Source organism: Ewingella americana ATCC 33852, from assembly GCF_000735345.1.
GTDB classification, from domain to species: domain Bacteria; phylum Pseudomonadota; class Gammaproteobacteria; order Enterobacterales; family Enterobacteriaceae; genus Ewingella; species Ewingella americana.
In genome coordinates this window covers 1-115,343 of the sequence record NZ_JMPJ01000068.1, presented here as the reverse complement: position 1 = coordinate 115,343, position 115,343 = coordinate 1, and the positions used below count along the sequence as shown (strand labels likewise).

106 protein-coding genes (1 of these 106 running past the window's edge) are annotated in these 115,343 nt (G+C 53.1%); 55 read left to right on the top strand and 51 right to left on the bottom strand.

Annotation, left to right across the window (positions count from 1 at the left end; all coding sequences use genetic code 11):
- Positions 1–336, top strand: partial view of a tRNA (uridine(54)-C5)-methyltransferase TrmA gene (gene trmA, locus GEAM_RS18915; RefSeq protein WP_034794661.1) — the final stretch only. Its footprint begins 765 nt before the window's first position; 336 of the gene's 1,101 nt are visible here — the last part of the coding sequence; its start codon lies off the left edge, out of view; it ends in the stop codon at positions 334–336.
- Positions 337–428: 92 nt separating this feature from the next.
- Here the strand turns inward: trmA and GEAM_RS18910 are convergent, their stop codons facing one another.
- Both GEAM_RS18910 and fabR read right to left on the bottom strand, forming a co-directional pair.
- Positions 429–788, bottom strand: a complete 360-nt coding sequence (locus GEAM_RS18910) for a YijD family membrane protein (RefSeq protein WP_034794660.1) — start codon at positions 786–788, stop codon at positions 429–431.
- On the bottom strand, positions 763–1,440 hold the full coding sequence (fabR, locus tag GEAM_RS18905) for an HTH-type transcriptional repressor FabR (RefSeq protein WP_034794684.1): 678 nt from the start codon (positions 1,438–1,440) through the stop codon (positions 763–765). The genes GEAM_RS18910 and fabR overlap by 26 nt, the downstream gene beginning before the upstream one ends.
- Positions 1,441–1,663: 223 nt before the next feature.
- Here fabR and sthA point away from each other — a divergent pair, with 223 nt between their 5' ends.
- Positions 1,664–3,064 (top strand): Si-specific NAD(P)(+) transhydrogenase, encoded by a 1,401-nt coding sequence (sthA, locus tag GEAM_RS18900; RefSeq protein WP_034794659.1) that lies wholly within the window; start codon positions 1,664–1,666, stop codon positions 3,062–3,064.
- Here the strand turns inward: sthA and oxyR are convergent.
- The gene (gene oxyR / locus GEAM_RS18895; RefSeq protein WP_034794658.1) at positions 3,047–3,967 is read right to left on the bottom strand and encodes a DNA-binding transcriptional regulator OxyR; all 921 of its coding nucleotides are present in this window, start codon (positions 3,965–3,967) and stop codon (positions 3,047–3,049) included. The two genes, sthA and oxyR, sit on opposite strands and share 18 nt — an antisense overlap.
- Positions 3,968–4,128: 161 nt before the next feature.
- Between oxyR and GEAM_RS18890 the strand changes: the two genes are divergently transcribed.
- Positions 4,129–4,887, top strand: coding sequence for a glutathione peroxidase (locus GEAM_RS18890; RefSeq protein ID WP_034794657.1), 759 nt, complete (start codon positions 4,129–4,131; stop codon positions 4,885–4,887).
- A gap of 208 nt (positions 4,888–5,095) precedes the next feature.
- Here the strand turns inward: GEAM_RS18890 and argH are convergent, their stop codons facing one another.
- From argH to argC, 4 genes are all read right to left on the bottom strand, one after another.
- Complete coding sequence (argH, locus tag GEAM_RS18885) at positions 5,096–6,472, bottom strand: argininosuccinate lyase (protein ID WP_034794655.1); 1,377 nt, start codon at positions 6,470–6,472, stop codon at positions 5,096–5,098.
- Positions 6,473–6,656: 184 nt separating this feature from the next.
- A complete protein-coding gene (locus GEAM_RS18880) occupies positions 6,657–7,874 on the bottom strand; it encodes an argininosuccinate synthase (protein WP_034794653.1) in 1,218 nt (405 codons plus the stop codon).
- 61 nt (positions 7,875–7,935) lie between these two features.
- Entirely contained in the window at positions 7,936–8,709 is a 774-nt protein-coding gene (argB, locus tag GEAM_RS18875; protein WP_034794650.1) for an acetylglutamate kinase, read from the bottom strand.
- Positions 8,710–8,764: 55 nt separating this feature from the next.
- The gene (argC, locus tag GEAM_RS18870; RefSeq protein ID WP_034794648.1) at positions 8,765–9,769 is read right to left on the bottom strand and encodes an N-acetyl-gamma-glutamyl-phosphate reductase; all 1,005 of its coding nucleotides are present in this window, start codon (positions 9,767–9,769) and stop codon (positions 8,765–8,767) included.
- Positions 9,770–9,994: 225 nt separating this feature from the next.
- Here argC and argE point away from each other — a divergent pair, with 225 nt between their 5' ends.
- Positions 9,995–11,149 carry an acetylornithine deacetylase gene (gene argE, locus GEAM_RS18865; protein WP_034794645.1) on the top strand — a complete coding sequence of 385 codons (1,155 nt, stop codon included), beginning with the start codon at positions 9,995–9,997 and terminating at the stop codon, positions 11,147–11,149.
- Between the two features lie 277 nt (positions 11,150–11,426).
- Complete coding sequence (gene ppc / locus GEAM_RS18860; RefSeq protein ID WP_034794642.1) at positions 11,427–14,075, top strand: phosphoenolpyruvate carboxylase; 2,649 nt, start codon at positions 11,427–11,429, stop codon at positions 14,073–14,075.
- Positions 14,076–14,150: 75 nt separating this feature from the next.
- Here the strand turns inward: ppc and metF are convergent, their stop codons facing one another.
- The 3 genes from metF to metB all read right to left on the bottom strand — a co-directional run bounded on the left by metF (position 14,151) and on the right by metB (position 18,919).
- Positions 14,151–15,065: a methylenetetrahydrofolate reductase gene (gene metF, locus GEAM_RS18855; RefSeq protein ID WP_034794639.1), complete on the bottom strand. Its 915-nt coding sequence runs from the start codon at positions 15,063–15,065 to the stop codon at positions 14,151–14,153.
- 255 nt (positions 15,066–15,320) lie between these two features.
- A complete protein-coding gene (locus tag GEAM_RS18850; protein WP_034794635.1) occupies positions 15,321–17,756 on the bottom strand; it encodes a bifunctional aspartate kinase/homoserine dehydrogenase II in 2,436 nt (811 codons plus the stop codon).
- Positions 17,757–17,758: 2 nt separating this feature from the next.
- Positions 17,759–18,919, bottom strand: coding sequence for a cystathionine gamma-synthase (gene metB, locus GEAM_RS18845; RefSeq protein WP_034794633.1), 1,161 nt, complete (start codon positions 18,917–18,919; stop codon positions 17,759–17,761).
- A 332-nt stretch (positions 18,920–19,251) separates the two neighbouring features.
- Here metB and metJ point away from each other — a divergent pair, with 332 nt between their 5' ends.
- On the top strand, positions 19,252–19,569 hold the full coding sequence (gene metJ, locus GEAM_RS18840; RefSeq protein WP_034794630.1) for a met regulon transcriptional regulator MetJ: 318 nt from the start codon (positions 19,252–19,254) through the stop codon (positions 19,567–19,569).
- Positions 19,570–19,779: 210 nt separating this feature from the next.
- Here metJ and rpmE read toward each other — a convergent pair whose 3' ends face one another.
- Complete coding sequence (gene rpmE / locus GEAM_RS18835; RefSeq protein WP_034794628.1) at positions 19,780–19,992, bottom strand: 50S ribosomal protein L31; 213 nt, start codon at positions 19,990–19,992, stop codon at positions 19,780–19,782.
- 203 nt (positions 19,993–20,195) lie between these two features.
- On the opposite strand from rpmE, the gene priA reads away from it, so the two are divergent.
- The 7 genes from priA (at position 20,196) to rraA (ending at position 28,346) form a co-directional block, all read left to right on the top strand.
- Positions 20,196–22,391: a primosomal protein N' gene (priA, locus tag GEAM_RS18830; protein ID WP_034794626.1), complete on the top strand. Its 2,196-nt coding sequence runs from the start codon at positions 20,196–20,198 to the stop codon at positions 22,389–22,391.
- Positions 22,392–22,564: 173 nt separating this feature from the next.
- The gene (cytR, locus tag GEAM_RS18825; protein ID WP_419471248.1) at positions 22,565–23,635 is read left to right on the top strand and encodes a DNA-binding transcriptional regulator CytR; all 1,071 of its coding nucleotides are present in this window, start codon (positions 22,565–22,567) and stop codon (positions 23,633–23,635) included.
- A 98-nt stretch (positions 23,636–23,733) separates the two neighbouring features.
- Positions 23,734–24,741 carry a cell division protein FtsN gene (gene ftsN, locus GEAM_RS18820; protein ID WP_072009930.1) on the top strand — a complete coding sequence of 336 codons (1,008 nt, stop codon included), beginning with the start codon at positions 23,734–23,736 and terminating at the stop codon, positions 24,739–24,741.
- A gap of 113 nt (positions 24,742–24,854) precedes the next feature.
- On the top strand, positions 24,855–25,385 hold the full coding sequence (gene hslV / locus GEAM_RS18815) for an ATP-dependent protease subunit HslV (RefSeq protein WP_034794618.1): 531 nt from the start codon (positions 24,855–24,857) through the stop codon (positions 25,383–25,385).
- An 11-nt stretch (positions 25,386–25,396) separates the two neighbouring features.
- A complete protein-coding gene (gene hslU, locus GEAM_RS18810; RefSeq protein ID WP_034794615.1) occupies positions 25,397–26,731 on the top strand; it encodes an ATP-dependent protease ATPase subunit HslU in 1,335 nt (444 codons plus the stop codon).
- 93 nt (positions 26,732–26,824) lie between these two features.
- The gene (locus tag GEAM_RS18805) at positions 26,825–27,751 is read left to right on the top strand and encodes a 1,4-dihydroxy-2-naphthoate polyprenyltransferase (protein ID WP_034794613.1); all 927 of its coding nucleotides are present in this window, start codon (positions 26,825–26,827) and stop codon (positions 27,749–27,751) included.
- A 109-nt stretch (positions 27,752–27,860) separates the two neighbouring features.
- A complete protein-coding gene (gene rraA / locus GEAM_RS18800; protein ID WP_034794610.1) occupies positions 27,861–28,346 on the top strand; it encodes a ribonuclease E activity regulator RraA in 486 nt (161 codons plus the stop codon).
- An 85-nt stretch (positions 28,347–28,431) separates the two neighbouring features.
- Here rraA and zapB read toward each other — a convergent pair whose 3' ends face one another.
- On the bottom strand, positions 28,432–28,671 hold the full coding sequence (gene zapB, locus GEAM_RS18795) for a septal ring assembly protein ZapB (protein ID WP_034794606.1): 240 nt from the start codon (positions 28,669–28,671) through the stop codon (positions 28,432–28,434).
- A 622-nt stretch (positions 28,672–29,293) separates the two neighbouring features.
- Here zapB and GEAM_RS18790 point away from each other — a divergent pair.
- The 3 genes from GEAM_RS18790 to glpX all read left to right on the top strand — a co-directional run bounded on the left by GEAM_RS18790 (position 29,294) and on the right by glpX (position 32,891).
- Entirely contained in the window at positions 29,294–30,145 is an 852-nt protein-coding gene (locus GEAM_RS18790; RefSeq protein ID WP_034794603.1) for an MIP/aquaporin family protein, read from the top strand.
- A 44-nt stretch (positions 30,146–30,189) separates the two neighbouring features.
- Positions 30,190–31,713: a glycerol kinase GlpK gene (glpK, locus tag GEAM_RS18785; protein WP_034794600.1), complete on the top strand. Its 1,524-nt coding sequence runs from the start codon at positions 30,190–30,192 to the stop codon at positions 31,711–31,713.
- 167 nt (positions 31,714–31,880) lie between these two features.
- Positions 31,881–32,891: a class II fructose-bisphosphatase gene (gene glpX, locus GEAM_RS18780; protein WP_034794597.1), complete on the top strand. Its 1,011-nt coding sequence runs from the start codon at positions 31,881–31,883 to the stop codon at positions 32,889–32,891.
- Positions 32,892–32,966: 75 nt separating this feature from the next.
- Here the strand turns inward: glpX and emrD are convergent, their stop codons facing one another.
- A complete protein-coding gene (gene emrD / locus GEAM_RS18775; RefSeq protein ID WP_034794593.1) occupies positions 32,967–34,151 on the bottom strand; it encodes a multidrug efflux MFS transporter EmrD in 1,185 nt (394 codons plus the stop codon).
- 317 nt (positions 34,152–34,468) lie between these two features.
- On the opposite strand from emrD, the gene fpr reads away from it, so the two are divergent.
- Complete coding sequence (gene fpr, locus GEAM_RS18770) at positions 34,469–35,215, top strand: ferredoxin--NADP(+) reductase (protein WP_034794592.1); 747 nt, start codon at positions 34,469–34,471, stop codon at positions 35,213–35,215.
- A gap of 4 nt (positions 35,216–35,219) precedes the next feature.
- Here the strand turns inward: fpr and GEAM_RS18765 are convergent, their stop codons facing one another.
- Positions 35,220–35,639 (bottom strand): DUF805 domain-containing protein, encoded by a 420-nt coding sequence (locus GEAM_RS18765; RefSeq protein ID WP_034794590.1) that lies wholly within the window; start codon positions 35,637–35,639, stop codon positions 35,220–35,222.
- Between the two features lie 150 nt (positions 35,640–35,789).
- Between GEAM_RS18765 and GEAM_RS18760 the strand changes: the two genes are divergently transcribed.
- Together GEAM_RS18760 and tpiA are read left to right on the top strand one after the other, a co-directional pair.
- The gene (locus GEAM_RS18760; RefSeq protein WP_034794588.1) at positions 35,790–36,389 is read left to right on the top strand and encodes a DUF1454 family protein; all 600 of its coding nucleotides are present in this window, start codon (positions 35,790–35,792) and stop codon (positions 36,387–36,389) included.
- A 133-nt stretch (positions 36,390–36,522) separates the two neighbouring features.
- A complete protein-coding gene (tpiA, locus tag GEAM_RS18755) occupies positions 36,523–37,290 on the top strand; it encodes a triose-phosphate isomerase (protein WP_034794587.1) in 768 nt (255 codons plus the stop codon).
- 147 nt (positions 37,291–37,437) lie between these two features.
- Here tpiA and GEAM_RS18750 read toward each other — a convergent pair whose 3' ends face one another.
- The 3 genes from GEAM_RS18750 to cpxP form a co-directional block, all read right to left on the bottom strand.
- Positions 37,438–38,427, bottom strand: coding sequence for a sulfate ABC transporter substrate-binding protein (locus GEAM_RS18750; protein WP_034794585.1), 990 nt, complete (start codon positions 38,425–38,427; stop codon positions 37,438–37,440).
- Positions 38,428–38,613: 186 nt separating this feature from the next.
- Positions 38,614–39,600, bottom strand: a complete 987-nt coding sequence (gene pfkA, locus GEAM_RS18745; protein WP_034794584.1) for a 6-phosphofructokinase — start codon at positions 39,598–39,600, stop codon at positions 38,614–38,616.
- Positions 39,601–40,127: 527 nt separating this feature from the next.
- Positions 40,128–40,634 carry a cell-envelope stress modulator CpxP gene (gene cpxP, locus GEAM_RS18740; protein WP_034794582.1) on the bottom strand — a complete coding sequence of 169 codons (507 nt, stop codon included), beginning with the start codon at positions 40,632–40,634 and terminating at the stop codon, positions 40,128–40,130.
- A 151-nt stretch (positions 40,635–40,785) separates the two neighbouring features.
- Here cpxP and cpxR point away from each other — a divergent pair, with 151 nt between their 5' ends.
- Genes cpxR through trmL form a run of 3 tightly spaced genes read left to right on the top strand, consistent with a single transcriptional unit; the run spans position 40,786 to position 43,364 of the window.
- Complete coding sequence (gene cpxR, locus GEAM_RS18735; RefSeq protein WP_034794579.1) at positions 40,786–41,487, top strand: envelope stress response regulator transcription factor CpxR; 702 nt, start codon at positions 40,786–40,788, stop codon at positions 41,485–41,487.
- Positions 41,484–42,854: an envelope stress sensor histidine kinase CpxA gene (cpxA, locus tag GEAM_RS18730; RefSeq protein ID WP_034794576.1), complete on the top strand. Its 1,371-nt coding sequence runs from the start codon at positions 41,484–41,486 to the stop codon at positions 42,852–42,854. Before cpxR ends, cpxA begins: the two co-directional genes overlap by 4 nt.
- A 36-nt stretch (positions 42,855–42,890) precedes the next feature.
- Positions 42,891–43,364, top strand: coding sequence for a tRNA (uridine(34)/cytosine(34)/5-carboxymethylaminomethyluridine(34)-2'-O)-methyltransferase TrmL (trmL, locus tag GEAM_RS18725; protein WP_034794573.1), 474 nt, complete (start codon positions 42,891–42,893; stop codon positions 43,362–43,364).
- 63 nt (positions 43,365–43,427) lie between these two features.
- Here trmL and cysE read toward each other — a convergent pair whose 3' ends face one another.
- The 5 genes from cysE to GEAM_RS18700 form a co-directional block, all read right to left on the bottom strand.
- Positions 43,428–44,249: a serine O-acetyltransferase gene (cysE, locus tag GEAM_RS18720; protein WP_034794571.1), complete on the bottom strand. Its 822-nt coding sequence runs from the start codon at positions 44,247–44,249 to the stop codon at positions 43,428–43,430.
- 82 nt (positions 44,250–44,331) lie between these two features.
- The gene (gene gpsA / locus GEAM_RS18715) at positions 44,332–45,351 is read right to left on the bottom strand and encodes an NAD(P)H-dependent glycerol-3-phosphate dehydrogenase (RefSeq protein ID WP_034794569.1); all 1,020 of its coding nucleotides are present in this window, start codon (positions 45,349–45,351) and stop codon (positions 44,332–44,334) included.
- Entirely contained in the window at positions 45,351–45,821 is a 471-nt protein-coding gene (gene secB / locus GEAM_RS18710; protein WP_034794567.1) for a protein-export chaperone SecB, read from the bottom strand. Before secB ends, gpsA begins: the two co-directional genes overlap by 1 nt.
- A gap of 68 nt (positions 45,822–45,889) precedes the next feature.
- On the bottom strand, positions 45,890–46,141 hold the full coding sequence (gene grxC, locus GEAM_RS18705; protein WP_034794565.1) for a glutaredoxin 3: 252 nt from the start codon (positions 46,139–46,141) through the stop codon (positions 45,890–45,892).
- A 49-nt stretch (positions 46,142–46,190) separates the two neighbouring features.
- Positions 46,191–46,622 carry a rhodanese-like domain-containing protein gene (locus GEAM_RS18700; protein ID WP_034794563.1) on the bottom strand — a complete coding sequence of 144 codons (432 nt, stop codon included), beginning with the start codon at positions 46,620–46,622 and terminating at the stop codon, positions 46,191–46,193.
- Between the two features lie 303 nt (positions 46,623–46,925).
- On the opposite strand from GEAM_RS18700, the gene gpmM reads away from it, so the two are divergent.
- From gpmM to GEAM_RS18685, 3 genes are all read left to right on the top strand, one after another.
- Complete coding sequence (gpmM, locus tag GEAM_RS18695) at positions 46,926–48,470, top strand: 2,3-bisphosphoglycerate-independent phosphoglycerate mutase (protein WP_034794560.1); 1,545 nt, start codon at positions 46,926–46,928, stop codon at positions 48,468–48,470.
- A 227-nt stretch (positions 48,471–48,697) separates the two neighbouring features.
- Positions 48,698–49,963, top strand: coding sequence for a murein hydrolase activator EnvC (envC, locus tag GEAM_RS18690; protein WP_051899577.1), 1,266 nt, complete (start codon positions 48,698–48,700; stop codon positions 49,961–49,963).
- A 2-nt stretch (positions 49,964–49,965) separates the two neighbouring features.
- Entirely contained in the window at positions 49,966–50,913 is a 948-nt protein-coding gene (locus GEAM_RS18685) for a divergent polysaccharide deacetylase family protein (RefSeq protein ID WP_034794557.1), read from the top strand.
- Positions 50,914–50,980: 67 nt separating this feature from the next.
- Here GEAM_RS18685 and tdh read toward each other — a convergent pair whose 3' ends face one another.
- Entirely contained in the window at positions 50,981–52,006 is a 1,026-nt protein-coding gene (gene tdh, locus GEAM_RS18680; protein ID WP_034794554.1) for an L-threonine 3-dehydrogenase, read from the bottom strand.
- 9 nt (positions 52,007–52,015) lie between these two features.
- A complete protein-coding gene (locus GEAM_RS18675) occupies positions 52,016–53,212 on the bottom strand; it encodes a glycine C-acetyltransferase (RefSeq protein WP_034794551.1) in 1,197 nt (398 codons plus the stop codon).
- Positions 53,213–53,455: 243 nt separating this feature from the next.
- Here GEAM_RS18675 and rfaD point away from each other — a divergent pair, with 243 nt between their 5' ends.
- From rfaD to GEAM_RS18645, 6 genes are read left to right on the top strand one after another with little or no spacing between them, the layout of a single operon-like run.
- Positions 53,456–54,388: an ADP-glyceromanno-heptose 6-epimerase gene (gene rfaD, locus GEAM_RS18670; RefSeq protein WP_034794548.1), complete on the top strand. Its 933-nt coding sequence runs from the start codon at positions 53,456–53,458 to the stop codon at positions 54,386–54,388.
- Between the two features lie 32 nt (positions 54,389–54,420).
- Entirely contained in the window at positions 54,421–55,470 is a 1,050-nt protein-coding gene (gene rfaF, locus GEAM_RS18665) for an ADP-heptose--LPS heptosyltransferase RfaF (RefSeq protein ID WP_034794545.1), read from the top strand.
- A complete protein-coding gene (gene rfaC / locus GEAM_RS18660; protein WP_034794542.1) occupies positions 55,470–56,432 on the top strand; it encodes a lipopolysaccharide heptosyltransferase RfaC in 963 nt (320 codons plus the stop codon). Before rfaF ends, rfaC begins: the two co-directional genes overlap by 1 nt.
- The gene (locus GEAM_RS18655) at positions 56,432–57,601 is read left to right on the top strand and encodes a glycosyltransferase (protein WP_034794539.1); all 1,170 of its coding nucleotides are present in this window, start codon (positions 56,432–56,434) and stop codon (positions 57,599–57,601) included. Before rfaC ends, GEAM_RS18655 begins: the two co-directional genes overlap by 1 nt.
- A gap of 20 nt (positions 57,602–57,621) precedes the next feature.
- Positions 57,622–58,884 (top strand): O-antigen ligase family protein, encoded by a 1,263-nt coding sequence (locus GEAM_RS18650; RefSeq protein WP_034794536.1) that lies wholly within the window; start codon positions 57,622–57,624, stop codon positions 58,882–58,884.
- A complete protein-coding gene (locus GEAM_RS18645) occupies positions 58,871–59,860 on the top strand; it encodes a glycosyltransferase (protein ID WP_034794534.1) in 990 nt (329 codons plus the stop codon). The genes GEAM_RS18650 and GEAM_RS18645 overlap by 14 nt, the downstream gene beginning before the upstream one ends.
- A 6-nt stretch (positions 59,861–59,866) precedes the next feature.
- Here the strand turns inward: GEAM_RS18645 and GEAM_RS18640 are convergent, their stop codons facing one another.
- Both GEAM_RS18640 and GEAM_RS18635 read right to left on the bottom strand, forming a co-directional pair.
- Positions 59,867–60,967, bottom strand: coding sequence for a glycosyltransferase family 9 protein (locus tag GEAM_RS18640; RefSeq protein WP_034794532.1), 1,101 nt, complete (start codon positions 60,965–60,967; stop codon positions 59,867–59,869).
- Entirely contained in the window at positions 60,960–61,925 is a 966-nt protein-coding gene (locus tag GEAM_RS18635) for a polysaccharide deacetylase family protein (protein ID WP_034794530.1), read from the bottom strand. The genes GEAM_RS18640 and GEAM_RS18635 overlap by 8 nt, the downstream gene beginning before the upstream one ends.
- A 215-nt stretch (positions 61,926–62,140) precedes the next feature.
- Here GEAM_RS18635 and rfaQ point away from each other — a divergent pair, with 215 nt between their 5' ends.
- From rfaQ to GEAM_RS18620, 3 genes are read left to right on the top strand one after another with little or no spacing between them, the layout of a single operon-like run.
- A complete protein-coding gene (gene rfaQ, locus GEAM_RS18630) occupies positions 62,141–63,223 on the top strand; it encodes a putative lipopolysaccharide heptosyltransferase III (protein WP_034794527.1) in 1,083 nt (360 codons plus the stop codon).
- Entirely contained in the window at positions 63,220–64,347 is a 1,128-nt protein-coding gene (locus tag GEAM_RS18625; RefSeq protein ID WP_034794525.1) for a glycosyltransferase family 4 protein, read from the top strand. Before rfaQ ends, GEAM_RS18625 begins: the two co-directional genes overlap by 4 nt.
- A gap of 2 nt (positions 64,348–64,349) precedes the next feature.
- Positions 64,350–65,450 carry a glycosyltransferase gene (locus tag GEAM_RS18620; protein WP_034794523.1) on the top strand — a complete coding sequence of 367 codons (1,101 nt, stop codon included), beginning with the start codon at positions 64,350–64,352 and terminating at the stop codon, positions 65,448–65,450.
- Between the two features lie 27 nt (positions 65,451–65,477).
- Here the strand turns inward: GEAM_RS18620 and GEAM_RS18615 are convergent, their stop codons facing one another.
- Entirely contained in the window at positions 65,478–66,494 is a 1,017-nt protein-coding gene (locus GEAM_RS18615; protein ID WP_034794521.1) for a glycosyltransferase family 9 protein, read from the bottom strand.
- A 123-nt stretch (positions 66,495–66,617) separates the two neighbouring features.
- Between GEAM_RS18615 and waaA the strand changes: the two genes are divergently transcribed.
- The 3 genes from waaA to coaD are packed head-to-tail and all read left to right on the top strand — an operon-like array spanning position 66,618 to position 69,157.
- Positions 66,618–67,895: a lipid IV(A) 3-deoxy-D-manno-octulosonic acid transferase gene (gene waaA, locus GEAM_RS18610; protein ID WP_034794520.1), complete on the top strand. Its 1,278-nt coding sequence runs from the start codon at positions 66,618–66,620 to the stop codon at positions 67,893–67,895.
- The gene (locus GEAM_RS18605; RefSeq protein WP_034794517.1) at positions 67,895–68,665 is read left to right on the top strand and encodes a glycosyltransferase family 2 protein; all 771 of its coding nucleotides are present in this window, start codon (positions 67,895–67,897) and stop codon (positions 68,663–68,665) included. The genes waaA and GEAM_RS18605 overlap by 1 nt, the downstream gene beginning before the upstream one ends.
- 6 nt (positions 68,666–68,671) lie before the next feature.
- Positions 68,672–69,157: a pantetheine-phosphate adenylyltransferase gene (coaD, locus tag GEAM_RS18600; protein ID WP_034794515.1), complete on the top strand. Its 486-nt coding sequence runs from the start codon at positions 68,672–68,674 to the stop codon at positions 69,155–69,157.
- Positions 69,158–69,168: 11 nt separating this feature from the next.
- Here coaD and mutM read toward each other — a convergent pair whose 3' ends face one another.
- From mutM to radC, 4 genes are all read right to left on the bottom strand, one after another.
- A complete protein-coding gene (mutM, locus tag GEAM_RS18595; protein ID WP_034794513.1) occupies positions 69,169–69,978 on the bottom strand; it encodes a bifunctional DNA-formamidopyrimidine glycosylase/DNA-(apurinic or apyrimidinic site) lyase in 810 nt (269 codons plus the stop codon).
- A 127-nt stretch (positions 69,979–70,105) separates the two neighbouring features.
- Positions 70,106–70,273 carry a 50S ribosomal protein L33 gene (rpmG, locus tag GEAM_RS18590; RefSeq protein ID WP_004392084.1) on the bottom strand — a complete coding sequence of 56 codons (168 nt, stop codon included), beginning with the start codon at positions 70,271–70,273 and terminating at the stop codon, positions 70,106–70,108.
- 11 nt (positions 70,274–70,284) lie between these two features.
- The gene (gene rpmB, locus GEAM_RS18585) at positions 70,285–70,521 is read right to left on the bottom strand and encodes a 50S ribosomal protein L28 (RefSeq protein WP_004931195.1); all 237 of its coding nucleotides are present in this window, start codon (positions 70,519–70,521) and stop codon (positions 70,285–70,287) included.
- 267 nt (positions 70,522–70,788) lie between these two features.
- Positions 70,789–71,469, bottom strand: coding sequence for a RadC family protein (radC, locus tag GEAM_RS18580; RefSeq protein ID WP_034794505.1), 681 nt, complete (start codon positions 71,467–71,469; stop codon positions 70,789–70,791).
- A 179-nt stretch (positions 71,470–71,648) separates the two neighbouring features.
- On the opposite strand from radC, the gene coaBC reads away from it, so the two are divergent.
- From coaBC to slmA, 3 genes are all read left to right on the top strand, one after another.
- Complete coding sequence (gene coaBC / locus GEAM_RS18575; RefSeq protein WP_072009928.1) at positions 71,649–72,857, top strand: bifunctional phosphopantothenoylcysteine decarboxylase/phosphopantothenate--cysteine ligase CoaBC; 1,209 nt, start codon at positions 71,649–71,651, stop codon at positions 72,855–72,857.
- Entirely contained in the window at positions 72,844–73,317 is a 474-nt protein-coding gene (dut, locus tag GEAM_RS18570; RefSeq protein WP_034794501.1) for a dUTP diphosphatase, read from the top strand. The genes coaBC and dut overlap by 14 nt, the downstream gene beginning before the upstream one ends.
- A gap of 215 nt (positions 73,318–73,532) precedes the next feature.
- Complete coding sequence (gene slmA / locus GEAM_RS18565) at positions 73,533–74,129, top strand: nucleoid occlusion factor SlmA (RefSeq protein ID WP_034794500.1); 597 nt, start codon at positions 73,533–73,535, stop codon at positions 74,127–74,129.
- Positions 74,130–74,207: 78 nt separating this feature from the next.
- Here slmA and GEAM_RS18560 read toward each other — a convergent pair whose 3' ends face one another.
- The 4 genes from GEAM_RS18560 to rph all read right to left on the bottom strand — a co-directional run bounded on the left by GEAM_RS18560 (position 74,208) and on the right by rph (position 78,420).
- Positions 74,208–74,741, bottom strand: a complete 534-nt coding sequence (locus tag GEAM_RS18560) for a GDYXXLXY domain-containing protein (RefSeq protein ID WP_034794498.1) — start codon at positions 74,739–74,741, stop codon at positions 74,208–74,210.
- The gene (locus tag GEAM_RS18555) at positions 74,731–76,914 is read right to left on the bottom strand and encodes a DUF4401 domain-containing protein (protein WP_246867343.1); all 2,184 of its coding nucleotides are present in this window, start codon (positions 76,912–76,914) and stop codon (positions 74,731–74,733) included. The genes GEAM_RS18560 and GEAM_RS18555 overlap by 11 nt, the downstream gene beginning before the upstream one ends.
- A 65-nt stretch (positions 76,915–76,979) precedes the next feature.
- Positions 76,980–77,621, bottom strand: coding sequence for an orotate phosphoribosyltransferase (gene pyrE / locus GEAM_RS18550; protein ID WP_034794496.1), 642 nt, complete (start codon positions 77,619–77,621; stop codon positions 76,980–76,982).
- A gap of 82 nt (positions 77,622–77,703) precedes the next feature.
- Positions 77,704–78,420 (bottom strand): ribonuclease PH, encoded by a 717-nt coding sequence (rph, locus tag GEAM_RS18545; protein ID WP_034794493.1) that lies wholly within the window; start codon positions 78,418–78,420, stop codon positions 77,704–77,706.
- Between the two features lie 205 nt (positions 78,421–78,625).
- On the opposite strand from rph, the gene GEAM_RS18540 reads away from it, so the two are divergent.
- Entirely contained in the window at positions 78,626–79,489 is an 864-nt protein-coding gene (locus GEAM_RS18540) for a YicC/YloC family endoribonuclease (protein ID WP_034794491.1), read from the top strand.
- Between the two features lie 79 nt (positions 79,490–79,568).
- Here GEAM_RS18540 and fabF read toward each other — a convergent pair whose 3' ends face one another.
- Both fabF and GEAM_RS18530 read right to left on the bottom strand, forming a co-directional pair.
- Positions 79,569–80,843 (bottom strand): beta-ketoacyl-ACP synthase II, encoded by a 1,275-nt coding sequence (fabF, locus tag GEAM_RS18535; protein ID WP_034794488.1) that lies wholly within the window; start codon positions 80,841–80,843, stop codon positions 79,569–79,571.
- Between the two features lie 151 nt (positions 80,844–80,994).
- Positions 80,995–81,615, bottom strand: a complete 621-nt coding sequence (locus tag GEAM_RS18530) for a TetR/AcrR family transcriptional regulator (protein ID WP_034794486.1) — start codon at positions 81,613–81,615, stop codon at positions 80,995–80,997.
- 369 nt (positions 81,616–81,984) lie between these two features.
- Between GEAM_RS18530 and GEAM_RS18525 the strand changes: the two genes are divergently transcribed.
- Positions 81,985–82,602 carry a trimeric intracellular cation channel family protein gene (locus GEAM_RS18525; protein WP_034794484.1) on the top strand — a complete coding sequence of 206 codons (618 nt, stop codon included), beginning with the start codon at positions 81,985–81,987 and terminating at the stop codon, positions 82,600–82,602.
- Between the two features lie 17 nt (positions 82,603–82,619).
- Here GEAM_RS18525 and ligB read toward each other — a convergent pair whose 3' ends face one another.
- Positions 82,620–84,332, bottom strand: coding sequence for an NAD-dependent DNA ligase LigB (ligB, locus tag GEAM_RS18520; protein WP_034794671.1), 1,713 nt, complete (start codon positions 84,330–84,332; stop codon positions 82,620–82,622).
- Positions 84,333–84,624: 292 nt separating this feature from the next.
- Between ligB and gmk the strand changes: the two genes are divergently transcribed.
- From gmk to recG, 5 genes are read left to right on the top strand one after another with little or no spacing between them, the layout of a single operon-like run.
- Positions 84,625–85,248: a guanylate kinase gene (gmk, locus tag GEAM_RS18515; RefSeq protein WP_034794482.1), complete on the top strand. Its 624-nt coding sequence runs from the start codon at positions 84,625–84,627 to the stop codon at positions 85,246–85,248.
- A 54-nt stretch (positions 85,249–85,302) separates the two neighbouring features.
- On the top strand, positions 85,303–85,578 hold the full coding sequence (rpoZ, locus tag GEAM_RS18510) for a DNA-directed RNA polymerase subunit omega (RefSeq protein ID WP_034794481.1): 276 nt from the start codon (positions 85,303–85,305) through the stop codon (positions 85,576–85,578).
- 19 nt (positions 85,579–85,597) lie between these two features.
- Complete coding sequence (spoT, locus tag GEAM_RS18505) at positions 85,598–87,703, top strand: bifunctional GTP diphosphokinase/guanosine-3',5'-bis pyrophosphate 3'-pyrophosphohydrolase (RefSeq protein ID WP_034794480.1); 2,106 nt, start codon at positions 85,598–85,600, stop codon at positions 87,701–87,703.
- 5 nt (positions 87,704–87,708) lie between these two features.
- Positions 87,709–88,404, top strand: a complete 696-nt coding sequence (trmH, locus tag GEAM_RS18500) for a tRNA (guanosine(18)-2'-O)-methyltransferase TrmH (protein WP_034794479.1) — start codon at positions 87,709–87,711, stop codon at positions 88,402–88,404.
- Positions 88,401–90,482, top strand: coding sequence for an ATP-dependent DNA helicase RecG (gene recG / locus GEAM_RS18495; protein WP_034794478.1), 2,082 nt, complete (start codon positions 88,401–88,403; stop codon positions 90,480–90,482). Before trmH ends, recG begins: the two co-directional genes overlap by 4 nt.
- Before the next feature lie 34 nt (positions 90,483–90,516).
- On the opposite strand, the gene gltS is transcribed toward recG, so the two are convergent.
- Positions 90,517–91,728, bottom strand: a complete 1,212-nt coding sequence (gene gltS, locus GEAM_RS18490) for a sodium/glutamate symporter (protein WP_034794477.1) — start codon at positions 91,726–91,728, stop codon at positions 90,517–90,519.
- 237 nt (positions 91,729–91,965) lie between these two features.
- Here gltS and GEAM_RS18485 point away from each other — a divergent pair, with 237 nt between their 5' ends.
- Entirely contained in the window at positions 91,966–93,357 is a 1,392-nt protein-coding gene (locus GEAM_RS18485) for a nucleobase:cation symporter-2 family protein (RefSeq protein ID WP_034794476.1), read from the top strand.
- Between the two features lie 154 nt (positions 93,358–93,511).
- Complete coding sequence (locus tag GEAM_RS18480) at positions 93,512–95,197, top strand: AsmA family protein (protein WP_034794475.1); 1,686 nt, start codon at positions 93,512–93,514, stop codon at positions 95,195–95,197.
- A gap of 81 nt (positions 95,198–95,278) precedes the next feature.
- Here GEAM_RS18480 and fabY read toward each other — a convergent pair whose 3' ends face one another.
- From fabY to typA, 5 genes are all read right to left on the bottom strand, one after another.
- The gene (gene fabY, locus GEAM_RS18475) at positions 95,279–96,211 is read right to left on the bottom strand and encodes a fatty acid biosynthesis protein FabY (RefSeq protein WP_034794474.1); all 933 of its coding nucleotides are present in this window, start codon (positions 96,209–96,211) and stop codon (positions 95,279–95,281) included.
- Between the two features lie 33 nt (positions 96,212–96,244).
- Positions 96,245–96,682, bottom strand: a complete 438-nt coding sequence (gene dtd / locus GEAM_RS18470) for a D-aminoacyl-tRNA deacylase (RefSeq protein ID WP_034794473.1) — start codon at positions 96,680–96,682, stop codon at positions 96,245–96,247.
- A 23-nt stretch (positions 96,683–96,705) separates the two neighbouring features.
- Complete coding sequence (locus tag GEAM_RS18465; RefSeq protein ID WP_034794471.1) at positions 96,706–97,584, bottom strand: virulence factor BrkB family protein; 879 nt, start codon at positions 97,582–97,584, stop codon at positions 96,706–96,708.
- A complete protein-coding gene (yihX, locus tag GEAM_RS18460; protein ID WP_034794469.1) occupies positions 97,581–98,183 on the bottom strand; it encodes a glucose-1-phosphatase in 603 nt (200 codons plus the stop codon). The genes GEAM_RS18465 and yihX overlap by 4 nt, the downstream gene beginning before the upstream one ends.
- A gap of 165 nt (positions 98,184–98,348) precedes the next feature.
- Entirely contained in the window at positions 98,349–100,172 is a 1,824-nt protein-coding gene (typA, locus tag GEAM_RS18455) for a ribosome-dependent GTPase TypA (protein WP_034794468.1), read from the bottom strand.
- Positions 100,173–100,667: 495 nt separating this feature from the next.
- Between typA and glnA the strand changes: the two genes are divergently transcribed.
- The 3 genes from glnA to glnG all read left to right on the top strand — a co-directional run bounded on the left by glnA (position 100,668) and on the right by glnG (position 104,780).
- Positions 100,668–102,077, top strand: coding sequence for a glutamate--ammonia ligase (glnA, locus tag GEAM_RS18450; RefSeq protein WP_034794466.1), 1,410 nt, complete (start codon positions 100,668–100,670; stop codon positions 102,075–102,077).
- A 233-nt stretch (positions 102,078–102,310) separates the two neighbouring features.
- Positions 102,311–103,360, top strand: a complete 1,050-nt coding sequence (gene glnL / locus GEAM_RS18445; RefSeq protein WP_034794669.1) for a nitrogen regulation protein NR(II) — start codon at positions 102,311–102,313, stop codon at positions 103,358–103,360.
- A 7-nt stretch (positions 103,361–103,367) separates the two neighbouring features.
- Entirely contained in the window at positions 103,368–104,780 is a 1,413-nt protein-coding gene (gene glnG, locus GEAM_RS18440) for a nitrogen regulation protein NR(I) (RefSeq protein WP_034794464.1), read from the top strand.
- Positions 104,781–104,857: 77 nt separating this feature from the next.
- On the opposite strand, the gene hemN is transcribed toward glnG, so the two are convergent.
- Together hemN and yihI are read right to left on the bottom strand one after the other, a co-directional pair.
- Complete coding sequence (hemN, locus tag GEAM_RS18435) at positions 104,858–106,264, bottom strand: oxygen-independent coproporphyrinogen III oxidase (protein WP_051899574.1); 1,407 nt, start codon at positions 106,262–106,264, stop codon at positions 104,858–104,860.
- 188 nt (positions 106,265–106,452) lie between these two features.
- Positions 106,453–107,013 carry a Der GTPase-activating protein YihI gene (gene yihI, locus GEAM_RS18430; protein WP_034794463.1) on the bottom strand — a complete coding sequence of 187 codons (561 nt, stop codon included), beginning with the start codon at positions 107,011–107,013 and terminating at the stop codon, positions 106,453–106,455.
- Between the two features lie 578 nt (positions 107,014–107,591).
- On the opposite strand from yihI, the gene yihA reads away from it, so the two are divergent.
- The gene (yihA, locus tag GEAM_RS18425; protein WP_034794461.1) at positions 107,592–108,236 is read left to right on the top strand and encodes a ribosome biogenesis GTP-binding protein YihA/YsxC; all 645 of its coding nucleotides are present in this window, start codon (positions 107,592–107,594) and stop codon (positions 108,234–108,236) included.
- Positions 108,237–108,389: 153 nt separating this feature from the next.
- Here yihA and spfP read toward each other — a convergent pair whose 3' ends face one another.
- The 5 genes from spfP to GEAM_RS18405 form a co-directional block, all read right to left on the bottom strand.
- The gene (gene spfP / locus GEAM_RS23615) at positions 108,390–108,437 is read right to left on the bottom strand and encodes a small protein SpfP (RefSeq protein ID WP_071892919.1); all 48 of its coding nucleotides are present in this window, start codon (positions 108,435–108,437) and stop codon (positions 108,390–108,392) included.
- Positions 108,438–108,601: 164 nt separating this feature from the next.
- Entirely contained in the window at positions 108,602–111,406 is a 2,805-nt protein-coding gene (gene polA / locus GEAM_RS18420) for a DNA polymerase I (protein ID WP_034794459.1), read from the bottom strand.
- Between the two features lie 379 nt (positions 111,407–111,785).
- Positions 111,786–112,409 carry a thiol:disulfide interchange protein DsbA gene (gene dsbA, locus GEAM_RS18415; protein WP_034794457.1) on the bottom strand — a complete coding sequence of 208 codons (624 nt, stop codon included), beginning with the start codon at positions 112,407–112,409 and terminating at the stop codon, positions 111,786–111,788.
- Positions 112,410–112,456: 47 nt separating this feature from the next.
- Positions 112,457–113,443 carry a serine/threonine protein kinase gene (locus GEAM_RS18410; RefSeq protein ID WP_034794456.1) on the bottom strand — a complete coding sequence of 329 codons (987 nt, stop codon included), beginning with the start codon at positions 113,441–113,443 and terminating at the stop codon, positions 112,457–112,459.
- Between the two features lie 92 nt (positions 113,444–113,535).
- The gene (locus GEAM_RS18405; protein ID WP_034794454.1) at positions 113,536–113,805 is read right to left on the bottom strand and encodes a YihD family protein; all 270 of its coding nucleotides are present in this window, start codon (positions 113,803–113,805) and stop codon (positions 113,536–113,538) included.
- 149 nt (positions 113,806–113,954) lie between these two features.
- Here GEAM_RS18405 and mobA point away from each other — a divergent pair, with 149 nt between their 5' ends.
- Together mobA and mobB are read left to right on the top strand one after the other, a co-directional pair.
- Positions 113,955–114,539, top strand: a complete 585-nt coding sequence (gene mobA / locus GEAM_RS18400) for a molybdenum cofactor guanylyltransferase MobA (RefSeq protein WP_034794451.1) — start codon at positions 113,955–113,957, stop codon at positions 114,537–114,539.
- Positions 114,536–115,057, top strand: a complete 522-nt coding sequence (gene mobB, locus GEAM_RS18395; protein WP_034794448.1) for a molybdopterin-guanine dinucleotide biosynthesis protein MobB — start codon at positions 114,536–114,538, stop codon at positions 115,055–115,057. The genes mobA and mobB overlap by 4 nt, the downstream gene beginning before the upstream one ends.
- The last annotated feature ends 286 nt before the right edge of the window (positions 115,058–115,343 follow it).

Genomic DNA, 115,343 nt, shown 5'->3' with positions numbered 1-115,343 from the left:
CAGATTGATAACGTGCAGATCATCCGCATGGCGGCCGAAGACTTCACCCAGGCGATGAACGGCGTGCGCGAATTCCATCGTTTAAAAGATGTGGATTTGTCCGGCTACGACTGCAACACCATTTTTGTCGATCCACCGCGCAGCGGGCTGGATGAAGACACCGTGAAGATGGTGCAGGGCTACGACCGTATTCTTTATATCTCCTGCAACCCGGACACGCTGTGCGCTAACCTCGAGACGCTGAGCCAGACCCACCGCCTGACCAAGCTGGCGCTGTTCGACCAGTTCCCTTATACCCATCATATGGAATGTGGCGTGCTGCTCGAGAAAATCTAAGCGCGTTACTGTATCGCAACAAAGACAAAGGGCAGCCCAATGGCTGCCCTTAATTTATTCATTCATTGCAACAACTCGACGCGAAAACCCTGTCAGATATTGTCCGCTTTGCGCTTCTTCAGCTTGATACCAATCCAGAACACCAGCACCACGCTAATCAACGACGGCAGGAAGTTGGAACCCAGCTGCGGATACTCCGCGCGCACGATAGTGCTGTAAAGCAGGAAACCGAGCAGGAAGCTGGCCGCCGCTAAGGTCGGCAAACCTTTGGCCATCTCTTTCTGGTGATAGCGCAGATGCAGGCAATAGACCGCCAGACAAAGGGCTATTACAGGGAAAACGGAGAAGGTTACTACGGAGCTAAAAAACGCGTCGAACGTGCCGTTGATCGACAGTCCGGCAATCAGAGCCAGGAGCAAAGTGCCATTATCCTGGTTCGGTTGTTCGGTCATCTTCAGTACCTCTGGACTTATTAGTTGGAGATACCGCCGTGCGCTCCTGCTGACGGCGATACCAGTAATATGCACCTTTAGAAATCATCCGTAGCTGCAATACCAGCCTCTCTTCTAGCTGGCGGCGCTGGGCTATCTCAACATCCAGCGCTTCGGCGCCGGCGTTAAAGACGATGATCACCATGGCTTCTGCCTGCGCTTCAGTAAAGCTACGCGGCATATGGTTTTCGAGTTGTAAATAATCTGCCAGTTCTGCAATAAAGTGCTGAATTTCACGAGCGACGGCGGCACGGAAGGCCGAAGAGGTCCCGGAACGTTCACGCAACAGTAAGCGAAAAGCGTTAGGATTATTGCCAATGAACTCCATAAAAGTCGATACGGATGTGCGAATAACGCTGCCACCTTTGGCAATACGTTGTCGCGCTTGACGCATCAGTTGACGAAGCATTAACCCACTCTCGTCTACCATGGTCAGGCCGAGTTCATCAACATCACGGAAATGCCGGTAAAAGGAGGTGGGTGCGATCCCAGCCTCGCGGGAAACTTCACGCAGACTTAAACTGGCAAAGCTGCGTTCAGCACTGAGCTGGCTAAATGCCGCCTCAATCAGTGAGCGGCGCGTGCGCTCTTTTTGTTGTGCTCTTACGCCCATGACCTTCATCCGCAGTGTTTTCTTCTTATTAAAGGTGTTAATAAAATGACTCGATATGATTTCACTATACCAAATTTTTTAACCCGCCGAGGTATAGAAAAGAGAGGATAAAGTGGGTCTGAATGTTGCGGTTTTCCCACGAATTGACAACTGCTTGTAGGGAAAACAGGACTAATATGTTACTTTCTCGTTGTTATTTTGTATAAAAAATAGGTTTCGAACCATGCAACAGCAATCTCATTTTGATGCCATTATCATCGGCTCAGGCCCTGGCGGAGAAGGCGCCGCTATGGGACTGGTTAAACAAGGGGCCAGAGTTGCGGTCATCGAACGCTATAATAACGTCGGTGGCGGCTGTACTCACTGGGGAACTATCCCTTCGAAAGCCCTGCGCCACGCCGTCAGCAGAATTATCGAATTCAACCAAAATCCGCTGTATAGCGACAACTCCCGCACCCTGAGTTCAAGCTTCCCCGACATTCTGCGCCACGCTGATTCAGTGATTAATCAGCAAACTCGCATGCGTCAGGGTTTTTATGAGCGCAACCAGTGCCAGCTTTTCGCCGGTGACGCCAGCTTCGTGGATGAACACACTGTCAGCGTGCGCTACGCCGACGGCACCCATGAAGAGCTTACCGCCGACAATATCGTCATCGCCTGCGGCTCGCGCCCATACCGTCCACACGGCGTCGACTTTAGCCACCCACGCATCTACGACAGCGACTTAATCCTTGAACTGAGCCACGAGCCGCGCCACGTGATCATTTATGGCGCCGGGGTTATCGGTTGCGAATACGCGTCGATTTTCCGTGGCCTGAACGTCAAAGTCGACTTGATCAACACCCGTGACCGCCTGCTGTCATTCCTTGATCAAGAGATGTCCGACGCGCTCTCTTACCACTTCTGGAACAACGGCGTGGTGATTCGTCACAACGAAGAGTTTGAGAAGATTGAAGGCGTTGAAGATGGCGTGATCATGCACCTGAAATCCGGCAAAAAGGTCAAAGCAGATGCCCTGCTTTACGCCAACGGACGCACAGGTAACACCGACCAACTCGGCTTAGAAAACATTGGCTTAGTGGCTGATAGCCGCGGCTTGTTGAAAGTGAACAGCATGTATCAAACCGCGCTGTCGCACATCTATGCCGTGGGTGATGTCATTGGCTACCCAAGCTTGGCATCGGCAGCTTACGATCAGGGACGCATTGCCGCGCAGGCGATGATTCAGGGCGAAGCTAAGGTTCACTTGATTGAAAACATCCCGACCGGCATTTACACCATTCCGGAAATCAGCTCTGTGGGTAAAACCGAGCAAGATCTGACCGCCATGAAGGTGCCGTACGAAGTGGGCCGCGCGCAGTTTAAACATCTGGCACGGGCGCAAATCGCCGGGATGAACGTAGGGAGTCTGAAGCTGCTATTCCATCGTGATACCAAAGAAATCCTTGGTATTCACTGCTTTGGCGAGCGTGCTGCGGAGATTATCCACATCGGTCAGGCGATAATGGAACAGAAAGGCGAAGGCAATACTATCGAGTATTTCGTTAATACTACCTTCAACTATCCAACCATGGCGGAAGCGTATCGCGTTGCCGCCCTGAATGGATTAAACCGCCTGTTTTAACGCAGCGTTGTCCATATGAGCTTGCATGTGAACCTTAATGGCTTCGGCAAGCTGCTCATAGCGGCCACGCAGCGGGGAACCGGGACGATACACCAGAGCAATGGTGCGTCTCGGTTCCGGCTTGTCACACACCAGATAAGTCACGCCATCGCGGCTGCGCTCTTTTGGCACCGACAATGACGGTAACAGCGTAATACCGCTGCCTGCCGCCACCATGTTGCGCAGCGTTTCAAGGCTCGTGGCGCGGAAATGCGTGTCTTCATCTGCCCCTGCCTGGAAACAGAAGCCCATCGCTTGATCACGTAAACAGTGACCATCTTCCAGCATCAGCAGCTTTTCTCCGGCTAAATCAGCCATGGCAACGCGTTCGCGCGAGGCCCACGGGTGCTCGTCATAAATCGCCAGCTTCATTGGCTCATCAAACAGCGGCACTTCGATAAAAGCTTCGCTCTCTTTGACCAGCGCTAGAATGGCGCAATCAAGCTTCCCGCTGTCGAGCTGCGCCAGCAATTGCTGGGTCTGCGCTTCGTGTAGATACATTTCCAGCTTTGGAAAGGTTTTGTGCAACGTAGGAATGATTTGCGGCAGCAGGTAAGGCCCAACGGTCGGGATAAGCCCGATGTGCAGAGGCCCGGACATCGCCTCGCCTTGCTGGCTGGCCATCTCTTTCAGCACTTTCACTTCGCGCAGCACGGTTCTGGCTTGATCCACCAGCAATAAACCCGCCTGAGTGAACAGCACTTTGCGGCTGGTTCTCTCGAGCAGCATCACGCCCAGCTCATCTTCCAGCTTGCGGATCTGCCCGCTTAAGGTCGGCTGGCTCACATGGCAAGAATCTGCGGCGCGTCGAAAATGACGGAACTCCGCCAAAGCCACCAGATACTCCAAATCACGAATATTCATTTTTCCTCCATTGCCATAACAGGTCGAGACGATAGCTCGCGGCGATAGATAAGATAGCAATCAACGATTATAACTATCAACAACAATCGTTAATAATGGCACACATCGAAACGATACTGACAGAGTACAAGTTTTATATTTTATAAATTAAGAGGTTACTGATGTTTACAAGCCACGAAGGGAAACAAGTTCCACAAGTTACTTTCCACACTCGTCAAGGAGACCAATGGCTGGATCTCAGCACCGATCAACTGTTTAAAAATAAAACGGTCATTGTATTTTCGCTGCCGGGTGCCTTCACCCCGACATGCTCTTCGAGCCACTTGCCGCGCTATAACGAGCTGGCAGGCGTGTTTAAGAGCCACGGCGTAGACAGCATTCTGTGCGTCTCCGTCAATGATACTTTCGTCATGAATGCGTGGAAGGCCGAGCAAAGCGCCGCCAACATCACCTTCATTCCTGACGGCAACGGCGAATTCACCAAAGGCATGAATATGCTGGTTGAAAAGGCTGATTTAGGCTTCGGTCCGCGCTCTTGGCGTTACTCCATGCTGGTGCGTAACGGCGTGGTTGAGAAGATGTTTATTGAGCCAAACAAGCCGGGCGACCCGTTTGAAGTGTCTGATGCCGATACCATGCTGAAGTATCTGGCACCGGATTATAAAGTGCAGGAATCCGTGTCGATCTTCACCAAGCCGGGCTGCCCTTACTGCTCTAAAGCGAAACAAATGCTGCAAGAGCGCGGCATTCAGTATGAAGAAATTGTATTAGGTAAGGACGCGACTACGGTCAGTCTGCGCGCTGTAACAGGCCGTGCAACTGTGCCACAAGTCTTTATCGGTGGTCGCCACATCGGGGGAAGCGACGATCTGGATGTCTATCTGAACAGCGAAGCAGACGTGTGCGAAGTAGCACAATAAGACGACGCGTAAAGATTGTAAGAGAATTAGGATAAGTAAAACGAAAGAAGCCCAAAATCAGGCGCATTGCTGCAAGGCAACTAACCTGATGGCGGGTGAGAGACTACGTGAACATTCGGCGGACTTTATGTCCGCCATTTTTTTGCCTGCTTTTCACCTAAAGAAAAGGCCCCTGAACAGGAGCCTTTTGGTCTAACGCAGTGAGCTATTACTCGCCTAAGCGACTTTTAGCATCGCTGATAGCCTGAGCAACCTGCTGCGGTGACACGCCGCCCTTGGCTGCGCGCTTGTCGAGACAAGATTGCAGCTCGAGGATTGGGTAGACGTCATCGCCAATTACGCTGCTGAATTTCTGCAAATCGGCCAGTGGCAGAGCTTCCAGCGCTTTGCCCTGAGCAATGGCTTCCACTACGGCTTCACCAACAATATGGTGGGCTTCGCGGAATGGCACACCTTTGGCGACCAGATAATCCGCCAGCTCGGTGGAGTTCGCGTAGCCTTGCTGCGCGGCTTCTTTACAACGCGGGCGTTTGACCTGAATACCGTCCAGCACCAGCGCTGCCATTTGCAGACAGTCCATCCAGGTGTCGAGCGCGTCGAACAGCCCTTCTTTGTCTTCCTGCATATCTTTGTTGTAGGCCAGCGGCAGGCCCTTCATGGTCATCATGATGCCGGTCAGTGCGCCCTGCACGCGGCCACACTTGCCACGGATAAGCTCCAGCGCGTCCGGGTTTTTCTTTTGTGGCATCAGGGATGAGCCAGAGGTCACACGGTCGGACAGATCAACAAACGACGCTTCTCCGCTGTTGAAGAAAATCAGGTCTTCGGCGAAGCGCGACAGGTGGATCATGCTGATAGAGGCGTTCGACAGCAACTCCATAACGTGGTCGCGGTCTGAAACGCTATCCAAGCTGTTGCGGGTCGCCGAGGCAAATCCTAACCAACCGGCCAGCTGCTCGCGGTCCATTGGATACGCCGTGCCCGCCAGTGCGCCACTGCCCAATGGGCTGACGTCCAGACGTTTCAGGGTATCTTGTAGGCGGCTTTCATCACGCGCCAGCATCTCGACATAGGCCAGACACCAGTGAGCGAAAGTCACCGGCTGGGCGCGCTGCAAGTGGGTGTAGCCCGGCATGACCGCGTCTTGGTTCGCTTGCGCAGTGGCGACCAGCGCCTGCTGCAAGTGGCGCACGGCCTCTTGCAGGTTCAGTACCTGCTCTTTGCACCACAATTTCAAATCAGTGGCGACCTGATCATTACGGCTGCGGCCAGTGTGCAGCTTCTTGCCGAGGTTACCGACTTTGTCGATAAGCTTGCCTTCCACCCAGCTGTGAATGTCTTCTGCATCGCTGGATAAGATGGCGCGCGGATTAGCACGCACTTCTTCCAGTAACACGCCTAAGGCTTCTTCCAGTTGAACCTGCTCTTCGGCAGTCAGCACGTTAACCGTTACCAACGCCTTCGACCACGCCACCGAGCCAATAATATCCTGCTCGGCAAGACGGTAATCGAAACGCAGGGAATCATTTAATTCTTTAAAACGCTGGTCTGCCGCCTGAGTGAAACGCCCGCCCCAAAGTGCCATAACCTGTACTCCTTGATGTATGCAAAAGGGCGCAGCCTGTGCGCCCTTAGAAATATTTACACCGCCCAATAGGCGTTATTGTCGCAGCCAGTTTGGGTGCGGACAGCGCGCAGAAACCGCAGCGTACATAAAGTACGTGAGGATTTCGAGCACTGCCCAAGCTCAAAATGGCAAGTAAAATAGCCTATTTTTTCGCGTTCAACGCACGGATGCGGGAAGACAACGAGAACAGACGGATAAAGCCGCCCGCGTGGCTGTGATCATACACTTCATCTTCACCGAAAGTAGCAAACTCTTCAGAGTACATGCTGTTCGGAGAACTCTTCTGGATAGCCGTCGCGGTGCCTTTATACAGCTTGACGACCACCTCGCCATTCACATCTTCTGCCAGCGCGTCAGCGGCGGCTTGGATGGATTCACGCAGTGGAGCAAACCAACGACCATCGTAAACCACGTAAGACATTTCATGGCCCAGCTGCTCACGCCATTTGAAGCTGTCACGGTCGAGAACCAGCTGCTCAACGCCACGCAGCGCAGCCATCATAATGGTGCCTCCCGGGGTTTCGTAGCAACCACGGGATTTAATGCCCACCAGACGGTTTTCAACGATGTCGATACGGCCAACGCCGTGTTTCACGCCCAGCACGTTCAGCGCTTCGAGGCACTGGAATGGTGTCAGCTCTACGCCGTTAACCGCCACAACCGCGCCCTTTTCAACCTTAACGGTGACCAGCTCAGCTTCGTCCGGCGCGTCTTCTGGAGCCACAGTCCATGCCCAGCAATCTTTGTTTGCTGCATTCCATGGGCTTTCCAGCACGCCGCCTTCGGTAGAGATGTGCCACGCGTTTTCGTCACGGCTGTAGATTTTTTCCAGCGACGCGGTGGTCGGGATATTACGCTCTTTCAGGTAATCCAGCAGGGCTTCACGGGAACGCAGGTCCCACTCACGCCAAGGAGCGACCACTTTCAGCTGTGGAGCCAGCGCGGTGTAAGTGGTTTCGAAACGAACTTGGTCGTTACCTTTACCGGTTGCGCCGTGGCACAGTGCATCAGCGCCAACTTTCAGTGCCAGCTCAACCTGTGCTTTTGCAATCAATGGACGCGCCATTGAGGTGCCGAGCAGGTAGCTGCCTTCATACAACGCGCCGCTTTTCAGCACCGGGTAAACGTAGTCTTTGATGAACTCTTCACGCAGGTCAACCACGTGGCACTCAGAAGCACCGGTGCGCAGGGCTTTCTGCTCGATCCCTTCGAGGTCAGCACGTTCTTGGCCGATGTCTGCAACGAAAGCGACCACTTCACAGTCGCCGTAGTTTTCTTTCAGCCAAGGAATGATTGCCGAGGTGTCCAGACCGCCAGAATAAGCCAGAACGATTTTCTTGATGCCTTTGGTTGCTGCCATGATGATTTCCTTTAAAAATTTTATTGATTTAACAATTCAGTCAATGGGTTAAGCACGAAGATCACGCCAGAATACGCGTACCGATCGCCGTGCCATTAAACAGTGCCGGAAGCTGCTCGGCGTGACGCCAGCTGGCGATATCCACCGGGCGGCCCAGAGAGCGCGCGGCGTCTAACGCGGCGTGAACCTTCACAATCATGCCGTCAGTAATGATGCCTTGCTCAATCAGCTGTTCCGCTTTTTGAGTGGTCATTTCCGGGATGCGCTGGCCTTTGCCGTCGAGAATACCGCTCACATCTGACAGCAGGATTAGATCTGCACCCAGCGTGGCTGCCAGCGCCGTGGCGGCTTGGTCAGCATTCACATTCATCAGTTCACCGGCGGCGGTGATACCAATGGAGCTGATGATCGGCAGGTAGCCCGCACCAGTCAGGGTATTAATCAGTGCCGGAGAGCCCACTTCGGCTTTGCCGACATTACCCAGCTCTTCGCTCAGTTGCGTTACCACCACCGAGCCGCCGTCTGCTAATGACAGGCCAACGGCGTTGATGTCGTTTTTCACCGCCCACGCCAGCAGGGTTTTGTTGGCGCTACCGGCCAATGCGCCAGTGATGATGTCGATTTGGTCCGCAGGGGTTACGCGCAGGCCAGCCTTCTTCACCACTGGCAGATTAAGTTTCTTCATCAGCTCATCGACCAGATAACCGCCGCCGTGAACGATCACCAATGGGCGCTGATATTGCTGGCGATAAGTCACCAGCGCCATGAACAGGCGCTCGAGCGCTTCTTCATTGTCCAGTAACACACCACCTAATTTGATAACTAACGGATTCATAGCTGTTCGCGCCTCAATCGATTTAAGTAAATGTTTGATTTTAGACCAAGATAAATTAAAGCAGCGATTGGGTTTCTGGGAAACCAAAGCGCAGGTTCAGACATTGCACCGCTTGCGCCGACGCGCCTTTGAGCAGGTTATCTTCTGTCGCAACCACAATCAGGTGCTCGCCTTTCACCACAAAACCGATGTCACAGAACGGCAGGCCCACCACGTCTTTCAACGCCGGAACGCCCTTGGTGTAGAGACGCACCAGAGGTTTGTCGTGGTAAGCGTTATGGAAGGCTTCCGCCACGTCCTGCGCCGTCACGCCCGCTTTCAGGCGGCAAGTGATGGTGGCCAGAATGCCGCGCGGGAAGTTGCCAAGGTGCGGGGTAAAAATCACCGGCACGCCAAGATGCTCTACAATTTCTGGGTGGTGACGATGGTTGAACAGGCCGTAAGGCTGCAGGCTGACTTCGCAGAAGCTGGTGCCGAGAGAAGCTTTACGCCCCGCGCCGCTCACGCCGCTGGTCGCGTTAATCACCGGCCACTGGTCTTCATTCAACAGGCCATTTTCCACCAGCGGTTTTAACGCCAGCTGAGACGCCGTTGGGTAGCAGCCTGGGACCGCGATGAGTTGCGCGGTTTTGAGTTTGTCGGCTTGCCATTCAGCAAGGCCGTACACCGCCTTGTCCAGCCAGTCGAGATGCTGGTGTTCAAAGCTGTAAAATTCGGAGTAGAAATCAGGCTTGTTAACGCGGAAGGCACCGGACAGGTCGAACACCACGCAGCCCGCAGCCAAAAATTGCGGAGCCAAGTCGTGGCTGACTTCATGGGCAGTGGCTAAAAAAACCACATCGATATCTTTCGCCGCATCTTCCACATTTTTCATTGGCAAAACAGGCAGATCGAGGATGCCTTTTAACTGAGGGTGCAAATCAGAAAGCAATTTTCCTGCATCTGCACTTTGCGCTGAAACCATTAAAGCGGTTATGTTCATCTGTGGGTGGCGGTTCAGGTAGGCAGCGAGTTCAGCTCCGGCGTAGCCTGTGGCACCAACAATCAGCGTATTCAACATGGGGTCTGTTCACCTTCTCAACTTAACTGTATGGCCTTGCGATACAGCGTACTTCTTAGGTAACAGGGTTCACCGCGTCATACGCCGTTCACCCGCGAGATTCTCAGCAACTGCGTTGGGTTAAACCGGCCGTTCTTTCCGGTTCCCTTACGCGCTGGCATATTGTATTTTTATTCACATAAACTGCATGAATATGAATACTACCCTAACTAAAGGCTGTCAACAGTGAAGATGAAATTACCTCCTTTTATTGAGCTTTATCGGGCGTTAATCGCGATACCTTCTATCAGTGCTACAGACAGCGCATTGGATCAAAGCAATGAAAAGCTAATCAACCTGTTAGCAGGCTGGTTCCGCGACTTGGGCTTCAAGGTTGAGATCCAACCCGTGCCGAATACTCGCAATAAATTCAATATGTTGGCAAGCGTTGGCGAAGGCGCTGGCGGCCTGCTGCTAGCGGGCCACACTGACACCGTCCCCTTCGACGATGGCCGCTGGACTCGCGACCCTTTCACCCTGACCGAGCATGAAAATAAGCTCTATGGTCTGGGCACTGCCGACATGAAAGGTTTCTTCGCTTTTATCGTCGATGCGCTGCGTGATATCGATACAACCAAACTGACTAAACCTCTATATATCCTTGCCACCGCCGATGAAGAAACCACCATGGCGGGCGCGAGCTATTTTTCGAAAAATACTGCCATTCGCCCAGACTGCGCGATCATCGGCGAACCGACGTCGTTGAAGCCGGTTCGTGCGCATAAAGGCCATATTTCGAATGCCATTCGCATCACCGGGCAATCGGGTCACTCAAGCGATCCGGCGCGCGGCGTCAACGCCATCGACCTGATGCATGATTCCATTACGCAGCTGATTGGCCTGCGTAACACCCTGAAAGAGCGCTACAACCACAGCGGCTTTGTGATCCCTTATCCAACCATGAACTTCGGCCACATTAGCGGCGGCGATGCGGCTAACCGTATTTGCGCCTGCTGTGAGCTGCACATGGACATCCGCCCACTGCCGGGGCTGACGCTGTCTGACCTCGATGGCCTGCTGCAAGAAGCGCTAGAGCCGATCAGCAGCCGCTGGCCGGGCCGCGTCGCCATCGAAGAGCTGCATCCGCCAATTCCGGGCTATGAATGCCCGCCGGACCACCAGTTGGTGCAAGTGGTTGAGAAGCTGCTGGGCGTGGAAACGGAGATTGTTAACTACTGTACCGAAGCGCCGTTTATCCAAGAGCTGTGCCCGACGCTGGTCTTAGGGCCGGGTTCGATTGAGCAGGCGCACCAGCCGGATGAGTACATTGATACCGCGTTCATCAAGCCAACTCGCGAGCTGATCGCACAAGTGGTGCATCACTTCTGCCACCACGTATAAGTGAAGAAAGAGAAGCAATATCAAGGGCGTAGCAGGGCGCTCTTGATACTGGACAAGATGCTGATTAGACAAACTGATACCTTGTGAGCTGTAATTAAATTTCAGCCATATTGACGAAAAATGCCTTTTTTTAGTGAAGGAAACGACGTTTTTGCGGTAAAACAGTTGTGTAATTAAAAAAAGAGAAAGTTTGGCAGACAGAAAAAGGCGTCACAGCCTTACGGGTGAAAGTTATTTACAAATTATAAAAATCGGGTCCGAGGTCAACAGAGGTAATATGAACGAACAATATTCCGCAATGCGCAGTAATGTCAGTACCTTAGGTAAACTGCTTGGCGACACCATCAAAGATACGTTGGGAGAGCATATCCTTGATCGTGTTGAGAAAATTCGTAAGTTATCCAAATCCTCACGCGCTGGAAATGAAGCAGATCGTAAAGAGCTGCTTTCCACGCTGCAAAACTTGTCCAATGACGAGTTACTGCCAGTGGCCCGTGCTTTCAGCCAATTCCTCAATCTGACCAACGTGGCGGAGCAGTACCACAGCATTTCGCCTAATGGCGAAGCGGCCAGCAACCCTGAAGTGTTGGCGCAGCTGATTGAACGCCTGAAAGCCAAAAATCTGTCCGACCAGCAGCTGCGTGACGCGGTTGAAGAGCTTTCTATCGAGCTGGTGCTGACGGCTCACCCAACAGAAATCGCTCGCCGGACGCTGATCCACAAACTGGTGGAAGTGAACAACTGCCTGAAGCAGTTGGACCACAACGATCTGGCGGATTACGAACGCAAACAGATTATGCGCCGCCTGCGCCAGCTGATTGCCCAGTCTTGGCATACCGATGAGATCCGCAAACACCGCCCTTCGCCGGTTGATGAAGCCAAATGGGGATTTGCCGTCGTTGAGAACAGCCTGTGGGAAGGCGTGCCGTCATTCCTGCGCGAGTTCAACGAGCAGCTCGAAACCTCGCTGGACTATAAAATGCCAGTAGAAGCCGTGCCGGTGCGCTTCACCTCTTGGATGGGTGGCGACCGCGACGGTAACCCGAACGTCACGGCAGACATCACGCGCCACGTGCTTTTACTCAGCCGCTGGAAAGCCACGGACCTGTTCCTGCGCGACGTCGCGGTGCTGATTTCCGAGCTTTCCATGACCGAAGCCACTGATGAACTGCGCGAACGCGCCGGTGGTGAAGAAGGCATCGAGCCTTACCGCGTGATCATGAAGCGCCTGCGCAGCCAGCTGACCTCCACTCAGGTCTATTTGGAAGCGCGTCTGAAAGGCGAACGCCTGCCGCAACCTCACGATTTATTGATCAACAATGACCAGCTGTGGGAGCCACTCTACGCCTGCTACCAGTCACTGGTTGCCTGTGGCATGGGCATTATCGCCAACGGCCAGTTGCTGGATACCCTGCGCCGCGTGCGCTGCTTCGGCGTGCCGCTGGTGCGTATCGACATCCGTCAAGAGAGCACCCGCCACACCGACGCCATTGCCGAAATCACTCGCTACCTCGGCTTGGGTGATTACGAAAGCTGGTCAGAGTCTGATAAACAAGCATTCCTGATCCGCGAACTGAACTCACAGCGCCCGCTGGTTCCGCGCTTCTGGGAGCCTAGCGAGAACACCAAAGAGGTGCTCGACACCTGTCAGGTGATTGCCGAAGCGCCGGAAGGCTCCATCGCCGCTTACGTCATTTCTATGGCCAAAACGCCGTCCGACGTGCTGGCCGTTCACCTGCTGCTGAAAGAGGCGGGCTGCCCGTTCACTCTGCCAGTCGCGCCGCTGTTCGAAACCCTTGATGACCTGAACAATGCTGACTCTGTAATGACTCAGCTGCTGAATATCGACTGGTATCGCGGCACCATTCAGGGCAAACAGATGGTGATGATTGGCTATTCCGACTCGGCGAAAGACGCGGGCGTGATGGCGGCTTCATGGGCGCAGTACCGCGCTCAGGACGCATTAATCAAAACCTGCGAGAAAGCAGGTGTACTGCTGACGCTGTTCCACGGACGCGGCGGCTCTATCGGTCGCGGTGGTGCTCCGGCACACGCCGCGCTGCTCTCTCAGCCTCCGGGTAGCCTGAAGGGTGGCCTGCGCGTCACCGAGCAGGGCGAGATGATTCGCTTCAAGTTCGGCCTGCCAGAAGTCACCATCAGCAGTCTGGCGCTCTACACTGGCGCGATTCTGGAAGCCAACCTGTTGCCGCCGCCAGAGCCGAAAAAAGCTTGGGTGGAGATCATGGAGCAGCTGTCCGACGTCTCCTGCGACATGTATCGCGGCTACGTGCGCGAAAACAAAGACTTCGTGCCTTACTTCCGCGCCGCAACGCCGGAGCAAGAGCTGGGTAAACTGCCATTGGGCTCACGCCCCGCAAAACGTAAGGCCAACGGCGGTGTTGAAAGCCTGCGCGCCATTCCGTGGATCTTCGCGTGGACGCAAAACCGCCTGATGCTGCCAGCCTGGCTCGGCGCGGGTGCGGGTCTGCAAGCCGTAGTAGATGCCGGTAAACGCGATGAGCTTGGGGCGATGTGCCACGACTGGCCGTTCTTCTCGACGCGCATCGGCATGCTGGAAATGGTCTTTGCCAAAGCCGACCTATGGCTGGCGGAGTACTACGACCAGCGTCTGGTAGATAAAGAGCTGTGGCCACTGGGCCAGAAGCTGCGCGACCAGCTGGCGAGCGACATTAAAGTGGTGTTGGCGATTTCCAACGATGACCACCTGATGGCCGACCTGCCGTGGATAGCCGAGTCTATCGCCCTGCGTAACGTCTACACCGACCCACTGAACGTGCTACAGGCCGAGTTGCTGCACCGTTCACGCCAGTTAGAGAAAGAAGGCAGTACGCCAGATGCGCGCGTTGAGCAGGCGCTGATGGTGACGATTGCCGGCGTGGCGGCAGGTATGCGCAACACCGGCTAGTGCTGGCAAGTTAAAAGACCTAAAAACAAAAAACCGGCGATTAAGCCGGTTTTTTTATGCATGAGATTTGAATGGTTAGACGGCCGCGCTCAGTGGCGTGGCAAGGCCCGGACGAACGCCCAGCGTGTGGCAGATGGCGTAACTCATTTCGGCGCGGTTCAAGGTGTAGAAGTGGAAATCCTTCACCCCTTCGCGGCTGAGAATTTTAACCATGTCCATGGCGATGTTGGCTCCCACCATTTTGCGGGTTTCCGGGTCATCGTCTAAGCCTTCGAACTGGCGCGTCATCCAGTGCGGCACGCGCACGTTGGTCATGGTCGCAAAACGCGTCAGCTGTTTGAAGTTGGAGACTGGCAGGATGCCCGGCACGATTTCAACATCAATGCCCTGCCCGGCACAGCGGTCGCGAAAACGCAGGTAGCTTTCGACATCGAAGAAGAACTGGGTGATGGCGCGGTTAGCGCCCGCGTCGATTTTGCGTTTCAGGTTAATCAGGTCAGCCTGCGCGCTTTTGGCTTCAGGGTGAACTTCAGGATACGCCGCCACGGAGATATCGAAGTCGCCCACGCCTTTCAGCAGTTGCACCAGATCCGTGGCGTATAACTCAGGGATGCCGCCGCCCGGAGGCAGGTCGCCGCGCAGCGCCACGATGTGACGGATGCCGCTGTCCCAATAATCTTGCGCGATTTGCGTCAGTTCTTCACGGGAGGCATCCACGCAGGTCAGGTGCGGTGCTGCTTCCAAACCCGTACGGTCTTTAATGCCTTTGATGATGCTGTGCGTGCGCTCACGTTCACCGGAGTTCGCGCCGTAGGTCACGGAAACGAATTTCGGCTTAAGGCTGCTGAGGCGATCGATAGAGCTCCACAACGTGTCTTCCATCTCGCTAGTGCGCGGCGGGAAAAACTCAAAAGAGACGTTAAACTGGCCCTGCAATTCTGACAGGTTCTGGTTCAAAGCTTCGCGTTGGTTGGCGTGGAAAAAACTCATGCTTTCTACCTCGTGGCTCACGACATCTTGTTATCGATTTGTTCTAGATTTGTAAGCATCTAGACGTCTAAACACCTAAACGTATGGATAGACAATGAAGGATGCAGGCAACTGTGTCAACGACAAAAAAGCATCTAGCTGTGATTAATTTTCACTCAAATTGAATGAATTTCAAGTTGGAGAATGAAGAAGAGGCGAGGATGAAAAAAGGGCATGAAGCCCCTCCCGACAGGCGTCGGAAGGGGTTTTAAAGAATTAAAGCAGTTGGCTCAGACGGTTAAGGTCAGATTGCAACGCACCGGCGGTGACATCGCGCCCCGCGCCCGGCCCGCGAATAACCAGCGGGTTATCGCGATACCAGCGGCTTTCGATAGCAAACACGTTATCGCAAGGCAGCAGCGAAGCCAGCGGATGGTCATCGCGCACGGCTTCCACGCCAACGCGCGCTTTACCGTTGGCATCAAAACGCGCCACGTAACGCAGCACCAGCCCCATTTCGCGCGCCGCTTCCAGACGTTGTAGCATCTGCTGATTCAGCGCTTCGCCATCTTCAAAGAATTGGTCAACCGAGCCGGTTTCGCAGCCTTCCGGCACTAAAGACTCGACGCGAACGTGGTTCGGCTCGATATCGTAGCCCGCCTCACGCGCCAAGATAATCAGCTTGCGCATCACATCTTGACCGGACAAATCGACGCGCGGGTCAGGCTCAGTCAGCCCTTGCTGCCACGCCAAATCCACCAGCTCGGTGAACGGCAAGGTGCCATCAAATTGCAGGAACAGCCATGACAAGGTGCCGGAGAAAATCCCGCTAATTGCCAGAATGCTGTCGCCGCTTTCGCGCAGGTCACGCACGGTGTGGTTAATCGGCAAACCCGCGCCCACGGTGGCGTTGTACAGCCAGTGGCTGCCGGTTTTGGCGAAGGCGTCGCGAATCTGACGGTATTTGTTGCTGTCAGAGGCCCCGGCCAGTTTATTGGCGCTAATCACGTGGAAACCGTAGCTGGCGAAGTCCAGATACTGGTCGGCGATATCGCCGCTGGCGGTAACGTCGAGCACCACCAAATCATCATACGGGTGAGCGCGCATCCACAGGAACAGCGATTCTTCATCGTGATCGCGGGCTTCGTCTTCAAAGAAGGCTAAGGCTCGGCTGGCGTCCAGGCCTTCGTAGTTGAGCAAACTGCGCTTGCTGTCCACCACGCCTGCCAGCACGAATTCAAAACCACTGCGGGCGGAAATATTTTTCTGCTCGCGGGCAAACAGCTCAAGCCAGCGCGAACCAATATTACCTTTGCCGAACAGCATCAGGCCGATACGTTTTTCAGCGCGGAACAGGGTCTTATGCAGCCCCTGAATCAAATGCTCGGTTGGCCCAAGGCGCAGCACGGCAACCAGACTGATGCCATCTTCGGCCTGCCAGATAAACTCCACCGGCTGGTCTTTGAGTTCTTGATAGAAACGGTGGCTGTGCAGCGGGTTCTTGCAAACGCCAGCGCCCACCAGCGCGACCATCGCCAGACCTTCGCGCAGCGATAAACGCCCCGGCAGCCCGGCCTCTTCCAGCACCAGCAGCGCGCTGTTGACCACTTCGGAGGTGTAGCAAAGCTGCAACAGGTTGCGGTCAGGGTGAATGCCGGTGGCCAGTGGTTTGATTTGCGCGCGTTTCAGCAGCAGCTCAACGTCTTTATGCGCCAGCTGGAAATCATGCTCGCTTGGAATAGCGATTTCGATCAGGCAGATGTCGTCGTGGCTGGTGACGATTTTCGCGCCGGTGCCGGAAGCCAGCACGCGCTCAATGCGCGTCGAGCCTTGCTCCGGCTGGTAGCTACAGCGCAGCTGCAAGTCGATATCGCTGCCGGAAACTGGCTGAAGTGTACGAGTGTGCAATACTGGCGCGGCAAGACGGGCCAGCTCGCTGGCTTCGTCCAGACGCAGCAGCGGCAGCAGGCAGGCATCTTTCACTTTGCGCGGGTCGGCGCTATAAACACCGGCGACGTCGCTCCAGATGGTGACGCGATTCACACCCGCCAGCGCACCAATTTGCGTCGCCGAGTAGTCACTGCCGTTACGGCCCAGCAGCACGGTTTCGCCCGCGTCATTGCGCGAGATAAAGCCGGTAACCACCAGATAATGTTGAGGATGTTGCGCCAGCAGTTGCTGTAATAAAGGATAAGAGCGACCTTCATCAACCTGTGGTTGAGCGGCACGCTCGGCGCGCAGGAACTCGCGCGCGTCGAGCCATGCGGCAGGAAGCTCTTTTTTCGACAGTACGGCGGCCATCAGGCGGGCGGACCAGACTTCGCCATGCCCGACCACTTCGGCGTAGACCGCGTCGGTAATTTTGCCATCAAGCAAAACGGCCAGACGCTCAAGGTCTTGAATGAAATGAGCAATTAGCGGTTCTGCCATTTCTGGCGGCAGAAGCCCTGTGATCAACTCAGTATGATAGCGACGTAGCGCCTGCTGCACCTGATGTGCCGACAGACGATCGCTTTGGCTTAGCTTCAACCAGCTAATCAGCTGGTTAGTGGTACTGCCCGCCGCCGACACCACCATCATGTCGCCTGGGTTACCGTACTCGGCCATGATCCCAGCCACGCGCAAATAACATTTCACGTCGGCCAGACTGCTACCACCAAATTTGTGCAACTGCCGACTTCCTGCCGGCGCTGCTACCGCTATTGCATTCATTCTTACCTCGTTGCCGCTGCCTGGAATGCGTGTTCCAGATCAGCAATCAAATCTTCACTGTCTTCGAGACCTACAGAAACTCTGAGCAAACTGTCGGAAATCCCCGCCGCTTTGCGCGCTTCAGGTGCCATGCCTGCATGCGTCATGGTTGCCGTGTGGGATATCAGACTTTCGACCCCGCCCAGAGACTCCGCGAGGGTAAATAACTTCAATTCCGAGAGGAAATGACGCAAATGGGCTTCATCTCCGTCGAATTCAAAACTGATCATCGCGCCAAAACCATACTGCTGGCGGCGAGCGATCTCATGCCCTTGGTTTTCTGGCAGAGAAGGATGATACAGCTTTTTCACCAGCGGTTGCTGCTGTAAATAAGCAACAATAGCTAACGCATTTTCCTGCTGCTGTTTTACACGTACGGTGAGAGTACGCAGGCCGCGCAGCAATAAATAGCTGTCGAAAGCCGCACCGGTCACGCCGATGTTATTCGCCCACCACGCCAGTTCGGTCGCGTGCTCGGCAGTTTTCGAAATCACCGTACCTGCAACCACGTCTGAGTGGCCGTTCAGATATTTAGTACATGAATGGACTACTAAATCCGCGCCAAGTTTCAACGGCTGTTGTAAAGCCGGGCTGAGGAAGGTGTTGTCCACCACGGTTAGCGCACCGGCGGCGTGGGAAGCATCGCAAATGGCCTGAATATCCACCACGCGCAGCAGCGGGTTGCTTGGGGTTTCAATCAGTACCAGCTTAGGTTTTTCTTCTAGCGCTGCCGCCAGAGCCTGTGGGTCACCTTGATCCACAAACTTCACGCGATAGGCACCGCGCTTGCTCAGGCTGTCAAACAGACGGTAGCTACCGCCGTAGCAGTCGTGTGGCGCTAACAGCAGATCGCCCGGCTTCAGAAACACCGTACACACCAGATGAATAGCCGACATGCCGCTGCTGGTCATTACCGCACCGGCACCGCCTTCGAGATCGGCCAGCGCGCGCTGCACGATATCGCGCGACGGATTACCGCGTCGGGAGTAGTCGTGGGCTCGTGGCTGATTAAAATCTTCGAAATTATAGGTGCTTGAAAGGTTAATCGGTGGAACCACACAGCCATATTGCTGGTCACTATTGAGGCCACTTCCGACGGCTATCGTCGCTTGCTTGAGCGTCATACGTTGTTTCTCCCTGCCGGGGTGCTGAGGATGAGGTAACAAAGATTAATCGCTGACAAGATAGACGTCAATACATCTGGACATCTAAACTTCTTTGCGTATAGATTGAGCGTCAGGGGAATACCCGCTAAAATTGTAAGTATCAGAGCCCTCTGGCCTTGTGCAGCTTGGATGAGCCGAACAGACATTCAGCGGCCGAATGAATAACCCAGCGCACATTTCTCTGATATTACCGGTCCTGAAGGGACATTTATTTAGTGAGATCAGTGAAAATCGGGCATAATCCCCCGGTTTTCAGAACATTATTTTTTTTGATAAATTTAAGGTGTCCCATGGCTGAGTGGAACGGCGAATATGTCAGCCCTTACGCTGAACACGGTAAGAAAAGCGAGCAAGTAAAAAAAATCACGGTATCCATTCCGCTGAAGGTTCTTAAAATTCTCACCGACGAGCGCACTCGCCGTCAGGTGAACAACCTGCGCCATGCGACCAACAGTGAATTGCTGTGTGAGGCTTTCCTGCATGCCTTTACCGGCCAGCCTTTGCCGAACGATGCAGACCTGCGTAAAGAGCGCAGCGATGAAATTCCAGAAGCAGCGAAGATCCTGATGCGTGAGCTGGGTGTTGACCCTGATACTTGGGAATACTAAGCAAAACCGGAAGATGATGACCTGTGCGGCGCTGCCGTGCAGGGGTCATTTTTAGCAGATCAGTGTCTGTGAAGGGCGTGAGTGCTGGGTTTTAGTGACTGGTTTTCATGGCGGGTTTTAGTGAAGCAGGTTGTGACTTGCCAATCCTTTACTGAATCGCAGGCAACAAAAAAGGCGCCAATGGCGCCTTTTCTTGCTCTGCAGCAAATATTACTTGCTGGATGGCAGGCTGAAACGCTTGTTGAAGCGGTCAACACGGCCACCGGTAGCAACTTCACGTTGTTTACCAGTGTAGAACGGGTGGCAGTTACCACAAACGTCCAGGTTCAGATCGTGACCCACTGTTGAGCGAGTTTTGATCACGTTACCGCATGAGCAGTTTGCAGTAACTTCTACGTATTTAGGATGGATACCGTCTTTCATGGGAAAACCTCTTCTTAAGGCCGCGTCGCTATCCAACCCTGTTTCGTCGGACACCACGCGTAGTGGATGATTAGGTTTTGATGCGAAATGCACCAAAGGCGGCGAATCATACAGAATCTATTTATGCCGCGCAATGATGTTCATGCATTTCGAACGACACAGTGTACACTATCTCGTCATTTTTTTAAAGTCTGGACCCCTTAATGCCTGTTGCCCACGTTGCTTTACCCGTTCCGCTCGCCCGCACATTTGACTACCTTTTGCCTGAAGGCATGGTGGTAGTAAAAGGCTGTCGCGTCAGCGTACCCTTCGGTAAACGCGATGCAATTGGCATTGTCGTCGCGGTCAGCGACAGCAGCGAGTTTGGCATCGACAAGCTTAAACCGGTGCGCGAGGTGCTCGACTCCACCAGCCTGTTCACCCCTGATTTATGGCGCATCCTGCTGTGGGCCGCCGACTATTACCATTTCCCCCTTGGCGAAGTGCTGTTCCACGCCCTGCCCGTGTTATTGCGACAGGGAAAGCCTGCTGAATTAACCCCGCTGTGGCAGTGGTTCGCCACCGAGCAGGGCCGGGCGACGCCTCTTGAAAGCTTAAAGCGCGCGGCGAAACAGCAGCAGGCGATGGCCGCCCTGATGCAGGGTGGAATTTATCGCCATCAGGTCAGCGACCTCGAATTAACCGATGCCGCTCTTCAGGCTCTGCGCGCCAAAGGGCTGGCCGACCTGCGCAGCATCGCGCCTGAGACGCACGACTGGCGCAGCGACTTCACCGTGGTCGGTGAACGCCTGCGTTTAAACACCGAACAGGCCACCGCCGTCGGGGCGATTCGCAGCGAAGATCAGCAGTTCTCGGCATGGCTTTTGGCCGGTGTGACGGGGTCGGGCAAAACTGAAGTCTATTTAAGCGTGCTGGAGAATATTCTGGCGCAGGGCCGACAGGCACTGGTGATGGTGCCGGAAATCGGCCTGACGCCGCAGACCATCGCACGTTTTCGCGAGCGTTTCAGCGCCCCGGTTGACGTGCTGCACTCCGGCCTGAATGACAGCGAGCGTCTCGCCGTCTGGCTGCGCGCCCGCAATGGCGAAGCGGGCATTGTGATTGGCACCCGCTCCTCCTTATTTACCCCTTTTGCCCGGCTGGGCGTGATTATCATTGATGAAGAGCACGACGGCTCTTATAAGCAGCAGGAAGGCTGGCGCTACCACGCGCGCGACTTGGCCGTTTTCCGCGCTCACGAAGAAAATATTCCGATCATTATGGGGTCGGCGACGCCGGCTCTTGAGACGCTCAACAACGTCGAGTTGGGCAAATATCGCCAGTTAAAGCTCACCAAGCGCGCCGGTAATGCCAAGCCGCCACAGCAGCAGCTGATTGATTTAAAAGGCATGCCGCTCAAGGTTGGCCTTTCTCAGCCGCTGATCCAGCGCATGCAGCAGCATCTGAAAGCTGATAATCAGGTGATGCTGTTCCTTAACCGCCGTGGCTACGCGCCCGCGCTGCTTTGCCACGAATGCGGCTGGATAGCCGAGTGCCAGCGCTGCGACCACTACTACACCCTGCACCAAAACCACCGTCAGCTGCGTTGCCACCACTGTGACAGCCAGCGTGCGGTGCCGCACCAGTGCCCGCACTGCGGCTCGACGCAGCTGGTTTCGGTGGGTGTCGGCACAGAGCAGCTCGAGCAGGAGCTTGCGCCGCTGTTCCCCGACACGCCCATTACCCGCATCGACCGCGATACCACCAGCCGCAAAGGCTCGCTGGAGCAGCATCTGGCGGAAGTGCATCGCGGCGGCGCGCGCATCCTGATTGGCACGCAAATGCTGGCCAAGGGGCACCACTTCCCTGACGTTACGCTGGTCTCTTTGCTGGATGTCGATGGTGCGCTGTTCTCGGCTGATTTCCGCTCCGCCGAGCGATTCGCCCAGCTCTATACGCAGGTTTCAGGCCGCGCCGGACGTGCTGGCAAGCAGGGTGAAGTGGTGCTGCAAACCCATCACCCTGAGCACCCGCTGTTGAAAGTGTTGCTGGAGCAAGGCTATGACGCCTTCGCCAAGCAGACGTTGGCCGAGCGCAAGAGCGTCTTTTTGCCGCCTTACACCAGCCATATTCTGATTCGCTCCGAAGATCACGATAATCAGCAATCCCAGCTGTTCTTACAGCAGCTGCGCAATTTGCTGGAATCCAGCCCGCTCAAAGATGAGTCGCTGTGGATACTCGGCCCGGTCCCGGCGCTGGCCGCCAAGCGCAACGGTCGTTTCCGCTGGCAGCTGTTATTGCAGCACCCTTCGCGCCGCGTTTTGCAGCAGCTGCTGAAAAGCTCACAGTCGCTGATTAACGCCCTGCCGCAGGCGAAAAAGGTCAAATGGACGCTAGATGTAGACCCTATCGATAGCTAAACGATTGCATTTATGCGGGATGGATCTAAAAAAAGCATCTACGTCACACTTTTCATGCAAATTAGGTAACAAATCCTAACCACAATCTGTTTAGAATGTGATGAGCTACGCAGCCGCCAAAAGCCGGATAGGTTAGGCGCGCCCAGAAGGGTAAAGCGTCGAGAGGAACATCCATGTTGTCGTATCAGAAAGATGCTGTTGCAAGGGGAGATGCGTTGGACGAGAAGAAAGATTTAAACGCGGCGACGATGAAAGACGTAGCAGAAATGGCCGGTGTATCGACCGCTACGGTCTCTCGCGCATTAATGAATCCTGAAAAGGTCTCAGCCCCCACTCGCCAAAAGGTTGAGCAGGCGGTGCTTGCCGTTGGATATTCTCCCCACGCCCTTTCACGAAACCTAAAACGCAATGAATCCCGCACTATTCTGGTGATCGTCCCCGACATCTGCGATCCCTACTTTGCAGATGTGATCCAAGGGATCGAGCGTACCGCGGCCGAACATGGTTATCTGGTGCTGATTGGTGATTGCGCCCAGCAGAACCAGCAAGAAAAAACCTTTATTAATCTGATTATTACTAAGCAAATTGACGGTATGCTGCTGCTCGGCTCTGATTTACCTTTCGACGCCAGCAAAGAAGAACAGCGCAATTTACCGCCGATGGTGATGGCCAACGAGTTCGCGCCAGAGCTGGAATTACCGACCGTCCACATTGATAACCTGACCGCCGCCTATGAAGCCGTGCATTATTTGATTGGCTTGGGCCATCAGCGGATTGCCTGCATTACCGGCCCGGACCAAATGCCGCTGTGTCAATACCGCACTCAGGGGTATATTCAGGCGCTGCGCCGCAGTGGCTTAAATGTCGAAACCGACTACTCGGCGAAAGGCGACTTTAGCTATGAATCGGGCGCGCTGGCGCTGATAGATTTGATGTCGCAGCCGGTGCCGCCCACGGCGATTTTCTGCCACAACGACGTGATGGCAATTGGCGCGATGTTCCAAGCCAAGAAAATGGGTCTGCGCATTCCAGAAGATTTATCCGTGGTGGGCTTTGATGATATCAAGCAAAGTCAGTACTTTGACCCACCTTTAACCACGGTTGCGCAACCAAGATTCCAGCTTGGCCGTCAGGCCATGTTATTATTGCTCGAGCAGCTCAATGGGCATTCAGTACAAAGTGGCTCACGTTTGTTGGAAAGCGAACTGGTCATCCGCGGTAGTACCGCCGCACCCAAACGCTAATTATATGTTTATACTTTATTAAGTTTTCGTTTCAGATAAGGTTCAAGGTTCAGTAACATGACGCACTTCTTCCATCATTACGACACAGCGAAACGATAGTGGCACAAAGAGACTATGTAAGCCGTGGGCGCTCAGGAGCGCGGCGGAAACCAACCAGCCGAAAAAAACGCAGTTCCCCGATGATCTCCAAAACCATGGTGGTATTAGCCGTTGCGGTGCTGGTTGTGTTCATTGGTGGCCTCTATTTTATTACGCACAATAAACCTGAAGATGCAGCGATTCTGCCGACGCACCCTGTTCGGCCGGGCAACGGCTTGCCGCCGAAACCTGAAGAACGCTGGCGTTATATCAAAGAGTTGGAAAATCGTCAGATGGGCGTGTCTACCCCGACTGAGCCAACCGCGGGTGGCAACGTGCAGACCAAAACTCAGTTGACGCCGGAACAGCGCCAATTGCTGGATCAGATGCAGGCCGACATGCGCCAACAGCCGACTACGCTGTCTGAAGTGCCGTATAACGACCCAACGCAGGCGACGCGCACGCAGCCTGTCCAGCGTCAGACCACGTCGCAACAGCCGTATACTCAGCAGCCGTACACGCAGCAGCCTTATTCTCAGCAGAACGCGCAGCCGACCCACACTCAGCGGCAGCCTGTGCAGCAACAACAGCAGCAGAATGTGCAGCACAATACTCAGCAGACCACGCCGAGAAACGTGCAGCAGACGCAGCAGCCGGTTCGTGCTCCTCAGGCTCAGGCGCAAACTCAGCCTGTCGCGCCGAAGCCGAAACCGAAAGAGCAGCCTCAGCAGCAGCAACCTGCCGCCATTACTGAAGTTGCACCGGAAAAACCGAAGGACAAGCCAAAAGAGCAGGAAAAAACCCAGCGCTTTATGGTTCAGTGCGGTTCTTTCAAAGGCACCGAGCAGGCGGAATCCCAACGCGCCAAGCTGGCATTTGAAGGTTTTGAAGGCCGAATCACCACCGGTGGCGGCTGGAATCGCGTTGTTATCGGCCCTTACAATAATCGTGCTGGCGCTGACGGCACCCTGTCGCGTCTTAAAAACGCTGGCATCTCCGGTTGCATTCCCCTCGCAACCGGGGGTTGAAAACCCGTTTTCCTCCCCAATCTATAACTTCAATATGCCTCGTGCTCTTGTGTGACACTGATGTGTAACACAAGAGTGCGGGGATCTTTTCCGTCTGCAACGAGGAACTGCTCGTGACAACAATTGTAAGTGTACGCCGCAACGGCCAGGTCGTTATTGGTGGTGATGGTCAAGCCACATTGGGAAATACCGTGATGAAGGGCAACGTGAAGAAAGTGCGTCGCCTGTATAACGACAAAGTGATCGCCGGCTTTGCGGGCGGCACGGCTGACGCCTTCACGCTGTTTGAGCTGTTCGAACGCAAACTGGAAATGCATCAGGGCCATCTGGTCAAAGCTGCGGTTGAACTGGCGAAAGACTGGCGAACTGACCGCATGCTGCGCCGCCTTGAAGCGCTGCTGGCCGTCGCTGACGAAAATGCGTCGCTGATCATCAGCGGTAACGGCGACGTTATTCAGCCTGAGAATGACCTGATTGCTATCGGCTCCGGTGGCCCATACGCCCAGGCTTCTGCTCGCGCGTTGCTGGAAAATACAGACCTGAGCGCTCGTGACATCGTTGAGAAGTCGCTGAGCATTGCCGGGGATATCTGTATTTACACCAACCAATTCCACACCATCGAAGAATTGTCTTCTAAAGCGTAAGGATCGAAAACATGTCTGAAATGACCCCGCGCGAGATAGTCAGCGAATTAGACGGCTACATCATTGGGCAGGACAAAGCAAAGCGCGCCGTGGCGATCGCACTGCGTAACCGCTGGCGCCGTATGCAGCTCGAAGAGACGCTGCGCCACGAAGTCACCCCGAAAAACATTCTAATGATCGGCCCGACCGGTGTCGGTAAAACCGAAATCGCGCGTCGTCTGGCGAAGCTCGCTAACGCGCCGTTCATCAAAGTCGAAGCCACCAAGTTCACCGAAGTGGGCTACGTGGGTAAAGAAGTCGACTCCATTATTCGCGACTTAACCGACTCTGCGGTGAAGATGGTGCGTATGCAGTCCATCGAGAAAAACCGCTATCGCGCCGAAGAACTGGCCGAAGAGCGCATTCTCGACGTGCTGATCCCACCAGCGAAAAACAACTGGGGCCAGACCGACGAATCGCAGGAGCCTTCTGCGGCACGCCAGTCTTTCCGCAAAAAGCTGCGTGAAGGCCAGCTCGACGACAAAGAGATTGAAATCAACGTCGCCGCCGCGCCAATGGGCGTCGAAATCATGTCCCCTCCGGGCATGGAAGAGATGACCAGCCAGTTGCAGTCCATGTTCCAGAACATGGCCGGGCAGAAGCAGAAGCCGCGCAAGATGAAGATCAAAGAAGCCTACAAGCTGTTGATCGAAGAAGAAGCCGCCAAGCTGGTTAACCCGGAAGAGCTGAAAGAACAGGCTATCGAAGCCGTTGAGCAGCACGGTATCGTGTTCATCGACGAAATCGACAAAATCTGTAAACGCGGCGGCCAAAGCTCCGGCCCTGACGTTTCCCGCGAAGGCGTGCAGCGTGACCTGCTGCCACTGGTTGAAGGCTGCACCATTTCGACCAAGCACGGCATGGTTAAAACTGACCATATCCTGTTTATCGCCTCCGGCGCTTTCCAGACGGCCAGCCCGTCAGACCTGATCCCTGAATTGCAGGGTCGTCTGCCAATCCGCGTCGAGCTGCAAGCTCTGTCGACGGAAGACTTCGAGCGCATCCTGACTGAGCCAAGCGCATCGCTGACGCATCAGTACAAAGCCTTGATGGCAACCGAAGGTGTAACCGTTGATTTTACCGCTGACGGTATCCGTCGCATCGCCGAAGCAGCATGGCAAGTTAACGAAACCACCGAGAACATCGGTGCGCGTCGACTGCACACCGTGTTGGAGCGTTTGATGGAAGATATCTCTTACGACGCGAGCGAAAGTAACGGAATCTCCATAAACATTGATGCAGATTATGTTCGTAGCCATCTTGATCAGCTGGTTGCTGATGAAGATCTGAGCCGTTTCATCTTATAATTCGCTCATACGTTTCGAAAGTTATCCATTGGGAGGCGTTATGCCTCCCTTTTTATTTCTGGGCGAAACATCAGTTTATTGAGCGAAAAAAATATGAGCATGATAACCCCCTGCAATACGACATCGCCGACCAAAGCCTGGCTTGAAAGTCTCCGCCTGCGAACGCTGCCTCTGGCCTTCGCCTCCATCGTGATGGGTTCCGCTGTCGCCAGCCTGCAAGGCGTTTTTCACCCGCTAACGGCGCTTCTCGCGCTGCTCACCGCCGGGCTGCTGCAAATCCTGTCCAATCTCGCCAATGACTATGGCGATGCTGAAAAAGGCAGCGATACGCCGGACCGCATCGGGCCACTGCGCGGCATGCAAAAAGGTTTAATCAATGCCAGCCAGATGAAGCGCGCCATTATCCTGACCGTGGTGTTAGCCGTGCTGTCGGGTATCGCGCTGATTGCCGTCGCCTGCCAGAAGCCCAGTGACGTGGTCGGCTTCCTGATCCTCGGTTTGCTGTCGATTGGCGCGGCTATCACTTACACCGTCGGCACGCGCCCTTACGGCTACATGGGCCTCGGCGATATTTCCGTCTTAGTGTTCTTCGGCTGGATAAGCGTGGCGGGCACCTTTTACTTGCAGGCCGGGTATTTCGATTGGGTTGTTATGCTGCCCGCCACGGCCACTGGCTTATTAGCCACCGCCGTCCTGAATATCAATAATTTGCGCGATATCGAAACTGACAGCGCCAACGGCAAGAACACGCTGGCCGTGCGCCTTGGGCCGAAAAATGCCCGTCGCTACCACGCATTGATCATTAGCGGTGCCGTGCTCTGTCTGGCGTTGTTCGCCCTGCTGCACTTGCACAACGGCTTCGGTTGGCTCTTTATTTTGGCGCTGCCGCTGCTGGCTAAACACGTCCTCACGGTGATGCGCGAACCTACCGCTGAGGGTATCCGTCCCCTGCTGGAGAACATGGTGAAGGTGGCTTTATTGACTAACGTGCTGTTTGCCGTCGGCCTGTTACTCAACTAGCAATCCAAGCTAAGTCTGGCTGAAAGCGAAATTTAACAATTGATGCTTTTGCCAACAGCCTTCAGAAAGGGATATACTGCACATTCATGCAGCAACCAGATGAAATCTTATGAAATACGATACTTCCGAACTATGCGACATCTATCACGAAGAAGTGAATGTCGTTGAACCCTTGTTCTCCAACTTTGGCGGACGTACTTCATTTGGCGGGCAGATCACCACGGTGAAGTGCTTTGAAGACAATGGCTTGCTTTATGATCTGTTGGAGCAAAACGGTTTAGGCCGCGTGTTAGTGGTTGATGGCGGCGGCTCGGTTCGCCGTGCTCTGCTCGACGCTGACCTCGCGACGCTGGCACTGGAAAACCAGTGGGAAGGCATCCTGATTTACGGCGCGGTGCGTCAGGTGGATGACTTGCAGGACTTGGACATCGGCATTCAGGCGATGGCCGCTATCCCTGCTGGCGCAGCAAGCGAAGGCATTGGTGAGAGTGATATCCGCGTGAACTTCGGCGGCGTGACCTTCTTCACCGGCGACCATTTGTATGCTGATAACACCGGTATCATCCTGTCAGAGGATGCACTCGACCTCGAGTGATTTCCCTAAACACGATGCTTCTGCAATAAAAAAGCCCGCAGCGCGGGCTTTTTTTATGGGAGCTATTTATGCAAAGAAGGCTGGATCAGACTTCTTCCATTTTCCCTAACAGTGCGCGCAGACGGTCCTGCCACACGTGTTGCTCTTCTTTCAGCTGCGCGTTTTCACGCACCAGTGACTCGTGGTTACCGCTGGCTTGCTGAACTTCCTGAGACAGGCTGTTGTTCTGCTCTTTCAGTTCTTCGATTTCCATTTGCAATAAAGTAATGGTATCAATCGCTTGCTGAACTTTCGCTTCTAATTTCTCAAATACTTCAAATGACATTCTTCGGTCCTCTTCATGTTCGCAAGGCGTACATCTAGTAAGTTCTGTCGCATCGTCCGGACACGACTCTGAATTCTCGCACCACGCAGATTTTATTGATATTTCGGGAAGGAAACGCCGTCAAATCTGCGGATGTCTTGAAATACGATTGTATGTAGCCAGTCTTGCCCTGTCTAGCAACAACCCTGCCCTACACGCAGTCTGTTGCAATTTTAACGACAAAACTATCAGCAAATGCTTAAAAAGCGAGACGAGTCGAAGGATCACGCCAGCAATTTCGCCTAAAGTCAGTCTATCAAGGCGTTTTCTGCGCGGAAGGCATTTGAATGACCCTGCGCGCGTTAAGGACTCAATCAGGACAGAAATGGCGGTAAACGCGGGTCAAACGAGCGCCAAAAACCGCTTTTTCCGGTTGGTCTAACCAGTGCGATACTCGAAATCGCTCATTTTTATGACACAACACACAAAATTTGATTTCGCTATTTCTCGTTTATGCTCGTTAACGATAAATTCACATTACATTCTCATTTACTGATGAATGTCTTATTCCGATTACGTTCACGTACGTCCAGTAAGAAAAATTATAACTAACCCTTAACATTATCCTTTATAGGATCCGACTATGAGCCAAACCATGAGTTCCACATTAAAAGGTCAGTGCATCGCTGAGTTTCTAGGTACCGGGCTTATCATTTTCTTTGGTGCAGGATGTGTTGCTGCATTGAAGCTTGCCGGCGCAGCCTTTGGTCAGTGGGAAATTAGTATCGTCTGGGGTTTTGGTGTGGCGATGGCCATCTACCTGACCGCAGCGGTTTCTGGCGCTCACCTTAATCCAGCAGTCACTGTCGCGCTTTGCCTGTTTGCGAACTTTGAAGGACGCAAAGTTCTGCCTTACATCATCGCGCAAGTTGCGGGGGCTTTCTGCGCCGCCGCTCTGGTTTACGGTCTGTACTACAACCTGTTCTTCGATTTCGAACAAAGCCACAATATGGTGCGCGGCAGCGTCGAGAGTTTGGATCTGGCAGGCATCTTCTCTACCTACCCGAATCCACACATCAGCGTGTTGCAGGCATTCTTGGTTGAAGTGGTGATCACCGCCGTGCTGATGGCACTGATTCTGGGCCTGACTGACGACGGCAACGGCATCCCGCGTGGCCCGCTGGCTCCGCTGTTAATCGGTATCCTGATCGCCGTTATAGGTGCTTCAATGGGTCCATTGACCGGCTTCGCCCTGAACCCTGCTCGTGACTTCGGTCCTAAGCTGTTCGCCTACTTCGCAGGCTGGGGCAAAGTGGCCTTCACCGGCGCGCGTGACATCCCTTACTTCTTAGTACCGATTTTTGGCCCGCTGATTGGCGCATCTCTGGGTGCTGTAGGTTATAAGACGCTGGTTGGTCGCCACCTGCCTTACGAAATCAATGAGGAAGCGGAAGAGAAAGCGGCCCAGCAGGCATCAAAACAGCGTAAAGCGTAATTGGCTATATTGTTCACAGCTCTCTAATTCGTAGGAATATTATTATGTCAGCAGATACGACTCACGAAAAAAAATACATCGTCGCGCTCGATCAAGGCACCACCAGCTCCCGCGCGGTCGTGCTTGACCATGACGCCAATATCGTCAGCGTTTCCCAGCGCGAATTTACCCAAATTTATCCGAAATCCGGCTGGGTCGAACACGACCCAATGGAAATCTGGTCTTCACAAAGCTCAGTGCTGGTAGAAGTGCTGGCGAAAGCGGATATCAACTCTGACCAAATCGCCGGGATTGGTATCACCAACCAGCGTGAAACCACCATCGTGTGGGAAAAAGAGACCGGTAAGCCGATTTATAACGCCATCGTTTGGCAATGCCGTCGTACAGCTGACATCTGTGAGAAGCTGAAAAAAGACGGGATGGAAGAGTACATCCGCGAAAACACTGGCTTGGTGGTTGACCCTTATTTCTCCGGTACCAAGGTGAAGTGGATCCTAGACCACGTCGAAGGCTCTCGCGAACGCGCTAAGCGTGGCGAGCTGCTGTTCGGTACTGTCGATACTTGGCTGGTGTGGAAAATGACTCAGGGACGCGTTCACGTTACTGATTACACCAACGCCTCCCGTACCATGCTGTTCAACATCCATGACCTGAAGTGGGATGAGCGCATGCTGGAAGTGCTGGATATTCCGCGCGAAATGCTGCCGGAAGTTCGCCCTTCTTCTGAAGTCTACGGCCAGACCAACATTGGTGGTAAAGGCGGTACGCGTATTCCAATCGCCGGTATTGCCGGTGACCAGCAGGCAGCTCTGTACGGTCAACTTTGCGTGCAGAAAGGCATGGCGAAAAATACCTACGGCACCGGCTGCTTCTTGCTGATGAACACCGGTACTGAAGCCGTGACCTCCAAAAATGGCCTGCTGACCACCATCGCCTGCGGCCCTCGCGGCGAAGTGAACTATGCGCTGGAAGGTGCGGTATTCGTCGGCGGCGCGTCCATTCAATGGCTGCGCGACGAGCTGAAACTGATCAGCGACGCCACCGACTCCGAATACTTCGCGGGCAAAGTCAAAGACACAAACGGCGTGTACGTGGTGCCAGCCTTCACCGGCCTCGGCGCACCTTACTGGGACCCGTATGCCCGTGGCGCTATCTTCGGCCTGAGCCGTGGTGCTAACAGCAACCACATCATCCGCGCAACGCTGGAATCTATCGCTTACCAGACGCGCGACGTTCTGGACGCCATGCAAGCTGACTCCGGCGCACGCCTTCAGGCTCTGCGCGTGGACGGCGGCGCGGTGGCTAACAACTTCCTGATGCAATTCCAGTCTGACATCCTCGGTACGCGCGTTGAGCGTCCGGCGGTGCTGGAAGTGACCGCGCTGGGTGCGGCATTCTTGGCGGGTCTGGCAGTGGGCTTCTGGAATGACTTGGACGAAGTGCGCAGCAAAGCCACTATCGAACGTGAATTCCGCCCAAGCATCGAAACCACCGAGCGTAACTTCCGCTACAAAGGCTGGCAGAAAGCCGTGGCGCGCGTGCGTTCATGGGAAGATCACGACGAGTAATAGCGTTCAGCCGGGTTCTCGCGGAACCCGCCATCATTAGCTCCAAGCAAACTCCCCTAAATGGGGAGTTTTTTTATGCGCTTTTTCTGCCCTGCCCCTATGCTAAAATCCGCCCAGCGATGAGCATTTGCCTCACCCACCTTATTTTTCTTCGAATGGGTTTATCCATGAAACGTGAATTAGCTATCGAGTTCTCCCGCGTCACCGAAGCCGCCGCGCTGGCTGGCTACAAATGGCTTGGTCGTGGCGACAAAAACCTCGCCGACAACGCCGCCGTGCAGGCGATGCGCATTATGCTGAACAAGGTCGACATCGACGGGCAAATCGTCATTGGCGAAGGTGAGATTGACGAAGCGCCGATGCTCTACATTGGCGAACAAGTTGGCACAGGCAAGGGCGACGCGGTGGATATCGCGGTTGACCCGATCGAAGGCACGCGCATGACCGCCATGGGCCAGTCCAACGCGCTGGCCGTGCTGGCGGTTGGCGACAAAGGCTCCTTCCTCAACGCCCCAGACATGTACATGGAAAAAATCGCCGTCGGCCCCGGTGCCAAAGGCGCGATTAACCTAGACCTGACGCTGGCCGAAAATCTGCAAAATATCGCCAACGCCTTGGGTAAACCGCTAAGCGAACTGACCGTCGCGACCCTCGCCAAACCGCGCCACGACGAGGCTATCCGCGCCATGCTGCAATCCGGCGTGCGCGTGTTCGCCTTCCCCGACGGCGACGTCGCTGCCACCATTCTGACCTGTATGCCGGAGAGCGAAGTTGATGTGCTGTACGGCATCGGCGGCGCGCCGGAAGGGGTGATTTCGGCGGCGGTGATCCGCGCGCTGGATGGCGACATGCAGGGCCGCCTGTTGGCGCGCCATGATGTGAAAGGTGACACGCCAGAGAACCGCCGCATTGGCGAGGAAGAGCTGGTGCGCTGCAAAGCGATGGGGATCGAAGCCGGCAAGGTGTTGCAGCTCGACGATATGGCACGCAACGATAACGTGATTTTCTCAGCGACTGGGATCACCAAGGGCGACCTGCTGGAAGGCATCAGCCGCAAAGGCAACATGGCGACCACCGAAACCCTGCTGATCCGCGGCAAGTCGCGCACCATTCGCCGCATTCGCTCGACCCACTATCTGGACCGTAAAGATGCTGCTCTGCACGAGTTCATCATCTAATTGCCGGGTTTAACGCGGCCATAAAAGCAAAAAGCAGAGCCAAGGCTCTGCTTTTTTTATGCTTCGCGCACTGAGTTAGATGGTGTGCCCCTGCTCCTGCTGGCGATTAGCCATCGGCCACCAGCAGAGCAAAATCAGCAGCGCCATGGCGAACATCAGCAGGCCCAGACTGAACTGCCCGGTTTGCGGCAGCATGGCTGACATCCACGCCACCAGCCCGGAACCAATGTTCTGAATGCCGCCCACCAAGGCCCCGGCTGCGCCAGCGAGGTAAGGGAAAGGCTCCATCGCGCCGGTAGTCGCCAGCGGGAACAGCATCCCCGCGCCGAAGAAGAACAGCGACGCCGGAACAATCAGCGTCCAGATGTTCATCACGCCCAGCCATCCCGGGATCCACATCAGCACGCCCGCCAGCAGGCAGCTGATCACCGAATGCCACATCAGTTGGTTGAAGCTCTTCTCCGCCCGCCCGGCATACCACGCGCCAAAGAACGCCGCCGGAATAGGCAGAATAAACAGCAGGCTGACGGTCATCGCGCTGAGCTTCAACACGCCGCCCATCAGCACGCCACAGCTGGCTTCGAACACCGCCACGCCCGCCAAAGCACCCACCAGCATGACTAAATAGCGGCTGAAGTTGCCATCCGCCAGCAGCAGGTGAAGGCTGCTCAGCATGCCGCGCGGCTCATCGTTAACCGGGCGCGTTTCTGGCAGCCAGCGATACATGGAAAACGCCACACCGGCGCACAGCAGTAACAGGAAGCCAAAACTGGCGCGCCAGCCCAGCCACGCCGCCAGCGCACCGCCAATAATTGGCGCGACCAGCGGGCTGACCAAAATACCCATATTCAACAGGCTGTTAGCTTGGCGGAGCGCGCCGCCGCTGTATAAGTCACGCGGCATGGTACGCGCCATTACGCCCGCCACGCCGGTGCCCATACCCTGCACGGCGCTGCCAATAATCAAAATCGTCAGGTTCTGCGCCATCATCGCGGTAGCAGCACCCATAAGGAAAATCATCATCCCGGTGAGGATCACCGGCTTGCGGCCAATCTTATCCGACAGTGGCCCGTAGATAAGCTGTGACGAGCCGTAAGCGATTAAATAGGCCGCCATCACTCGCTGAACCGCCCCCGGTTTTACGGCCAGACTTGTCGCCATATCGGCGATATTCGGCACATAAATGGTTTGCGCCATCTGCCCTACGGCCACCAGTAAAATCAACATCACCAGCAGGTGAATATTTTCCAGTTTTTTCATTTTCTAGTTCATTAATCATTCATGAGTCCGAATACCAGCATATTGAGCCAGTTTCGGCGGGGTCAGCAGTCGGCGCATAAATTAACAAAACCGTAGGAATAAGCGAGAGGCAGGCGGAAAACTCTGTTTACGCCAGTGGCGGGCTTTAGTGCCAGTTTCGTAAAGATAACGGTACGTCATGCGACAGTGGCTCACCCGCCGTAAACAGGTTGATAACATTTAATCGATAATGGATTCAGTGAATGTGAAATAAAATCAGCGAGGTAAATGAAGCGCCCGACGCGCTGCACCATGGACTTAAAACGGAGTACTTTTTTATGGCTGATTGGGTTACAGGCAGCATCACCAAAGTCGACCGCTGGACAGATGCCCTGTTTAGCATTCAGGTGAACGCGCCAATTGATGCATTCACCGCAGGCCAGTTCGCTAAGCTGTCGTTAGAAATCGACGGTGAACGCGTCCAGCGCGCCTATTCCTACGTCAATGCGCCAAGCAATTCCAATCTTGAGTTCTATCTGGTGACTGTGCCGGAAGGCAAGCTCAGCCCACGGCTGACCGACATGCAGATTGGCAGCGAGATTCAGGTCACTAAAGAGGCTGCGGGCTTTTTCGTCATTGATGAAGTGCCTGAGTGCGACACCCTGTGGATGCTGGCGACCGGCACGGCGATTGGCCCTTACTTGTCCATTTTGCAGGAAGGCATCGGGCTAGATCGCTTCAAAAATATCGTGCTGGTTCACGCCGCACGCTTCTCGCAGGACCTCAGCTATCTGCCGCTGATGCAGCAGCTCCAGCAGCGCTACAACGGCAAGTTGCATATTCAGACCGTGGTGAGCCGTGAAGAAGTCGCGGGTTCACTGACGGGCCGCGTACCGGCGCTGATTGAAGATGGTTCGCTGGAAGCCGCCGTGGGGCTGAAAATGGATGCCGAAGACAGCCACGTCATGCTGTGCGGCAACCCGCAGATGGTGCGCGACACCCAGCAAATCCTCAAAGACAGCCGCGGCATGCGTAAGCATTTGAAACGCAAACCGGGCCATATGACCAGCGAGCACTATTGGTAATAGGTTATTTGAACCTGACGCTCTCTGCTTCCGGGCCAAAGCGATTTGTGCCCGGCGTTCCCACAAAAGCGCCGCAGTCGATAATCAGCATCACGAAAATCACCGCCGGAAGCAGCCTGCCGACCACCCATTGCCACAGGGTCGGGATCATGTCCCAATGCCCCGCCGCCAGCATCCACGCCAGAATAAACAGCAGTGCCCACCATGCTGATTTGTTGCGGTCGTGAAGGCGTTTGACCATCACCGCCGCCGTCGGCCACAGCAAAACCACCACCGCAAAGGCGGCTGATTTGATTTCGATCCACTGTCTGTCGGCAAAGGTGAACACCGCCACCATCAGCACCAGCCAGCTGACCATCCAAATCCAAAAGTCACGGCGGCCCATGCGGCCATTAAATGAAAAGAGTGCGTGTTGCAGGGTCATCGGGGAAGCATTCCATCAAAGTCAGGTCAGAAAACTGCCGCAAAGTGTAACCCAGCCCGGCCAGATGCCGACAATGTTTACGCACTCCTTTTGACATTGCCCCCTGATCCCCGCTCTAATCGGGTATCGCTTCAAAACCAGAACAGGCTTATGACTGCAAAATTCATTCTTCGCCTCGCGCTACCCGCGCTGCTGCTAATGTCAGGGCTGAATCAGGCCTATGCCGAGCCACCCGCCGAGCATCCGACCGTCGAGGAGATGCCGAAAGCACCTTATTTGCTGGCAGGTGCCCCGACTTTCGAGATGACGCTGGTGAGCTTTCGCGAAAAATACAACGCGGCCAACCCGACTCAGCAGATCAACGAGTTCCGCGCCATTACCGACAAAACCGGCAATGAGCTGCTGACCCGCGCCGCCAGCAAGATTAATGAGAATCTCTATGCTTCCACCGCGCTGGAGAAAGGCACCGGGAAAATCAAAACGCTGCAAATCACCTATCTGCCGATTCAAGGGCCGGAGGCTAAAGCCGCGCGCACGCTGGCTATCAGCTACATGGCCAACCTGATGCGCGAATTCGACGCGACCCTGACGGTGGAGCAAAGCGTGGCGAAAGTGGCGTCGCTGATCGACAAAGGCAAAGGCCAGCAGTTCTACCAGCAGCAGGTCGGCGCGATCCGCTACGTGATTTCAGACAATGGCGAGAAGGGGCTGACCTTCGCCGTAGAGCCGGTAAAACTCGCGCTTTCTTAAGCCTTTGATAACGGCAATTAATGACAAAAAGCAAAGCCTTTAGTTGTGATCCTCTCTATACTATTGGGCAGGTAATCTGCTTGTTTGGCAGAAATTTTAATCGACACTCGCGTCCCCTTTTGGAGGAAAAAACATGCGACATCCATTAGTGATGGGTAACTGGAAACTGAACGGCAGCACCCACATGGTTAACGAACTGATCGCTGCGCTGCGCAATGAGCTGAGCACGGTTGAAGGTTGTGGCGTTGCTATCGCACCACCAGAAGTTTACCTGTCACAGGCTAAACACGCGCTGGCGGGCAGCCGCATCGCGCTTGGCGCACAGAACGTTGACACCAACCTGTCTGGCGCATTCACCGGCGAAACTTCTGCCGACATGCTGAAAGACATCGGTGCGAAATACATCATCATCGGTCACTCTGAGCGTCGTACTTATCACAAAGAAAGTGACGAGTTCATTGCTAAGAAATTCGGCGTGCTGAAAGACGCGGGTCTGATCCCAGTGCTGTGCATCGGTGAAACCGAAGCAGAAAACGAAGCTGGCCAAACTGAAGCCGTGTGTGCAAAACAGCTGAACGCCGTGCTGAACACGCTGGGTGCTAAAGCCTTCGAAGGCGCGGTTATCGCTTATGAGCCAGTTTGGGCTATCGGTACCGGCAAATCTGCAACTCCAGCTCAGGCTCAGGCGGTTCACAAATTCATCCGTGACCACGTGGCTAAACAAGACGCTGAAATCGCTAAACAAGTGATCATCCAGTACGGCGGCTCTGTAAACGCAGCTAACGCAGCAGAACTGTTCACTCAGCCAGACATCGATGGCGCGCTGGTTGGCGGTGCTTCTCTGAAAGCTGATGCCTTCGCCGTTATCGTGAAAGCCGCTGCTGAAGCGAAAAAAGCCTAATCCGCTTTTCTGACGCACTCACTGCGTCAGCATAAAAAAACCCGGCTCTGTGAAGAGGCCGGGTTTTTTATTATTGGCGATATCTGGTCAGCGATTCGGATAAGCAACCGCATCCAACGCCGCGACAGCACCAAGTATGACGGGCATTTAGCGTTTGCTGATTTGGTCGAAGATCCCACCAGTCGAGAAGTGGTCTTTCTGTGCTTCGGCCCAAGTTCCTGCCACCTGATCGATAGTGAACAGCTTCAGTTTAGGGAATTCAGCAGCAAACTTCTTCTCAACGGCTGGGTCACGCGGACGGTAATAGTTTTCCGCAGCGATGGTTTGACCTTCTGTTGAATAGAGGTATTTCAGGTAAGCGTCAGCCACTTCGCGGGTGCCGCGTTTGTCGACCACTTTATCCACCACGGAGACGGTAGGTTCAGCCAGAATGGATTCGCTTGGCGTCACAATCTCAAACTTGTCGCTGCCCAAATCTTTGGTTGCCAGCAGGGCTTCGTTTTCCCACGCGATCAGCACGTCGCCGATACCGCGCTCAACGAAGGTGTTGGTTGCGCCGCGAGCGCCGGAGTCCAGCACTTCAACGTTTTTAAACAAGGCCTTCAGGAATTCCTGAGCTTTGGCTTTGTCATTGTTGTTGTGATGCAGAGCGTAGCCCCACGCCGCCAGATAGTTCCAGCGCGCGCCGCCCGAGGTTTTCGGGTTTGGCGTGATGATAGATACGCCCGGCTTGATCAAATCATTCCAGTCGTGAATTTGTTTCGGGTTGCCCTTCTTCACCAGGAAGACGATGGTGGAGGTGTAAGGCGCGGAGTTGTCCGGCAGGCGTTTGATCCAGTTTTTGTCGATACGGCCGCGTTCGGCTATCGCATCCACGTCATAGGCCAGCGCGAGGGTCACCACGTCAGCTTCGATACCATTGATAACGGAGGTCGCCTGTTTGCCAGAGCCGCCGTGAGATTGACGCACGGTTACGGTGTCGCCGGTTTTACCCTGCCAGTATTTGCTGAACGCCTTGTTGTATTGCTCGTAGAATTCACGCGTTGGATCATAAGATACGTTCAGAATCTGAACATCTTTCGCAATTGCGCCCGTCGCCACCAGCAGTAATGCCAGACCTACACCCCATTTACGCATCTCACTGTCTCCCAGAAATTTTTTCAATGGATTGGATTTATCGTATTAGATGCATAGAGCCTGCCAGAGAAAAATCGAACAACTAAAGACTAAAAAGTATTTTTCTATTCCATTCAGGAATAACTGTTTTTTAGGCAAAAAAAAGCCCCCACGCGTGGAGGCTTCATCATTAAGTAATTATCTGTTTTAGAATAATTTTTTAGCTGTGTCGTACCAGTCTTCTTTGAATTTACTTTTCTTATTTTCTGGAGAAATACAGATAGAAATTAATTCATGAACCATTTTTTCGTTTTCAACACCGACGCAGAAACCGCCTTGGGTGTAGTCGCGGCCTTCTTCCAGCAGCAGGTCAACAGCATAAGCACCCATGCGTGAAGCCAGAATACGGTCATAAGCGACTGGCGCACCACCACGTTGGATGTGGCCTAAAACGGTACCGCGAGTTTCACGGCAGGTTTCTTTCTCAATGTATTTAGCCAGCTCGTCGATATCATCCAGTTTCTCAGTGATAGCTACGATTGCGTGCTTTTTACCTTTGGCGATACCGGCTTTGATTTCAGCAACCAAGTCATCACGTTTGAATTCAACTTCCGGGATAGCGATAAATTCGCAACCACCGGCGATAGCAGCAGCCAGAGTCAAATCGCCACAGTGGCGGCCCATCACTTCAACGATGGAAATACGTTGGTGAGAAGAAGAGGTGTCGCGCAGACGGTCGATAGCTTCAACCACAGTACCCAACGCGGTGAAGAAGCCGATGGTGTAGTCAGTACCCGCCACGTCGTTGTCGATAGTGCCTGGCAGACCGATACAGCGAATACCGCCCTCTTTGGTCAGCAGGTCAGCACCCGCGTAAGAGCCGTCACCGCCGATAACCACTAAACCGTCGATACCACGGTCTTTCAGGTTTTTCAGGGCAACTTTGCGGTTTTCAGGATCACGGAATTCAGGGAAACGTGCAGAACCTAAGAAAGTACCGCCACGGTTGATCATGTCGGACACGCTGTAGCGGTCCAGTGGTCGCATGCGGTTTTCGTAGAGGCCAAAGTAGCCATCTTCAATACCGAAAACTTCTAAACCTGCTGATAGAGCAGCACGAACAACACCGCGAATTGCGGCATTCATGCCTGGCGCATCGCCGCCACTTGTCAGTACACCGATTTTTTTAATCATGACCACCTCTGAACTTGTAGATGCAATTTCTTAAGAATTCTTGAGCATGCCTATTGGCCCGGATACTAGCTGGCACTACTACTAAATGGCTAATAGCGTTTGATGTTTATAGTATAACAAAACACCATCGCTGAATTGATTCAAGTCAGCAAGAATACGCTTACTGCGTTGACCCTTGGCAATTTAATGATTCACCCTGTTTTTACAACATATTTCCGGCATTTTCCTCGCGGAAAGAGGCGCTTTCATTGCCGTTCAAGGGAGCTTTAAATGTAGACGCCAATCGCGAAAGCCAAAAGAACCCGCACAGGCTTTAAACAGCGTCTTTATTAGCGACTATCCTAAGAATAGCATTGTTCTAAGATACATCTGACTGATAATACGAGATATCTCTTATCTTGGGATGAAAACTGCTGGGAGTTACAGGCGCAACTAATGCGCCGATTTGTGGCCTTTGCCGCAAAAAAAACCCCACCTTTCGGTGGGGAAGACAGGGATGGTGTCTATGGCAAGGAAAAACAGGGGTATTACTGGGTACTGATACTACTTGGCTTCTGGGCAGAAGTAGGTTGTAAGCCAGCCATTTGCTGCTGCATCTGTTGCATGCGCTGCTCATGTTTCTGGTTTAATACGTTTTTCTGTTCGGGAGTCAGAAGATTGAACATCTGATTGCGGATGCGGGCCATTTCAACCTGGCGATCCACTTGCTCCTGAGCCATGACTTCGGCCTGTGCCCGAACAGCTTTTTGATCAAAATTCTCAGCGGTTACCAGACGATGCATGGTTTCCATCTGTTCTACATTAATATGGGGTAAGTCTTTGCGAGCCTGATGCATCAAGTCACGCATTTGCTGGCGCTGCTGCTCAGTCAGATTAACGCCATCAAACATGGTGTTGCGTTCCTGAGGCTTGTCCAGCATGTTGGTATCTTGAGCTGAAGGTGCCACTGGCGTCACATTAGCGGTATCCGCTAAAACGACACCCGAACTCAGTGTCAGTATCGAGGCCGTAACTAATGCAGCTACCTTAGACATCATTAACTCCTATATCTTTATCGCTTATCGCGAATCATTGGAAATCAGTCTAAACCGGTCGCTGCAAACATGCGTCAGTGCATGTAAAAGTACGTAAAGTCATGGAATAGCGGCAATTGATGACGTATTTTGCGTCTTAGAGGTAAATACAATGAATAAAATTTTGTTGGTTGATGACGACCGTGAACTGACTTCACTCTTAAAAGAATTGCTCGAAATGGAAGGCTTTAATGTGGTGGTTGCTTACGATGGTGAGCAGGCCCTTGAAAAGCTGGATAACAGTATCGATTTGCTTTTGCTCGACGTGATGATGCCAAAGAAAAATGGCATTGAAACCTTAAAAGAACTTCGTCAACGCCACCAAACGCCGGTCATTATGCTGACTGCGCGCGGTAGCGAGCTGGATCGCGTTTTGGGTCTGGAGCTCGGTGCTGATGACTATTTACCTAAACCGTTTAACGACCGCGAACTGGTCGCGCGTATTCGCGCCATGCTGCGCCGTTCCAACTGGAGCGAACAGCAGCAAACTGGCGAAAGCAACGGCTCGCCAACGCTGGAAGTGGATGGCTTGCAGCTGAATCCAGGTCGTCAGGAAGCCAGCTTCGGCGGCGTCGCGCTCGACCTTACCGGGACTGAATTCACCCTGCTCTATCTGCTGGCGAAGCATTTAGGTCAGGTGGTGTCGCGTGAGCATTTAAGCCAAGAAGTGCTGGGCAAACGCCTGACGCCTTTTGACCGTGCTATCGACATGCATATCTCCAACCTTCGCCGCAAACTTCCCGATCGTCAGGATGGCCATCCTTGGTTTAAAACGCTGCGCGGACGCGGCTATTTGATGGTATCCGCTACATGATCAACAGCCTAACGGCACGCATTTTTGCGATTTTCTGGTTTACCGTTGCCTTAGTTTTGATGCTGGTTTTAATGGTGCCCAAGCTTGATTCACGCCAATTAACCCCGCTGCTCGATAGTGAACAGCGGCAAGGCTTGATGATTGAACAGCACGTTGAAGCCGAGCTGGCGGGCGACCCGGCGAATGACCTGATGTGGTGGCGTCGGCTATTCCGCGCTATCGAAAAGTGGGCTCCGCCGGGCCAGCGCCTGTTGCTGGTCACCAGCGAAGGCCGCGTCATTGGTGCGCAGCGCAACGAAATGCAGGTGGTGCGTAACTTCATTGGGCAGTCAGATAACTCAGATCGTCCGAAAAAGAAAAAGTATGGCCGTCTTGAAATGGTCGGGCCTTTTTCCGTTCGCGACGGTGAAGACAATTATCAGCTCTACCTGATTCGCCCAGCCAGCAGCCCGCAGTGGGACTTCATCAACCTGATGTTTGACCGCCCATTCTTGCTGCTGATCGTCACCATGTTAATCAGCTCACCGCTGCTGCTGTGGCTGTCGTGGAGTCTGGCGAAACCTGCCCGTAAGTTGAAAAACGCGGCGGACGACGTAGCGCGAGGCAATCTCAAGCAGCATCCAGAACTGGAAGCCGGGCCGCAGGAGTTCTTGGCGACCGGGGCCAGCTTCAACCAGATGGTCAGCGCCCTTGAACGCATGGTCACGGCTCAACAGCGGCTTATCTCGGATATCTCGCACGAGCTGAGAACCCCGTTGACTCGCCTCCAGCTGGCGACTGCGCTGATGCGCCGCCGTCACGGTGAAGGCAAGGAGCTGCAGCGTATTGAGACGGAAGCACAGCGCCTCGACAGCATGATCAACGACCTGTTGGTGCTTTCCCGCAGTCAGCATAAGAATGAGCTGGCGAGGGAGATGCTGAAGGCCAATGACCTGTGGGCCGACGTGATTGAAAACGCCCAGTTCGAAGCTGAGCAGATGGGTAAAACGCTGGAAGTGCCGGTACCACCGGGTCCGTGGAAGCTGTTTGGTAACCCGGCCGCGCTGGACAGCGCCCTTGAGAATATCGTTCGCAACGCGCTACGTTACTCAAATACCCATATTGCGCTGAACTTCGCCTGCGACAATGAAGGCATCACCATCACGGTTGATGATGATGGTCCGGGCGTCAGCGAAGCTGACCGCGAGCAGATTTTCCGTCCATTCTACCGTACCGACGAGGCGCGCGACCGTGAGTCCGGCGGAACCGGGTTAGGTTTGGCGATTGTCGACACCGCAGTTCAACAGCACCGTGGTTGGGTGAAAGCCGAAGATAGCCCGCTGGGCGGCCTGCGACTTATCATCTGGCTACCGCTGCATCAGCGTTAAGATTCTGCTATTCTGCGCCCTCTTACAGGGGGGCGCATGCTTAACATCGTACTTTTTGAACCAGAAATCCCACCAAATACGGGCAATATAATCCGCCTGTGTGCCAACACCGGCTTCCAGTTGCACCTCATCGAACCTCTTGGGTTCGGCTGGGATGACAAGAAGCTGCGCCGTGCCGGTTTGGACTATCACGAATTCGCCAACATTAAGCATCATGCCAACTATGACGCGTTTCTCAGCAGTGAGAACCCACAGCGAATCTTTGCCCTGACCACCAAAGGCACGCCAGCGCACAGTGCGGTGAGCTATCAAGCCGGGGATTATTTGCTGTTTGGGCCTGAGACACGCGGACTGCCGCCGGTAATTCTGGACAACCTGCCAGCGAATCAAAAAATCCGCATTCCAATGCAGCCAGAAAGCCGCAGCATGAACCTGTCGAATGCGGTATCAGTGGTGGTATACGAAGCATGGCGCCAGATGGGCTACCCCGGCGCGCTGATTAAAAGCTGAGAGCTTTTTTAGTCGAAGTAAAAACAGAAATGGCATGTGAACACATGCCATTGATAGCCAGACTTAGATCCCGTCGCCGAACTCGAAGCCTTGAGTAATGCCGTTGAAATGCTGATCCATGTCCATCGACGGTCTTTCGCTCTCTGGGCGACCAACAATGCGAGCTGGCACCCCTGCCGCCGTGGTGTGCGCCGGAACGGATTGCAGCACCACTGAGCCAGCACCAATCTTGGCACCTACGCCGACTTCAATGTTACCCAGAATCTTGGCACCCGCGCCAATCATCACGCCTTCGCGGATTTTTGGGTGACGGTCGCCGCAGGTCTTGCCTGTCCCGCCCAGGGTGACTGACTGCAAGATTGAGACGTCGTTTTCGACCACGGCCGTTTCACCAATGACGATACCCGTCGCGTGGTCGAGCATGATGCCGCAACCAATTCGCGCTGCCGGGTGGATATCCACGCCAAAGGTGACGGAAATTTGATTTTGGAAATAGATGGCCAGCGCCTGACGGTCTTGCTTCCACAGCCAGTTACCAATGCGGTAAGCCTGCAGCGCGTGAAAACCCTTCAAATAGAGCAGCGGCGTGGAGTATTTATCCACTGCCGCATCGCGCTGATGCACCGCAAGGATGTCACGCGCGGCGGACAGCGTCATCTGGGCGTCATTGCGATAAGCCTCTTCCACCACTTCACGAATGGCAATCGCTGGCATAATCGGGCTGCCCAGCTTGTTAGCCAGAATGTAGCTTAATGCCCCGTCGAGGTTTTCATGCTTGAGCAACGTCGCATGAAAAAAGCTCGCTAGCATAGGTTCACACTCAGCCAGCGCTCTCGCCTCTGATTTAATGTTTTTCCAGACCAGTTCCAGCTCTTCTAACGACATTACTGTTCCTTACGGCTTCGATAAGATAATAAAAAGCCGCTCTATCGGGTTACCAATAGAGTGGCTCTGTCCCGGCTTACAATCAGTGGCTGCTTTTTTCGTCTTTACTTGCACGAGCCAGCAAGCTGATTGCCGCTTCGCGGGCATCTTTCTGGCAATACAGTACTTGATAGATTTGTTCAGTGATTGGCATTTCAACGTTGTAACGCTGTGCCAGCGCACGGACTTCTTTGGTATTCCGGTAGCCTTCGACCACCTGACCAATCTTATCCTGCGCACCCTGAACATCCATCCCCTCGCCCAGCATAATGCCAAAACGCCGGTTACGAGATTGATTGTCTGTGCAGGTTAACACCAAATCACCCAGCCCCGCCATGCCCATAAATGTGGACGGATCAGCACCAAGTGCTGAGCCAAGGCGGCTCATTTCTGCTAAGCCACGGGTGATGAGCGCGGTACGCGCATTGGCACCAAAGCCGATGCCATCGGACATCCCGGCACCAATGGCAATCACGTTCTTCACCGCGCCGCCAAGCTGCACGCCGACGAAATCGGGGTTGCTGTAGACGCGGAAACTCTTGCCGCAGTGCAGTAGCTGTTGCAGATCTTCAGCAAATTCCGCGTTGGTGGCGGCCAGCGCTATCGCGGTTGGCATCCCGGCAGCCAGCTCTTTGGCAAAAGTTGGACCTGAAACCACGGCTAACGGAATGTCATCGCCTAAGATTTCACGAGCGACGTCTTGCAGCAGACGCCCCGTTTCCGCCTCAAGGCCTTTAGTGGCCCAGACGACACGAGAATCAGCGCGAAGATGAGGTTTGATCTGCTGGAGGACATCACCAAAGACGTGGCTCGGCACAACCACCAGAATATTGCGGCTAGCGGCCAGCGCAACGGCGAGGTCGGTTTCCAGCACTAAGCTGTCAGGGAAAGGAACGTCCGGCAGAAATGCCTGATTGCAGCGAGCGGCTTGTAACGTGCGGATGTTATCGGCGTTATGGCCCCACAGCACCACGTTGTGGCCATTTCTGGCGAGCGTTATGGCTAAAGCGGTGCCGTATGAGCCGGCACCGATCACAGTCATTGAAGCATTGACGGTTTTCATCAGGCATCCTGATGTGGTTCTGCACCTTCGCCTTCAGCCTGCTGTTGCAGATAGTTCATGAACAGCGCGTCGAAGTTCACAGGTGCCAGATTCAGTTGCGGGAAAGTACCGCGAGAAACCAGGCTGGTGATGCACTCACGAGCATATGGGAACAGAATGTTCGGGCAGTAAGCACCCAGGCAATGTGCCAGTTGGTTCCCATCGATGCCGGAGATGGTGAAGATACCACCTTGTTGCACTTCACACAGGAAAGCAGTGTCGTCGCCCAGTGAAGAAGTCACGGTCACACGCAGTACCACTTCATACACTTCATCAGCCAGTTGGCTTGAAGCCGTATCTAAATCAAGTTTAACTTCTGGCTGCCAGTCTTGCTGGAAAACCTGAGGCGCGTTTGGCGCTTCGAAGGAGATATCCTTGGTGTAGATACGCTGGATCTGGAAAGCCATCTCGGTGTTGTTTTGTTCTGACATGTAAGTAGTACCCTTAAGTTAATAGTCCTTTAAACACTTGATTAAATTACACAACTGCCTGATGTCGCTTATAGCAACGGATCAAGGCCACCTTTGGCATCAAGTGCATGTAAATCGTCGCAGCCACCAATGTGCTGTCCGTCGATAAAAATCTGAGGAACGGTAGAAGGACCGCCAGTACGCGCGATCATCTTTTCACGTTTGTCCGCATCGCCATCAATGGCGATTTCTTCAAATGCCGCGCCCTTGCTGTTAAGTAACGCTTTCGCACGATGGCAATAAGGACAGGTTGCCTTGGTATAGATTTCAATTTTAGCCATGGTAGCCACCTCAAGTGTCGTAGATGTATTACTGAGTAATTTGAAGCAATTACTTACCGCGAGCCAGTGGCAGGTTTTCGCTGCTCCAGCCAGAGATACCGTCTTTCAGGGTATAAACCTGTTCAAAACCAGCACTCACTAAGCCTTCTGCCGCAGCGCGGGAAGAGGTGCCGTTGGCGCAAACCACGATAACTGGCTGTGCTTTATGCTTCGCCAGATCACCCAAGTTGTTGCTCTTAATGTCGGCGCTCAACACGTTCAATGACGTGGAGATATGGCCTTTACGGAATTCTTCGCGTGCGCGCACGTCAACCACAACAGCGTCTTCTTTGTTGATCAGGCGGGTCGCTTCACCACGGGAGATCTCTTTTACTTTAGAAAAACGCGATTTAAAGGTGGTCACAATTACTGCAATCAGCAACGCAACCCACGCCAGGCTGAGAACCGGATGCGCACTAATGAACGGCATAATATCTTGCATGGGGTGTAGCAACTCCCGTCAGTTGGGGGAAAATTCAAGGCTTGAGAGTATACCTGCGCGCTGCGGCAAATACAGCCAGTAAGCATCTCCTAATGCCACAAACTGCGGCATATCTCGGAAAATTAACACGCATTTATCCTGCTTGTTAATCCATACATTGCCCAACTTTGATCTCTCAGGGCTATTTGTGTTTTCACTCTGACGTAAAATCCTCTCGCAAAAAGTGGGAATAGCCACGCCAAACCCGTGCTGCGGGCCACGGCGAGCCTATTCAACATTTACTCTTTTAATGAGGCTTTTGACATGTCGAGCAACAAAAAACCTATGGTACTGGTGATTCTGGACGGCTACGGGCACCGAGAGGAATCACAAGACAACGCCGTTCTGAATGCCAAAACGCCGGTGATGGATAGCCTGTGGCAGACTTACCCGCACACGCTGATCGCCGCCTCAGGTCTGGACGTTGGCTTGCCCGACGGCCAAATGGGCAACTCGGAAGTCGGTCATGTCAATCTGGGGGCGGGACGTATCGTTTATCAAGACCTGACTCGCCTTGATAAAGAAATTAAAGAAGGTGATTTCTTCGAAAATGCCGTGCTGGCTGAGGCTGTCGACCGCGCCGTAGCAGCGGGTAAAGCCGTGCACATTATGGGCCTGCTCTCTGCGGGCGGGGTTCACAGCCACGAAGACCACATCATGGCGATGATTGAACTGGCCCACCGTCGCGGCGCTAAAGCCATTTATCTGCACGCGTTCCTCGACGGTCGCGACACCCCGCCGCGCAGCGCCGAAAGCTCACTTCAGCGCTTTAGCGAAAAATTCCAGCAGCTCGGCACCGGCCGTATCGCCTCCATTATTGGCCGCTACTACGCCATGGATCGCGACAATCGCTGGGATCGCGTGCAGCAATCTTATGACCTGATGACGCAGGCCAAGGGCGCGTTCACCGCCGATAACGCCGTGGAAGCCCTGCAAGCCGCCTATGCCCGCGATGAAAACGATGAGTTCGTCAAAGCCACCGTGCTGCGCCGTGCGGGCGAAACCGATGCCGCGCTGGAAGACGGCGACGCGATGATTTTCATGAACTTCCGCGCCGACCGCGCGCGCGAAATCACCCGAGCCTTTATCAGCCCGGACTTCGACGGATTTACCCGCGATAAAGTGATTAACTTCGGTGATTTCGTGATGCTGACGGAGTACGCCGCCGATATCGACGCCGAGTGCGCCTATCCACCCGCTTCACTGAAAAACACGCTGGGTGAATGGCTGATGGCCCACAACAAAACCCAGCTGCGCATCTCCGAAACCGAGAAATATGCTCACGTCACCTTCTTCTTCAACGGCGGTATGGAAGAGCCGTTTGCCGGCGAAGACCGCATTCTGATTAAGTCGCCGAACGTCGCCACTTACGATTTGCAGCCGGAAATGAGTTCAGCAGAGCTTACGGACAAACTGCTGACCGCCATTGCCAGCGGCAAGTACGACACCATCATCTGTAACTATCCGAATGGCGACATGGTGGGTCACAGCGGCGTGTACGAAGCGGCGGTGAAAGCGGTAGAAACGCTGGATGAGTGCATCGGCAAAGTGGTCGAGGCGGTTAAAAACGCGGGCGGCCAGCTGCTGGTGACTGCCGATCACGGTAACGCCGAGCAAATGCGCGACCCGGCCACCGGGCAGGCGCACACCGCGCACACCAACCTGCCGGTGCCGCTGATTTATATCGGCACCGACGCGCAGGTGGTTGAAGGCGGCAAGCTTTCCGATATCGCGCCAACCATGCTGTCACTGATGGGTATGCAAACCCCGGCCGAAATGAGCGGGAAGCCGCTTTTTATCGCCAAATAGTCCTGAACAACAGCTAAACGGGCCGCACTTTCAGCGTTGCGGCCATTTGAAGGATGGCGGTTATACACTACAGTTTTAAGGCGTATTAGCGCGGGCTAGTGCGCCTTTTTTGTTTGTGCATCAGGCTGTTGATTAGTGGTACGATAACCTGAAGGACAGCCAGATTGTCTATCATCCACGGTCGGCAAGCAGGAAAAAGTTTGAGCAAATTCATCAATTTCAGCGCAATGAAAAACCGTCTTTCTATTAATGATAAGACGACATTAGGCAGCCCGGCGTCCGCATTTTTGCTTTGCGCCTCGTTACTCGTTCCTGCTTTTGTTGCACACGCTGACGACAATAAAGACCAGCTCAAAACTCTCCAGCAAAGCATCGCCGAAAAAGAGAAAAGCGTTAAGCAGCAGAAACAGCAACGCAGTTCGTTGCAGGACCAGTTGCAGGCGCAGGAAAAGATCATCGCCTCGGCCAGCCGTGGGCTGCGTGATACTCAATCGACCCTCGCCACCCTCAATAAAGAAATCGCCAATTTAAATGCCTCGATAGACAAACTGCAAAAGCAGCAAAAAAGTCAGGAAGAAATTCTGGCGAAACAGCTGGATGCCGCCTTCCGCGTGGGTCAGCACAGTGGGTTACAACTGCTGCTGAGTGGCGAAGAGAGCGAGCGCAGTGAACGCATTTTGGCCTATTTCGGCTATTTCAACGAAGCCCGTCAGAAGTCTATCGAGCAGCTTAAGCAAACGCGCACCACGCTGGCCGCGCAGCGCGTCTCGCTGGAAGCCAAACAGACCCAGCAGAGAAGCCTACTGAGCGAACAGCAGAGCCAGCAGCAAAAGCTCGAACAGGCCCGCGCAGCGCGTAAACAGACGCTGAGTTCGCTGGAAAGCTCATTGCAGAAAGATGAGCAGAGCCTGTCTGAGCTGCGCGCTAACGAAACGCGCCTGCGCGACAAGATTGCTGCCGCCGAGCGCGCCGCCCGCGCTCGCGCAGAGAAAGAGGCCAAAGAGGCCGCGGCTATTCGCGCCAAAGAGCAGCAAGCCAAGAAGAAAGGCTCCACCTACAAACCGACGCAGGGCGAGCAGGCACTGGTGTCGCGTACCGGCGGGCTGGGTCGCCCATCTGGGCAAGATATTTGGCCAGTTCGCGGCTCTATTCTGCATCGTTTCGGCGAACAGCTTCAGGGTGAGCTACGCTGGAAAGGCATCGTGATTTCGGCTCGCGAAGGGAGCGAAGTCAAAGCCGTCGCCGATGGCCGCGTTCTGCTGGCCGACTGGCTTCAGGGCTACGGTCTGGTGGTGGTTATCGAGCACGGTAAAGGTGATATGAGCCTTTATGGTTACAACCAAAGCGCGCTGGTGAACGTGGGTGACCAGGTTAAATCCGGTCAAGCCATTGCACTGGTGGGTACCAGCGGAGGTCAGGGCCAGCCATCGCTGTATTTTGAAATTCGTCGTCAGGGCCAGGCCGTTAACCCACAGCCGTGGTTGGGAAGATAGCATTGCGATATAAAAAGTCCGTTTTAGCCGCGCTCTGCGGCACCGTCCTGTTTGCCTGTCAGGCTCAGGCAGCGAAATTAGCCATCCTTATTGATGATTTTGGTTACCGCCAACAGAATGAAAATCAGGTGTTGCAGATGCCCAGGGCCGTCTCCATCGCGATTTTCCCCAATGCGCCCGATTCGCACATCATGATGGAGAAAGCCCACCAGCAGGGCCGTGAGATCCTGATCCACCTGCCGATGGCTCCCCTGAGTAAACAGCCGCTGGAAAAAGATACCTTAACGCCGTCGATGAGCAGCGAAGAGGTGAAACGTATTGTGGATCAAGCAATTAAGAGCATCCCTTACGCCGTCGGCATCAACAACCATATGGGCAGCGCCATGACCTCCAGCCTGTCGGGTATGGAGAAAGTGATGCAGGCCATGAACGCCCACAGCCTGTTTTTCCTCGACAGTATGACCATCGGCAACACCAAGTCAGTGCAGGCTGCTGCCGGGACTCAGGTGCGCGTCATCAAGCGAAACGTCTTTTTAGATGATGTGCAGAATGAAGCTGAGATCCGCAAGCAGTTCGAGCGCGCCATCCAGCTTGCTCGCCGCAATGGCTATGCCATCGCCATCGGCCACCCGCATCCGACCACGGTGCGCGTATTGCAGCAAATGTTGCCGAACTTGCCGTCGGATATCGTTTTAGTGCGTCCAAGCGATCTGCTCAATGAGCCGACCCGCAGCACGCCGGGCAAAACGCCGACCAAAGTCACGCCGCCGAAAACGGTGTTTAAAGGGGCGCGCCTCTGTACCACCAAGCAACCCGTTGCGCCGGTGTATGCTGACACTATGTTCAAAGTTATTGGTGAGAGCGTGGCACAGCTGCCTGCCGTCACCTTTGTTGAGCGCACGTGGAACACGTGGTTTGCCGACAAGCCGAATAGCGCGCCAAAGCCGTAAAATACTCTGCGTTATCAATGCAAAAAGGCCAGCACATGCTGGCCTTTGTCTTTGCTGCGACGGGAACTTACTCCCAGTTCAGGATCACTTTACCCGACTGGCCGGAACGCATGGCATCGAAACCTTTCTGGAAGTCATCAATAGAGAAATGGTGAGTGATAAGCGGGGTGAGATCCAAACCAGACTGGATCAGCGCGGCCATCTTGTACCACGTCTCAAACATCTCGCGGCCGTAAATCCCCTTGATAAACAGACCTTTGAAAATCACCTGATTCCAGTCAATCGACATATCCGAAGGCGGGATCCCCAGAAGAGCGATGCGCCCGCCGTGGTTCATGGCGTTAAGCATGGATCGGAACGCCGGAGGCGCGCCCGACATTTCCAGACCCACATCAAAGCCTTCGGTCATGCCCAGCTCGGTCATCACCTCTTCGAGCGTCTCATTTTTGACGTTTACCGCGCGGGTCACGCCCATTTTGCGCGCCAGATCCAGACGGTATTCATTCATATCAGTGATAACGACGTGGCGCGCGCCAACGTGCTTACAGATTGCCGCCGCCATGATACCAATCGGGCCAGCGCCGCTGATCAGCACGTCTTCGCCGACTAAATCGAAGGAGAGCGCGGTATGCACGGCGTTACCCAGTGGGTCGAAGATGGCAGCCAAGTCGTCAGAGATGTTGTCTGGAATTTTGAAGGCGTTGAAGGCTGGCAGCACCAGATACTCGGCAAAAGCCCCCGGACGGTTCACTCCGACACCCTGCGTGTTGCGGCACAGATGGGTGCGGCCGCCGCGACAGTTGCGGCAATGCCCACAGGTGATGTGGCCTTCGCCGGAGACGCGGTCGCCAATGTTGAAGCCTTTGACTTCCTGACCAATGCCGACCACTTCGCCGACATATTCGTGACCGACCACCATCGGTACCGGGATAGTCTTCTGCGACCATTCATCCCAGTTATAGATATGCACGTCAGTACCGCAAATGGCGGTTTTGCGAATCTTAATCAGCAGATCGTTATGGCCAAGCTCAGGCACTGGCGCATCCGTCATCCAGATACCTTCTTCACGCTTTAATTTTGCTAACGCTTTCATGCAGGTTCCTCAGGCAATCACGCCAAGCTTTTTACCAATACGGGTGAAGGCGTCCACCGCCTTTTCGATTTGTTCGGTGCTGTGCGCGGCAGACATCTGGGTGCGAATGCGCGCCTGACCTTTAGGTACTACCGGGAAGAAGAAGCCCGTGACGTAGATACCTTCGTGCTGCAAGGCCGCCGCAAACTCCTGCGCCAGCTTCGCTTCACCCAGCATCACTGGGATGATCGCGTGGTCAGCGCCAGCCAGTGTGAAACCGGCGGCGGTCATCTTCTCGCGGAACAGTTGGGCGTTGCTCATCAGCTTCTGGCGCAGTTCGCTGCCCTGCTCCAGCATAGAGAGCACTTTCAGCGAGGCGGCGACGATAGACGGCGCCAGCGAGTTGGAGAACAGGTACGGGCGCGAACGCTGGCGCAGCCAGTCAATCACCTCTTTGCGCCCTGCGGTATAGCCGCCGGACGCGCCGCCCATGGCTTTGCCAAGGGTGCCGGTGATGATGTCCACGCGACCAATCACGTCGCAATATTCGTGGGTGCCGCGACCGTGCTCGCCGACAAAGCCCACGGCGTGGGAGTCATCGACCATCACCAACGCGTCATAACGCTCGGCTAAATCGCAAATTCCGTGCAGGTTGGCAATCACGCCATCCATGGAAAATACGCCGTCGGTAGCAACCATGATGTGTCGCGCGCCTTCGGCTTTGGCCTGCTCGAGACGGGCTTCAAGCTCGGCTAAATCATTGTTGGCGTAGCGATAGCGCTTGGCTTTGCACAGACGCACGCCGTCGATGATCGACGCATGGTTAAGTGCATCAGAGATAATGGCATCTTCCGGCCCCAGTAGCGTTTCGAACAGGCCGCCGTTGGCGTCGAAGCAGGAAGAATAGAGAATGGCGTCGTCCATGCAGAGGAAGTCGGCCAAGCGACTTTCCAGCTCTTTATGTGCATCTTGGGTGCCGCAGATAAAGCGCACCGAGGCCATACCGAAGCCGTGGCTGTCTAAACCGGCTTTGGCGGCGGCGATAAGCTCAGGGTGGTTGGCGAGCCCAAGGTAGTTGTTAGCACAGAAATTGATGACCGGTTCACCACCAGCAACGGTAATTTCCGCCTGCTGTGCTGAGGTCAAAATTCGCTCTTCCTTGAACAGACCATCGGCACGCGCCTGATCAAGTTCTTCTTCCAGTTGGCGGTAAAACGAAGCGGACATAACGTTATCTCCTGAAAATGACTCATTCGTCAGACACATTACTAATCCGCCTAACGAATAACGAGTGAAGCTGTCAGAATTTCTTTATTTTGTAGCATAGTTCACGCCTTAAGCCCTGATGCACTAGAATCCAACGAATCAGATAGCTTCCGAATGTGACTGACATAATGAAGTGTTATGATATTGCCAACTGAATAGACTGCGCATGGTGCGCGGTTTTCTAAATGATTAAAGGTGAGTCCCATGATAATCGTCACTGGCGGCGCTGGTTTTATCGGCAGCAACATTATTAAATCGCTTAATGATATGGGATATCGCGATATTTTAGTGGTCGATAACCTGAAAGACGGCACCAAGTTCGTCAATCTGGTTGACCTCGATATTGCTGATTATTGCGACAAAGAAGATTTCATCGCCAGCATCGTGGCCGGTGATGATCTGGGCGACATTGACGCGATTTTCCACGAAGGTGCCTGCTCATCCACCACCGAGTGGGATGGCAAGTACATGATGGATAACAACTTCCAGTACTCCAAAGATATCCTGCACTTCTGCCTCGAGCGTGAAATCCCGTTCCTGTACGCCTCTTCTGCAGCGACCTACGGCAGCCAGAGCACCAGCTTTGTGGAAGACCGCAAGTACGAACAGCCGCTGAACGTCTATGGCTACTCCAAATTCCTGTTCGACCAATATGTGCGTGAGATCCTGCCGCACGCTGAGTCGCAGGTTTGTGGCTTCCGTTACTTCAACGTCTATGGCCCGCGCGAAGGTCATAAAGGCAGCATGGCAAGCGTGGCTTACCATCTGAACAACCAGATCAACGCGGGCGAGAATCCAAAACTGTTCGCCGGCAGCGAAGGTTTCAAACGTGACTTCATCTACGTCGGTGACGTCGCAGCCGTGAACCTGTGGTTCTGGCAGAACGGCGTTTCCGGCATCTTCAACTGCGGTACCGGTCGTTCAGAGTCCTTCCAAGCCGTGGCTGAAGCCGTGATCGAACATCACCAAAAAGGCCAAATCGAAACCATTCCATTCCCTGAAAAACTGAAAGGCCGCTACCAGTCTTTCACTCAGGCTGATATGTCCGCGTTGCGCGCAGCGGGTTATGACAAACCGTTCAAAACCGTTGCCGAAGGCGTGGCTGAATACATGACGTGGCTTAACCACGCGGTCTGATAATCAGTGTTGAGTAAAGGAATGTGTAAGTAATGAAAATGCTGGTCATTGGCCCTTCTTGGGTGGGCGACATGATGATGTCGCAAAGCCTTTACCGCACCATCAAGGCCGTTGAGCCAGCGGCAGAAATCGACGTGATGGCACCGGCGTGGTGCCGTCCACTGCTCGACAGAATGCCAGAAGTCAGCCGCGCCCTGCCGATGCCTTTAGGCCACGGGGCGCTTGAGCTGGGTGAGCGTCGGCGTCTGGGCGTTGCCCTGCGCGAGAACCACTATCAGCGCGCCTTCGTTCTGCCAAACTCCTTCAAGTCCGCACTGGTGCCCTTCTTCGCCAAGGTTCCGCAAAGAACCGGCTGGCGAGGCGAGATGCGCTACGGCCTGCTTAATGATATTCGCGTACTGGATAAGCCCGCTTTTCCGCTGATGGTTCAGCGCTACGTGGCGCTGGCCTATGACGCCAAGCAGATTCACTCCGCGGCCGATCTGCCTCAGCCTCTGCTGTGGCCACAGTTGCGCGTCACTGATACTGAAGTCGCCGACGTTAGCCAAGCCTTCGCGCTTTCCGCTGCAAGGCCGGTGATTGGCTTCTGTCCGGGTGCCGAGTTCGGCCCGGCGAAGCGCTGGCCGCACTATCACTACGCGGCGTTAGCCGAAAAGCTGATTGCTGATGGCTATCAAGTGGTGCTTTTTGGCTCGGCCAAAGACCATCCGGCGGGCGAAGATATTCGCGCTGCGCTGACCGAGTCGGCTCAGGCGCTGTGCCTCAATCTGGCAGGTAAAACCTCCCTCGACCAAGCCGTGGTGCTGATCGCCGCCTGTCAGGCAGTGGTCAGCAATGACTCGGGCCTGATGCACGTCGCGGCCGCGCTGAACAAGCCGCTGGTCGCACTCTATGGGCCGAGCAGCCCTGACTTCACCCCGCCGCTCAGCCAGTATGCCAAAGTGATTCGCCTGATCACCGGCTATCACAAGGTGCGTAAAGGGGATGCCGAGCAGGGTTATCATCAAAGTCTGATCGACATTCAACCCGAGCAGGTATATCAAGAGTTGTCTCAGCTATTGGTTTCAGGAAAGGACATGTAATGCGGGTACTGATTGTCAAAACATCATCAATGGGCGATGTCCTGCACACTCTTCCTGCATTAACTGATGCGATGAACGCCATTCCGGGTATCTCTTTCGACTGGGTGGTGGAAGAAGGCTTTGCACAAATTCCTAGCTGGCACCCGGCCGTCGACCGCGTTATCCCAGTGGCCATTCGCCGCTGGAGAAAGAACTGGTTTGGCTCCGAAACGCGCCAGCAACGCTGTGATTTCAAACGAGAGCTGCAATCGCGCACCTACGATGCGGTAATTGACGCTCAAGGCCTAATCAAGAGCGCAGCGCTGATCACCCGCGTAGCCAAAGGCCGCAAACATGGGCAAGACGCCAAAAGCGCCCGCGAGCCTTTCGCCAGTTGGTTTTTCAATCAGCGCCATGAGATAAGCAAGCAGCAGCACGCCGTCGAACGTACGCGCGAACTGTTCGCGAAAAGTTTGGGCTATGAGAAGCCGGAAACACAGGGCGATTACGCCATCGCCGCGCGCTTCTTAGCGAACCCGCCTGCCGATGCCAACCGCTATCTGGTTTTCCTTCACGCCACTACCCGCGCGGACAAGCATTGGCCAGAAAGCCACTGGCGCGAACTGATTGGCTTATTCAGCAATCAGGATATCGTGATTAAACTGCCTTGGGGCGCGGAGCACGAATATCAGCGCGCATGCCGTCTGGCAGAAGGCTTCGAGCACGTCGTGGTGCTGCCAAAGATGAGTCTCGAACAGGTCGCCAGCATGCTAGTCGGCGCGAAAGCCGTGGTATCGGTAGATACCGGCCTGAGCCATCTTACAGCGGCTCTCGACAGACCAAACATTACGATTTATGGCCCGACCGATCCGGGGTTGATCGGGGGTTATGGGAAGAATCAGCAGTCATTGACTGCCGAAGACAAGGACATGGCGTCTATTTCAGCGGCGCGGGTATTTGAAGCTTTAGGTGGGCAACTCTAATGAAAAAGCTGCATGTTATTAATTTGGAAAAGATGGGTGGTGTTGAACGCCTGTTCCTTCAATACATTAATAATGACCCTGACAACATCAATGAAATTCTTTGTATTAACAGTCAGGTCGGCGGCGAGATAGAGAAAAAACTGGCCGGAAAAAAAGTGTCCTATGCCAACCGTATATTCAATGGTTTCTCAACGCGTTACCCTCAGTTTTTGCGAAAATTTGTCCTTAAACATAAAATCGAAAAAGCCAATGCTGATGTGATTGTGGTTTGGGATCTGGTGCCGGTGCTGGCTGCAAAACCGAAACGCGGTAAGTTTATTTATTACGATCACGGCTGTTCGTGGCGTTATCCTAAAAATAGCAAAACGCTAGGCTTCTTCGCCATGCTAGATGGCGTGATGTCGGCCTCGTGGGCTTCCAAGCGCGTGATGGAGCTGCGGTTCAACTTACCGATAGCTTGTGAAGTGGTACCGAACCGAATTGAGACACCACCCGGCGTGCATTTCGAAGCCAAAACGCTGCCTGAGACTGTCCGGATTGGCACTGCCTCCAGATTGGTGACACTAAAAGGCATCAGCGTTTCCCTGCTGATGATGCGCGAGTTACTTAACCGTGGCCACAAGGTAAAACTGGAGATTGCCGGTAAAGGACCAGACCGGCAATTGCTGGAAGAGCTGACAGAAAGACTCGAGTTGAACAATCACGTCACCTTTAGTGGTTTTCAGGACAATGTGAGTGAATTCTTCAACCGCACAGATGTCTACATGAGCACCCCAGTGACCGAGCCATTTGGGCTGTCATGCGTTGAGGCGCTCTATTTCAGCGTGCCGGTTGTTTTTCCCTTTGTGGATGGGCAGCCCGAAGCCGTAAAGGATAAGGAGTGTGGGTTGGGATTGGTGCCTAAAATCAGTTTTGAAGAGCACCAAAAACTGACGGGGATTAAGATTGATTTCCCTTATGAGGTTTATGATCCACTTGCTGACAAATTAGTGACACCAAAACTACTTTGTCACATAGAATGTGCGGATGCGGTTGAACAAATGATAAATGAATCTAATTATCAAAAACTGCGCGAAAACGCACACAAGTTCACGACGCAATCCTTGGATTACAGTGCCTTCAAAAAGCAGTTTGAAGCTATCCTCGCTCGTTACGTTGCCGAAGAATAGGCTATCTGGAATATAAATAGATGATCAGAAGAGAAACGCCTCATCCAATTTTTAGTTATGCTATCTATTTTGGATGCTTGCTCAGTATTTTTACTGTTGCATTTAACTGGGGTAGCGGTCGAAACATTTTATTTATCACTAGCTATATTGCCTTTATTGCCCTTGTTTTCAATTTCAAGTACTACATTCGCCAAAGATGTCTTTTATTAGTCCCGCTGTCTTTTGTGGTCTTAGGGCTTGCTAACCTTCTGTGGGTTGAATTTTATAAAAAACCTGACGAATACATAGACCTTTACAGAGCATATTTTGTAACTGGAAAAATACTAATTGCAACAGGATTTATATTATTAATTGCACTTAATGAAAAACTTAATGTGAAGAAATGGATTATTCCCGCTCTGATTTCGCTTGGAGTCTTAGTCAATGGATATGCTATTTACCAGTCTCTATCTGCTGGGGCTTTGCGAATTGAATTAAACTATGACCGAGCAACAGTTACGGCGTACATAATAACAGCCGTTAATATTTTAATGTTATATTCTTTGCTCCATGTGAAAAATAAATATAACGCCATCTTCTTTTCATTAGGCTTCCTAATAAGTTTCGTTTCAATCATTCATACTGAGACACGAGCAGCAATCCTCGTTTTCCCTGTGGTCAGTGTTTTGATGTTCACCTTTTCTAGGAATGTCACTGCAAAGCAGAAATACACTTACGGTCTTGCAGTTATTGCATTGATTGCTCTGAGTTCTTACTTCCTCAAAGATGTAATTGGGCAAAGGATCGAAGCATTTAGGGAGGATATGGCCCAACAATCTTCCTCAGTGCGAATCAATTCTGTGGGCGATCGCATAGCCATGCTTAAAGCGGGTTTTATTAGCGGAAACCAACACCTGTTTGGTCAATCAGCAGAGCAGCGCGGTAAAGAGATTGCTACTCTTGCCGCTCAACACCCAGAACTAGCATATGCAGTACCTTACGCAACAGTTCACCTACATAATGAGATTATCGATAACTATTCCCTTCGCGGTATATGGGGGGTGATTCTGTTGCTAGTCCTACATTTATCCTTACTGCTGCTTGCGTTGAGATTGCAAAAAAATGCTGCCCTGCTGGCTATTACATTGGCCATGATGGCTTATGGCCTGAGTGACGTGTTGTTCTTCAGTTCAGAGGCTGCGGCAATCTTTGGACTTGCCACGATTTTGAGTGTATTAATTGGTAACACGGCGATAAATAAGCAGCCACAAGCTGGGGAAAAAGAGAAAAATGTCGTTGTCTAAACAACCTTTGTTGTCGGTTATCATCCCTTTTTACAATAATGAGCACTTCATTATTGAGGCATTACAGTCATTGTTTACACAAATCGATGATGATGTTGAAGTGGTGATTATTGACGACGGTTCGTCTGATAACTCCAAGGTCTTAGTGGATCGTTTTCTTCAGACCTTGAAAGACCAAACATTCTCTTTTATCAGCCAAAAAAATCAGGGTATTGCTGCCACAAGAAATGTTGGCTTACAGCATGCAAAAGGAACGTATGTCACCTTTTTGGATGGCGATGATATCCTGAGCCCTGATTACTATGCGACGTTATCACCTTATTTACATCAAGGTGAGTTTGATATTATTGATTTCAACTTTCTGCAATTCACTGACCGTGTTCCGGCAAGCGTTCCCTGCGAAACGCATCGCTGTATCCCCTATGACTCGTTGCAGCCTGAAAGTTACTACCTGAAGCCTATTTTTGAGCGTTCGAATTGGCATTTGTGGAGCAGGATTTTCCGCAGAGAGCTAATTAATGGCGAGAGTTTTGAGAATGGCTGTCGTTACGAAGACGTGATTTTCACGCCCTTCCAATACTTCAAGACAAAGCGAATCGCTCATATTGACAAGGTGCTTTATTACTATCGGGTCAATAACGCAGGCATTACGCGTAATATTCAAGCTAAAGATATTGATGATATTTTATTCGCTATGGGTAAGATGCTTACATACATTCAAACCTGCCATAATAGCGAAAAAGTTGCACAGATTGTCGCGCCAATGATCGCTAACTGTTTTATTGAAGCCAAGAAAATGACCAAGAAACTCTATGGTTACTACTATTATACCCCTGAAAATATCGCACTTTTCAAACTCGCCGCTGAGCTATGCAAAAACACGTCTCTCTCTAGGAAGAAATATTTCCAGATGAAGTATCCTTTCATGGATACCTTCATCTCGAAAATAAATTATCGCCTAAGACTTAGACGATAATTGCTCTCACTGTTTATCTATAAACTCAACGTGTGAAACCAGCTCAGCATAGACTCTCTCAGGCTGGATAACGCCCATCGGGCTAATCTCTTCTAAAGCCATCGTGTGTCCAGTGCGCGATACCTGAATAATCCGATGCAATTCAGTATCCTGAATAGGCCCGGTAGACCTTGAGTCCGCGGTAACGAACAGGCTAATTGTTTTGGTCTTCACACCCACGGCCAGATGCAACGGGCCGGTATCGCCAGTGACTAAAACATCAAAACCATCAATCAAAGTGATCAGCTGCTGTAAGTCAGTCTTCCCAATTTGGTTTGTGACGATTTCTTTATTTTTATCAGAAAGTTGGCGAAGCAACTCTTCACCACGAGCTGAGTCAGTTCCCCCGCCAATCAGTACGATTTTGACCGCCGAGTGGCGTTGAGCAATCATATCAATCAGCTTGGCGAAATGAGCTATCGGCCAGCAACGTGACTCGGTGGAAGCCCCAATCTGCATACCAATGACCGTCGCATCAGGGTCTTTAACGCCGGGCTGATAAGGCGAGGGTATTTCCATAGCGACAGCATTCGGATCGCAACCCAGAACGCTTACCAACTCCATTTTTCGGCGCACAAAGTGGCCGTAATAATGGAAAACATAATTTGAAAGCCACTCTTCGAGCCCGCTGATGCCATTCATATAATTATCTCTAATTATATATTTAACACCCGCCATGACGGCGCTTATCACATCATAAGGCAGATGAGAGTGAAGAATCAGAGCCAGATCGGGTTGATGCTCTTTTAATGACTTAACCAAAACCGGCAAGGATTTAATCTTATTATCCCAATACACCACACGGTCGTAATGCAGACCTTTTTCCACCAGTTGCTGATTTTTTCTGTGGGCAACTAAGGTGATATAGGCATTAGGGTAACGTCGTCTAACTTCACGGATTGCCGGGGTGTTAAACATAAAATCCCCCAGCGCCGTGGTAGAATAAATAACAATGCTGTCGAAATGCGTTTGTGCATTAAGCGTAGATTTATCGAGCAATCGACCTTTTCTTGGAACGTAACGACGTAAGAACCAATTGGTTAACTTTACTTTCCACTTTTTAGACATCTTGATTCACTTTCGTCTGATAATATTCTGCCAGCGTCATACCTTGGGTACGTTCCTTAAGCCATTCAAACAAACTTTCTAAATCCTGATACAAGATCTCAATATCCTCTGGCGTCTTAAATGTCGGGCTTCCGCCGGGCATAAATTCAGAGGAATGGAGCATAAACTCAACAAAATCGTGGCCCTGCTCTAGGCTTTTGGCAGCAACACGTTTCATGTTTTCGGCATTTCCGCCCGAAGGTCGCAGCCAATGCACAGAGTGTTGACGCTTTTTGCCGCGCAGTGCGTTAATGCCCTGTTTTAAGCCGTTAATCCAATGTGGATATTTATACTGAATGCTCATCGGCACTTCTAGCAGCGTCGACTGGCCTGATTGGGCAATATTTTCCGGGTCGATAAAATAGGAATGAGATGGAAAATGACGGTAGTCCGTCCCGCCGTTACCCTGTGGTGCGCCCGCAGACGTCTGCCAGTTCACCTTCGGCGTGACTGAACAATCGACCTGATAGCCGAATTCCAGCAGCAATGAAGCATAATACTCATTCATCGCCCAGCGGCCCGCGCGGTGGCTCAACATTTTGGTTTGGAAAGAGTCTTCCAAAAGTCGCGTCATATACTCGACTTTCGCTCGGATTTCTTCACGAGGGAATTCGATCAGATAAGGCTTATGGCGCCAGTCATCATCCGTCAGTGGCGAGATTGGCGGGCTGTTCCAAGCATGGAGATGCATCCCCACCTCACCCTGACCTCGGGCGATCACGTCACGCGCAAACTCCACGTACTCGGCATCTTTCGCCATTTCATAATTGGTGAGATAAACCGGCTTGAAGCCATAACGCTCACACAATGCCTGAAAACGCGGCAAAAAATGCGTATTCTTCGTGAGAATATGCTCATGATTTTGCCAAAGGTTGTCGCCTTCGGTGTCAATCGTGATGATAAATGCGGGTTTTGTCATAAAACATGCCTGATGGAAACTGTTGGGGCCAAATGACCCATTCGCACTGAATAATACATAATGTAGTGTGACCGCGAGTCGATTTGGACAACGCTCTGCACCATTTGTTGCTTATTCTTTGGTATTTTCCCCGGCAAGGCAAGAAAGGCGTGGAAGTATGGCAACATCCTCCAGCGTCCTTTAGAATCAAGCTTTGATTTCATAGATAGTGATGAATGATGGCAAATGCCCAACCGATTAAGCAATTCGCGCCACCGCGGCGTATTCTGATCATCAAACTGCGTCATCATGGCGATATGTTACTGACGACGCCGGTCATCAGCACGCTGAAACAACACTATCCTCAAGCCGAAATTGACATGCTGATGTACCTCGAAACCCGAGATATGTTGGCAAGTGAGCCCGATTTAACCCATCTGTTTACCATCGACCGCACTTGGAAAAAGCAGGGAACCTTGGCTCATCTTGGTCATGAATCCCGTCTTATCAAGCAGTTGACTGCCCGCAAGTACGATCTGGTGGTCAATCTTGCAGACCAATGGCGCAGCGCCTTGGTGACGAAACTCACTGGCGCGCCTGTTCGGTTAGGCTTCGACCTGCCAAAACGCAAAGGCAAACTGTGGCAGTTCTGCCACACCCATTTAGTTGATGTGTCCGGTCACAACCAGCTACACACCGTCGAGCAAAATCTGTCGATTCTTGGCCCGCTGAACCTGCCGTCCGTGGATAACAGCGTGACCATGAGCTACGCGCCGGAAGACAGAGCACGCGTGGAGCAGATTCTGGATGAGAAGAGGGTGACGGGCGATTTTGTGGTGATTCAGCCGACTTCTCGCTGGTTCTTCAAATGCTGGACCGATGAGAAAATGGCCGAGACGATCACTGCTCTGCATGGCGCGGGGAAAACCGTCGTGCTGACCAGCGGCCCGGCAGAAAACGAGCTGAAAATGATCGACCGCATCTTGGCCCTCAGCCCGCAAGACGGGGTTGTGTCCCTTGCTGGTCAACTGTCATTACGCCAACTGGCCGCGCTGATTGATAAAGCCAGCCTGTTTATCGGCGTGGACTCCGTTCCGATGCACATGGCCGCCGCGCTGCAAACGCCACTGGTGGCGCTGTTTGGCCCATCAAAACGCGTATTCTGGTCGCCGTGGCAGGCCAACGGGGAAGTTATCTGGGCTGGCGATTTCTGTGAATTGCCCGATCCCGACGATATCGATACTCACACTTCCGAGCGATACCTTGATGCCATTCCTGCTCAAACGGTTATCGACGCAGCGAGAAAACGACTCCCATGAAGCATTTCCGACTGGCGTTAGTTCGCCAAAAATATCGCCCAGACGGCGGCGCAGAGCGCTTTGTTTCACGCGCACTTGAGGCGCTAGAAGATCAGGACCTCGATTTAAGCGTGATCACCCGCGAATGGCAGGGCGACGTCAACCCGAACTGGCATATCCATCTTTGCGACCCAATGAAATGGGGGCGCGTCAGCCGTGAGCGCGGTTTTGCCAACGCGGCGCGCAAAATCTGGCAGCAAGAGAAATTCGACATTGTGCAGAGCCATGAGCGCATCCCCGGTTGTGATATTTATCGCGCGGGTGATGGCGTGCATCGCCGCTGGCTATTGCAGCGTAGCCGCCTGCTCCCGGCATGGCGCGGTAAACGCCTGCTCACTGATAGATTCCACAGCTATGTGATGCGCGCTGAGCAGGAGATGTACGCCGCGCCGGAGCTGAAGTCAGTGATTTGCAACGCGCAGATGATTAAGAATGAAATCATGGCCGACTTCGGTCTGCCGGATGAGAAAATCACCGTCATCTATAACGCCATCGATAATCAGAAATTCCTGCCCGCGACTGAGGCCCTGCGCCATCAGCTTCGCCAGCAGTTCAACATCCCCCAGCAGGCACACTGCCTTATTTTTGTGGGTTCGGGCTTCGAACGAAAAGGGCTTGAAGCTGCGATTCGCGCGGTGGCACCGACGGACAGCATTTTGCTGGTTGTAGGTCAGGATAAAGACGAAAAACGCTATCGCGGTTTGGCACAGTCGCTGGGCTGCGAGCAGAGAATTCGTTTTATGGGCGTGCAAAAGCAGACTTTGCCTTTTTATCAGGCAGCCGATGCGTTGCTGCTTCCTACCCTCTACGACCCCTTCCCTAACGTGATTTTGGAAGCCATGTCCTGCGGGCTGCCGGTGATCACCAGCCAGACCTGTGGCGGCGCGGAGTTTATTCAGCAGGGTGTGAATGGTTTTGTTTTTGATGCGCTGGATGTCAAATCACTGGCCGAATCTATCCAGGAATTGCCTGTCATAGCTTTAGGTTCGGATATGGCCGAGGCCGCCCGTGCAAGAGTTATAGAAGAAACGCCTGCCCGCCTTTCCGGGCAACTCCTTGACCTCTATAGAAGAATACTGGATTAACCATGCGAGTTTTAATCATTATTGATGGGTTGCCCGGCGGCGGCGCGGAGAAAGTTGTATTGACGCTCTGCAAAGGTTTGCAGTCGGCAGAAACGGATGTGACGCTGATTTCACTGCGCGACGTGTGCCAGTACCCCATCCCGGACAATGTGACTTACAAAGTCGTGGCGGATACTTCACGTTCACCGTGGAGAAAATTGACCGAGCTTTCGCGCCGCGCCAAGCAGCTAGATCAGGCCATTGATGAGTGTGAAAAAGAGCATGGTAAGTTTGATTTAATATTATCCAACTTACATAAAACGGATCGCATTGTGATGAAGAGCCATATTTATGACTCTGAACGCCTGTGGTTCTGTATTCACGGCATTCTTTCAACCACCTACCTCGGTCATCGCAAAGGGTTCGACCGTTGGAATAAACGTCGCAAGATGGCGGCGGTTTATAATAATAAGAACGTGGTGACTGTTTCTGAAGCCGTGGGTTTTGATTTAAAGAATAATATTCAGGCCACCATCCGCAAACTGGAAGTGATTAATAATCCTTTCAATATTGCGGAAATAGAGGCGTTAGCTGACGAACCTTGCGATATGGCAGGTCAAGATTATCTGGTTCACGTGGGTCGTTTCCATGTGCAAAAAAGACACGATCGCTTATTAGAAGCCTACGCGCAGACTAATCTGCAAACGCCTTTAATGCTCATCGGCACTGGGACTGATGATTATATCAACAAAATCAAAAAATTAGCATCAAACCTCAACATTGCCGATCGTGTGATTTTTGCCGGATTTAAGGCCAACCCTTTCCGCTACATTAAACACGCCCAGCAGCTCATTTTGAGTTCTGATAGCGAAGGCTTTGGTAACGTGCTGGTTGAATCTTTAATTTGCGGCACCCCGGTGGTCAGCACGGCATGCCCCGGAGGCCCGGTTGAAATCCTCGAAAAAACAGGAATGGAGAGAGGATTGGCAGAGGTGAATGCAGAATCACTCAGCAAGAAAATTCTCGAGGTTTATAGCAATCCGCCAGAAATCCATAAAGAGAAGCTGGATGTCTATGGCATAGATTATATTTGTCACAAATATAAAGCGCTGGTGAATAAGTAAACATAAGGCGGGGAAACCCGCCTCATTTTATTTCTCGACCGCAATAAATGACTGCCAAACATCGTCGACAGTGACATCCATACATTCACCAGAAGGTGTCTGTAAGATTTGATATTTACCTGACCAAGGATGCCAGGCATCAATATCGGTATCGCCAAACAGAACAACCAAATTCTTATGTAATGCCGATGCCAAATGCATTTGACCGCCATCGCTACAAAGAATGGTTTCACATTGTGCAAAGCCGCCAATTAATTCACGAATTGAACGGGTTGGATACAGCGCAACTTGTCGGCCAGCGCATAATTCCATTAAACGATCTGCACGCACCCGATCACCAATATCATCAGGAGACAGCGTGCCCTGAGGTGACCAGAATATTAATACGCCAGCGTCTTTGTCCTCTGTGAGGCGTTGAATAATTTCGGCGTAATTCTCAGGCGACCAGCGTCTTTTTGGGCTGCGACTGCTGATATGGACACCATAAACCTTCTTCGCCTGAGGCAATAATGCAGCACACCTGCTGCGCGCATCCGCGAGTTCATGCTCCTCTGGGAAGACATTTACTTTAGGTATGCTAATGTTTTCATTAGTAATTGCGTTTAAGTAGCTGAAGGTTTTCTCGACCTGATGTTTGCCGGAGAAGTCAGCCTCAGTGAAAGCTTTAGTCAGACCCTGCCCGCCAGAATCCGCACCAATAATATTTTTTACGCCAGCAAGCTTTGCCATGCGAAGACTATATTTGCAGGGAGTGGGATTGGCGAGAATAGCGGCGTCGAAACGAACGGATCTGAGTTTGAGGAAAATTTTCGCGCGTTCAAAATAAACGCCCAAGGCCGTTTGGTTTTTGGCTCGATGTTTGGCTTTCTTATAAATATAGGTGCGATAAATAAAAGGATTATTCTTAATGACATCCTGACTAACAGAGTTAATCAACAAATAAATGTTGGCATGGGGATAGGCTTTTTTTACCCCTTCAATTAACGGCGTCGTACAGACTAAATCACCTATATTATCCCGCCGAATAATCAGTATATTTTTCATTCTACTCTCGTAAGCGATGTCAACATTGCCCCCCTTTCCCGCTGTGGAAGCCACGCAAGGTTAGCGCCTTTCCTAATGAGGTATGATACTATTCCGATACCCCATATAAATGAAATTTAAAGCATGTTACTGCGTTTATATCAGGTATTAGTTTACCTTATTCAGCCCCTCATCTGGATCCGTTTGCTTTTACGTAGCCGCAAATCTCCGGCTTACCGTAAGCGCTGGGCTGAACGCTATGGCTTCTGCAAAGGCAAAGTCGCTCCAGGCGGTATCATGCTGCATTCCGTTTCTGTCGGTGAAACGCTGGCGGCAATCCCGTTAGTGCGTGCTTTGCGTCACCGCTACCCCTCTTTACCGATTACTGTGACCACGATGACGCCGACAGGTTCCGAGCGCGTTCAATCTGCTTTTGGTAAAGACGTACACCATGTTTATCTTCCCTATGATCTCGCTGGCTCCGTTAACCGTTTTCTGAACGAAGTAAATCCGAAGCTGGTGATTATCATGGAGACCGAGCTGTGGCCGAATCTGATCCGCGCCCTGCACTCTCGCCAGATCCCGCTGGTGATCGCCAACGCTCGCCTGTCAGAACGCTCTGGCAATGGCTACAAAAAGTTGGGTGAGTTCATCCGCAGTATCATGCAAAAAATCACGCTGATTGCCGCGCAAAATGAAGAAGACGGCACTCGCTTCCTGTCACTTGGCTTGAAGCGCAGCCAGTTGGCGGTGACCGGCAGCCTAAAGTTTGATATTTCCGTGACCCCAGAACTGGCGGCGAAAGCCATTGCTTTGCGCAGCCAGTGGGCGTCGCGCCGCAAAGTGTGGATTGCTACCAGCACCCACGACGGGGAAGAAACCTTACTGTTGGAAGCGCATAAAGAGCTGCTGAAAACCTTCCCTAACCTGCTGCTGATTCTGGTGCCGCGCCACCCTGAGCGTTTTGCCACCGCGCGCGAACTGACTCAAAAAGCCGGTCTGACCTTCACTCAGCGCAGCACGGGCGAAGTACCCGCCGCGTCAACGCAGGTGGTTATTGGCGACACCATGGGCGAATTGATGTTGCTGTACGGCATTGCCGATTTAGCCTTTGTTGGCGGAAGTCTGGTCGAACGCGGAGGCCACAACCCTCTTGAAGCCGCCGCCCACGCCATTCCCGTGTTGATGGGGCCGCACACGTTCAACTTCAAAGATATCTGTGCCAAGCTGACTCAAGCCGACGGACTGATCACCGTCACCGATACCGCGTCGTTGGTGAAAGAGATTTCAACCTTGCTGACTGACGAAGATTATCGCCTGTACTACGGCCGCCACGCGGTAGAAGTTCTGCGCCAAAACCAAGGTGCATTGCAGCGCCTGTTGCACCTGCTGGAGCCTTACCTGCCACAACGGAGCCACTGATGACCGACAGAAAGCGCCTTTCCGTGGTGCTCATCGCCCGCAATGAAGCCAATCTATTGCCTGATTGTCTGGCCTCGGTCTCTTGGGCCGATGAGATTGTGATTTTGGACTCAGGCAGTACCGATGCCACCCAAGAAGTCGCCGAGCAGTTGGGTGCCAAATTTTACCAAAACGTTGATTGGCAAGGCTTTGGTAAACAGCGGCAGCTGGCGCAAAGCTACGCCACCGGCGAAGTGATTTTGATGATCGATGCCGACGAGCGCGTCACGCCAGAGCTTCGCCAATCCATTGAATCCGTTCTGCAAGACTTCTCACCTGATACGGTCTACAGTCTGGGCCGCCTCAATCTGTTCCTCGGCCGCTATATGCGCCACAGCGGATGGTACCCGGACCGCGTAAATCGTTTATACAGCGCGGCTGATTTTCGCTACAACGACGACCTGGTGCATGAGTCGCTGAACACCAGCAGTGCCAAGGTTGTGCCACTTAAAGGCGACTTGCTGCATCTCACCTGCCGCGACTTCTTCTCTTTCCAACGCAAACAGATGAACTATGCTGAGGCTTGGGCCAACCAGCGCCACCAGCAGGGGCGTCGCTGTAGCTTCTTCTCGATTATTAGTCACACCTTGGGCGCATTCTTTAAAACGTGGATTTTGCGAGCTGGATTCCTCGACGGAAAGCAGGGTTTCATTCTGGCGGGCGTCAACGCACAATACACCTTCAACAAATACGCGGCCCTGTGGGCGCTAAGTCATCAACTGCAAAAGTGAGCCATTATGAGCACTAAGGCAATTTATCCCGGCACATTCGACCCCATGACTAACGGCCATTTGGACTTAGTCACTCGTGCCGCGCTGATGTTTGATCACGTGATTTTAGCGATTGCAGCCAGCCCGAGTAAAAAACCGATGTTCAGCCTCGACGAGCGCGTGGCGTTGGCAACCGCCGCCACCTCGCATCTGAACAATGTCGAAGTGATTGGCTTTGGTGACTTGATGGCGACTTTCGCCCAAAACCACAATGCTACCGTGCTGGTCCGTGGCCTGCGCGCCGTGTCGGATTTTGAGTATGAGATGCAGTTGGCGAATATGAACCGGCACCTGATGCCAACGCTGGAAAGCGTGTTCATGATGCCGTCGAAAGAGTGGTCGTTTATCTCTTCCACGCTGGTGAAAGAGGTGGCGCGTCACGGTGGTGATATCACGCCATTCCTGCCAGACAATATCACCAAAGCCCTGCTGAAGAAGATTGCCGAGGGCTGAGTTTTCTCATCCTATCGCTGGCATTTCGGGCAGTAAAAGGTGGTGCGCTGAGCATGTTTTTTACTCAGGATCGGCGTACCGCATGCCCGACAAGGCTCTCCTGCTCGACCATAAACCTGAAGTTCCTGCGCGAAATATCCCGGTTTGCCATCTGACTGTAAGAAGTCCCGCAGCGTGGTCCCGCCTTGCTCAATCGAGCGCAACAGCACGGCTTTAATGGTTGCCACCAGCAGCGCGGCTTCATCAGGCTTGAGGCTATTCACCGGCCGGTCAGGTGAAATCCCCGCGACAAACAGCGATTCGCTGGCATAGATATTCCCCACGCCGACCACCAGCTTGTTGTCCATCAACCAAGGTTTGATGGGTGACTTCTTGCTGCGCGATTTCTCGAACAGGTAATCAGCAGAGAAATCTTCACTCAGCGGCTCCGGACCAAGGTGCGACAGCACGCTGCTGCCTTCTAAGTCATCGGTCCAAAGCCATGCGCCGAAACGACGCGGATCGGTGTAGCGCAGCACATAGCCGGTATCCATCACCAAATCCACGTGGTCATGCTTGCCAGCTTCTGTCTCTTCACGCAGCATGCGCAAACTGCCCGACATGCCTAGGTGAATGATGATCCACCCGGTTTTCAGTTCGACTAACAGGTATTTGGCGCGCCGTTGCACGCTAATTACCGGCTGATCGCTTAATGCGAGAATTTCTTGAGAAACCGGCCAGCGCAGTCTCGAATTGCGGACGATGGCATGAACAATCGTGTGCCCGGCAAGATAAGGCTCGATGCCCCTGCGGCTGGTTTCTACTTCTGGTAATTCAGGCATTATTTCTCCCACTGAACATAAAGAAAGTCACATCAGGCTAGCTGCGTGTAGGGCTAAAGCATACTTATTCACGGATAACAGGCAATAAAAAACCCGGCCGGAGCCGGGTTTTATTAATCCACTAAAATTATTTAATTTTAGCTTCTTTGTAGATCACGTGTTGACGGACAACTGGATCGAATTTCTTCAGTTCCAATTTTTCCGGCTTAGTACGCTTGTTCTTCGTAGTGGTATAGAAGTGACCAGTACCAGCAGAAGAAACCAGCTTGATCTTCTCGCGAACACCTTTAGCCATGATTCAGTTCCTTAATACTTCTCACCGCGGGCACGCAGATCGGCCAAGACCGTCTCAATACCCTTCTTATCAATAACACGCATACCTTTAGCAGATACACGCAGAGTTACAAAGCGCTTCTCAGCCTCAACCCAAAAACGGTGTGAGTGCAGGTTTGGCAGAAAACGGCGTTTGGTCGCGTTCATTGCGTGGGAACGGTTGTTACCGCTCACCGGGCGCTTGCCAGTAACTTGGCAGACTCGGGACATGTCTATATCTCCAAAAATCAAATCAGCTCGAGCTTCGTATAGGGTATGGCCGCCTCGTCAGGCTTTTAGAGCCCATCTCAGCAAACTCCACTGAGAACCGACTCACTGTCGTCGGGTAAAAAACCAATTCATCAGGTACGAAACCTGCTGAGATAGGCTCTTAACGCCAAACCCAAGATTCTCAAAGGTGGCGTAGTATACGCTCTGTAGCGTAAGTGCTCAAGTCCCGAACAGCTAAAGATCCTCAAGGAACTTCAAAAAATGGGGCTACAGCCAACCGCGTTCGGCAAAAGACACCGTTTCTCCGTGACCTACGACCAGATGATCGAGGACGCGGATACCCAACAGTTGGCAAGCTTTTATTATCTGTTCGGTTACCATTCTGTCCGTTGTGCTCGGCTCAGCCACGCCGGACGGGTGATTATGCGCCAGAATTATGGCTGCCGCATTAACCTTCATTGCCTCGCGAACAATTTCACGGGGATGAATTTCGACGCTGCTAATGGTACCAGCAAACATCTCCTCATGGCGAATAACGCGATGTTGATTGTCGAGAAAAAGTACCAAAAACACCTCTCTTTCTCGATGACTGAGGATATTTTGCAGATACTGCTGAATTATTGAGGGGCTGAGCAGCGCATTTTGGCTCGATAATTGGCAGGCGTAGCTGCGGCGAGACAGTTCTGAGACCGCAGATAGCTGAACAAATTTGACCAAGCCGAGGCCCTTCACCTTAGTGATTTCTTCATAGGCCGCCGACATCAAACTATGCAGCGAACCAAAATGCTCGAGCATATTCTTCGCCAGCGTCATCACGTGTAACCCTTTGCCGCCGGTACGCAAAAATATCGCCAGCAGCTCCTGATCCGACAGCGCCGATGCGCCAAATTTCAGCAGTTTCTCGCGCGGGGCGAGCTCTCCTTGCCAACCGTCATCTTTAATTTTCATGCGCTCTCCTTTTCGCGCTGGCATATTGGCACGCCGCGCCGCGTCTGTGTTCGCCGGGTTTCAGTCCTGCGAGACGTCACGCAAATAATTTATTCTCCTGCTGAGGAAAGCAGCGGATTGCTGTCATCAACCGCCGTTATGCTAAAATGTCGCTTCTTTCGGCTTTGAATCGGACAATCATGATGACGGGGATCTCCGGCAAACATATTGTGCTCGGTGTGAGTGGTGGCATTGCCGCCTATAAAGCACCAGAGCTGGTACGCCGCTTACGCGACAGAGGTGCAGACGTTCGGGTAGTGATGACTGAGGCTGCTAAGTCCTTTATTACACCGCTGAGTCTACAGGCAGTCTCTGGCTATCCGGTTTCAGACGACCTGCTCGATCCGGCTGCTGAAGCCGCGATGGGGCACATTGAATTGGGCAAATGGGCCGATCTGGTGCTGATTGCCCCTGCCACCGCCGATTTGTTGGCGCGCATGAATGCGGGCATGGCTAATGACCTGCTGACCACCGTGTGTCTGGCAACCGCGGCTCCTGTCGCAGTGGTTCCGGCGATGAACCAGCAGATGTATCGCGCAGCCGTGACGCAGGAAAACCTGCAACAGCTGGCTCAGCGCGGCACCTTAGTCTGGGGGCCAGACAGCGGCAGCCAAGCCTGTGGTGACGTCGGGCCGGGCCGCATGCTCGACCCATTGGTTATCGTGGATATGGCGGTTGAACACTTCGCCCCGCGCCACGACTTAGCTCATCTCAATATCATGATCACCGCGGGCCCAACCCGTGAAGCACTGGACCCGGTGCGCTTTATCAGCAACCACAGCTCGGGGAAAATGGGTTTTGCTATCGCCAAAGCCGCTGCCGATCGTGGGGCGAAAGTAACACTGATTGCCGGGCCGGTTAATCAGCCGACGCCTGCACATGTTGCCAGAATCAACGTCGAAAGCGCGCTGGACATGCAACGCGCTGTTGAAGCCAGTATTTCGAGCCAGCAGATTTTTATCTCTTGCGCCGCCGTCGCGGACTACCGCGCAGAAATAATCGCCGATGAGAAAATCAAAAAGCAAGGCGATGAAATTTCAGTGAAATTGGTCAAAAACCCAGACATCGTCGCCGGTGTTGCGGCGATGAAATCTCACCGTCCTTATGTGGTCGGGTTTGCCGCAGAAACCCAGAATGTGGAAGAATACGCTCGGCAAAAACGGATAAGAAAGAATCTCGACCTGATTTGCGCTAACGACGTTTCCCTTGCTGAGCACGGTTTTAATAGTGATACCAATGCTTTGCATCTTTTTTGGCAGGATGGGGAGAAAGTTTTACCGCTCAGCGATAAAGCACTTCTTGGCCAACGTTTACTTGATGAGATAGTCAGCCGTTATGAACAAAACTAGTCCGTTAAAAACAATCGACATTAAAATTCTCGACCCACGTATTGGTTCGACTTTCCCATTGCCGGCATATGCCACTCCAGGGTCGGCAGGCTTAGATTTACGTGCCTGCCTTGATGCCGCGGTTGAGTTAAAACCGGGCGAAACCACCTTATTACCTACCGGTCTGGCTATTCACATCGGTGATGCTAATCTGGCTGCGGTTATTTTACCGCGCTCCGGTCTTGGTCATAAACACGGGGTAGTATTGGGCAATCTGGTTGGCCTGATCGACTCTGACTATCAGGGCCAACTGATGATTTCCGTCTGGAACCGTGGTCAAACAACCTTCATGGTTGAGCCGGGCGAACGCGTTGCTCAAATGGTCTTCGTACCCGTTGTCCAAGCCGAATTTAATCTGGTTGAAGACTTCGAAAGCAGCGAACGTGGCGCAGGTGGCTTTGGTCACTCAGGTCGCCAATAAGAACCTGTTCAGCACCGCGCTTGAAACGCGATATTGAACAGATTCTTATCACTACCAGACCGCACTAAAAACCCAATGTTATCAATGCCAAGCGCATCGAGTTCGAAGGGTAAACACGATAAGTGAACTAATAAGCCGCAGGATCTTCAAGATTCATGCGGCAATTGTGCGGTCTCTCATGTTTTAAGCCGTTTTTAGCAAGGGTCTATTCAGACATGGCAGAAAAAGAAACTACCAAAAGGAATCGGCGCGAGGAGATTTTGCAGGCATTAGCGCAAATGCTTCAGTCCAGCGACGGCAGCCAGCGGATCACTACGGCCAAACTTGCCGCCAACGTTGGGGTATCTGAAGCTGCACTTTATCGCCATTTTCCAAGTAAAACGCGGATGTTCGATAGCTTAATCGAGTTTATCGAAGACAGCTTAATCACCCGCATCAACCTGATTTTGCAAGATGAGAAAGAGACGCTGAACAGGCTGCGACTGATTCTTTTGCTGATTTTGGGGTTTGCAGAACGCAATCCGGGCCTGACCCGCATCATGACCGGTCACGCATTGATGTTTGAACAAGACCGCCTACAGGGGCGCATCAACCAGCTTTTCGAGCGAATTGAAGTGCAACTGAAGCAGGTTTTGCGCGAAAAGAAGATGCGTGAAGGCGGCGGATACAGCACCGACGAGACGCTGCTGGCGAGCCAGCTTCTGGCTTACTGCGAAGGCATGCTCTCGCGCTTTGTACGGTCCGAGTTTAAATATCGCCCGACGCAGGATTTTGATGCCCGCTGGCCGCTTATCGCCGCGCAGCTGATCTAACTCGTTTGGCTGCTAAAGCGTTTGCAGTAAAAAGGGCCGTAAGGCCCTTTTTTATTGCTGCGATTGAGAACAGAAAGCTCAGGGAAGGATGCGCGCACCCTTATCATCAAGCATGTAAGTCAGCAGCGCCGTGCCGTCATCAGACACCCTAAACTCGCCGTAGCGCGCTTTTTCAAAACGCTCGGCATGACCTTCCTGAAAGAAGTAACTCGGCGTGCCGATGTTCAAACGCATGCCTGAAAGATGGTATTGCAGCAGCTTCTCTTGCTCATGCAATGGCTGCCCTTGGTCCAAAACCGCGCTCACCGCTCTGCGCTGCTCGTCCAGCGTCACCACCAATTTGCCATTAGAAGGCAGACACTGCGCGCCGCTCTTGTGGCAGGCCTCACTCTGCTCATACATCCTCTGCTGCAAAGGCTGAACCAGAGCGTAGTTTAGCGCCATATAATCCCCCTGCATCAGCGAGCGCGGGTCAACCGGCGCCAGTTCGAGGATGACTACCGCGCCATGTTTTAGCAACTGCTCCTTTTGATAAATAGAGACGTTGGTCGCCAGCAGAACCAGCAGCACGATGACCCCAGCCAGCCATTTCAGCCCATGTTTAGTTTTCATATACAGCCTCCCCGCCCGTTGCTGGCAGTAGCTTCTTCGCCGCCAGAGCCAGCCCCAGCAAGACCAACCCGGTCATCAATAACAGCAGCGATTTATGCAGTAGCGAGACGCCGAGGAAATAGTACCAATAGGCGAGGTAGAGCAGCAGGAATGCGCTGGCAATCACCAACCACTCTTTGCTGCCTTGATGGCGGGCGGCGAGCAGCAGCAACAGCCCGAATCCCATGCCCGGCGAGAACAGCGCCACGCCTGCACACACGCAGGCGGCGGGCAGGTAAACCGCCGTCATTGGCGAGCGAAAAACCACGGCTTGAAGCACGCCGGCCAGAATAATGCCTGCCGCAATGCCCGTGCCCAAACTCATGGGCAGAAATATTGGCGCGGACGTGTCCCAGAAGAACGAGTCGAGCATATCCGAATGCACACCCGCGAGGCACAGCAGCATCAAAGCCGCCGGAATGCCATGCAGCAGGCTGAGGCTCAACGCGCGGCGAGCCTGGGTTTGAGGCTGATCTTGCCGGGCAATCTCGCAAATCCAACCAGCCAGAACTATCGCCACGACTATCGAGGTCGTAGCCGTCGCGATAGCGGGATGTACATACTGGCTGGTCAGGTAGCCGAGGGAGAACACCAGAATAAAGAAGAACGCCGTCACCGCCATAAAACGGTAAGCGCGGTTCGGCATGAAAACCGCCATCGCCGCCAGCACCGGCAAGAACCACAGCGAATCGATAATAAAATTGCTGTTCCAGTCGGGGTCAATCAGCAGGTAAAGGCTAAAACACAAGCCATAGGTCGCCGCGATAGCCCACGCGAGACCGATATGCTGCTGGCCAATCCCCTTGGCGCGCAAAAAGGCCGCCGCCAGACAGGCAATAATCAGTGAAGGCACCAGCAGGGTGATGCCGCTGAGCGAATCGAGCAGGCCGGTGGCATAGAGCAATAGCGCCAGCAACGCCAAAATAATCAGCGCGGCGACCCAGCCACCCAAAGCCAGCACCGCGCGCAGATACCAAGGCAGATGCGACGCGTAGTCGAAACCTTGCAGCTCGGCGCTCTGCTCTTCACTCAATAACTGCCGCTCAGTCAGCTCGTGCAGCAGGCCGCTCAGGGAATCAGGCTTACTATCCTCCGCCTGCCGTTGGTACAGCTGCTTGCGCCAGTGCAGCAGCACCGCGCCCCCGGCCACCAGCCAGAGCATCATTAAGCAGCAGGCAAAAAACAGGCTGCCGAGATCCCAGAGACGGTCGAAGAGCTGCATGATCAGTAAGCAGCCGATGAACACCACGCTAATCACGCCCAGTGTCAGCACGCATAAATCCGGGCGGCGATACCGATAGTAGCCGTAGCCCAGCAGAATCGTCAGCACCCACAGCAGTAGGCCGATTTTACTGCTGTAGCTCCACGCGGTGATCACCTCGGCGGCCAGCGGCGTCAAGGTCAGCAACAGATAAGCGGCCATCAGGCGCGGCAACCAGCGACTCGCCAGCCAGCTGTCGGGGCTGCGCTTTTGTGCATATTCCGCCAACGCCTCGCGCAAAATCAGGCAGAAGGCCTGTATCGCGATATAGATATAAAGGGTGGAATCGCTGAACCAGCCGAGATTAGCGAAAGGTATATCGCTAAAGAAGGCTGAACTTCGGCCCACGTAATAGAGTTGGAAGGCCAGATTGGCGACCACCCAGAAGCAGAACCACAGGCCATTGCGCCGGGCAATAAGGGCCAGCGGTAACAGCACGATGGCCCACGCGCGGAACAGCTCCCAGCTGTCTGCACCTGTTTGATACACCTGCCCATATAAGGCAAACAGGCCGCCGAAACTCAGCCCGAGCGCCAACAGGGCGGATTGTGCAACGCTGTCATACCAGCGCCACCACACCACCACGGCCAGCGCGACTATCCATAATTCCACCAATGCGAACTTAGCCATTTTGGGCATCAGCGCCCAGTTCCACGCAATGAAAAACACCACGCCGCAGGCCAAGGCCAAAAAACCCAGAATAGACAGGAACAGCATCAGGAATCTGCGCCAGCCTGCAAGATTGGGCCGCACACCGCAGTAATACAGGATTTTTTGATAGGCCGCCGGACTAAGCCGACTTCCCTCAGACGAAGGATTATTGCGAAGAGCTGAAAGGGAACGGCACAGACTTTCTGCCGCCCCACCAGGCATTGCACCATGCTTATGCGACGACAAATCCATACTGATTCCCTTTCAGTGGCGATGCTTAATAGAGTTTAGACCCCGTACTTCTGCTGGTAAGCACGCACGGCGGCCAAATGGTCGGCCATTTCCGTTTTCTCTTCCAGATAAGCAATCAGGTCTTGCAGAGTGATAATCGAAATCACCTTACAATGATAGTCGCGCTCGACTTCCTGAATCGCAGAAATATCGGCACGGCCGCGCTCTTGGCGGTCGAGGGAAATCAGCACGCCCGCGAGGGTCGCCTGATGCGCCGCGATAATCTCCATTGATTCGCGAATTGCCGTACCGGCGGTGATCACATCATCCACCAGCATGATTCGGCCCTGCAACGGGCTTCCTACCAGCAAACCGCCTTCGCCGTGATCTTTGGCTTCTTTACGGTTAAAGCAGTAAGGCACGTCGCGGTCGTGATGCTCGGCCAGCGCCACGGCAGTGGTGGTCGCAATCGGGATCCCCTTGTAGGCCGGGCCAAACACCAAGTCGAAATCGATTTTGGAATCAATCAAGGCTTCGGCATAAAAACGGCCCAGCAACGCCAGATCGCGTCCAGTATTAAATAAACCGGCATTAAAGAAGTACGGGCTGATTCGGCCTGATTTCAAGGTGAATTCACCAAACTTCAAAACCTGTTTGTTCAATGCAAATTCAATAAACTGGCGCTGATAAGCTTTCATGGGGGTCTCCTGTCTACTCTGTTCTCAGTCGGTCGTCGGCCTTTAGGCCATAAAAAAGGCGACTTCTCAGTCGCCTTAAAAATTATTCCGCTAGCGCCGCTTTCTGCGCCTGGAAGATGGTGTCGATTCCCTCTCGTGCGAGGGTCAACAAGCTCAGTAGCTCTTCATGGCTGAACGGCTCACCTTCTGCGGTGCCCTGCACCTCAATCATGCGGCCATCTTCCATCATCACTACGTTCATATCGGTTTCAGCCGCAGAGTCCTCAACATACTCGAGGTCGCACAGCGCTTCGCCATTCACGATACCCACTGACACCGCCGCCACCAGACCTTTCATTGGGTTGGCTTTCAGCTTGCCAGCAGCAACCAGCGCATTCAGCGCGTCGGCCAATGCTACGCAGGCACCACTAATAGAAGCAGTACGCGTGCCGCCGTCAGCTTGCAAAACGTCGCAGTCGAGCGTGATGGTGAATTCGCCGAGCTTTTTCAAATCTACGGCGGCGCGCAGCGAGCGAGCAATCAGGCGTTGAATCTCAAGCGTACGCCCGCCCTGCTTGCCTTTCGCGGCTTCACGGAAATTACGCGTGTGGGTAGAGCGTGGCAACATGCCGTATTCGGCAGTGATCCAACCCTGCCCTTGGCCTTTAAGAAAGCGCGGAACACCTTCTTCAACCGTGGCGGTACAAAGCACTTTGGTATCACCAAATTCCACTAAAACTGAACCTTCAGCATGTTTGGTATAGTTACGGGTCAGTGTCAGGGGGCGCACCTGTTGTGCATTTCGGCCTGCTGGACGCATGGGTTGATCTCCGGGTCGCGAATCGTGTTTGGCTGCGCATTATACAGAAATTCACCCGCGTTGCATCTGGCGGGCGAGTGAGTAAATCGCCCGAGAATATCTGTGTAAAGAGCCTGAATATGCGCGCGGGTTTCAGGGAATGCCTATCATGACCCGCCCACGGAAGCTATAATCGCTCCATCTTTACATCAACAGGTACGCAGACATGATCCGTAGTATGACCGCTTATGCCCGACGTGAAATCAAGGGCGACTGGGGCAGCGCAGCGTGGGAACTCCGCTCGGTGAACCAACGTTATCTCGAAACCTACATCCGTCTGCCAGAGCAGTTCCGCAGCCTCGAGCCGGTGATCCGCGAGCGTCTTCGCTCCCGCCTGACCCGTGGGAAAGTCGAATGTAACCTGCGTTTTGATCTCGACCCAAGCGCGCAAAGCACGCTGCAATTGAATGAAAAGCTGGCTAAACAGCTGGTTGCAGCCGCCCAGTGGGTCAAGATGCAGAGCGACGAAGGCGAAATCAATCCGCTGGAAGTCCTGCGCTGGCCGGGCGTGATGCTGGCCGAAGAGCAAGATTTAGATGCGATAAGCAATGAACTGCTGGTTGCGCTGGAAACCGCCATCGACGATTTCATCACCGCCCGCGAAAGCGAAGGCGCCGCCCTGAAGACGCTGATTGAAACGCGCCTCGACGGTGTAAGTGCTGAAGTGGTTAAAGTACGCGCCCAGATGCCAAACGTGCTGCAATGGCAGCGCGAACGTCTGGTCAGCAAACTGGAAGATGCGCAGGTTCAGCTGGAAAACACCCGTCTGGAGCAAGAGCTGGTATTAATGGCTCAGCGCGTAGACGTGGCAGAAGAGCTGGACCGCCTTGATGCGCATGTAAAAGAAACGCATAAAATCCTCAAAAAGGAAGAAGCCGTCGGCCGCCGTCTGGACTTCATGATGCAAGAGTTCAACCGCGAATCAAACACGCTGGCTTCCAAATCCATCAATTCTGACGTCACCACCTCAGCCATCGAGCTGAAAGTGCTGATCGAACAAATGCGCGAGCAGATTCAGAATATTGAGTAACTGCACTGTAAGCCCCAAACAAAAAGCCCGCTTTCGCGGGCTTTTTCATATCTACTTCGTGTCTACAGCTCAGTTTTGATTAGTTTTCCCAGCGTTTCAGCAGCACGCAGGCGTTAACACCGCCGAAGCCGAAACCGTTGGAGAGCGCATAGTTGATCGCGTATGGCAGAGCTTTGTTGCCGACGATATTCAAACCTTCGGCTGCCGGGTCTTTATTGTCCAGATTCAGCGTTGGTGGCACGATCTGGTCGCGAATGGCCAGAATGGTGAAGATAGTCTCAAGGCCGCCCGCCGCGCCCAGCAAGTGGCCGGTTGCAGATTTAGTCGAGGTTACCGCCAGCTTGCCGTCGGTGCCGAACAGGGTTTTGATGGCGTTAATCTCACCGAGATCGCCCACTGGAGTCGAGGTCGCGTGCGCATTCAAGTGCTGAATATCAGATGGCTGCAAACCTGCCTGACGCAGAGCAATTTTCATCGCGCGGCCAGCACCGTTGCCGTCTTCAGCGCCGGATGTCATGTGGTATGCATCGCCGCTGGTACCGTAACCGACGATTTCTGCCAGAATTTTCGCGCCACGGGCTTTCGCGTGTTCCAGTTCTTCGATAACCAGCATGCCTGCACCTTCGCCCATCACGAAACCGTCACGCGCGCTATCAAACGGGCGAGAGGCTTTTTCAGGATGGTCGGTATGGCCGGAAGACATTGCTTTGGCTGCCGCAAAACCACCCAAGCTTACGGTATCGATGGCAGCTTCTGCGCCGCCGCAAAGTGCCACGTCAGCTTCATCGTTACGGATTAAGCGCACAGCATCGCCGATAGCCTGAACACCAGCGGCACAAGCCGTCACCGGTGCGCCAATCGGTCCTTTAAATTGATGTTTAATCGATACTTGGCCAGACGCTAAGTTCACCAAGAATGAAGGAATGGTGAAAGGCGACAAGCGTTTTGCACCACGGCTGTCATTTACGCGAACCGCGTTAGCAATCGCCGGGAAGCCGCCGATACCTGAACCGATAATGGTTGCAGTGCGCTCTTGCTGCTCAGCGGTTTCTGCTTTCCAGCCGGAGTCTGCAATGGCTTTATCAGCCGCTGCCATCGCAAACAGAATGAAACGGTCCATTTTTTTCTGGTCTTTAGGCAAGACTGATTCATCGGGATCAAAGCCTGATTCCGGGTCCTGCTCTTTCGTTAAAACCTGACCGCCAATTTTTACAGACAGGGTTTCTACGATTTCATCAGGTAAAACGCGGATACCTGACTGACCTGCCAGTAAACGCTTCCAGATGGTTTCAATGTCGCAGCCAAGAGGACTCACAGCCCCCATGCCGGTAATAACCACTCGACGATGAGTCATAAAACGTTCCTCTTTCGTTCTTAAAGTTCATATTGCCTAGCCGGCTTTTTACCACAAACCAGCCTCGGCGGGATTATTGTCACCTTGGGTGACAGTATGTGATGAATTACGATTTTGTAAACTCGTAACCTGAAAATTTTTGTATCCTTTCTTAATTCGAAAGGCTGCGCAGCACCATACTTGTGATTGCGATCACGCGTTCTTCCAGCTGCTCGGGCGTTTTCTGTTCAAGCATCAAGGGGTGGGAGAACGGCGTCATCACGCTGGTTATCGCCAGACACACTTCATCAATCGGCGTCTTACGCTCAAATTCACCAGACTCTCGGCCATCGGTAACGACTTGTTGAACAATGCTGTAAAGCTCCGCGCGATGATTCAGCGCAGATTTCCAGTGTTGCGCGGCGGCAACGGCGGCAATATCGTGCAGCTTTCTGTCTTCAAAGAACAGATCCAGACTTTTAGTCATCAAGGCTTTGAAAATAGTGCGTAAGCGCAGGGTCGCCGTTTGGTCGCTGTCGGCTATTTCACGCAGTGCTAACCCAATTTGCCCTACTCGCTGGGAACACACCGCTTCGCCAATCGCCTGCTTTGACTCAAAAAACTTGTAAATATAGGCACTTGAAACACCAATCGCCTTAGCCAAATCAGCGACCGAGGTTTTGGCATAGCCAAAATGACGAAAATGGTCAAAAGCCGCGTTGATGATCTGCTCACGCCTTTCATGTTCAGCTGGTCCGCGCTGCGTTAACGCAACTGGATTTTCAGGTTTCATGCATTCCTCCAGACGAGCATGTCAGTAACTCAATACAACACCGAACATCAATGTTATGAGTGATGATTTTTAATAATCGTAACCTGCGCAGCCTTTTTACGCCACCGGTAAAGCATAAAATGAGAGATGGAAGCTCATTGAAGGGGAATTGATGAAAGCTACAAGGGTTAAACTTCGATTTATTATTTCTAATGTGAAGATTAGCCAGTCTTTGTGTATCCTTTTAAGGAAAGGGATTATCTTCGCCAACGGATTATTTTTTATAATCCGATGCACTATCTGTCAGAAAAACTCAATCGCTCAACCCAACAAACCTCACTACTCTGAGCGCCGACCCACACTTCACCTTTTTTAAGACCAGCGAAAACTATGTTGCTTACCGTTCTTTATATCATTGGTATTACAGCCGAAGCGATGACAGGTGCCTTAGCGGCCGGACGTCGCAAAATGGATACCTTTGGCGTCATTATCATTGCTGCGGCGACTGCCATTGGCGGCGGTTCGGTCCGCGACATGCTGCTGGGCCACTACCCGCTGGGCTGGGTGAAGCACCCTGAGTACATTGTGATTGTGGCCGCAGCCGCCCTGCTGACGACTTTCCTCGCGCCGCTGATGCGTCATCTCCGTCGGCTGTTCTTGGTATTAGACGCCCTTGGCTTGGTGGTCTTTTCTATTATTGGTACCCAAGTCGCGCTCGATATGGGGCATGGTGCCATCATAGCCTCGGTGTGTGCGGTGATAACCGGCGTCTTTGGCGGCGTACTGCGCGATATGATGTGCAATCAGATCCCGCTGGTGTTCCAAAAAGAGATTTATGCCGGTATCTCATTCGCCTCGGCTTGGATTTACATCGGTTTGCAGTACTTCTCTTTGCCACACAATTTGGTGGTAATTATCACCCTGCTGGTTGGTTTTATTGCCCGCCTGATCGCCCTGCGTTTCCGTCTGGGGCTGCCGGTATTCAACTATCCGCATTCCGATCACTGAGAAACCCAGCTCAATTGCTATTCGGGCATACCTGCTAAATCAAAGGCAGGTATGCGCTGCTGGCCCAGAAACTCAGCCAACTCTTGAACGTCTGGGTGATGGATAAACGCTAAAATTTCCCCGACTCTCTTTTTGCCAATTCCCACCGATTTTTGCCAACCTTCTGCCGTTAGGCTTTCAACTTCCCGCCAGTGCTTCTGAGATGCAGCCACGTTCAGTGCAAAGGTGGGGAAGCCAATAGCCGAAAGCCACTGTCTGAATGTTTTCTGTTTGGCGAGTTGCAACTCAGCATAAATGTTCTGCCCCTGCTTCGGACCTAGCCCCGGCGATGCAGCAATGCTCTCAGGAGTCAGATTCAACCAATCTGCCAAATCCGTCACTTTCTTATCATTCATCAGTGACCGCCAAGTGGCCTCCCCCAGCCCTCTCAATTTTAAGGCGTTCGGGCCACTCAGCCATGTCAGGCGAGACAGAAATTGCTGCTCGCAGCCCGCTGTGGGTTTGAAGCAGGTGAGCGCCGTGAACTCATTAATGTCGGTGTCAGGTGTGTTAGGCCTCTGCTTTACGCGCCAAACAACCTTCTCCAGCACGGGTATACCCTGCCCAGCCAAAACAATAGAAACGTGGTCGCCCGGCGCGAGATCCCAGTGCCGCAGCTTCTCTGGCGAACCGATGCTGACCTTGGTCAACGTTTTATCATCTAGCTTTATCGCGTTGAGATGCACGATCACCGTCCGTTTGCCTCGCCTGCCGACCAGCGTTTCAATACTTCTTATCTCCGCGAGCTGTGTCTGCGGCGGGTATTTCCAGGCAATCGCCCACTCCGCCGTATTGTTCTTCCAATATCGGCCAGCGGGCTCTTGCCCCTGCCGTATCACCACGCCATCAGTGGCAAAAGGCAAAGACTGGCGAAACCACTGTTCTCGCCAGTGGGCGATATCCTTGGCAAGCTTCACCGGCTGGGAAAAAGACTCCGCCAGAGGAAAACCTAATCTGGTCAGTTCGCTGAGCCTTGCCTGCATGGTTTTCGGCCCGTCGGGCCATGACCAGATAAATAGCCCCAACTGACTTAAGGTCGCAGAGGAGGAGTGCCGCATCATGGCTCCGGCAACTTTCGCGCGAGCATTCATGCCACCCAAGCTTGCCTGCTGATGACCGTTCATCAGCAGATACAGTTCCCCTTGCAGAACCAATTGCTCACGGCGGTCAGGGATCGTGGGCAAAATAGCGGGTATAAATGCGGCTTTGGCGGTCCAGTCCTGCCCCATCAGACCATCGCCACGGCTCATCAGAGAAACCAGCTTTCCTTTCTGGTAAACCAACGTCACGGCAACACCATCTATTTTCGGCTGAACCCAAAGGTCTTCCCGACCACTCAACCAACGAGCCAAAGCGGCTTCATCGCGAATTTTCTTCAATCCGGTGTGAGCAAAAGGGTGCTGGGTAACAGCGATTTGAGCAGAAGAAGCCTCGCGTGGCGGAATCGCCTCCGAGACAGGCAGACCTGCGCATCGCAGCCAGTCGCTCTCTTTATTACGCAAGCTGTCATAGGTCACGTCATCTATCAGGCTCTGCCCAAAGTGGTGATAACGCCTGTCCCAATGCAAAAGCTGCGCAGTCAGCGCCTGAGTTTCAAGACTTAATCGTGACTGAGGCCAGTCAGGGCAGGCTGCAAAGCACTGGGCGGGCAGAAAGCAGAGCATGAGTAGACGTTTAACTATTTGGCGCATCGGCATCTCCTTGTGGGCCTGACTAAAGCCCTGCGAGTAGATACCGAACTGCCTTTTCTCTCCAGCACCGATGAACAAGCTTGCGAGATGTATTCCTGACATTCGACTTTGTTGCTGCAACAGGAAAAAATTTTGGAATGTATCGTGGAAAAATGACTTTCAGCGCTGTTTTATGCGCGGATGTTGCGATGAAATACGTCTCAACGCTGCACCAGAAGCGGCTAGCGTGTATACTGTGCGGAAGATCACTCTTCGCACACTTCCTATCAACCTATTCAGTTGAAACGTCATCATGGTCCAAGGCACGCTATATATTGTCTCCGCACCCAGTGGAGCAGGTAAATCAAGTCTGATTCAGGCTTTGCTGAAAACTCAGCCTCTTTACGATACTCAGGTTTCAATTTCGCATACCACTCGCGCAGTTCGTCCGGGAGAAAAACATGCAGAGCACTATTTCTTCGTTTCGAAAGAAGAATTCTGCGAGATGATCGCTAAAGACGCTTTCCTCGAGCATGCTGAAGTTTTCGGTAACTACTACGGCACCTCGCGCGAAGCGATTGAGCAAGTTCTGGCATCAGGCGTTGACGTGTTTTTGGACATCGACTGGCAAGGTGCGCAGCAAATTCGTAAAAAGATGCCGCAAGCGCGCAGCATTTTCGTTTTGCCGCCGTCGAAAGACGAACTGGATCGCCGCCTACGTGGCCGCGGACAGGATAGCGAAGAAGTCATTGCCAAGCGCATGGCGCAAGCCGTCGCGGAAATGACCCACTTCGCTGAGTACGACTATTTAATTGTGAATGATGATTTTGATCTGGCTTTATCGGATTTAAAAACCATTATTCGCGCCGAACGTCTGCGTCTGAGCCGTCAAAAGCTCCGCCATGACGGATTAATCACCAAACTATTGGCAGACTGAAGTCACTTTCAGTATTATGCCCAGTCTTTCGTCACCCTGTGGAGTAGCACATATATGGCACGCGTAACTGTTCAAGACGCTGTAGAGAAAATTGGTAACCGTTTTGACCTGGTGTTGGTGGCTGCTCGTCGCGCACGCCAGCTGCAATCTGGTGGTAAAGATCCACTGGTCGCTGAAGAAAACGATAAATACACTGTTATTGCCCTGCGTGAAATCGAAGAAGGTTTGATTACTAATCAGATCCTCGACGTTCGCGATCGTCAGGAGCAACAAGAGCAGGAAGCCGCAGAGATTCAGGCAGTAACTGCCATCGCTGAAGGCCGTCGTTAATTAACGAAACGGATCTCACTTGTACATCTTTGAAAGCCTGAATCAACTGATTCAAAAATACCTGCCAGAGGAGCAAATCAAGCGCCTCGTGCAGGCTTACCTCGTCGCGCGGGACGCGCACGAGGGGCAGACTCGCTCGAGCGGTGAACCTTATATTACTCACCCGGTAGCGGTAGCCTGTATTTTGGCTGAAATGAGGCTCGACCACGAGACTCTGATGGCGGCGTTATTACACGACGTCATCGAAGACACGCCTGCGACATACCAAGATATGGAGCAACTGTTCGGCAAAAGCGTTGCCGAGCTGGTCGAAGGCGTTTCAAAGTTGGACAAGCTGAAGTTCCAAGATAAGAAAGAGGCGCAGGCGGAAAACTTCCGCAAAATGATCATGGCGATGGTGCAAGATATCCGCGTCATTCTGATCAAACTCGCCGACCGTACCCATAACATGCGCACGCTGGGCTCTTTACGCCCGGATAAACGCCGCCGCATTGCCCGCGAAACGCTGGAAATTTACAGCCCGCTGGCACACCGTTTGGGTATCCACCATCTGAAAACTGAGCTCGAAGAGCTAGGTTTTGAAGCCCTGTATCCGAACCGTTATCGCGTCATTAAAGAAGTGGTGAAAGCCGCGCGTGGTAACCGTAAAGAGATGATTCAGAAGATACTTTCTGAAATTGAAGGGCGTCTGACCGAAGCCGGAATTCAGTGTCGGGTGAGTGGTCGCGAAAAGCACCTCTATTCTATCTACTGCAAAATGCACCTGAAAGAGCAGCGCTTCCATTCCATTATGGATATCTATGCTTTTCGGGTCATCGTCAAAGAACTCGACACCTGCTACCGCGTGTTAGGTCAGGCTCATAGCCTGTATAAACCGCGTCCGGGCCGAGTCAAAGATTACATCGCCATTCCAAAAGCCAACGGCTATCAATCTCTGCATACTTCGCTGATTGGCCCGCACGGCGTGCCGGTTGAAGTGCAAATCCGTACCGAAGATATGGACCAGATGGCCGAGATGGGTGTTGCCGCTCACTGGGCCTACAAAGAGAATGGCGAAAATAGCACCACGGCGCAGATTCGCGCCCAGCGCTGGCTGCAAAGCCTGCTTGAGCTCCAGCAAAGTGCCGGTAACTCATTCGAATTCATTGAAAGCGTAAAATCAGACCTCTTCCCTGATGAAATTTACGTCTTCACCCCTGAAGGACGCATCGTAGAACTGCCAGCGGGCGCGACGCCTGTCGACTTCGCCTACGCAGTTCACACTGACATTGGCCACGCCTGTGTCGGTGCGCGCGTCGACAGACAGCCTTACCCGCTTTCGCAGCCACTGACCAGCGGCCAGACTATCGAGATCATTACTGCACCGGGCGCACGTCCGAATGCGGCGTGGTTGAACTTTGTTGTGAGCTCACGTGCTCGCGCCAAAATCCGCCAAATGCTCAAGAACTTGAAACGCGATGACTCCGTTTCGCTCGGTCGCCGGTTGCTCAATCACGCATTGGGTAGTGGTAAAAAGATTTCCGACTTGCCGCCAGAGAACATCAAAAACGAGCTGGATCGCATGAAGCTCACGGCGATGGATGATCTGCTGGCTGAAATCGGCTTAGGTAATGCCATGAGCGTGGTGGTTGCCAAGAATCTGATGGGCGACCAGTCGTCTATGGCGAGCAGCGGCACGCGCAATCTGCCAATCAAAGGCGCAGATGGCGTTCTGATCACCTTCGCGAAGTGCTGCCGCCCTATTCCTGGCGACCCGATTATTGCCCACGTCAGCCCGGGCAAAGGACTCGTTATTCACCACGAATCCTGCCGTAACATTCGCGGATACCAGAAAGAGCCTGAGAAATTCATGGCTGTAGATTGGGATGACCAAGAAACAGACCAAGAATTTATCGCGGAAATCAAAGTTGATATGTTCAACCATCAGGGCGCGCTGGCGAACCTGACGGCCGCCATCAATGCTGCCCAGTCGAACATTCAGAGTCTGAGTACCGAAGAGAAAGATGGCCGGGTTTACAGCGCCTTTATTCGCCTGACGACCCGCGACCGCGTGCACTTGGCAAACATCATGCGCAAAATTCGTATCATGCCGGATGTGATTAAAGTCAGCCGTAATCGAAACTAGCCGTCATGACTCCTGAACGTTATGCGCGCATCTGCGAAATGCTTGCAGCCCGGCAGCCAGACCTGACGGTATGCATGGAAGAAGTGCACAAGCCGCATAACATCGCAGCTGTTATCCGCACCGCAGATGCCGTTGGCGTTCATGAAGTCCACGCGGTTTGGCCCTCAAGCCGCATGCGCACGCTGGTTTCCTCTGCGGCCGGAAGTAACAGTTGGGTGCAGGTGAAAACTCACCAAACCATTGAGTCTGCCGTCGCCAAAATGAAAGCCAAAGGGATGCAAGTGCTGGCCACTCACCTTTCGGACAAAGCGGTAGACTTCCGCACCATCGACTACACTCGCCCAACCTGTATTCTGCTCGGTCAGGAAAAAACCGGTATCAGCCCCGAAGCCCTTGCGCTGGCCGACAGCGATATTGTTATCCCCATGGTGGGCATGGTCCAGTCGCTGAATGTCTCCGTCGCCTCTGCACTTATTCTGTACGAAGCACAGCGCCAGCGGCAGAACGCTGGCATGTATCAGCGCGAAATCAGCCCGTTAACGCACAAAGAGCAGCAGCGCCTGCTGTTTGAGGGTGGTTATCCTGTATTATCGAATGTCGCGAAACGCAAAAAACTTCCTCGCCCGCTGATCGACGAAACTGGGCAAATCGTGGCTGATGATGAATGGTGGTCCGCAATGCAAATGACGGTTAAAAGATGAAAGGCCGCCTGCTCGACGCCATCCCTCTGACGTCGCTTTCCGGCGTTGGGGCCAGTCAGGCTGATAAGCTAGCTAAACTCGGCCTCGAAACCATTCAGGACTTACTGCTCCACCTCCCCCTGCGCTATGAAGACCGCACCCGACTCTATGCCATCAATGACCTGCTTCCGGGCATTTTTGCGACCATAGAGGGAGAAGTATTGCGCAGCGATATCAGCTTTGGCCGACGCCGAATGCTGACCTGCCAGATTAGCGACGGCACGGGCATGGTCACTTTGCGGTTCTTCAATTTCAATGCGGCGATGAAAAACAGCCTCGCTCCCGGAAGGCGCGTTACCGCCTATGGTGAGATAAAACGCGGCACCATCGGCGCAGAAATCATTCATCCTGAATATCGTATTCAAGGCGAAAACAGCGAAGTGGTTCTGCAAGAGTCTCTGACGCCGGTCTACCCGACGACGGAAGGTATCCGGCAGGCAACTCTGCGTAAGCTTACCGATCAAGCCCTTGAGCTTCTTGACACCGTCCCGATTGCCGAACTGCTGCCCGAAGAACTCAGCCGTACGCTGATTTCTCTGCCGAAAGCCCTGCATCTTCTGCACCGGCCGCCGCCAGATATTCAGCTAGCCGATTTGGAAAAAGGCCAACACCCCGCGCAACGCAGATTGATTATGGAAGAGCTACTTGCCCATAACCTCAGTATGCTCGCCGTCCGGGCCGGCACTCAAAGTTATAAAGCCTTGCCGCTCAAGCACGATGACCGTTTGAAAGATAAGTTTTTGGCTTCGCTGCCTTTCAGCCCTACCGGCGCGCAGCAGCGCGTGGTGGCCGAGATTGAACAGGATTTAGCAAAAAACTACCCGATGATGCGCTTGGTTCAGGGCGACGTTGGCTCAGGCAAAACGCTGGTTGCTGCACTGGCCGCACTCTGCGCCATTGCTCAGGGCAAGCAGGTTGGGCTGATGGCGCCGACAGAGCTGCTGGCTGAACAGCATGCCAATAACTTCCGCCAGTGGTTCGAGCCGCTGGGTATTAAGGTGGGTTGGCTGGCTGGCAAGCAAAAAGGCAAAGCGCGTCAGGCCCAGCAAGAGGCTATCGCCAGTGGCGAAGTTTCCATGGTGGTCGGCACCCACGCCATATTCCAAGAGCAGGTGCTTTTTTCCTCCCTCGCCTTAGTGATTATCGATGAGCAGCACCGTTTCGGGGTTCATCAACGTCTGGCGCTGTGGGAAAAGGGCAAACAGCAGGGGTTCCATCCGCATCAGCTGATTATGACCGCCACGCCCATTCCGCGAACTCTTGCGATGACTGCCTATGCTGACCTTGATACTTCAGTCATCGACGAACTGCCGCCGGGCCGAACGCCGGTGACCACGGTCGCCATTCCAGATACTCGCCGCAGCGACATTATTGCGCGGGTGAAAAGCGCCTGTGAGCAAGAAAATCGTCAGGCTTACTGGGTGTGTACGCTGATTGAAGAGTCGGAAATGCTAGAAGCGCAGGCCGCGGAAGCGACGTGGGAAGGCTTAAAAGAAGCCTTGCCCGAGCTGAAGATTGGTCTGGTTCATGGGCGGATGAAAGCTCAGGAAAAACAAGCGGTCATGTTGGCTTTCAAACAGGGTGAAGTGCAGTTGCTGGTCGCCACCACGGTTATCGAAGTGGGCGTGGATGTGCCAAATGCCAGCCTGATGATTATTGAGAACCCAGAGCGGCTGGGTCTGGCGCAGCTTCACCAGTTGCGCGGCCGCGTCGGTCGTGGCGCTGTCGCCTCGCACTGTGTGCTGCTGTATAAAACCCCGCTGAGCAAAACGGCGCAGATTCGCCTGCAAGTGCTGCGCGACAGCAACGACGGCTTTGTGATTGCTCAACAAGATTTAGAAATTCGTGGGCCGGGTGAGTTACTGGGCACCCGACAGACCGGCAGTGCGGAGTTTAAAGTGGCAGACTTACTGCGCGATCAGGCGATGATCCCCGAGGTACAGCGCATTGCGCGTTACCTGCAACAGCAGTTCCCGCAACATGCTCACGCGCTGATTGAACGTTGGCTGCCCGAAAGAGTGCGTTACACCAACGCCTAAGTGAGTTAAGTGCCGTCCTTGGCACTCAATCACATCAAGCCACGCTTGGGAAAACAGGCAGCAGTAAGAACAGTTTGATGACTATCGCGTTCGCGATATCAATAAAGAATGCGCCCACCATTGGTACCACCAGAAACGCCAAGTGCGACGGGCCAAAACGGTTGGTGATCGCCTGCATGTTGGCGATGGCGGTCGGCGTTGCTCCCAGACCAAAGCCACAGTGCCCCGCCGCCAGTACCGCCGCGTCGTAGTTGCGCCCCATCACCCTGTAAGTCACAAAAATCGCGTACAGCGCCATAGCCAGAGTCTGAACGCCGAGGATTGCCATCATCGGCAGCGCCAGCGACGCCATCTCCCACAATTTCAAACTCATCAAAGCCATCGCCAAGAACAGCGAAAGGCTGACGTTGCCCAGCACGGAAACCGCGCGGTCGAAGACGCGATAGAACCCCAGCCACGCCAGCAGGTTACTGAGGATGACCCCGACGAACAGCACGCAAACAAAGGTCGGGATTTCGAAGGCCGAGCCTTGCAGCAGCTTGGAAACATGAGTGCCCAGCGTCAGGCAGATAGCAATCAGGGCGATGGTTTCCAGCAGAACCATTGAGCTTATCATGCGCCCGACGGCCGGTTTTTCGAAGGCGCTCGGGTCCGCCGCGTCGTCCGGCGTGCCGTTGGGAGTCGAAGAGTGGCTGACCAGATAGCGAGCCACTGGGCCGCCGATGATACCGCCCAGCACTAAGCCGAAGGTGGCGCAGGCCATGGCCACTTCAGTGGCATTCTCAAAGCCGTATTTCTCTATGAACAGCTTGCTCCACGCGGCCCCCGTTCCGTGGCCTCCGGATAGCGTGATAGATCCGGCAAGTAAGCCCATCAGCGGGTCAAGCCCGAGCAGCTTCGCCATGCCAATGCCGATGGCGTTTTGCAGCAGCAGTAATCCCAGCACCACAAAAACCAGCAGGGCCAATGCCTTACCACCCGCGCGTAGACTTGCAAGGTTGGCATTTAGACCAATGGTGGCGAAAAAGGCCAGCATCAAGGGTTCTTTCAACGACATGTCAAAACTCACTTCCCAATCAAAGAGTTGGTTAGCGAGCAAGAGTAAGAAAGCCACCAGCAAACCGCCCGCTACTGGCTCAGGAATAGTGTACTTTTTAAGGAAAGAGATTGATTGGACGCACTTACGGCCCAAAAGGAGGACTAATGTCGCGGCAACCAGCGTGCCATAGGTATCGAGGTGAATCATTGAAAAGCTCCATGTGTACAAAAATCCATAAATATTATTGAGTTATAAGAACTCCGGATCGCTGTTGTTTTCTTGAGAGGGAATTAGAAGTCAGATAGGCAATTCAGTGCAAGAAAAACAGTGTCAACGTGCGACGCGGCTTAAAGTTTTCACAGAAAAATTTGGCTTCGCAATCGATTGCTTTTGGCAGGATTTTCATGAAAAATGCCCGCTTTGCCGCTTTATGGATGCCAAAACATGAGTACGCAATCTGCCGAGACAGACGCACAGCACGCCGAACTTTCCCGCCCGCAGCACAGTGAACTGATTTATCGCCTTGAAGATCGCCCGCCGCTGCCGCAAACCCTGTTTGCCGCCTGCCAGCACTTATTGGCGATGTTCGTGGCCGTTATCACCCCCGCGCTGCTTATCTGTCAGGCACTCGGCCTGCCCGCGCAGGACACCCAGCACATTATTAGCATGTCGCTGTTTGCCTCAGGCCTCGCATCCATTTTGCAAATCAAAACTTGGGGGCCGGTCGGCTCCGGGCTGCTCTCCATTCAAGGCACCAGCTTTAACTTTGTTGCGCCGTTAATCATGGGCGGCATGGCACTGAAAAATGGCGGAGCCGATGTCCCAACCATGATGGCGGCGCTGTTCGGCACGCTGATGGTGGCGTCCTGCACTGAAATCATTCTTTCCCGCTTCCTGCATCTCGCCCGCCGGGTGATCACCCCGCTGGTCTCGGGCATTGTGGTGATGATTATCGGCCTGTCGCTGATTCAAGTTGGCCTGACGTCAATTGGCGGCGGCTACGCGGCGATGAGTGACCACACCTTTGGCGCGCCGAAGAACCTGCTGCTGGCCGCCGTGGTTCTGGTAGTGATTATCCTGCTCAACCGCCAGAAAAACCCTTACCTGCGCGTTGCCTCGCTGGTGATTGCCATGGCCGTAGGCTATATCGCTGCATGGCTGATGGGTATGCTGCCAGCCTCTGCGCCGGCGGCACAGACCAATCTGGTCACCCTGCCAACTCCGCTGTACTACGGGCTGGGCTTCGACTGGAACTTATTGATTCCGTTAATGCTGATTTTCATGGTGACCTCGCTGGAAACCATTGGCGACATTACTGCCACCTCTGACGTCTCCGAGCAGCCGGTCAGCGGCCCGCTATATATGAAGCGCATCAAAGGCGGCGTGTTGGCCAATGGCCTGAACTCAATGCTTTCAGCGGTGTTCAACACCTTCCCTAACTCCTGCTTCGGCCAGAACAACGGCGTGATTCAGTTAACCGGCGTTGCCAGCCGCTATGTCGGATTTGTCGTAGCATTGATGCTGATTGCGCTGGGCCTGTTCCCAGCCGTGGCGGGCTTTGTACAGCATATTCCTGAGCCGGTGCTGGGCGGCGCAACCATCGTGATGTTCGGCACCATCGCGGCATCTGGCGTGCGCATTGTCTCCCGCGAACGCCTGAATCGCCGGGCCATTATGATCATGGCGCTCTCTTTGGCGGTCGGCATGGGCGTTTCCCAGCAGCCGCTGATTTTGCAGTTCGCACCTGACTGGCTGAAAACCCTGCTCTCCTCGGGTATCGCGGCAGGCGGCATCACCGCCATTGTGCTGAATCTGATTTTCCCGCACGAAAAATAATCATCCGCTGTAACCCCTGCAACTGCGGCGAGAGGTCTGGAACCCTCGCCGCATTTTCTTGTCTCTGTCATGCTAACCTATTGAGAAAGGCCACTGTTTACGGCATAAACAAGGTATTCTTTTACTCCTTTCCCGACGGATACGGATTTAGACGATGAAATTTATCGGTAAAGTTTTGCTGACATTAGTCCTGCTGTTGGTGCTGGCGATTGTGCTGATCTATGTGCTGTTGCAAACGCGCTGGGCAGCGACGCAAGTCAGCCAATGGATCACTGGCAACAGTAACTACCACCTATCAGTCGGAAAAATAGACCACGGCTGGTCAGAGCCCGGCCGCATTGTGCTCAATGATGTGACCTTAGGAGCCAAAAACCAGCCCGATGCGCTGAACGCGGCACAGGTAAACCTTGATCTGAGCTGGCGGCAAATCACCGATCCTAAATTCTTCGATCGCATCACGCTTATCAACGGGCGTCTCAATCTCAACCCTTCAGCGCTGAATTTGCCGATTCAGGCCAACACGCTTCAGTTGAACAAAATGGCGCTGGTCGGGGATGTGAATGACTGGGAAATTGACGGCCAGAAAGTGAATGCGGGTATTTACCCTTGGCAGCCCAAGGCCGGGCGCGTGCTTGGCGAAAATGCCGAGTTCCAGCTTAGCGCCTCCGCGCTGACCCTCAACGGTATTCCTGCTGAAAACATTCTGGTTCAAGGCCAGATTAATAATAATCAGCTTACCCTCAGCAACTTCGGCGGCGACTTAGCGCGCGGCCAGTTAACCGGCAAAGCCAGTCGCGCTGCGGACGGCAGCTGGACTATCGACAACGTTCGTTTGAGCAATGTCCGTCTGCAAACCGCCGAGCCGCTGTCGGTATTCCTGCAAGATGCGCACAAGTTACCGAAAGTCAGTATTAAGCGTTTTGACCTGATTGACGCTCGCCTGCAAGGGCAAGACTGGGCGTTCAGCGATGTCGACCTGTCCGTTAAAGACGTCAACCTGCAAGACGGCGATTGGCAGAGCGAAGACGGGGAAATCTCACTCAACGCCACTGAGATGATTAATGGCAATCTGCATGTTATCGACCCGTTGGTGAATTTGGACCTTTCGCCGCAGGGCATCGCCATTCGCCAAGTGAGCGGACGCTGGGAAGGCGGCCTGCTGCGCACTACCGGCAGTTGGACTCGCGCCAACAAGCGTTTGCAGTTGGATGAGCTGACGGTTGCCGCGCTGGAATACACGCTGCCGCAAAACTGGCGTCAGCTTTGGCTGCAAACCCTGCCGTCTTGGCTGTCCGAGGTGTATGTCGGCAAGTTGATGACTAACCGCAATCTGATCATCGATATTTCGCCACAGTTCCCCTTCCAGCTGACCGCACTCGACAGCTATGGCAGCGATTTACTGCTGGCGCGTAACCACGAGTGGGGCATCTGGTCCGGCAAGCTTAATCTGAATGCCAGCGACGCCACCTTTAACAAGGTCGACGTCCGCAGGCCGTCTCTGGCACTGGAAGCCGCAGATAATCAGGTCAAAATCACCGAGCTGAGTGCCTTCACCAAAGAAGGTTTGCTGGAAGCCACGGGTAACGTTGACCAACAGCCGCAGCGTAATTTCTCCGTAAACCTGACGGGGCGCGCCGTGCCGTCGAACGTGCTGGAAAACTGGGGATGGCCTCACCTGCCGCTAGAGGGCAATGCTAACTTGCAGCTCAATCTGCAAGGGCAGCTTCCTGCTAATGTCGATTTCAAACCGACGCTCAACGGCAAGCTCCACGCCCTTAGCGCCGACGGTAAGCAAATCGACCAGCAGATGAATCAGGGAATTATTGCAGGCGGAAACTGAGTGGATCCCCGTCACTTGCCTAGGTAAGTGACGGGGTGATTGAGCGCGCCAACGCAGGCGCGGCTCGAAGAAAGACGGGTATCAGTTGATCTGTGGCTCTAGCGGAGCATCCGGTGAAGCTGGCAGCACAATGTAAGTCCCTTCAAAAATAGCCCCGTTGGCTTCATCGCCTAACAGATTCACTTCCAACTGAACGCGCGCCCTGCGCCCCTTAGCCAAACGGTCAAGATCGCCACTGATTGAGCTTAAGTCTGCAATAGCGCGCGGGCGGCCAGTGACTGGCGCGCTGTAGCGGATATGGGCGTCGGCCAAGACAATGGTTCCGCCTAAATGACGCTCACGCAGCAGCAACCAGATTAACCCCCAGCCGGTCAGCGTCGCCAATGAAAACAGGCTTCCGGCGAACAGGGTATGGTGCGGATTCTGATTCCCCGCTTCCGGCATGGTGGTGACAAAGCGCTGGCCGGTGTACTGGCTGATGCGCACGCCCATTTTCTCACTCAGCGGAATATGGTCATACCAAGCTTGTTGCAGCTGCCCGCACCAGTCGGGGCGATGCAGAATATCGTCCAGCGTCTCAATCGGTTTGATCATCAAGAAGTGGCGCACCGGCGTGGTTTGCGGCGTAGTGATCTCTCCTTGGTTGACGAAACCCAGTTTGGCAAAGAACGCCTCGGCGTCTTCGCGCGCGCTACACACCACGCGTTTCACCCCTTCCTGACGAGCGACGGACTCTAGCGTCATCGCCACCAGCGTCCCCAAGCCTTTGCCTTGTACGTTCGGGTCTACGGCCAGAAAGCGAATCGACGCCTCGTTATCCGCATTGATATACAGACGCCCGACGGCCACGGTGTTGCCGTGCTCGTCCACCACCATCTGGTGATGCGCCATGGCGTCGTAGGCATCACGCTCTGAGCCTTCGGGTTGGTGCAGCGGCTTACGCAACATCTCCCAGCGGAAGGAGTAATAAGCCGCCAGCTCTTTTTCGGTTACAGGAACTCTCAAATGATACATAGATAGATTCTCTCCGGCGCGATGCCTTTTAAATCAGACTTGTAGCCAGAAGGTCACGGGTCCGTCATTAACCAGTGCCACTTTCATGTCGGCGGCGAAGCGCCCTGTTTCAGTCGGAATGCCTTTCTCCCTGCATTCCCCGCAGAAGTAGTCATACAGTCTTTCGGCTTCTTGTGGCGCAGCGCCTCGCGAAAAGCCGGGGCGGTTGCCCTTTTGGGTATCGGCCACCAGCGTGAATTGCGAAACCACTAACAGGCTGCCCCCGGCCTGCTGCACGTTGAGGTTCATCTTGCCGTTCTCATCACTGAAGATACGGTATCCGATCACCTTATCGCACAGTTTTTTTGCCTTTTGCTCATCGTCACCTTGCTCGACACCCAGCAAAATCAATAATCCCGGTCCAATCTCACCGCAAACCTCGCCATCTACCGTCACGCTGGCATTCAGTACGCGTTGAATTAATGCAATCATAAAAATCCTTTCGTGTTACGCAATTAGGGCTCTTTGATATCCAAGGCCGGGCCGTCCGAGGTGCGCAGTTTGCGCAGTGACCGGTATTCACCCAGCGTGACGGTGATTTCAGCCCCCAGCAGCACAATGCACCAGCTGACATAGACCCACAGGAATAGAATTGGGATCACCGCCAGCACGCCATAAATCAGCTGATAAGAAGGGAACAGCTGGATGTAGAGCGCGAACACCTTCTTGCCCAGCTCGAATAATATGCCTGAGACCAGCGCGCCGATTAACGCGTCTTTTGGCGGCACGCGCACCGTCGGCACCACCTGATAGAGCAGCCAGAAGGAAACCCATGAAATCAGCAGAGGCAGCACGCGCAATACGCGGTCGATAACCGAATGCACGTCCGTGACGTTGCTTAGCCAGTTGAGTGAGAGCAGATAGGAGCTGATCGCCACGCTGGCCACCAGCAGGATTGGGCCGAGGGTCAGCACCATCCAGTAAACGGCAAATGAGAAGACGATCGGACGCTTGTTTTTGCTGTCCCAAATCTTATTCAGCACGCTGTCTACCGAGGCAATCAGCAGCAGCGCGGTGATGATCAGCCCACAGGTACCTACGGCGGTCATTTTGCTGGAGTTCGCCACAAACTGTTCGAGATAGCGCTGGATAACGTCGCCGGTGGCGGGCATGAAGTTACTAAAGATAAAGGCTTTGAGCTGCTCGCTTATCTCGGAGAAAACCGGGAAAAGAGCGAACAGCGAGAAGACCACTGCGATTAATGGCACCAATGAGAGCAGCGAAACGTAGGCCAGATGGCCCGCCAATAACGTCAGGCCATCCTTGTCGGCACGCTTAAGCAGCAGGTGTACGAAATGCCCGCCGGCTTTTACTCGACGCCACAATACTCTCATCCATGCTCCGCGGCTGAAAACCAAGTTGGTACGGTTTTTTTGTCTTCCACCAGCACGGCTCTGATACCCACGGACTGGGCGGCCTCGACGTTTTCGAGCACGTCGTCGAAGAACACCGCCTCGCTGGCGTTAACGCCTTCTTTATTCAGCACATATTCGAAAATGCGGGTTTCTGGCTTACGCATCCCTAAGTCTTGCGACAGATAAATGGCATCAGCGTTTTCGGCGATTTCAGGGTAGTGCTTCGGCCAGTAGTCGAGATGCAGGCGATTGGTGTTAGACAGCACCACCACGCGATGACCCTGCTGGCGCAGCGTTTTGAACAGCTCAATCACCTCTGGACGCAGGCCAACGAACACCGCGTGCCAGCCAGCGCTGAACTGTTCAAAGCTGAGTGCAATGCCCATTTCTTCGCAAAGCGAGGTCGCGAACTCTTCGTCGCTGATTTCGCCGCGTTCGTGCTTCTTGAACACGTCGCCCATTGAAAATCGTTCATTGAGTATCGCCAAAGGCGTACCGCTGAGGTTGCTCCACACCCCAAGCACACGTTTGAAATCAATATCAATAATGACGTTTCCCATATCAAAAATGTACAGCATTGCACGCTCCTGATTTCAAAGATGATGCTTAACTTTAGCGGGAAAAGGGACGTATGAACAGGGAGTGGAGCACAGCGTTGCGAGGTAAATTGAGTAAAAAACACAAAAAAAACAGGGCACCCAAAGGCGCCCTGTTCGATTGAAAACGTCTAGCGAGGAAGAAGATTAACCTTCTTTAGGACCACGCATTGCACGTTTACGATCGTTCTCAGTCAGGTGACGTTTACGGATACGTACAGACTGAGGAGTCACTTCTACCAGTTCGTCATCATCGATGAATTCCAGAGCTTGCTCCAGAGACATTTTGATAGCAGGAACCAAGGTAGTTGCTTCGTCAGTACCGGACGCACGCATGTTGGTCAGCTTCTTACCGGTCAAGCAGTTCACAGTCAGGTCGTTAGAACGTGAGTGAATACCGATGATCTGGCCTTCATACACTTCTGCGCCGTGACCCAGGAACAACTTACCGCGGTCTTGCAGGCTGAACAGTGCGAACGCAACAGCTTTACCCTGACCGTTAGAAATCAGAACGCCGTTCTGGCGCTGACCGATTTCACCCGGACGAACGTCGTCGTAGTGGCTGAAGGTGGAGTACAACAGGCCAGTACCAGAAGTCATGGTCATGAACTCAGTACGGAAGCCGATCAGGCCACGTGCTGGGATCAGGTAGTCCAGACGGATACGACCTTTGCCGTCAGGGATCATGTCCTTAACGTCGCCCTTACGCTCACCCATGGCTTGCATGACTGAACCCTGGTGCTGTTCTTCGATATCCAGCGTTACGTTTTCGAATGGCTCTTGTTTACGACCATCAATCATCTTGTTGATAACTTTTGGACGAGAAACAGCGATTTCGAAACCTTCACGACGCATGTTTTCAATCAGAACTGACAGGTGAAGTTCACCACGGCCAGATACGCGGAACGCATCAGCATCTTCAGTTTCTTCAACACGCAGTGCCACGTTGTGCACCAGTTCTTTGTTCAGACGGTCAAGGATCTGACGTGAAGTCACATACTTACCTTCTTTACCACAGAACGGAGAGGTGTTTACGTTGAAGTACATGGTAACGGTTGGTTCATCAACGCTCAGTGGAGTCAGCGCTTCGACGTTCTGTGGATCACAGATGGTGTCGGAGATGTTCAACTCGCCCAAGCCGGTGATAGCAATGATGTCGCCTGCTTCAGCCAGTTGAGTTTCGATACGCTCCAGACCCATGTGGCCCAGTACTTTACCGACTTTACCGTTACGGGTTTTGCCTTCGCTATCAATGATAGTGACTTGTTGGTTAGGCTTAACCACACCGCGTTTGATACGGCCGATGCCGATAACGCCAACGTAGTTGTTGTAGTCCAGCTGAGAGATTTGCATCTGAAGTGGGCCGTCACGGTCAACTTTAGGTGCTTCAACGTGGTCTACGATTGCCTGGTACAGCGGGGTCATGTCTTCGGCCATGTCAGCATGGTCGGTGCCCGCGATACCCATCAGTGCAGATGCATAGATGATTGGGAAGTCGAGTTGCTCGTCAGTCGCGTCGAGGTTAACGAACAGGTCGAAGACCTGATCAACAACCCAGTCAGGACGTGCGCCCGGACGGTCAACTTTGTTGATTACCACGATCGGCTTCAGACCATTAGCGAATGCTTTTTTGGTCACGAAACGGGTTTGCGGCATCGGGCCATCCATTGCATCCACAACCAGCAGCACCGAGTCGACCATTGACATCACACGCTCTACCTCACCGCCGAAGTCGGCGTGTCCTGGGGTATCAACGATGTTGATGCGGTAGTCTTTCCAATTAATGGCGGTGTTTTTTGCGAGGATGGTAATCCCACGCTCTTTCTCCAAATCGTTGGAGTCCATTACGCGTTCAGTTGCTTCTACACGCTCTCCGAAAGTACCGGATTGTTGCAGCAACTTGTCGACCAGGGTGGTTTTACCATGGTCAACGTGGGCAATAATGGCGATGTTACGCAAATTTTCGATCACAGCTTTGCCTCAGGCATTAGAAATAGCGCGCTATTGTACACGTATTAAGCGAGGTTCTAAACAAGATCACAATGATCTTATCGAAACAACTCGATGATGGTTACTTTGTGATCCCTTTCACGGTGCAAACAGGCCCTTGCACTCGCTTGGCGCACCAATTTGGTGCTTCAGATCTGGCCATTGGCACCAAAAAGGTGCAAAAACTCCGTTATGGTGCATACTCTAAAGGTGCAAAAGCCCTTTAAAATGGCGTTGTTTGCATTTTCTCAAAGTTGGCACAGATTTCGCTATTACTTTTAAGGGTGAAAAAAGTCTTATCAGAGCTATTCCCCAGTACATTGAAGTTGCCACTCAGGCGGCAACCTAAAATTACGCGGGATAAATAAAAGCTGTTTAGGCCACACGCCAGTTCCACTAGGGTTGTTGTTTACAAATAAATGCCAACTAATTGGTTATTCGTTCCACGACGATAATGAGAAATTCGGGAGAACTAGTATGTCCGCTGAACACGTTTTGACGATGCTGAATGAGCATGAAGTGAAATTCGTAGATTTACGTTTCACTGATACCAAAGGCAAAGAACAGCACGTCACCATTCCATCTCACCAAGTGAGCGCCGACTTCTTCGAAGAAGGCAAAATGTTTGATGGTTCTTCAATCGGTGGCTGGAAAGGTATTAACGAATCTGACATGGTTCTGATGCCAGATGCCAGCACTGCTGTTCTTGACCCATTCTACGAAGAAACCACGCTGATCATTCGTTGCGACATCCTTGAGCCAACCACGCTGCAAGGTTATGACCGTGACCCACGCTCTACTGCAAAACGTGCAGAAGACTTCCTGCGCTCTTCAGGCATCGCGGACACCGTTCTGTTCGGACCTGAGCCAGAGTTCTTCCTGTTTGACGATGTGCGCTTCGGCAGCAGCATCTCCGGTTCTCACGTAGCTATCGATGATATCGAAGGCGCATGGAACTCCAGCACCAAATACGAAGGCGGCAACAAAGGCCACCGTCCAGCTGTTAAAGGCGGTTACTTCCCAGTTCCTCCGGTTGACTCCTCTCAGGACCTGCGTTCTACCATGTGTTTGACCATGGAAGAAATGGGCCTGGTGGTTGAAGCTCACCACCACGAAGTAGCAACTGCTGGTCAGAACGAAGTGGCAACCCGCTTCAACACCATGACCAAAAAAGCTGACGAAATCCAAATCTACAAATACGTGGTTCACAACGTGGCTCACGCATTTGGCAAAACTGCGACCTTTATGCCAAAACCAATGTTTGGCGATAACGGTTCAGGTATGCACTGCCACATGTCTCTGTCTAAGAACGGTAACAACCTGTTCTCTGGCGACAAATACGGCGGCCTGTCTGAAATGGCACTGTTCTACATCGGCGGTATCATCAAGCACGCTAAAGCGATCAACGCCTACGCTAACCCGACTACCAACTCCTACAAGCGTTTGGTCCCGGGCTACGAAGCGCCAGTTATGCTGGCTTACTCTGCGCGTAACCGTTCTGCGTCTATCCGTATTCCACACGTATCTAGCCCTAAAGCTGTGCGTATCGAAGCTCGCTTCCCAGATCCAGCGGCTAACCCATACCTGGCGTTCGCAGCTCTGCTGATGGCTGGCCTTGATGGCGTTATCAACAAGATCCACCCTGGCGATGCGATGGACAAAAACCTGTACGACTTGCCACCGGAAGAAGAAGCAGAGATTCCAAAAGTTGCAGGTTCTCTGGAAGAAGCCCTGAACGCGCTGAACGAAGACCGTGAGTTCCTGACTCGTGGCGGCGTGTTCACTGACGATGCTATCGACGCTTATATCGCTCTGCGTAAAGAAGAGATGGATCGTGTTCGCATGACTCCACACCCAGTTGAGTTCGAACTGTACTACAGCGTTTAATCGCTAATGAGCGCCGGGCAACTGGCGCTCAAGAAACACCCGACTGAAGGCCAGCAGTGTGAAGACCTTCAGCGTCTTAAAATAAGTAAGACATTTTTTTGTTGCCGTGGAAACTTTCAGCCCATCTTCGGATGGGCTTTTTTCTCCACACTCTTTCCTGCTTAACCAATCTGACCCGTGAATCTGCCGGGTAGCCGGATAAAATGCACCAAGACGGTGCGGGAGACAGCGGTATGGCAACTGGCAAGCTGCCTGATTCAGGGCAGATTTTGAATTCTCTAATCAATAGCGTTCTGCTATTGGATGACGAACTGGCTGTGCATTATGCCAACCCTGCCGCACAACAATTGTTGGCGCAAAGCTCCCGGAAACTGTTTGGCACGCCGTTGCCAGAACTGGTGGGCTATTTTTCTCTCAATATTGAGTTGATGCGCGAAAACTTACAGGCAGGACAAGGGTTTACAGACAGTGAAGTGACGTTAGTGGTTGATGGTCGGGCACACGTTCTGTCCTTAACGGCGCAGGCTTTGCCAGAAGGTTTTATTCTGGTCGAACTGGCCCCGATGGACAATCAGCGTCGCCTGAGCCAAGAGCAGCTGCAACACGCCCAGCAAGTGGCCGCCCGTGATTTGATTCGCGGATTGGCACACGAGATTAAAAACCCGCTGGGAGGATTACGCGGTGCGGCGCAGCTTTTATCACGCGCCCTGCCCGATCCCGCCCTGCTGGAATACACCAAAGTCATTATCGAGCAGGCAGACAGGCTGCGAAATCTGGTGGACCGACTGCTCGGCCCACAACGCCCGAGCCAGCACGTTACTCAGAGTATCCATCAGGTGGCTGAGCGCGTTTGCCAGCTGGTCTCGATGGAAAAGCCGGACAATGTTGAGCTAATACGTGATTACGATCCGAGCCTGCCCGAGCTGGCGCACGATCCTGATCAAATAGAACAAATTCTGCTGAACATTACCCGCAACGCCTTGCAGGCTCTGGGTGAGGAAGGCGGAACCATAACATTGCGCACACGCACCGCCTTCCAGATAACCCTGCATGGCGTGCGTTACCGCTTAGCCGCCCGTATCGATATCGAAGATACCGGTCCCGGCGTGCCGGCGCATTTGCAGGATACACTTTTTTACCCAATGGTCAGTGGCCGCGAAGGGGGAACAGGACTGGGCCTGTCTATCGCGCGCAGTTTGATTGACCAGCATTCGGGTAAAGTTGAATTTAACAGTTGGCCAGGACATACCGAATTCTCGGTTTACCTGCCTATTCGCCAGTGAGGTTCTTATGCAACGAGGGATAGTTTGGATCGTCGATGACGATAGCTCCATCCGCTGGGTTCTTGAACGAGCGCTCACTGGAGCGGGCTTAAGTTGTACCGCTTTTGACAGCGGCAATGATGTGCTTGAAGCCATCGCAACTCAAACCCCTGACGTGTTGTTGTCCGATATTCGCATGCCCGGCATGGACGGTTTAGCGCTGTTAAAACAGATTAAACAGCGCCACCCAATGCTTCCGGTCATCATAATGACTGCGCATTCTGATTTGGATGCGGCGGTCAGCGCATATCAACAGGGAGCCTTCGACTACCTGCCAAAACCTTTTGATATTGATGAAGCCGTGGCTCTGGTTGAGCGCGCTATCAGCCACTATCAAGAGCAGCAGCAGCCACCGCGCAGCCAGCCTGCCAGCGGCCCAACCGCAGATATCATCGGCGAAGCGCCTGCCATGCAGGACGTGTTTCGCATCATTGGTCGCCTTTCACGCTCCTCCATTAGCGTGCTGATCAACGGTGAGTCCGGGACGGGTAAAGAGCTGGTGGCGCACGCGTTGCATCGCCACAGCCCGCGCGCCAAAGCGCCGTTTATCGCGCTGAATATGGCGGCTATTCCGAAAGACCTGATTGAGTCCGAATTGTTCGGCCATGAAAAAGGCGCATTTACCGGCGCCAACACCATTCGTCAGGGGCGTTTTGAGCAAGCCGACAACGGCACGCTGTTCCTCGATGAAATCGGTGACATGCCGCTGGATGTGCAAACTCGCCTGCTGCGCGTGTTGGCCGACGGCCAGTTTTACCGCGTGGGTGGCTATGCGCCGGTTAAGGTCGATGTGCGCATTATTGCCGCGACGCACCAAAATCTGGAGCTGCGCGTGCAGGAGGGCAAATTCCGTGAAGACCTGTTCCACCGTCTGAACGTGATCCGCGTCCACCTTCCGCCACTGCGCGAGCGCCGTGAGGACATACCGCGCTTGGCGCGCTACTTCCTGCAAGTGGCAGCCAAAGAGCTGGGTGTGGAAGCTAAAAACCTCCACCCTGAAACCGAAACTGCGCTGACTCGCCTGCCTTGGCCGGGGAATGTCCGCCAGTTGGAGAACACCTGCCGCTGGTTGACCGTGATGGCCGCCGGGCAAGAAGTGTTGATTCAGGACCTGCCGAGCGAACTGTTTGAAAGCTCTGCGCCGGAGTCCAGCGGGCAAAGCCTGCCGGACAGCTGGGCAACGCTGCTGGCCCAGTGGGCGGACCGCGCGCTGCGTTCCGGTCATCAAAACCTGCTGTCGGAAGCTCAACCTGAAATGGAGCGCACTCTGCTGACCACCGCGCTGCGCCACACTCAGGGCCACAAGCAGGAAGCCGCTCGGCTGCTGGGCTGGGGGCGTAACACCCTGACCCGCAAGCTAAAAGAGTTGGGAATGGAGTAAAGCGGGCCGCAATAACCCGTTGCTCGCAGACAAAAACAGCCGCATTAGCGGCTGTTTTTATTTCGGCGGAACGCAGGTCAAATCACGCGAGAGAACTGCTGCTGGCGCACCTGTTTGCGCAAATAGATATCAAAACACATGCAGATATTGCGGATCAGCAACCGCCCGCGCGGCGTCACCTGAATGCCGGTTGGGCTGATGTCCACCAGCCCGTCATTGGCTAATGGCTGAAGCAGCTTCAGGTCCTCGGCGAAGTAGCTCGAGAAATCAATGCCATAACCCTGTTCGATTTGCTCGAAATCCAGCGCGAAGTGGCAAATCAGCGACTTAATCACCTCGCGGCGCAGGCAGTCATCATCCGTCATCTCTAAGCCGCGCCACAGCGCGTGGCCATCGGTCGCGACGCGATGATAATAGGTTTTTAAGTCTTTCTCGTTTTGGGCATAGGTGTCGCCCAACATGCTGATGGCCGACACGCCAAGGCCTAGCAGGTCGCTGTCGCCCTGAGTGGTGTAACCCTGAAAGTTGCGGTGCAGCTTGCCTTGCTGCTGGGCGATGGCCAGCTCGTCGTCCGGACGAGCAAAGTGGTCCATGCCGATGAAGCGATAACCCGAGTCAGTCAGCGACGAGATGGTTTCTTGCAGAATGCGCAGTTTCTCTTCGGCACCCGGCAAATCCTCATCTTTAATTTTGCGTTGGGCGGCAAACAGCTTGGGCATATGGGCGTAGTTAAACACGCTGAGGCGGTCCGGGCTAAGTTCCGCCACGCGCTGCAAGGTGTAGGCAAAGCTCTCCGCCGTCTGCTTCGGCAAACCGTAAATCAGGTCGATATTTGTCGAATTGAATCCCAGCGCCTTCGCCCGCGCAATCAGGGCGAAAATAAAGTCTTCGTCTTGTTCACGATTGACCAGCCGCTGAACCTCTTTATTGAAATCCTGCACACCCATGCTCAGGCGATTAAAGCCTTCGGCGCGCAGGTGATCGAGCACATCCAGCTCGATTTCACGAGGATCCAGCTCCAGCGACATCTCGGCGTTCGGTAGGAAGTCGAAATGCCCCCGCAGAAGGCCCATCAAACGGCTTATCTGCGCTTTATCCAGATAAGTGGGCGTACCCCCACCCCAATGCAGTTGACTCACCTGACGGCCTTTAAACAGCGCGGAGCGTTGGCGAATCTCTTGCTCTAAGACATTGAGGTACTCTTCCGCCTTATGCTGCTGGCGAGTGACCAGCTTGTTGCAGCCGCAGAAGTAGCAGAGCTTATGGCAAAACGGGATGTGGACGTACAGGGAGAGTGAGCGATCGGGGTAGCGCTGGGCGGCGCGCCGAAAAGCAGCGTCGTCGTAGGTTTCGCTGAATTCGAGAGCCGTGGGATAAGAGGTATAGCGCGGGCCGGAATAGTTATATTTTTGGATCAGGGCCAAATCCCACTCGGCAGTGGGTTGCGATTGAGAAGCCGATGACGCAGCGCTGGTTGAGTTCATGATGCTCACTCCTTGCGACGTCTGCTCCTCGTAGAACGCATAATGGGCAGGGGTTTAGCCTGCCGCATCGCGCTCGCATGACGCAAACGTGCTTTGGTTTTCGATAACCGGCGTAGTTTAACGAATAACCAAAGCATATGACATGCAAAGAGTAAGGCTATTGCCGTTGGGATGACCCAGCGCAATTTTTAGAAACCGTCTTTCGGATTCCCGCGCTTAAGCAGCTGCATCATGTCTTCTTTTTTCTCTTCTTCTTCGTCAACTTCGTCGTCTTCATCGCCAAGTTCAATACCCAGCAATTCCATCAACACGTCGATACGGTCAAGAGTCTGATCAACATAAGACTGATCTTCTGCGCTCAGGGTTTCGCCGTCGTCCAGCTTATCCAGCAGGCTATCAAGGCGCGGATCGTTCTCGAGCAGCGTCAGCTCTTCTTCTGGCGGCAACTGAGGTTTAGCTTCGGCCTGAGGTTTGGCGGCTTTCTTGGCTTTAGTCGCGTTGTTGAAAACAGTTTCAACCACCAGCGGCACTGCTTTCTTGCTGCCAATGCGCGGATCGGCTTTCTTGCCACCCGCTGCATTCTGCTCTTTGGCGGCGTCTGGGTTAGCGCGTGAACCAGCTTTACGGCCACGGCGTTTGTTATCACGCTTGCGTTGGCGCGCTTCGATATCGAGTTCAACGCGATTTTTTTTCTTCTTAGGTTTTGCTGTCGCGGTATTGGCGCTCGGCGCTTTCGCTGGCTGTTTCATGGCATCTGCTCTTAGGTGTGTTCAATTAGTATAGATTTGCGGCGGAATCTAGCAGAAAGCGAACAAAGAAAAAAGGCAGCAAGTAAGCCTTGCTGCCTTTTTATCTCCTTCCGTAGAAGGTTATTCTTACATTACGTTCCATGTTTGGTCACAACGTCCCAATTTTTCCCTTACCTTTCAAAGCTTCCAGCTTGGTTCATCCATGATTGCGATGCAATTCCTCTGATCCGTGAAGGCTGATTCATCCGTGCTTCCGTTCTTTCCTTCATCGCGTAAGAATTACTTTACCCCAATCAGCTTAAGGCTCAAGATACGCAGCATATGAAGGAGGTGTGATTTCTAGCGGGTTTTGATATCTCACTGAATTTAAATACTTTTAAACATCACGGCGCGAAATAAAGCGTGATAGCCCGCATTTTGAATGGCAAATGTCTTACATCGTGAAGGAATTTTTTCCGCACCTTCATTCTTATGACCCCTTCTCATCATCATTCGGATCACAAAAACAGAAACGCATCCCGCCCCTGTTGCAGCTATAATCGCCAGCCAGATACCTAAGCATTTCGGAGAAGCACGTTTTGACCAGCCAAACTTACAACTATCATATGACCCATTTCGTCATGAGCGCCCCGGACATCCGGCATCTGCCAAGTGATGAAGGCATTGAAGTCGCATTTGCTGGTCGTTCAAACGCCGGCAAATCCAGTGCGCTTAATACCCTGACCCAGCAAAAAGCGCTGGCGCGTATCAGTAAAACGCCGGGGCGTACTCAGCTGATTAACCTGTTTGAAGTTGAGCCGGGCATTCGTCTGGTCGACTTGCCGGGCTATGGCTACGCGCAGGTTCCGGAAGAGATGAAGATCAAGTGGCAGCGCTCTTTGGGTGAATACCTGCAGATGCGTAACTCGCTGAAAGGTCTGATCGTGCTGATGGATATTCGCCACCCGCTGAAAGACCTCGACCGTCAAATGATTGAGTGGGCGGTCGCCGTGGGTACGCCAGTCATGCTGCTGCTGACCAAGGCCGACAAACTGGCTTCCGGCGCGCGTCAGGCTCAGGTCAAAATGGTGCGCGAAGCCGTTAAAGAATATATGGGTGATATTCAGGTCGAAGCTTTCTCTTCATTGAAGAAGCAGGGCGTCGATAAGCTGAGTCAAAAGCTGGACACTTGGTTTAGCGAGCTGCCGCCTGAAGTGCTGGAAGATGCTTTGTCTGGCGAGTAATGCTGATTTAGAGATTTGCTAGAGATAGCGAAGAGAAAGGGTGGCCTGAGGGTCGCCCTTTTTTGTGGCTAAAAGCCGCGAAAAGGTGGAAAAAGCTGGCAAAAGCACAATAAAAAACGCCCCAGACATAAATGCCTGGGGCGGCTAAAATATTCAGCCAAATCCGATTACGTGAAGTAAAAGGTCTGAAAGATAGAACATCTTACCTCTGTACCCTACGAGCGAGACTTTACCCTATTTCTGAAAAAGGAAAAAGACTTTTTTGTAGTTTACTTACACAAAAATTGTATTTTATGCGATCACCCTCATGAAATGATCGCACTATTATGTAGCTTAATTACAGAATCAGATCAAAAGTTGCACTATTAGTGTGCTTCGTCCCAATTCTTGCCCACGCCCACTTCAACTTTCAGCGGCACGGCCAGCTCCATACTTCCTTCCATCAGACTGCGGACTTTCTCGCTCACAGCCGCGACATCGTCATTATGCACTTCAAACACCAGTTCATCGTGAACCTGCATGATAATGCGCGCCCGTGGGGCATCGGGTTGCAGTAGCCAATCCGCGACTTTAATCATCGCGCGCTTAATGATGTCGGCGGCGGTACCCTGCATCGGGGCGTTGATCGCGGCGCGCTCGGCGCCTTTGCGGCGCATAGCGTTGCTGGATTTGATGTCTGGCAGATACAGGCGGCGACCATCGAGGGTTTCAACATAGCCCTTTTCAGAAGCCTGAGTGCGGGTGCGCTCCATGTACTCCAGCACGCCCGGATAGCGTTCGAAGTACAAGTCCATATAACGCTGGGACTCTTTACGCGGAATATTCAGCTGACGGGACAGACCAAACGCACTCATGCCGTAAATCAGACCAAAGTTAATCGCCTTCGCGCTGCGACGCTGCTCGCCGGTGACGCTGTCCAGCGGCGTGCCAAACACTTCAGCCGCCGTGGCTTTATGGATATCTTTGCCTTCGGCGAAAGCTTTCAGTAAGCCTTCATCCTTAGACAAATGGGCCATGATGCGCAGCTCGATTTGCGAGTAGTCCGCCGCCACGATGCAGTGGTCCTTCGGCGCGATAAATGCCTGACGAATACGACGCCCTTCTTCATTACGCACCGGAATGTTTTGCAGGTTAGGGTCGCTGGAAGACAAGCGCCCAGTCGCCGTCACCGCCTGATGGTAGGAGGTGTGTACGCGGCCAGACTGCGGGTTAATCATCAGCGGCAGCTTGTCGGTGTAGGTCGATTTAAGCTTGGCTAAGCCGCGATATTCCAAAATGACTTTTGGCAGCGGGTAGTCCAGCGCCAGTTCCGCCAGCACTTCTTCATTGGTCGAAGGTGCGCCGCCCGGCGTTTTTTTCAGGATTGGCAGTTTCTGTTTTTCATACAGAATGGCCTGCAGCTGCTTGGTGGAAGAGAGGTTAAATGGCTCTTCCGCCAGTTCGTGAGCCTTGGTTTCCAGCTCGGCCAAGCGAATGGTCAGCTCTTTGGAGTGAGCCGCCAGAATATTTTGGTCAATCAGCACGCCCGTGCGCTCAATGTGTGACAACACCGGCACCAGTGGCATTTCAATCTCATTGAATACCGTGGTGAGCGTGGCGCTCTCCTCAATTTTCGGCCATAAAGCCTGATGCAGTTGCAGCGTGACATCAGCATCTTCAGCCGCATAAGGCGAAGCCTGCTCAAGGGCAATCTGGTTGAAGGTCAGCTGGTTCTTACCTTTACCGGCAATCTCTTCGAAGCTCACCGTCTTATGGCCCAAGTAGCGATCGGCAAGGCTGTCCATGTCATGGCGGCCGGAAACACTGTCCAGCACGTAGGATTCGAGCATGGTGTCGAAAGCGATGCCTTTCAGCTCAATGTCATAACGCAACAGAACGCCGCGATCGAACTTCAGGTTCTGACCCACTTTCAGCTGTTTTTCATCTTCAAGCAGAGGCTTGAGCTGGGCGAGCACTTCGCTGCGGTCGAGCTGGGCTGGTGAGTCAAGGTAGTCATGAGCCACAGGCAGGTAAGCAGCCTTGCCCGGCGCGACGGCGAATGACAGGCCAATCAGGTTGGCCGTCAGAGTATCTAGACCGTCAGTTTCGGTATCAAAAGCAAAGACGTCAGAAGCTTTGAGATAGCCAATCCACTCATCCAACGTCTCTTGGTCCAGAATGGTGACATAGCCCTCTTGAGACAGCTGGGCGCGCTCCACCGGCTCGCCGACGGCAATCTCAATCTCTTCTCCGCCCTTCTTCTTGCTGGCCGCAGGTTTGGCAGCGCCTTTCTTGCCAGACAGCCACGTGCCGGCTTCAACATCCGCTAACCAGCGTTTGAACTCATAACGGGCGAACAGGCTTTGCAGCTCGGTGGCGTCAGGCTCGGCGACAGTCAGCTCGCCGCAGGTGATGTCTAGCTCAACGTCAGTTTTGATGGTCGCCAGCTGGTAAGAGAGGTAAGCCACCTCTTTGTTCTCACCCAGCTTGGCACCCATGGTTTTGGCACCACGGAAGCTCAGCGTGGCGATTTTATCGAGATCGGCATACAGCGCATCAAGGCCGCCAATCCCCTGTAACAGTGCCTGCGCGGTCTTCTCACCCACGCCCGGAACGCCGGGAATGTTGTCGGAAGAGTCGCCCATCAGTGCGAGGAAATCGATGATCAGCTCAGGCGGAACGCCATATTTCTCAACCACTTCGTCCGGGCCAAGAATCGCGTTGTTCATGGTGTTGATAAGGGTCACGCCCGGCGTCACCAGCTGCGCCATGTCTTTATCGCCGGTACTGATAAGCACCGCGTGGCCAGCCTTCTCGGCTTCCAAAGCTAATGTGCCGATGACGTCATCGGCTTCAACCCCAGAGACAACCAACAGCGGCAGGCCCATGGCTTTCACCATCTGGTGCAGGGGCTCGATTTGGGCACGCAGGTCGTCCGGCATTGGCGGACGGTGCGATTTATATTGATCGAAAAGTTCGTCACGGAAGGTTTTGCCTTTCGCATCAAAAACGACGGCAACGTGGCTCGGAGTGTATTGCAGCAGCAGACTGCGCAGCATGTTCAGCACGCCGTACATCGCACCGGTTGGCTCCCCGGCCGAGTTGGTCAGCGGAGGGAAAGCGTGGTAGGCGCGGTAAAGGTAAGACGAACCGTCTACCAGGATAAGTGGGTTTTCTGCTATCTGGGCCATAACTCTTCTTTATTCGTGATCTGACATGCTCTAAGGATGCCATAGCTGAGGATAAAGGCGAACCTTGAGAGATAAATTGATAACAAACTTGCGAGGGATCTCGCGGGATCACCCTGTGGATAACTTTGTGAGTAAAATTTATATCAGGGAAATTATTAGGAATTCTAGTAAGAGGATATTAATTTTTAGCTACGGGTTTCATGCAGTTAAACCATTTTTCTAGCAAAAATAGTTGTCATAGAAGTTTAACGGTTAATGTGGATATTATAATTAGACGTTATTAATATGCTGCGGTTTTATATTTGCCCGGCGGCTAATTTAATTGGCTGTGGCGGGGTAAAATAAATGCCAGCTTAACGCTGGCATTTCAATTTAGGAATTACTTCTGAGTCGCTAAGAAGTTAACAACATCAGAGAATTGCTTGGTGTAGATATCCATGGTGGTGGTATCCAGGCCGTCATTTTTGACCATGTATTTACCATTCACGAATACAGATGGCACACCCTGCAGATTCAAGTCTTGGGCGGCTTTCTCTTGCTGTACAACCAGAGATTTAACCACGAAGCTGTTCAGCGCCGCGTCATAATCTTCGCCTTTCACGCCAGCCTGAATAAAGACTTTGCGAATATCATCAACGTTTTGAACTGTCTGCTGTTTTTGCACGGCTTCAAACATCAGTGGGCTAACTTTATCTTCCACGCCCAGTGCAATAGCCACAGCCCAAGCTTGGGTCAGCTGTTTGCCTAATGGGCCAAGGAATTCAGCGTGGTATTTAGCGTATTTAACGCCTTGTGGCAGGTTCTTACGGATATTGTCAGATACATGCCAAACTTGCTCGAACTGATAGCAGTGCGGGCAATAGAATGAGAAGAACTCAAGAACCTGAGGCTCACCGGCCGCTGGCTTATCCAGCGTAACGTACTGCGTACCATTAGAAAATTGGGCAGCTGATGCGCTGAAGGCCATAACCATACCAATCAGTGCCAAGAATATCTTTTTCATATCAAACCTATCTCCATTTAATTAAATATTTAGCGTTTATTCACGACTCAGTACATTGGCATCAGCTGTAAAGGCGGCGCCTGTAATTTCTTAATCTGCTCATTAAATACGGCAGACTGATTAAACCAAAAGTCTTCATCTTTCATCCAAGGGAAGCTTTTTGGAAAAGCAGGATCTTCCCAACGGCGCGCAACCCATGCGAGATAATAGACCATTCTCATCGCCCGCAGAGGTTCTATCAGCGCTAACTGGCTGGCGTCGAAGTCAGCAAACTCACTGTAGGCCTCAAGCAGGATATCCAGTTGCAGCCGCTGCTCGCTTTGATCGCCGTGCAGTAACATCCATAAATCCTGCACCGCCGGGCCATTTCTCGCATCATCTAAATCGACAAAAATCGGGCCATCACGCCACAGGATATTTCCCGGATGGCAATCACCATGCAGGCGCAGAGGCGTCCAATCCTGATGCCAATACTCGCCAATGGTGGCGATCAGGCTGTCAGTCGTTGCAAGGAATGCCGCGCGCTGGCGTGAAGGAATTAAAGATGAGTTTTCGAGAATAATGCGAGGTTGCGTCAGGTATTCATCCAGCCCGATGGCGGGTCTGGAGGCAAACAGGCTTTCACTGCCCACCTGATGTATACGCCCAAGAAAACGCCCAACCCATTCTAATTGGTCGAGATTATCGATTTCATATTGGCGGCCGCCAACGCTTGGAAATACCGTAAACAGGAAACCTTGATAGGAATGGAGAGTGGTTCCCTGAATATTTAGCGGGGCAACGGCAGGGATTTCCGCATCGAGCATATCCTGTGAGAAAGCATGTTCCTCAAGAATTTGCTCTTCACTCCAGCGTTCCGGCCGATAAAACTTCACCACATAACGTTGTCTGTCTTCACCAATAAATTGATAGACGCGGTTTTCATAACTGTTTAATGCGGTGAGGCCAGATTCTGCAATTAACCCGACGCTTTCTAACGCATCGAGGATCAGATCTGGCGACAGGGCCTGGAAATTGAAAGCGGAATTGTTCATAACTTCATTCAGTTAGGCCATACGGAAAAATGACGATGTTAAATAGTATCATCGATTTTTGGCGAGTCGCATGAAGTTCACATAAGTTTACATCAATCCTTAATAATTCCACGTGCACGTAAAATGGCAGTTTTGAAATCATCCTCATAATCTTTCTTGAGGCCTGGAATTTCAGCCGTGCTCTCGCTGCCGCGCATTTTGAGGTGATAAATCAACATATCATCGCTCAACTCAGCCAGCGGCCCCTGATATCCACACTCAGTAGCGAGTTTCTGCAAGAATTGCAGCAAATTCATATCAGAATCATTCTTCCATGCTGGATGGAGCAGCTCGATAAGCTCGTTTAGGCGATGCTCTTTCATAATAATGTCCTTTTATTTGCAGTAGTCCCACAAAATATCAGGCTTATTTCCTCAGGGGAAGGGAGAGTTAAAACAGCCGATTAAAACCTGATTCATCACAATGTTTGGCGTTACAATCGCAGCAAAGAGAGTCTAGAAGGGTAAAAAGAATGAGCACGGACGATATCACTGGAGTCATTTTAGCTGGCGGGCGCTCGACGCGTATGGGGCAGGACAAAGGTGTAATCTCAGCCGCTGGTAAGATGCTTTTCGAACATATCGCCGACCGGTTGCGCCCGATGGTGGGTGAAATCCTTATTAATTCGAACCAGAACGCCTCAATTTATGGCCAGCACTTCAACGTGGTGCCTGATATCACTCAGGATTATGCCGGGCCGCTCGCCGGAATGCTGGCGGGCTTAAAAGCGATAAACACTGAATGGGCGCTGTTCGTCCCCTGCGATGTCCCCTCCTTCCCACTGGATTTGGCTAAGCAGTTTGTGGCGCACAGCTCCCAACACTCTGCCGTCTATGCGCGAGACGCTTTAAGAGATCACCCAACTCTGTGCCTGCTGAGTAAAAATATCATTCCTGAGCTGGAAAGCTATCTAGCCCAAGGAGAACGGAAAGTGATGATTTTCCTCAAGCAGATCAATGCACTACCTGTAGAATTTAATGATCCACAGGCTTTCGCCAATCTGAATACTCCAGCAGATGTTGCTCTGTGGGAAAAGACATTAGGCCAGCCATCATGAATCAAAGATCTCTCCCGTTACTTGGCATCGTGGCCTACAGCGGCACGGGTAAAACCACCCTTCTGAAGCAGCTCATTCCTTATTTGAAGGCCAAAGGTGTGCGAGTCGGGCTTATCAAACATACCCATCACGACGTTGATGTTGATACTCCTGGCAAAGATAGCTTTGAGCTAAGAAAGGCTGGAGCACATCAAACCATGGTTGCCAGCAGCCAGCGCTGGGCGTTAATGACAGAAACGCCAGAGGCTGACTCCCTCGATCTTCACTATCTTGCCAGCCGTTTCGACAGCAATTCATTAGATATGATTTTGGTTGAAGGCTTTAAGCATGAGCAAATAGATAAAATCGTCTTGTACCGACAGGGCGTACCGAAAGCATTTGAAGGGCTGATAGATGCCCATACCATCGCAGTTTGCAGCGACATTTCGCTTGAGCATAACCTGCCCTCATTAGATATCAATGATATAGAAGCAGTCGGCCAGTTTGTTATCCAGTGGCTTAACAACAGCGTGGGTTGATCCATAAGCCATAACGCAAGAAGCCCCCTCGCTCGTCAGAGCAAGGGGGCTTTTTTTTGTTTGGCAGTTTGCCGTTTCCCACAAAACAAAAAACCCCAGCCTTTCAGCTGAGGTTTCTTACTTTATTTGATGCCTGTCAAGTGATGAACCACTGCGTGCTTCACCCTGCGGGCCGTTGCGGCGCAACGTTCATAAGCCAAAACCCATGCCCTAACGGCAAGAAGCCCCCTCGCTCGTCAGAGCAAGGGGGCTTCTTTTGTTTGGCAGTTTGCCGTTTCCCACATAG

Excerpts from the sequence above, each read along its gene's own strand:
- rfaF (WP_034794545.1), top strand. The coding sequence starts at position 54,421 with ATGAAAATGCTGGTCATTGGCCCTTCTTGGGTGGGCGACATGATGATG.
- GEAM_RS18525 (WP_034794484.1), top strand. The coding sequence starts at position 81,985 with ATGTTGCTTACCGTTCTTTATATCATTGGTATTACAGCCGAAGCGATG.
- metJ (WP_034794630.1), top strand. The coding sequence starts at position 19,252 with ATGGCTGAGTGGAACGGCGAATATGTCAGCCCTTACGCTGAACACGGT.
- rpmE (WP_034794628.1), bottom strand. The coding sequence starts at position 19,992 with ATGAAAGACGGTATCCATCCTAAATACGTAGAAGTTACTGCAAACTGC.
- hslU (WP_034794615.1), top strand. The coding sequence starts at position 25,397 with ATGTCTGAAATGACCCCGCGCGAGATAGTCAGCGAATTAGACGGCTAC.
- GEAM_RS18635 (WP_034794530.1), bottom strand. The coding sequence starts at position 61,925 with ATGACAAAACCCGCATTTATCATCACGATTGACACCGAAGGCGACAAC.
- trmH (WP_034794479.1), top strand. The coding sequence starts at position 87,709 with ATGACTCCTGAACGTTATGCGCGCATCTGCGAAATGCTTGCAGCCCGG.
- glnA (WP_034794466.1), top strand. The coding sequence starts at position 100,668 with ATGTCCGCTGAACACGTTTTGACGATGCTGAATGAGCATGAAGTGAAA.
- GEAM_RS18700 (WP_034794563.1), bottom strand. The coding sequence starts at position 46,622 with ATGCAAGATATTATGCCGTTCATTAGTGCGCATCCGGTTCTCAGCCTG.
- yihI (WP_034794463.1), bottom strand. The coding sequence starts at position 107,013 with ATGAAACAGCCAGCGAAAGCGCCGAGCGCCAATACCGCGACAGCAAAA.
- GEAM_RS18410 (WP_034794456.1), bottom strand. The coding sequence starts at position 113,443 with ATGAACAATTCCGCTTTCAATTTCCAGGCCCTGTCGCCAGATCTGATC.
- GEAM_RS18850 (WP_034794635.1), bottom strand. The coding sequence starts at position 17,756 with ATGAATGCAATAGCGGTAGCAGCGCCGGCAGGAAGTCGGCAGTTGCAC.
- recG (WP_034794478.1), top strand. The coding sequence starts at position 88,401 with ATGAAAGGCCGCCTGCTCGACGCCATCCCTCTGACGTCGCTTTCCGGC.
- coaD (WP_034794515.1), top strand. The coding sequence starts at position 68,672 with ATGAGCACTAAGGCAATTTATCCCGGCACATTCGACCCCATGACTAAC.
- rfaC (WP_034794542.1), top strand. The coding sequence starts at position 55,470 with ATGCGGGTACTGATTGTCAAAACATCATCAATGGGCGATGTCCTGCAC.
- glnG (WP_034794464.1), top strand. The coding sequence starts at position 103,368 with ATGCAACGAGGGATAGTTTGGATCGTCGATGACGATAGCTCCATCCGC.
- fabY (WP_034794474.1), bottom strand. The coding sequence starts at position 96,211 with ATGTATCATTTGAGAGTTCCTGTAACCGAAAAAGAGCTGGCGGCTTAT.
- coaBC (WP_072009928.1), top strand. The coding sequence starts at position 71,649 with ATGATGACGGGGATCTCCGGCAAACATATTGTGCTCGGTGTGAGTGGT.
- ppc (WP_034794642.1), top strand. The coding sequence starts at position 11,427 with ATGAACGAACAATATTCCGCAATGCGCAGTAATGTCAGTACCTTAGGT.
- sthA (WP_034794659.1), top strand. The coding sequence starts at position 1,664 with ATGCAACAGCAATCTCATTTTGATGCCATTATCATCGGCTCAGGCCCT.
- GEAM_RS18880 (WP_034794653.1), bottom strand. The coding sequence starts at position 7,874 with ATGGCAGCAACCAAAGGCATCAAGAAAATCGTTCTGGCTTATTCTGGC.
- GEAM_RS18560 (WP_034794498.1), bottom strand. The coding sequence starts at position 74,741 with ATGAAAACTAAACATGGGCTGAAATGGCTGGCTGGGGTCATCGTGCTG.
- gmk (WP_034794482.1), top strand. The coding sequence starts at position 84,625 with ATGGTCCAAGGCACGCTATATATTGTCTCCGCACCCAGTGGAGCAGGT.
- glpX (WP_034794597.1), top strand. The coding sequence starts at position 31,881 with ATGAAACGTGAATTAGCTATCGAGTTCTCCCGCGTCACCGAAGCCGCC.
- tpiA (WP_034794587.1), top strand. The coding sequence starts at position 36,523 with ATGCGACATCCATTAGTGATGGGTAACTGGAAACTGAACGGCAGCACC.
- rpmG (WP_004392084.1), bottom strand. The coding sequence starts at position 70,273 with ATGGCTAAAGGTGTTCGCGAGAAGATCAAGCTGGTTTCTTCTGCTGGT.
- GEAM_RS18625 (WP_034794525.1), top strand. The coding sequence starts at position 63,220 with ATGAAGCATTTCCGACTGGCGTTAGTTCGCCAAAAATATCGCCCAGAC.
- argH (WP_034794655.1), bottom strand. The coding sequence starts at position 6,472 with ATGGCACTTTGGGGCGGGCGTTTCACTCAGGCGGCAGACCAGCGTTTT.
- fabF (WP_034794488.1), bottom strand. The coding sequence starts at position 80,843 with ATGACTCATCGTCGAGTGGTTATTACCGGCATGGGGGCTGTGAGTCCT.
- GEAM_RS18910 (WP_034794660.1), bottom strand. The coding sequence starts at position 788 with ATGACCGAACAACCGAACCAGGATAATGGCACTTTGCTCCTGGCTCTG.
- cytR (WP_419471248.1), top strand. The coding sequence starts at position 22,565 with ATGTTGTCGTATCAGAAAGATGCTGTTGCAAGGGGAGATGCGTTGGAC.
- GEAM_RS18530 (WP_034794486.1), bottom strand. The coding sequence starts at position 81,615 with ATGAAACCTGAAAATCCAGTTGCGTTAACGCAGCGCGGACCAGCTGAA.
- cpxP (WP_034794582.1), bottom strand. The coding sequence starts at position 40,634 with ATGTCTAAGGTAGCTGCATTAGTTACGGCCTCGATACTGACACTGAGT.
- pyrE (WP_034794496.1), bottom strand. The coding sequence starts at position 77,621 with ATGAAAGCTTATCAGCGCCAGTTTATTGAATTTGCATTGAACAAACAG.
- grxC (WP_034794565.1), bottom strand. The coding sequence starts at position 46,141 with ATGGCTAAAATTGAAATCTATACCAAGGCAACCTGTCCTTATTGCCAT.
- mobB (WP_034794448.1), top strand. The coding sequence starts at position 114,536 with ATGAATCAAAGATCTCTCCCGTTACTTGGCATCGTGGCCTACAGCGGC.
- dtd (WP_034794473.1), bottom strand. The coding sequence starts at position 96,682 with ATGATTGCATTAATTCAACGCGTACTGAATGCCAGCGTGACGGTAGAT.
- emrD (WP_034794593.1), bottom strand. The coding sequence starts at position 34,151 with ATGAAAAAACTGGAAAATATTCACCTGCTGGTGATGTTGATTTTACTG.
- GEAM_RS18765 (WP_034794590.1), bottom strand. The coding sequence starts at position 35,639 with ATGACCCTGCAACACGCACTCTTTTCATTTAATGGCCGCATGGGCCGC.
- GEAM_RS18760 (WP_034794588.1), top strand. The coding sequence starts at position 35,790 with ATGACTGCAAAATTCATTCTTCGCCTCGCGCTACCCGCGCTGCTGCTA.
- glnL (WP_034794669.1), top strand. The coding sequence starts at position 102,311 with ATGGCAACTGGCAAGCTGCCTGATTCAGGGCAGATTTTGAATTCTCTA.
- mutM (WP_034794513.1), bottom strand. The coding sequence starts at position 69,978 with ATGCCTGAATTACCAGAAGTAGAAACCAGCCGCAGGGGCATCGAGCCT.
- GEAM_RS18485 (WP_034794476.1), top strand. The coding sequence starts at position 91,966 with ATGAGTACGCAATCTGCCGAGACAGACGCACAGCACGCCGAACTTTCC.
- dsbA (WP_034794457.1), bottom strand. The coding sequence starts at position 112,409 with ATGAAAAAGATATTCTTGGCACTGATTGGTATGGTTATGGCCTTCAGC.
- rph (WP_034794493.1), bottom strand. The coding sequence starts at position 78,420 with ATGCGTCCAGCAGGCCGAAATGCACAACAGGTGCGCCCCCTGACACTG.
- glpK (WP_034794600.1), top strand. The coding sequence starts at position 30,190 with ATGTCAGCAGATACGACTCACGAAAAAAAATACATCGTCGCGCTCGAT.
- GEAM_RS18465 (WP_034794471.1), bottom strand. The coding sequence starts at position 97,584 with ATGAGAGTATTGTGGCGTCGAGTAAAAGCCGGCGGGCATTTCGTACAC.
- rraA (WP_034794610.1), top strand. The coding sequence starts at position 27,861 with ATGAAATACGATACTTCCGAACTATGCGACATCTATCACGAAGAAGTG.
- GEAM_RS18655 (WP_034794539.1), top strand. The coding sequence starts at position 56,432 with ATGAAAAAGCTGCATGTTATTAATTTGGAAAAGATGGGTGGTGTTGAA.
- rpmB (WP_004931195.1), bottom strand. The coding sequence starts at position 70,521 with ATGTCCCGAGTCTGCCAAGTTACTGGCAAGCGCCCGGTGAGCGGTAAC.
- mobA (WP_034794451.1), top strand. The coding sequence starts at position 113,955 with ATGAGCACGGACGATATCACTGGAGTCATTTTAGCTGGCGGGCGCTCG.
- cpxR (WP_034794579.1), top strand. The coding sequence starts at position 40,786 with ATGAATAAAATTTTGTTGGTTGATGACGACCGTGAACTGACTTCACTC.
- dut (WP_034794501.1), top strand. The coding sequence starts at position 72,844 with ATGAACAAAACTAGTCCGTTAAAAACAATCGACATTAAAATTCTCGAC.
- GEAM_RS18555 (WP_246867343.1), bottom strand. The coding sequence starts at position 76,914 with ATGCCTGGTGGGGCGGCAGAAAGTCTGTGCCGTTCCCTTTCAGCTCTT.
- GEAM_RS18615 (WP_034794521.1), bottom strand. The coding sequence starts at position 66,494 with ATGAAAAATATACTGATTATTCGGCGGGATAATATAGGTGATTTAGTC.
- envC (WP_051899577.1), top strand. The coding sequence starts at position 48,698 with ATGAAAAACCGTCTTTCTATTAATGATAAGACGACATTAGGCAGCCCG.
- polA (WP_034794459.1), bottom strand. The coding sequence starts at position 111,406 with ATGGCCCAGATAGCAGAAAACCCACTTATCCTGGTAGACGGTTCGTCT.
- zapB (WP_034794606.1), bottom strand. The coding sequence starts at position 28,671 with ATGTCATTTGAAGTATTTGAGAAATTAGAAGCGAAAGTTCAGCAAGCG.
- gpmM (WP_034794560.1), top strand. The coding sequence starts at position 46,926 with ATGTCGAGCAACAAAAAACCTATGGTACTGGTGATTCTGGACGGCTAC.
- cpxA (WP_034794576.1), top strand. The coding sequence starts at position 41,484 with ATGATCAACAGCCTAACGGCACGCATTTTTGCGATTTTCTGGTTTACC.
- GEAM_RS18890 (WP_034794657.1), top strand. The coding sequence starts at position 4,129 with ATGTTTACAAGCCACGAAGGGAAACAAGTTCCACAAGTTACTTTCCAC.
- argB (WP_034794650.1), bottom strand. The coding sequence starts at position 8,709 with ATGAATCCGTTAGTTATCAAATTAGGTGGTGTGTTACTGGACAATGAA.
- cysE (WP_034794571.1), bottom strand. The coding sequence starts at position 44,249 with ATGTCGTTAGAAGAGCTGGAACTGGTCTGGAAAAACATTAAATCAGAG.
- argC (WP_034794648.1), bottom strand. The coding sequence starts at position 9,769 with ATGTTGAATACGCTGATTGTTGGTGCCACAGGCTACGCCGGAGCTGAA.
- rfaQ (WP_034794527.1), top strand. The coding sequence starts at position 62,141 with ATGATGGCAAATGCCCAACCGATTAAGCAATTCGCGCCACCGCGGCGT.
- tdh (WP_034794554.1), bottom strand. The coding sequence starts at position 52,006 with ATGAAAGCGTTAGCAAAATTAAAGCGTGAAGAAGGTATCTGGATGACG.
- secB (WP_034794567.1), bottom strand. The coding sequence starts at position 45,821 with ATGTCAGAACAAAACAACACCGAGATGGCTTTCCAGATCCAGCGTATC.
- priA (WP_034794626.1), top strand. The coding sequence starts at position 20,196 with ATGCCTGTTGCCCACGTTGCTTTACCCGTTCCGCTCGCCCGCACATTT.
- GEAM_RS18650 (WP_034794536.1), top strand. The coding sequence starts at position 57,622 with ATGATCAGAAGAGAAACGCCTCATCCAATTTTTAGTTATGCTATCTAT.
- radC (WP_034794505.1), bottom strand. The coding sequence starts at position 71,469 with ATGAAAATTAAAGATGACGGTTGGCAAGGAGAGCTCGCCCCGCGCGAG.
- GEAM_RS18605 (WP_034794517.1), top strand. The coding sequence starts at position 67,895 with ATGACCGACAGAAAGCGCCTTTCCGTGGTGCTCATCGCCCGCAATGAA.
- slmA (WP_034794500.1), top strand. The coding sequence starts at position 73,533 with ATGGCAGAAAAAGAAACTACCAAAAGGAATCGGCGCGAGGAGATTTTG.
- GEAM_RS18805 (WP_034794613.1), top strand. The coding sequence starts at position 26,825 with ATGAGCATGATAACCCCCTGCAATACGACATCGCCGACCAAAGCCTGG.
- oxyR (WP_034794658.1), bottom strand. The coding sequence starts at position 3,967 with ATGAATATTCGTGATTTGGAGTATCTGGTGGCTTTGGCGGAGTTCCGT.
- rfaD (WP_034794548.1), top strand. The coding sequence starts at position 53,456 with ATGATAATCGTCACTGGCGGCGCTGGTTTTATCGGCAGCAACATTATT.
- yihX (WP_034794469.1), bottom strand. The coding sequence starts at position 98,183 with ATGCTGTACATTTTTGATATGGGAAACGTCATTATTGATATTGATTTC.
- pfkA (WP_034794584.1), bottom strand. The coding sequence starts at position 39,600 with ATGATTAAAAAAATCGGTGTACTGACAAGTGGCGGCGATGCGCCAGGC.
- trmL (WP_034794573.1), top strand. The coding sequence starts at position 42,891 with ATGCTTAACATCGTACTTTTTGAACCAGAAATCCCACCAAATACGGGC.
- gltS (WP_034794477.1), bottom strand. The coding sequence starts at position 91,728 with ATGATTCACCTCGATACCTATGGCACGCTGGTTGCCGCGACATTAGTC.
- GEAM_RS18750 (WP_034794585.1), bottom strand. The coding sequence starts at position 38,427 with ATGCGTAAATGGGGTGTAGGTCTGGCATTACTGCTGGTGGCGACGGGC.
- hemN (WP_051899574.1), bottom strand. The coding sequence starts at position 106,264 with ATGAACTCAACCAGCGCTGCGTCATCGGCTTCTCAATCGCAACCCACT.
- GEAM_RS18620 (WP_034794523.1), top strand. The coding sequence starts at position 64,350 with ATGCGAGTTTTAATCATTATTGATGGGTTGCCCGGCGGCGGCGCGGAG.
- ligB (WP_034794671.1), bottom strand. The coding sequence starts at position 84,332 with ATGCGCCAAATAGTTAAACGTCTACTCATGCTCTGCTTTCTGCCCGCC.
- gpsA (WP_034794569.1), bottom strand. The coding sequence starts at position 45,351 with ATGAAAACCGTCAATGCTTCAATGACTGTGATCGGTGCCGGCTCATAC.
- GEAM_RS18540 (WP_034794491.1), top strand. The coding sequence starts at position 78,626 with ATGATCCGTAGTATGACCGCTTATGCCCGACGTGAAATCAAGGGCGAC.
- GEAM_RS18645 (WP_034794534.1), top strand. The coding sequence starts at position 58,871 with ATGTCGTTGTCTAAACAACCTTTGTTGTCGGTTATCATCCCTTTTTAC.
- metB (WP_034794633.1), bottom strand. The coding sequence starts at position 18,919 with ATGACGCTCAAGCAAGCGACGATAGCCGTCGGAAGTGGCCTCAATAGT.
- GEAM_RS18640 (WP_034794532.1), bottom strand. The coding sequence starts at position 60,967 with ATGTCTAAAAAGTGGAAAGTAAAGTTAACCAATTGGTTCTTACGTCGT.
- GEAM_RS18405 (WP_034794454.1), bottom strand. The coding sequence starts at position 113,805 with ATGAAAGAGCATCGCCTAAACGAGCTTATCGAGCTGCTCCATCCAGCA.
- rpoZ (WP_034794481.1), top strand. The coding sequence starts at position 85,303 with ATGGCACGCGTAACTGTTCAAGACGCTGTAGAGAAAATTGGTAACCGT.
- GEAM_RS18790 (WP_034794603.1), top strand. The coding sequence starts at position 29,294 with ATGAGCCAAACCATGAGTTCCACATTAAAAGGTCAGTGCATCGCTGAG.
- waaA (WP_034794520.1), top strand. The coding sequence starts at position 66,618 with ATGTTACTGCGTTTATATCAGGTATTAGTTTACCTTATTCAGCCCCTC.
- fabR (WP_034794684.1), bottom strand. The coding sequence starts at position 1,440 with ATGGGCGTAAGAGCACAACAAAAAGAGCGCACGCGCCGCTCACTGATT.
- metF (WP_034794639.1), bottom strand. The coding sequence starts at position 15,065 with ATGAGTTTTTTCCACGCCAACCAACGCGAAGCTTTGAACCAGAACCTG.
- GEAM_RS18675 (WP_034794551.1), bottom strand. The coding sequence starts at position 53,212 with ATGTCCGCTTCGTTTTACCGCCAACTGGAAGAAGAACTTGATCAGGCG.
- fpr (WP_034794592.1), top strand. The coding sequence starts at position 34,469 with ATGGCTGATTGGGTTACAGGCAGCATCACCAAAGTCGACCGCTGGACA.
- GEAM_RS18480 (WP_034794475.1), top strand. The coding sequence starts at position 93,512 with ATGAAATTTATCGGTAAAGTTTTGCTGACATTAGTCCTGCTGTTGGTG.